The sequence below is a fragment of the Mycobacterium syngnathidarum genome, assembly GCF_001942625.1.
In the GTDB taxonomy this organism is placed as follows: Bacteria; Actinomycetota; Actinomycetes; order Mycobacteriales; family Mycobacteriaceae; genus Mycobacterium; species Mycobacterium syngnathidarum.
Genome location: NZ_MLCL01000091.1, coordinates 1 through 114,731, shown reverse-complemented (window position 1 = coordinate 114,731; position 114,731 = coordinate 1). Strand labels below are relative to the sequence as shown.

At 67.1% G+C, this 114,731-nt stretch carries 104 protein-coding genes and 1 tRNA gene; 62 read left to right on the top strand and 43 right to left on the bottom strand.

Annotated elements, in window-relative coordinates; genetic code table 11:
* The first annotated feature begins 98 nt into the window (after positions 1–98).
* From BKG60_RS29670 to BKG60_RS29640, 7 genes are all read left to right on the top strand, one after another.
* Positions 99–1,577, top strand: a complete 1,479-nt coding sequence (locus BKG60_RS29670; RefSeq protein WP_075910365.1) for an amino acid permease — start codon at positions 99–101, stop codon at positions 1,575–1,577.
* Positions 1,578–1,801: 224 nt separating this feature from the next.
* Positions 1,802–2,962: an alkane 1-monooxygenase gene (locus BKG60_RS29665; RefSeq protein ID WP_242671659.1), complete on the top strand. Its 1,161-nt coding sequence runs from the start codon at positions 1,802–1,804 to the stop codon at positions 2,960–2,962.
* Positions 2,959–3,132 (top strand): rubredoxin, encoded by a 174-nt coding sequence (locus BKG60_RS29660; RefSeq protein WP_075910363.1) that lies wholly within the window; start codon positions 2,959–2,961, stop codon positions 3,130–3,132. Before BKG60_RS29665 ends, BKG60_RS29660 begins: the two co-directional genes overlap by 4 nt.
* Entirely contained in the window at positions 3,129–3,314 is a 186-nt protein-coding gene (locus BKG60_RS29655) for a rubredoxin (RefSeq protein ID WP_070187228.1), read from the top strand. Before BKG60_RS29660 ends, BKG60_RS29655 begins: the two co-directional genes overlap by 4 nt.
* 53 nt (positions 3,315–3,367) lie before the next feature.
* Entirely contained in the window at positions 3,368–3,991 is a 624-nt protein-coding gene (gene alkX, locus BKG60_RS29650; protein WP_075910362.1) for a TetR family transcriptional regulator AlkX, read from the top strand.
* A gap of 138 nt (positions 3,992–4,129) precedes the next feature.
* Positions 4,130–5,590, top strand: a complete 1,461-nt coding sequence (ahcY, locus tag BKG60_RS29645) for an adenosylhomocysteinase (RefSeq protein WP_075910361.1) — start codon at positions 4,130–4,132, stop codon at positions 5,588–5,590.
* A gap of 298 nt (positions 5,591–5,888) precedes the next feature.
* A complete protein-coding gene (locus BKG60_RS29640) occupies positions 5,889–7,196 on the top strand; it encodes a lipase family protein (RefSeq protein WP_083650377.1) in 1,308 nt (435 codons plus the stop codon).
* Between the two features lie 64 nt (positions 7,197–7,260).
* Here the strand turns inward: BKG60_RS29640 and gjpA are convergent, their stop codons facing one another.
* Both gjpA and BKG60_RS29630 read right to left on the bottom strand, forming a co-directional pair.
* Entirely contained in the window at positions 7,261–9,015 is a 1,755-nt protein-coding gene (gene gjpA, locus BKG60_RS29635) for an outer membrane porin GjpA (RefSeq protein ID WP_131827540.1), read from the bottom strand.
* 600 nt (positions 9,016–9,615) lie between these two features.
* Positions 9,616–11,466: a fatty acyl-AMP ligase gene (locus BKG60_RS29630; RefSeq protein WP_075910359.1), complete on the bottom strand. Its 1,851-nt coding sequence runs from the start codon at positions 11,464–11,466 to the stop codon at positions 9,616–9,618.
* Between the two features lie 157 nt (positions 11,467–11,623).
* Between BKG60_RS29630 and BKG60_RS29625 the strand changes: the two genes are divergently transcribed.
* The 9 genes from BKG60_RS29625 to secA all read left to right on the top strand — a co-directional run bounded on the left by BKG60_RS29625 (position 11,624) and on the right by secA (position 23,447).
* Positions 11,624–12,844, top strand: coding sequence for an ATP-binding protein (locus tag BKG60_RS29625; protein WP_070946393.1), 1,221 nt, complete (start codon positions 11,624–11,626; stop codon positions 12,842–12,844).
* Positions 12,841–13,860 carry a tetratricopeptide repeat protein gene (locus BKG60_RS29620; protein WP_070187220.1) on the top strand — a complete coding sequence of 340 codons (1,020 nt, stop codon included), beginning with the start codon at positions 12,841–12,843 and terminating at the stop codon, positions 13,858–13,860. The genes BKG60_RS29625 and BKG60_RS29620 overlap by 4 nt, the downstream gene beginning before the upstream one ends.
* Positions 13,861–13,894: 34 nt before the next feature.
* The gene (locus BKG60_RS29615; RefSeq protein WP_070187219.1) at positions 13,895–14,527 is read left to right on the top strand and encodes a dTMP kinase; all 633 of its coding nucleotides are present in this window, start codon (positions 13,895–13,897) and stop codon (positions 14,525–14,527) included.
* 52 nt (positions 14,528–14,579) lie between these two features.
* Positions 14,580–15,266, top strand: a complete 687-nt coding sequence (gene mtrA, locus BKG60_RS29610; protein ID WP_070187218.1) for a two-component system response regulator MtrA — start codon at positions 14,580–14,582, stop codon at positions 15,264–15,266.
* Positions 15,263–16,924 (top strand): MtrAB system histidine kinase MtrB, encoded by a 1,662-nt coding sequence (gene mtrB / locus BKG60_RS29605; RefSeq protein WP_075910358.1) that lies wholly within the window; start codon positions 15,263–15,265, stop codon positions 16,922–16,924. Before mtrA ends, mtrB begins: the two co-directional genes overlap by 4 nt.
* Positions 16,921–18,681: an MtrAB system accessory lipoprotein LpqB gene (gene lpqB / locus BKG60_RS29600; protein ID WP_075910357.1), complete on the top strand. Its 1,761-nt coding sequence runs from the start codon at positions 16,921–16,923 to the stop codon at positions 18,679–18,681. The genes mtrB and lpqB overlap by 4 nt, the downstream gene beginning before the upstream one ends.
* A 131-nt stretch (positions 18,682–18,812) precedes the next feature.
* Positions 18,813–19,442, top strand: a complete 630-nt coding sequence (locus BKG60_RS29595) for a ComF family protein (RefSeq protein ID WP_075910370.1) — start codon at positions 18,813–18,815, stop codon at positions 19,440–19,442.
* 329 nt (positions 19,443–19,771) lie between these two features.
* Positions 19,772–20,422 carry a ribosome hibernation-promoting factor, HPF/YfiA family gene (hpf, locus tag BKG60_RS29590; RefSeq protein WP_165688732.1) on the top strand — a complete coding sequence of 217 codons (651 nt, stop codon included), beginning with the start codon at positions 19,772–19,774 and terminating at the stop codon, positions 20,420–20,422.
* A gap of 172 nt (positions 20,423–20,594) precedes the next feature.
* Positions 20,595–23,447, top strand: a complete 2,853-nt coding sequence (gene secA, locus BKG60_RS29585; protein WP_075910356.1) for a preprotein translocase subunit SecA — start codon at positions 20,595–20,597, stop codon at positions 23,445–23,447.
* Here secA and BKG60_RS29580 read toward each other — a convergent pair.
* Positions 23,444–23,977 (bottom strand): Rv3235 family protein, encoded by a 534-nt coding sequence (locus BKG60_RS29580; RefSeq protein ID WP_239252532.1) that lies wholly within the window; start codon positions 23,975–23,977, stop codon positions 23,444–23,446. The two genes, secA and BKG60_RS29580, sit on opposite strands and share 4 nt — an antisense overlap.
* A 257-nt stretch (positions 23,978–24,234) precedes the next feature.
* On the opposite strand from BKG60_RS29580, the gene BKG60_RS29575 reads away from it, so the two are divergent.
* Positions 24,235–25,644 carry a WS/DGAT/MGAT family O-acyltransferase gene (locus BKG60_RS29575; protein ID WP_075910354.1) on the top strand — a complete coding sequence of 470 codons (1,410 nt, stop codon included), beginning with the start codon at positions 24,235–24,237 and terminating at the stop codon, positions 25,642–25,644.
* 20 nt (positions 25,645–25,664) lie between these two features.
* Here the strand turns inward: BKG60_RS29575 and BKG60_RS29570 are convergent, their stop codons facing one another.
* Positions 25,665–27,476, bottom strand: coding sequence for a BCCT family transporter (locus BKG60_RS29570; protein ID WP_075910353.1), 1,812 nt, complete (start codon positions 27,474–27,476; stop codon positions 25,665–25,667).
* A 69-nt stretch (positions 27,477–27,545) separates the two neighbouring features.
* On the opposite strand from BKG60_RS29570, the gene BKG60_RS29565 reads away from it, so the two are divergent.
* The 4 genes from BKG60_RS29565 to BKG60_RS29550 all read left to right on the top strand — a co-directional run bounded on the left by BKG60_RS29565 (position 27,546) and on the right by BKG60_RS29550 (position 31,136).
* On the top strand, positions 27,546–28,055 hold the full coding sequence (locus BKG60_RS29565; protein ID WP_075910352.1) for a DUF6912 family protein: 510 nt from the start codon (positions 27,546–27,548) through the stop codon (positions 28,053–28,055).
* A 117-nt stretch (positions 28,056–28,172) separates the two neighbouring features.
* On the top strand, positions 28,173–29,321 hold the full coding sequence (locus BKG60_RS29560; protein WP_075910351.1) for a ferredoxin reductase: 1,149 nt from the start codon (positions 28,173–28,175) through the stop codon (positions 29,319–29,321).
* A 68-nt stretch (positions 29,322–29,389) separates the two neighbouring features.
* Positions 29,390–30,628, top strand: a complete 1,239-nt coding sequence (locus BKG60_RS29555; RefSeq protein ID WP_075910350.1) for a fatty acid desaturase family protein — start codon at positions 29,390–29,392, stop codon at positions 30,626–30,628.
* Between the two features lie 94 nt (positions 30,629–30,722).
* Positions 30,723–31,136, top strand: a complete 414-nt coding sequence (locus BKG60_RS29550) for a hypothetical protein (RefSeq protein ID WP_120765078.1) — start codon at positions 30,723–30,725, stop codon at positions 31,134–31,136.
* A gap of 2 nt (positions 31,137–31,138) precedes the next feature.
* Here BKG60_RS29550 and BKG60_RS29545 read toward each other — a convergent pair whose 3' ends face one another.
* The 3 genes from BKG60_RS29545 to aroA form a co-directional block, all read right to left on the bottom strand.
* Complete coding sequence (locus tag BKG60_RS29545) at positions 31,139–31,945, bottom strand: SDR family oxidoreductase (protein ID WP_075910348.1); 807 nt, start codon at positions 31,943–31,945, stop codon at positions 31,139–31,141.
* A 68-nt stretch (positions 31,946–32,013) separates the two neighbouring features.
* Positions 32,014–32,994 (bottom strand): ribosome small subunit-dependent GTPase A, encoded by a 981-nt coding sequence (gene rsgA, locus BKG60_RS29540; protein WP_075910347.1) that lies wholly within the window; start codon positions 32,992–32,994, stop codon positions 32,014–32,016.
* A 6-nt stretch (positions 32,995–33,000) separates the two neighbouring features.
* A complete protein-coding gene (gene aroA, locus BKG60_RS29535) occupies positions 33,001–34,302 on the bottom strand; it encodes a 3-phosphoshikimate 1-carboxyvinyltransferase (protein ID WP_075910369.1) in 1,302 nt (433 codons plus the stop codon).
* Positions 34,303–34,368: 66 nt separating this feature from the next.
* Between aroA and BKG60_RS29530 the strand changes: the two genes are divergently transcribed.
* The 4 genes from BKG60_RS29530 to BKG60_RS29515 are packed head-to-tail and all read left to right on the top strand — an operon-like array spanning position 34,369 to position 38,143.
* A complete protein-coding gene (locus BKG60_RS29530) occupies positions 34,369–35,154 on the top strand; it encodes an SOS response-associated peptidase (protein ID WP_207553908.1) in 786 nt (261 codons plus the stop codon).
* Positions 35,151–36,665, top strand: a complete 1,515-nt coding sequence (locus tag BKG60_RS29525; RefSeq protein WP_075910345.1) for a DUF7782 domain-containing protein — start codon at positions 35,151–35,153, stop codon at positions 36,663–36,665. Before BKG60_RS29530 ends, BKG60_RS29525 begins: the two co-directional genes overlap by 4 nt.
* 42 nt (positions 36,666–36,707) lie before the next feature.
* Positions 36,708–37,298 carry a TetR/AcrR family transcriptional regulator gene (locus BKG60_RS29520; RefSeq protein WP_075910344.1) on the top strand — a complete coding sequence of 197 codons (591 nt, stop codon included), beginning with the start codon at positions 36,708–36,710 and terminating at the stop codon, positions 37,296–37,298.
* Between the two features lie 23 nt (positions 37,299–37,321).
* Positions 37,322–38,143: an enoyl-CoA hydratase/isomerase family protein gene (locus BKG60_RS29515; protein ID WP_075910343.1), complete on the top strand. Its 822-nt coding sequence runs from the start codon at positions 37,322–37,324 to the stop codon at positions 38,141–38,143.
* Here the strand turns inward: BKG60_RS29515 and BKG60_RS29510 are convergent.
* Together BKG60_RS29510 and BKG60_RS29505 are read right to left on the bottom strand one after the other, a co-directional pair.
* Complete coding sequence (locus BKG60_RS29510; protein WP_075910342.1) at positions 38,140–38,934, bottom strand: class I SAM-dependent methyltransferase; 795 nt, start codon at positions 38,932–38,934, stop codon at positions 38,140–38,142. The two genes, BKG60_RS29515 and BKG60_RS29510, sit on opposite strands and share 4 nt — an antisense overlap.
* 105 nt (positions 38,935–39,039) lie before the next feature.
* On the bottom strand, positions 39,040–39,888 hold the full coding sequence (locus BKG60_RS29505; RefSeq protein WP_070187369.1) for an SDR family oxidoreductase: 849 nt from the start codon (positions 39,886–39,888) through the stop codon (positions 39,040–39,042).
* A gap of 122 nt (positions 39,889–40,010) precedes the next feature.
* Here BKG60_RS29505 and mymT point away from each other — a divergent pair, with 122 nt between their 5' ends.
* Positions 40,011–40,160: a copper-binding metallothionein MymT gene (gene mymT / locus BKG60_RS32640; protein ID WP_075910341.1), complete on the top strand. Its 150-nt coding sequence runs from the start codon at positions 40,011–40,013 to the stop codon at positions 40,158–40,160.
* 12 nt (positions 40,161–40,172) lie between these two features.
* Here the strand turns inward: mymT and BKG60_RS29495 are convergent, their stop codons facing one another.
* The 6 genes from BKG60_RS29495 to ybaK form a co-directional block, all read right to left on the bottom strand.
* Positions 40,173–40,724 carry a M15 family metallopeptidase gene (locus BKG60_RS29495; RefSeq protein ID WP_120765077.1) on the bottom strand — a complete coding sequence of 184 codons (552 nt, stop codon included), beginning with the start codon at positions 40,722–40,724 and terminating at the stop codon, positions 40,173–40,175.
* 13 nt (positions 40,725–40,737) lie between these two features.
* Entirely contained in the window at positions 40,738–41,658 is a 921-nt protein-coding gene (locus tag BKG60_RS29490) for a LysR family transcriptional regulator (RefSeq protein WP_075910340.1), read from the bottom strand.
* Positions 41,659–41,717: 59 nt separating this feature from the next.
* A complete protein-coding gene (locus BKG60_RS29485; protein WP_075910339.1) occupies positions 41,718–44,117 on the bottom strand; it encodes a CaiB/BaiF CoA-transferase family protein in 2,400 nt (799 codons plus the stop codon).
* 3 nt (positions 44,118–44,120) lie between these two features.
* On the bottom strand, positions 44,121–45,317 hold the full coding sequence (locus BKG60_RS29480) for an acyl-CoA dehydrogenase family protein (protein ID WP_070187199.1): 1,197 nt from the start codon (positions 45,315–45,317) through the stop codon (positions 44,121–44,123).
* A 2-nt stretch (positions 45,318–45,319) separates the two neighbouring features.
* Positions 45,320–46,435 (bottom strand): acyl-CoA dehydrogenase family protein, encoded by a 1,116-nt coding sequence (locus BKG60_RS29475; RefSeq protein ID WP_075910338.1) that lies wholly within the window; start codon positions 46,433–46,435, stop codon positions 45,320–45,322.
* 122 nt (positions 46,436–46,557) lie between these two features.
* The gene (ybaK, locus tag BKG60_RS29470; RefSeq protein ID WP_075910337.1) at positions 46,558–47,049 is read right to left on the bottom strand and encodes a Cys-tRNA(Pro) deacylase; all 492 of its coding nucleotides are present in this window, start codon (positions 47,047–47,049) and stop codon (positions 46,558–46,560) included.
* A gap of 229 nt (positions 47,050–47,278) precedes the next feature.
* Between ybaK and BKG60_RS29465 the strand changes: the two genes are divergently transcribed.
* Entirely contained in the window at positions 47,279–47,926 is a 648-nt protein-coding gene (locus BKG60_RS29465) for a sigma-70 family RNA polymerase sigma factor (RefSeq protein WP_070187196.1), read from the top strand.
* Positions 47,923–48,228, top strand: a complete 306-nt coding sequence (rsrA, locus tag BKG60_RS29460) for a mycothiol system anti-sigma-R factor (RefSeq protein WP_070187195.1) — start codon at positions 47,923–47,925, stop codon at positions 48,226–48,228. The genes BKG60_RS29465 and rsrA overlap by 4 nt, the downstream gene beginning before the upstream one ends.
* A 55-nt stretch (positions 48,229–48,283) precedes the next feature.
* Here rsrA and BKG60_RS32870 read toward each other — a convergent pair whose 3' ends face one another.
* Complete coding sequence (locus BKG60_RS32870) at positions 48,284–48,376, bottom strand: 50S ribosomal protein bL37 (protein ID WP_003882799.1); 93 nt, start codon at positions 48,374–48,376, stop codon at positions 48,284–48,286.
* Positions 48,377–48,511: 135 nt separating this feature from the next.
* Between BKG60_RS32870 and BKG60_RS29455 the strand changes: the two genes are divergently transcribed.
* A complete protein-coding gene (locus tag BKG60_RS29455) occupies positions 48,512–48,727 on the top strand; it encodes a biotin/lipoyl-binding carrier protein (protein ID WP_070187366.1) in 216 nt (71 codons plus the stop codon).
* 46 nt (positions 48,728–48,773) lie between these two features.
* Complete coding sequence (locus tag BKG60_RS29450; RefSeq protein WP_075910335.1) at positions 48,774–50,273, top strand: sensor histidine kinase; 1,500 nt, start codon at positions 48,774–48,776, stop codon at positions 50,271–50,273.
* Between the two features lie 187 nt (positions 50,274–50,460).
* On the opposite strand, the gene whiB1 is transcribed toward BKG60_RS29450, so the two are convergent.
* From whiB1 to BKG60_RS29435, 3 genes are all read right to left on the bottom strand, one after another.
* The gene (whiB1, locus tag BKG60_RS29445) at positions 50,461–50,715 is read right to left on the bottom strand and encodes a transcriptional regulator WhiB1 (RefSeq protein ID WP_003882795.1); all 255 of its coding nucleotides are present in this window, start codon (positions 50,713–50,715) and stop codon (positions 50,461–50,463) included.
* Positions 50,716–50,973: 258 nt separating this feature from the next.
* Positions 50,974–51,936 (bottom strand): diacylglycerol/lipid kinase family protein, encoded by a 963-nt coding sequence (locus BKG60_RS29440; protein WP_070187193.1) that lies wholly within the window; start codon positions 51,934–51,936, stop codon positions 50,974–50,976.
* 34 nt (positions 51,937–51,970) lie between these two features.
* Complete coding sequence (locus tag BKG60_RS29435; RefSeq protein WP_075910334.1) at positions 51,971–52,357, bottom strand: YchJ family protein; 387 nt, start codon at positions 52,355–52,357, stop codon at positions 51,971–51,973.
* 140 nt (positions 52,358–52,497) lie between these two features.
* On the opposite strand from BKG60_RS29435, the gene aroQ reads away from it, so the two are divergent.
* Positions 52,498–52,950 carry a type II 3-dehydroquinate dehydratase gene (aroQ, locus tag BKG60_RS29430; RefSeq protein WP_075910333.1) on the top strand — a complete coding sequence of 151 codons (453 nt, stop codon included), beginning with the start codon at positions 52,498–52,500 and terminating at the stop codon, positions 52,948–52,950.
* Entirely contained in the window at positions 52,947–53,324 is a 378-nt protein-coding gene (locus BKG60_RS29425; RefSeq protein WP_165688730.1) for a hypothetical protein, read from the top strand. The genes aroQ and BKG60_RS29425 overlap by 4 nt, the downstream gene beginning before the upstream one ends.
* Here BKG60_RS29425 and BKG60_RS29420 read toward each other — a convergent pair.
* Genes BKG60_RS29420 through BKG60_RS29410 form a run of 3 tightly spaced genes read right to left on the bottom strand, consistent with a single transcriptional unit; the run spans position 53,321 to position 55,499 of the window.
* A complete protein-coding gene (locus tag BKG60_RS29420) occupies positions 53,321–53,809 on the bottom strand; it encodes a GNAT family N-acetyltransferase (RefSeq protein ID WP_075910332.1) in 489 nt (162 codons plus the stop codon). The two genes, BKG60_RS29425 and BKG60_RS29420, sit on opposite strands and share 4 nt — an antisense overlap.
* The gene (locus BKG60_RS29415; RefSeq protein ID WP_075910331.1) at positions 53,806–54,891 is read right to left on the bottom strand and encodes an isochorismate synthase; all 1,086 of its coding nucleotides are present in this window, start codon (positions 54,889–54,891) and stop codon (positions 53,806–53,808) included. The genes BKG60_RS29420 and BKG60_RS29415 overlap by 4 nt, the downstream gene beginning before the upstream one ends.
* Positions 54,888–55,499, bottom strand: a complete 612-nt coding sequence (locus tag BKG60_RS29410; RefSeq protein ID WP_075910330.1) for an acid phosphatase — start codon at positions 55,497–55,499, stop codon at positions 54,888–54,890. Before BKG60_RS29410 ends, BKG60_RS29415 begins: the two co-directional genes overlap by 4 nt.
* A 28-nt stretch (positions 55,500–55,527) precedes the next feature.
* Here BKG60_RS29410 and BKG60_RS29405 point away from each other — a divergent pair, with 28 nt between their 5' ends.
* Positions 55,528–56,355 (top strand): ParA family protein, encoded by an 828-nt coding sequence (locus tag BKG60_RS29405; protein WP_070187187.1) that lies wholly within the window; start codon positions 55,528–55,530, stop codon positions 56,353–56,355.
* A gap of 108 nt (positions 56,356–56,463) precedes the next feature.
* The gene (locus BKG60_RS29400) at positions 56,464–57,165 is read left to right on the top strand and encodes a PP2C family protein-serine/threonine phosphatase (protein WP_075910329.1); all 702 of its coding nucleotides are present in this window, start codon (positions 56,464–56,466) and stop codon (positions 57,163–57,165) included.
* Between the two features lie 7 nt (positions 57,166–57,172).
* Here the strand turns inward: BKG60_RS29400 and BKG60_RS29395 are convergent, their stop codons facing one another.
* On the bottom strand, positions 57,173–58,411 hold the full coding sequence (locus BKG60_RS29395; RefSeq protein ID WP_075910328.1) for an Rv3212 family protein: 1,239 nt from the start codon (positions 58,409–58,411) through the stop codon (positions 57,173–57,175).
* A 34-nt stretch (positions 58,412–58,445) separates the two neighbouring features.
* Entirely contained in the window at positions 58,446–59,948 is a 1,503-nt protein-coding gene (locus BKG60_RS29390) for a DEAD/DEAH box helicase (RefSeq protein WP_075910327.1), read from the bottom strand.
* A 294-nt stretch (positions 59,949–60,242) separates the two neighbouring features.
* Between BKG60_RS29390 and BKG60_RS29385 the strand changes: the two genes are divergently transcribed.
* Positions 60,243–60,941: a ferritin-like fold-containing protein gene (locus BKG60_RS29385; protein ID WP_070187183.1), complete on the top strand. Its 699-nt coding sequence runs from the start codon at positions 60,243–60,245 to the stop codon at positions 60,939–60,941.
* A gap of 37 nt (positions 60,942–60,978) precedes the next feature.
* Here BKG60_RS29385 and BKG60_RS29380 read toward each other — a convergent pair whose 3' ends face one another.
* Positions 60,979–61,755, bottom strand: a complete 777-nt coding sequence (locus BKG60_RS29380; protein ID WP_070187182.1) for a hypothetical protein — start codon at positions 61,753–61,755, stop codon at positions 60,979–60,981.
* 231 nt (positions 61,756–61,986) lie between these two features.
* On the opposite strand from BKG60_RS29380, the gene BKG60_RS29375 reads away from it, so the two are divergent.
* A complete protein-coding gene (locus BKG60_RS29375) occupies positions 61,987–62,226 on the top strand; it encodes a DUF3107 domain-containing protein (protein ID WP_070187181.1) in 240 nt (79 codons plus the stop codon).
* Between the two features lie 4 nt (positions 62,227–62,230).
* Here the strand turns inward: BKG60_RS29375 and fasR are convergent, their stop codons facing one another.
* The gene (gene fasR, locus BKG60_RS29370) at positions 62,231–62,887 is read right to left on the bottom strand and encodes an HTH-type transcriptional activator FasR (protein WP_036440029.1); all 657 of its coding nucleotides are present in this window, start codon (positions 62,885–62,887) and stop codon (positions 62,231–62,233) included.
* A gap of 202 nt (positions 62,888–63,089) precedes the next feature.
* Between fasR and BKG60_RS29365 the strand changes: the two genes are divergently transcribed.
* The 3 genes from BKG60_RS29365 (at position 63,090) to BKG60_RS29355 (ending at position 66,374) form a co-directional block, all read left to right on the top strand.
* On the top strand, positions 63,090–64,127 hold the full coding sequence (locus BKG60_RS29365; protein WP_070187180.1) for a DUF3152 domain-containing protein: 1,038 nt from the start codon (positions 63,090–63,092) through the stop codon (positions 64,125–64,127).
* 177 nt (positions 64,128–64,304) lie between these two features.
* Positions 64,305–65,483, top strand: a complete 1,179-nt coding sequence (gene moeZ / locus BKG60_RS29360) for an adenylyltransferase/sulfurtransferase MoeZ (RefSeq protein ID WP_110765063.1) — start codon at positions 64,305–64,307, stop codon at positions 65,481–65,483.
* A gap of 36 nt (positions 65,484–65,519) precedes the next feature.
* Positions 65,520–66,374 carry a TIGR02569 family protein gene (locus BKG60_RS29355; protein ID WP_070187179.1) on the top strand — a complete coding sequence of 285 codons (855 nt, stop codon included), beginning with the start codon at positions 65,520–65,522 and terminating at the stop codon, positions 66,372–66,374.
* Positions 66,375–66,390: 16 nt separating this feature from the next.
* Here the strand turns inward: BKG60_RS29355 and BKG60_RS29350 are convergent, their stop codons facing one another.
* Positions 66,391–66,687, bottom strand: a complete 297-nt coding sequence (locus BKG60_RS29350) for an MGMT family protein (protein ID WP_075910326.1) — start codon at positions 66,685–66,687, stop codon at positions 66,391–66,393.
* A gap of 2 nt (positions 66,688–66,689) precedes the next feature.
* Positions 66,690–67,463, bottom strand: a complete 774-nt coding sequence (locus tag BKG60_RS29345) for an alpha/beta hydrolase (protein ID WP_070187363.1) — start codon at positions 67,461–67,463, stop codon at positions 66,690–66,692.
* Positions 67,464–67,554: 91 nt separating this feature from the next.
* Between BKG60_RS29345 and BKG60_RS29340 the strand changes: the two genes are divergently transcribed.
* Together BKG60_RS29340 and BKG60_RS29335 are read left to right on the top strand one after the other, a co-directional pair.
* Positions 67,555–70,701, top strand: coding sequence for an ATP-dependent helicase (locus BKG60_RS29340; RefSeq protein ID WP_075910325.1), 3,147 nt, complete (start codon positions 67,555–67,557; stop codon positions 70,699–70,701).
* Positions 70,641–73,991: an ATP-dependent helicase gene (locus BKG60_RS29335; RefSeq protein ID WP_083339227.1), complete on the top strand. Its 3,351-nt coding sequence runs from the start codon at positions 70,641–70,643 to the stop codon at positions 73,989–73,991. Before BKG60_RS29340 ends, BKG60_RS29335 begins: the two co-directional genes overlap by 61 nt.
* A 15-nt stretch (positions 73,992–74,006) precedes the next feature.
* On the opposite strand, the gene BKG60_RS29330 is transcribed toward BKG60_RS29335, so the two are convergent.
* The gene (locus BKG60_RS29330) at positions 74,007–74,720 is read right to left on the bottom strand and encodes a VIT1/CCC1 transporter family protein (protein ID WP_070184539.1); all 714 of its coding nucleotides are present in this window, start codon (positions 74,718–74,720) and stop codon (positions 74,007–74,009) included.
* A 146-nt stretch (positions 74,721–74,866) separates the two neighbouring features.
* Positions 74,867–75,256, bottom strand: a complete 390-nt coding sequence (locus tag BKG60_RS29325; protein ID WP_070944506.1) for a DoxX family protein — start codon at positions 75,254–75,256, stop codon at positions 74,867–74,869.
* 75 nt (positions 75,257–75,331) lie between these two features.
* On the opposite strand from BKG60_RS29325, the gene BKG60_RS29320 reads away from it, so the two are divergent.
* Together BKG60_RS29320 and nudC are read left to right on the top strand one after the other, a co-directional pair.
* A complete protein-coding gene (locus BKG60_RS29320; RefSeq protein WP_070184541.1) occupies positions 75,332–76,411 on the top strand; it encodes a potassium channel family protein in 1,080 nt (359 codons plus the stop codon).
* Positions 76,408–77,352 carry an NAD(+) diphosphatase gene (gene nudC / locus BKG60_RS29315; RefSeq protein ID WP_070184542.1) on the top strand — a complete coding sequence of 315 codons (945 nt, stop codon included), beginning with the start codon at positions 76,408–76,410 and terminating at the stop codon, positions 77,350–77,352. Before BKG60_RS29320 ends, nudC begins: the two co-directional genes overlap by 4 nt.
* A 16-nt stretch (positions 77,353–77,368) precedes the next feature.
* Here the strand turns inward: nudC and mrx1 are convergent, their stop codons facing one another.
* Positions 77,369–77,614 (bottom strand): mycoredoxin Mrx1, encoded by a 246-nt coding sequence (gene mrx1 / locus BKG60_RS29310; protein ID WP_070184543.1) that lies wholly within the window; start codon positions 77,612–77,614, stop codon positions 77,369–77,371.
* 100 nt (positions 77,615–77,714) lie between these two features.
* Here mrx1 and BKG60_RS29305 point away from each other — a divergent pair, with 100 nt between their 5' ends.
* From BKG60_RS29305 to BKG60_RS29285, 5 genes are all read left to right on the top strand, one after another.
* On the top strand, positions 77,715–78,851 hold the full coding sequence (locus tag BKG60_RS29305; protein ID WP_374243378.1) for an acyl-CoA dehydrogenase family protein: 1,137 nt from the start codon (positions 77,715–77,717) through the stop codon (positions 78,849–78,851).
* A gap of 29 nt (positions 78,852–78,880) precedes the next feature.
* Positions 78,881–79,867 carry an acyl-CoA dehydrogenase family protein gene (locus tag BKG60_RS29300; RefSeq protein WP_070944533.1) on the top strand — a complete coding sequence of 329 codons (987 nt, stop codon included), beginning with the start codon at positions 78,881–78,883 and terminating at the stop codon, positions 79,865–79,867.
* Positions 79,868–79,966: 99 nt separating this feature from the next.
* Positions 79,967–80,494 (top strand): helix-turn-helix domain-containing protein, encoded by a 528-nt coding sequence (locus tag BKG60_RS29295; RefSeq protein ID WP_070944504.1) that lies wholly within the window; start codon positions 79,967–79,969, stop codon positions 80,492–80,494.
* Positions 80,495–80,618: 124 nt separating this feature from the next.
* Positions 80,619–81,404 (top strand): aldolase, encoded by a 786-nt coding sequence (locus BKG60_RS29290; RefSeq protein WP_070944503.1) that lies wholly within the window; start codon positions 80,619–80,621, stop codon positions 81,402–81,404.
* A 41-nt stretch (positions 81,405–81,445) separates the two neighbouring features.
* On the top strand, positions 81,446–82,324 hold the full coding sequence (locus BKG60_RS29285) for a dihydrodipicolinate synthase family protein (protein WP_070944532.1): 879 nt from the start codon (positions 81,446–81,448) through the stop codon (positions 82,322–82,324).
* Between the two features lie 4 nt (positions 82,325–82,328).
* Here BKG60_RS29285 and BKG60_RS29280 read toward each other — a convergent pair whose 3' ends face one another.
* The gene (locus tag BKG60_RS29280) at positions 82,329–82,796 is read right to left on the bottom strand and encodes an RrF2 family transcriptional regulator (protein ID WP_070944502.1); all 468 of its coding nucleotides are present in this window, start codon (positions 82,794–82,796) and stop codon (positions 82,329–82,331) included.
* 72 nt (positions 82,797–82,868) lie between these two features.
* Here BKG60_RS29280 and BKG60_RS29275 point away from each other — a divergent pair, with 72 nt between their 5' ends.
* The 3 genes from BKG60_RS29275 (at position 82,869) to BKG60_RS29265 (ending at position 86,579) form a co-directional block, all read left to right on the top strand.
* Positions 82,869–83,624: an SDR family oxidoreductase gene (locus tag BKG60_RS29275; RefSeq protein ID WP_075910324.1), complete on the top strand. Its 756-nt coding sequence runs from the start codon at positions 82,869–82,871 to the stop codon at positions 83,622–83,624.
* A 54-nt stretch (positions 83,625–83,678) separates the two neighbouring features.
* The gene (locus tag BKG60_RS29270; RefSeq protein ID WP_165617764.1) at positions 83,679–85,793 is read left to right on the top strand and encodes an ATP-dependent DNA helicase UvrD2; all 2,115 of its coding nucleotides are present in this window, start codon (positions 83,679–83,681) and stop codon (positions 85,791–85,793) included.
* 489 nt (positions 85,794–86,282) lie between these two features.
* Positions 86,283–86,579: a WhiB family transcriptional regulator gene (locus tag BKG60_RS29265; RefSeq protein ID WP_120765071.1), complete on the top strand. Its 297-nt coding sequence runs from the start codon at positions 86,283–86,285 to the stop codon at positions 86,577–86,579.
* A 104-nt stretch (positions 86,580–86,683) separates the two neighbouring features.
* On the opposite strand, the gene BKG60_RS29260 is transcribed toward BKG60_RS29265, so the two are convergent.
* From BKG60_RS29260 to BKG60_RS29250, 3 genes are read right to left on the bottom strand one after another with little or no spacing between them, the layout of a single operon-like run.
* Positions 86,684–88,018 (bottom strand): macrolide-binding ATPase MABP-1, encoded by a 1,335-nt coding sequence (locus BKG60_RS29260; RefSeq protein ID WP_070944499.1) that lies wholly within the window; start codon positions 88,016–88,018, stop codon positions 86,684–86,686.
* A gap of 42 nt (positions 88,019–88,060) precedes the next feature.
* A complete protein-coding gene (locus BKG60_RS29255) occupies positions 88,061–88,909 on the bottom strand; it encodes a cyclodehydratase (protein ID WP_070944498.1) in 849 nt (282 codons plus the stop codon).
* Positions 88,910–88,967: 58 nt separating this feature from the next.
* The gene (locus BKG60_RS29250) at positions 88,968–90,368 is read right to left on the bottom strand and encodes a zinc-dependent metalloprotease (protein WP_070944497.1); all 1,401 of its coding nucleotides are present in this window, start codon (positions 90,366–90,368) and stop codon (positions 88,968–88,970) included.
* 91 nt (positions 90,369–90,459) lie between these two features.
* On the opposite strand from BKG60_RS29250, the gene BKG60_RS29245 reads away from it, so the two are divergent.
* The 4 genes from BKG60_RS29245 to BKG60_RS29230 all read left to right on the top strand — a co-directional run bounded on the left by BKG60_RS29245 (position 90,460) and on the right by BKG60_RS29230 (position 96,330).
* On the top strand, positions 90,460–91,497 hold the full coding sequence (locus BKG60_RS29245) for a YlbL family protein (RefSeq protein WP_070944530.1): 1,038 nt from the start codon (positions 90,460–90,462) through the stop codon (positions 91,495–91,497).
* 96 nt (positions 91,498–91,593) lie between these two features.
* On the top strand, positions 91,594–94,605 hold the full coding sequence (locus BKG60_RS29240) for a UPF0182 family protein (RefSeq protein ID WP_070944496.1): 3,012 nt from the start codon (positions 91,594–91,596) through the stop codon (positions 94,603–94,605).
* A 168-nt stretch (positions 94,606–94,773) separates the two neighbouring features.
* Positions 94,774–96,168: an FAD-binding oxidoreductase gene (locus BKG60_RS29235; protein ID WP_070944495.1), complete on the top strand. Its 1,395-nt coding sequence runs from the start codon at positions 94,774–94,776 to the stop codon at positions 96,166–96,168.
* Positions 96,169–96,253: 85 nt separating this feature from the next.
* Positions 96,254–96,330, top strand: a tRNA-Met gene (locus BKG60_RS29230).
* 40 nt (positions 96,331–96,370) lie between these two features.
* Here the strand turns inward: BKG60_RS29230 and BKG60_RS29225 are convergent.
* Positions 96,371–97,060, bottom strand: coding sequence for a methyltransferase domain-containing protein (locus BKG60_RS29225; RefSeq protein WP_070944494.1), 690 nt, complete (start codon positions 97,058–97,060; stop codon positions 96,371–96,373).
* 154 nt (positions 97,061–97,214) lie between these two features.
* On the opposite strand from BKG60_RS29225, the gene BKG60_RS29220 reads away from it, so the two are divergent.
* The gene (locus tag BKG60_RS29220; RefSeq protein ID WP_070944529.1) at positions 97,215–98,213 is read left to right on the top strand and encodes a tocopherol cyclase family protein; all 999 of its coding nucleotides are present in this window, start codon (positions 97,215–97,217) and stop codon (positions 98,211–98,213) included.
* A gap of 9 nt (positions 98,214–98,222) precedes the next feature.
* Here the strand turns inward: BKG60_RS29220 and BKG60_RS29215 are convergent, their stop codons facing one another.
* From BKG60_RS29215 to BKG60_RS29205, 3 genes are read right to left on the bottom strand one after another with little or no spacing between them, the layout of a single operon-like run.
* Positions 98,223–99,530, bottom strand: coding sequence for an NtaA/DmoA family FMN-dependent monooxygenase (locus BKG60_RS29215; RefSeq protein ID WP_239252535.1), 1,308 nt, complete (start codon positions 99,528–99,530; stop codon positions 98,223–98,225).
* A gap of 25 nt (positions 99,531–99,555) precedes the next feature.
* On the bottom strand, positions 99,556–100,167 hold the full coding sequence (locus BKG60_RS29210; protein WP_070944492.1) for a TetR/AcrR family transcriptional regulator: 612 nt from the start codon (positions 100,165–100,167) through the stop codon (positions 99,556–99,558).
* Positions 100,164–101,990: a flavin-containing monooxygenase gene (locus BKG60_RS29205; RefSeq protein ID WP_070186994.1), complete on the bottom strand. Its 1,827-nt coding sequence runs from the start codon at positions 101,988–101,990 to the stop codon at positions 100,164–100,166. Before BKG60_RS29205 ends, BKG60_RS29210 begins: the two co-directional genes overlap by 4 nt.
* Positions 101,991–102,183: 193 nt before the next feature.
* Between BKG60_RS29205 and BKG60_RS29200 the strand changes: the two genes are divergently transcribed.
* Complete coding sequence (locus tag BKG60_RS29200; RefSeq protein ID WP_070944491.1) at positions 102,184–103,629, top strand: DHA2 family efflux MFS transporter permease subunit; 1,446 nt, start codon at positions 102,184–102,186, stop codon at positions 103,627–103,629.
* A gap of 28 nt (positions 103,630–103,657) precedes the next feature.
* A complete protein-coding gene (locus BKG60_RS29195) occupies positions 103,658–104,395 on the top strand; it encodes an SDR family oxidoreductase (RefSeq protein ID WP_070944490.1) in 738 nt (245 codons plus the stop codon).
* A 58-nt stretch (positions 104,396–104,453) separates the two neighbouring features.
* Here the strand turns inward: BKG60_RS29195 and BKG60_RS29190 are convergent, their stop codons facing one another.
* Positions 104,454–105,671 carry an acyl-CoA dehydrogenase family protein gene (locus BKG60_RS29190; protein WP_070944489.1) on the bottom strand — a complete coding sequence of 406 codons (1,218 nt, stop codon included), beginning with the start codon at positions 105,669–105,671 and terminating at the stop codon, positions 104,454–104,456.
* A 206-nt stretch (positions 105,672–105,877) separates the two neighbouring features.
* Between BKG60_RS29190 and BKG60_RS29185 the strand changes: the two genes are divergently transcribed.
* Entirely contained in the window at positions 105,878–107,941 is a 2,064-nt protein-coding gene (locus tag BKG60_RS29185) for an acyltransferase family protein (protein WP_075910323.1), read from the top strand.
* A gap of 3 nt (positions 107,942–107,944) precedes the next feature.
* Here BKG60_RS29185 and BKG60_RS29180 read toward each other — a convergent pair whose 3' ends face one another.
* Together BKG60_RS29180 and BKG60_RS29175 are read right to left on the bottom strand one after the other, a co-directional pair.
* Positions 107,945–108,367 (bottom strand): nitroreductase family deazaflavin-dependent oxidoreductase, encoded by a 423-nt coding sequence (locus BKG60_RS29180; RefSeq protein ID WP_075910366.1) that lies wholly within the window; start codon positions 108,365–108,367, stop codon positions 107,945–107,947.
* A gap of 39 nt (positions 108,368–108,406) precedes the next feature.
* On the bottom strand, positions 108,407–109,381 hold the full coding sequence (locus tag BKG60_RS29175; protein WP_075910322.1) for an NADPH:quinone oxidoreductase family protein: 975 nt from the start codon (positions 109,379–109,381) through the stop codon (positions 108,407–108,409).
* A gap of 69 nt (positions 109,382–109,450) precedes the next feature.
* On the opposite strand from BKG60_RS29175, the gene BKG60_RS29170 reads away from it, so the two are divergent.
* A complete protein-coding gene (locus BKG60_RS29170; protein WP_075910321.1) occupies positions 109,451–110,548 on the top strand; it encodes an NAD(P)-dependent alcohol dehydrogenase in 1,098 nt (365 codons plus the stop codon).
* A 43-nt stretch (positions 110,549–110,591) separates the two neighbouring features.
* The gene (locus BKG60_RS29165; protein ID WP_075910320.1) at positions 110,592–111,518 is read left to right on the top strand and encodes an alpha/beta fold hydrolase; all 927 of its coding nucleotides are present in this window, start codon (positions 110,592–110,594) and stop codon (positions 111,516–111,518) included.
* On the opposite strand, the gene BKG60_RS29160 is transcribed toward BKG60_RS29165, so the two are convergent.
* A complete protein-coding gene (locus BKG60_RS29160) occupies positions 111,508–112,860 on the bottom strand; it encodes a flavin monoamine oxidase family protein (protein ID WP_070186986.1) in 1,353 nt (450 codons plus the stop codon). The two genes, BKG60_RS29165 and BKG60_RS29160, sit on opposite strands and share 11 nt — an antisense overlap.
* 147 nt (positions 112,861–113,007) lie before the next feature.
* Between BKG60_RS29160 and BKG60_RS29155 the strand changes: the two genes are divergently transcribed.
* Positions 113,008–114,495 carry a flavin-containing monooxygenase gene (locus BKG60_RS29155; protein ID WP_075910319.1) on the top strand — a complete coding sequence of 496 codons (1,488 nt, stop codon included), beginning with the start codon at positions 113,008–113,010 and terminating at the stop codon, positions 114,493–114,495.
* Positions 114,496–114,731: the final 236 nt, after the last annotated feature.

Sequence of the window (114,731 nt, the reverse complement as noted above, 5' to 3'; positions counted from 1 at the left end):
GGCACAGTTGGGCGGCAGTTTGAGAGTCCTGCCCGCCTGGCCATCGTGGTGATGGGAACATGGCGTGATCCCGGCCGCGACGAGAGGCGTCACCACCTATGTCTGCCCTTCGGCGAACGAAGTCTGTCGAACAGTCGATTGCCGACACCGATGAGCCCTCGACTCGGCTCCGCAAGAACCTCACCTGGTGGGACCTCACGGTTTTCGGGGTGTCGGTGGTGATCGGTGCCGGCATCTTCACCATCACCGCCTCCACCGCAGGCAACTTGACCGGGCCTGCGATCTCGATCGCCTTCGTCATCGCGGCGGTGGCGTGCGGTTTGGCCGCCTTGTGTTATGCGGAGTTCGCCTCGACCGTGCCCGTCGCCGGTAGCGCCTACACGTTCTCCTATGCCACGTTCGGTGAGTTCGCGGCATGGATCATCGGGTGGGATCTGATCCTGGAGTTCGCCGTCGCATCCGCGGTGGTGGCCAAGGGGTGGTCGAGTTACCTCGGAACGGTGTTCGGGTTCGGCGGCGGCATAGCCGATTTCGGAGGTCTGCAGGTCGACTGGGGTGCGCTGGTGATCATCGTGTTCGTGACGATCCTGCTGGCGATCGGCACCAAGATCTCGGCGCTGTTCAGCCTGCTGATCACGGCTGTCAAGGTCGGGGTGGTGTTGTTGGTGGTGGTCGTCGGGGCGTTCTACATCGACGTCGCCAACTACACCCCGTTCATCCCGCCCAACCAGGCCGGTGCGAGTGCGAGCGGGGCCGACCAGTCGTTGTTCTCATTGTTGACCGGGGCCGCGGGCAGCCATTATGGCTGGTACGGCGTGCTGGCCGGGGCCTCGATCGTGTTCTTCGCATTTATCGGGTTCGACGTGGTGGCCACGACGGCCGAGGAGACGCGTGATCCGCAGCGCGATGTGCCGCGCGGCATCCTGGCCTCGCTCGGCATCGTCACAGTGCTGTATGTCGCGGTGTCGGTGGTGCTCTCGGGCATGGTGTCCTACACCGTGCTGCGGGATGTGCCGGACGGCCACGCCAACCTGGCCACCGCCTTCGATGCCAACGGTGTGCACTGGGCGGCGAAGGTGATCTCGGTGGGAGCGCTGGCGGGCCTCACCACGGTGGTGATCGTGCTGATGCTCGGGCAGACCCGGGTGTTGTTCGCGATGTCGCGCGACGGGCTGCTGCCCCGCAAACTGGCTGTCACCGGCAGCCACGGGACACCGGTCCGGATCACCTTGATCGTGGGTGTGCTGGTGGCGATCGCTGCGTCGGTGTTCCCGATGGGGCGCCTGGAAGAGATGGTCAACATCGGCACGTTGTTCGCCTTCGTATTGGTCTCGGCCGGCGTGATCGTGCTCCGCCGGACCCGACCCGACCTGCGGCGTGGATTCCGCGTGCCGTGGGTGCCGCTGCTGCCGATCGCCGCGATCCTTTCCTGCCTGTGGTTGATGCTCAACCTGACCGGGTTGACGTGGATCCGATTCTTGCTCTGGATGGCGATCGGCGTGGTGGTGTATCTGGCGTATGGCCGGCGTCATTCTGTGCTCGGCAGGTCGGCGGCTGCGGCGCAACAGCTGTCCTGACGCCGGCGCGAAACAGTTTTTCACCGTCGTTGACCTCGCGCACTCCAGTTCGCTTTACAAACGATGGTCAAATGTCTAGACAGGCGACATGTATGGGCATATAGTCAAGTCATTGCAGTGATAGCACTCACAAAAGGAGGCTCATCGTGGTGGCCGAACTCTCGGACGGACCGGACGTCGCCGGCGTCGGGCAATGGCGGGACAAGAAGCGGCATCTGTGGCTCATGGGGCTGATCGCGCCGACGGCGATCTTTGTGATGCTGCCGTTGGTCTGGGCGCTCAACCAGGCCGGCTGGCACGTCGCTGCGCAGGTCCCGCTGTGGATCGGTCCGATCCTGCTGTATGTCCTGCTGCCGCTGCTGGATCTGCGGTTCGGACCCGACGGCCAGAACCCGCCCGATGAGGTGATGGAACAACTGGAGAACGACAAGTACTACCGGTACTGCACCTACGTCTACATCCCGTTCCAGTACGCGAGCGTGATCATGGGCGCCTACCTGTTCACCGCATCCGACCTCAGCTGGCTCGGATTCGACGGCGGGCTGGGCTGGCCGGCCAAGATCGGGATCGCGCTGTCGGTCGGTGTGCTCGGCGGCGTCGGCATCAACACCGCGCACGAGATGGGGCACAAGCGCGACTCGCTGGAGCGCTGGCTGTCCAAGATCACGCTGGCCCAGACCTGGTACGGCCACTTCTACATCGAGCACAATCGCGGGCACCACGTCCGGGTAGCCACGCCCGAGGATCCCGCTTCGGCCCGCTTCGGTGAGACCTTCTGGGAGTTCCTGCCGCGCAGCGTGTTCGGCAGCCTGAAGTCCTCGTGGGAACTGGAAGCCCAGCGGCTGCGCCGGCAGGACAAGTCGCCGTGGCATCCGTCCAACGATGTGCTCAACGCGTGGGCGATGTCGATCGTCTTCTGGGGCGCGCTGATCGCGATCTTCGGCGTCGGCGTGATCCCCTTCATGCTGATCCAGGCGATCTACGGCTTCAGCCTGCTGGAGTCGGTGAACTACCTGGAGCACTACGGGTTGCTGCGGCAGAAGACTTCCAGTGGTCGCTACGAGCGGTGCGCCCCCGTGCACAGCTGGAACTCCGACCACATCGTGACCAACTTGTTCCTGTATCACCTGCAGCGGCACAGCGATCACCACGCCAATCCGACACGCCGCTACCAGACGCTGCGCAGCATCGACGGCGCACCCAATCTGCCCAGCGGGTACGCGTCGCTGATCGGGCTCACCTATCTGCCGCCGTTGTGGCGCAAGGTGATGGATCACCGCGTGCTGGAGCACTACGACGGTGACGTCACCAAGGTCAACATCCAGCCGCGGTTACGCGAGAAGGTGCTCGCCCGCTACGGCGCCGGTGAAGGGGTTGAAGCATGAGCGCCTACCAGTGTCCCGGATGTGGCTACGTCTACGACGAGGCCAAAGGCGCCCCGCGCGAAGGCTTTCCGGCTGGAACTCCGTGGGACGGCGTCCCCGATGACTGGTGCTGCCCGGATTGCGCGGTGCGAGAAAAGGTTGATTTCGAACCGATGGGAGTGAAGCAATGACCGAGCCGTACAAGCTCTACGTCTGCGTTCAGTGCGGATTCGAGTACGACGAAGCCAAGGGCTGGCCCGAGGACGGCATCGCCGCGGGCACGCGCTGGGACGACATCCCCGAGGACTGGAGCTGCCCGGATTGTGGTGCCGCGAAGGCCGATTTCGACATGGTCGAGGTCGCGCGGCCTTGACGGCTTCGTGCGACGCGCTCGAAAGCGGGCCGGAAAGCGATATTGTCGCCCGTGTGAGTCGGCCGCGAGAAAAGCAGCGCATTCCGTATGCGGAAGCGTCGCGAGTACTGCTGCGGGATTCGATCCTCGACGGCATGCGCGAACTGCTGCTGACCCGCGACTGGTCGGCCATCACGCTGTCGCACGTGGCGCAGGTCGCCGGGATCAGCCGTCAGACGATCTACAACGAGTTCGGTTCGCGCCAGGGCTTGGCCGAGGGATATGCCATGCGCCTGGCGGACCGCCTCGTCGACGCGGTCGACGAGGCCATCAACAACAACGTCGGCGAGGTGCATGCGGCGTTTCTGGAGGGCTTCCGGGCGTTCTTCCTTGAGTCGGCCGCCGATCCACTGGTGATCTCGTTGCTCACCGGCGCCTCCAAGCCCGACCTGCTGCAGATCATCACCACCGGTAGCGGGCCGATCATCTCCCGCTGCTCGCAGCGGCTGACGGGAACTTTCCAGAACAGCTGGATGAAGGCCAGTGACGAGGACGCCGGGGTGCTGGCCCGCGCGATCGTGCGGCTGGCGATGAGTTACGTGTCGATGCCGCCCGAAGCCGACCACGATGTGGCCGGTGACCTGGCCCGACTGATGACGCCCTTCGCCGAGCGCTACGGTGTCATAGATACCCCGTAGCTGTCAGAGCGCCGCCGCTGTCACAAAACGCATGAGCGCCTGTCCCGCGAGCCCGCAGGCTAGAGGTATCTGCATGTGGCGTTGCCTTGTGGCGCACCCATGCGCCGGCAAGCAATCACGAATGAAAGAGGGCTCTACATGACCGAACTGAAGGCCGACAGCCGCAACGGCATCGACTTCAAGGTGGCCGACCTGTCGCTGGCCGATTTCGGCCGCAAGGAGATTCGCCTGGCCGAACACGAGATGCCAGGCTTGATGGCGTTGCGTCGTGAGTACCACGACGTGCAGCCGCTCAAGGGAGCACGCATCTCCGGCTCGCTGCACATGACCGTGCAGACCGCGGTGCTGATCGAGACGCTGGTGGCTCTCGGTGCCGAGGTCCGCTGGGCCTCCTGCAACATCTTCTCCACCCAGGATCACGCCGCTGCGGCCGTCGTCGTCGGCCCGAACGGCACCCCCGAAGAGCCCAAGGGCACCCCGGTCTTCGCCTGGAAGGGCGAGACGCTGGAGGAGTACTGGTGGGCCGCCGAGCAGATGCTCACCTGGGACGGCGAGCCCGCGAACATGATCCTCGACGACGGCGGCGACGCCACGATGATGGTGCTGCGCGGCGCGGAGTACGAGAAGGCCGGTGTCGTGCCGCCTGCCGAAGAAGACGACTCGGCTGAGTGGAAGGTCTTCCTCGGCGTGCTGCGTGCGCGTTTCGAGGCGGAGAAGGACAAGTGGACCAAGATCGCCGAGTCGGTCAAGGGCGTCACCGAGGAGACCACGACCGGCGTGCTGCGGCTGTACCAGTTCGCCGCCGCGGGTGAGCTCGCGTTCCCGGCCATCAACGTCAACGACTCGGTCACCAAGAGCAAGTTCGACAACAAGTACGGCACCCGGCACTCGCTGGTCGACGGCATCAACCGTGGCACCGACGCGCTGATCGGCGGCAAGAAGGTGCTGATCTGCGGCTACGGCGACGTGGGCAAGGGCTGTGCCGAGTCGCTGGCCGGCCAGGGCGCGCGCGTGCAGGTCACCGAGGTCGACCCGATCAACGCCCTGCAGGCGCTGATGGACGGTTACGACGTGGTGACCGTCGAAGAGGCGATCGGCAACGCCGACATCGTGGTGACCGCGACCGGCAACTTCGACATCATCCTGCTCGAGCACATGAAGGCCATGAAGGACCACGCGATCCTGGGCAACATCGGCCACTTCGACAACGAGATCGACATGGCGGCGCTGGAGAAGTCGGGCGCGGTGCGGCTGAACATCAAGCCGCAGGTCGACCAGTGGACCTTCGGGGACACCGGCAAGTCGATCATCGTGCTGAGCGAGGGCCGGCTGCTCAACCTCGGAAACGCCACGGGACACCCGTCATTCGTGATGAGCAACAGCTTCTCGAACCAGGTGATCGCCCAGATCGAGCTGTGGACCAAGAACGACGAGTACGACAACGAGGTCTACCGCCTGGCCAAGCACCTCGATGAGAAGGTGGCGCGCATCCACGTCGAGGCACTCGGCGGCACGCTGACCAAGCTCACCAAGGAGCAGGCCGAGTACATCGGCGTCGACGTCGAAGGTCCGTACAAGCCGGAGCACTACCGCTACTGAGTTCCTTTTCTGCGCGAGCGCACACGGAATCGCCCATTTCCTCACGGATTTGGGCGATTTTGTGTCTGCAGGGCAGGTGTCAGGAGACCTGGTCGGCCATGGTCCGCGCCATTTCGGAGGCCTCGACGACAACGGTGGATTTCACGATCGTCGCAGACGACCAGGCTCATCAGGGGAGCCGAACTTCGGCAGTCTCAGCTGTTGTCGACTGCAGCTCGCCAGATCCGCCGCAACGAGCGGGGACCAATCATGGCGGTATCTGACAAATGTCAGGTTCTGCCTGTTATTGTTCCGCCTCGTGGGTCGGGTCTGGGGGATTCTGTGTGTCTTGTTGCTGCTCGGATGTATCGGCATTGCGCCGGCGCGCGCCGACGATCCGACGATCGACAACCATGACCCGATCTTCAATGAGGATGAGTACCAGGCGTTCTACACGCCGCCCGACCCGTTGCCCGGCTCGCCGGGGGACCTGATCAAGTCCGAGCCGTCACGGCTCGTGCTGGAGCCGTCCGGCGAACTCGGTGCCATCGTCGCCGACGGAACGCGAATCATGTACCGCAGCACCGATGCTCGCGGCAATCCGATGGCGGTGACCGGAACCTATTTCGAGCCGCACAACAACTGGCCGGGCAAGGGCCCCCGGCCGTTGATCGTCTACGGCCCGGGCACCCAGGGGCAGGGGGACCAATGTGCACCGTCGCGGCAGTTCAATCAGGGTATCCACTGGTCGCCGTGGCTGGACGTCACGTTCAACTACGAGGCGATGTTCGTCGCGACCATGGTGGCGCGCGGGTTCGCCATCGTGATGACCGACTACCAAGGCCTCGGCACGCCCGGACTGCACACGTATGTGAACCGGGTTGCCGAGGGCAATGCCATGCTCGACGCCGGCCGGGCAGCGATGAAGCTTCCCGGCACCTCACTGGATCCCCATGGGCCGGTCGCCTTTTGGGGCTACTCGCAGGGCGGTGGCGCGGCGGCGTCGGCGGCGGAGCTGGCGTCATCGTACGCGCCGGATCTACACGTCGTGGGCACCTATGCGGGTGCCCCGCCTGCCGACCTGAAGGAGCTGTTCCCCTACGCCGACGGCAGTGCACTGGTCGGCGTGGTCGGGTATGCGCTCAACTCCGTCATCACCAGCTATCCGGAATTCGAGGATCTGATCCGCTCGAAGCTCACGCCGCGCGGGGCGGATCTGCTGCACAAGGTGCAGGATCAGTGCATCGCCGAGACGATCACGAAGTTCATGTTCCGGCACCTGCAGCCCTACTTCAACGTCGACATCTATCAAGCGGTGAACGAAGAGCCGTTCAGCACGCTGTTCGACATGCAGAAGATCGGGAAGTACAAACCGAATGCACCGGTGATGATTCTCAGCAACCGGTATGACCCGTTGGTGCCGTGGACCGCGGCCAACCAACTCGGGCGGGATTGGTGCGACAAGGGCGCCGATGTCCAGTTCTGGACGAACGAAGAGCCGCCGTTTCTGAACAAGCTGGTGATCAACCACGCGTTGCCGATGCTCGTCGACGGGGAGCGTGGCATGCAGTGGATTGCCGACCGCTTCAACGGATTACCGACCACGCCCAACTGCGGAGAGTTCTAGGACATCAGGCCGACACGCGATGAGCCCCTCCAAAGAGGGGCCCACCGTCGTGACATTGGCTCGGTCAGTCCTTGTTCTTGTGCTTGTTCTTGTTCTTGGTGGAGCTGTCCTTCGCTTTCGGCTTCGCCGTCTTGGCCTTGGCCGAGCTGCCGGAACCGCTTGTCGCGGAGCTGGACGTGCTTGAGCCCGAACTCGTTGAACTGGAAGCGGGTTGGCCCTTCGTCCGGTTGTTGGATCCACTGAGTCCGTCGCGGGCGTTCTTGACTGCGTCCCGAATGCCCTGGGCGACCTTGCGCTGGCTCTTGCCGAACGATGCGTCGGGTCGGGTGGTCGGTGCCTTCGGCAGCACGTCGAGCTTCGGCGGCGTTGTCGTACTGGCCTTTTCGGTCGCATCGACGGCCGGGGTCGTGGTGAGCTTCTCGGTCGCAGCTGCAGCTTCCGGAGCCGGGACGGCCACCGCCACCGTCTTGTTCGCGGTGGTGTGGGTCAGCTCGGTGGCCGCGGCGACCTTGTCGGCCGGCGTGGTGTCCGCGGTGGTGGCCTCAGCAGTGTCGGTGTCGGCAGCCTTGTCTGCGACAGTCTCGGTACCGGCGTCTGTGCCTTGCAGCTTCTTGAAGATGTCGTTGACGGCGGCGGCCTTGAGCGCCTCTCGAAGCTTTGTGACACCGGCGGTTTCGGCCATATCGCTGAAGACGTCGCCAGTTGTAAGCGGATGAAGTCCGAACAGCGGGGGCTTGGGGGCAGGCGCATTCCCCTTGCCGTCCCAGTCGTCCCAGCCGCTGCCGAGTAGCACGCCGACCGTCTGCGACAGGCCCTGCAGCGCGCCGATCGGACCGACCGCCTCGCCATCGAGCGAGATGCCGAGGCCGCCGAGTTCGACGTCCATGCCGATGCTGTTGAAGATCGAGCCGCCGACCGACGGGATCTCCACGACATTGCCCTCGTCATCGGTGTACTCGTACGTGCTCCGATCGGTCGAGCCTGGGGTGAGCAGACCGCCGAACGCGACGTTGAGGCCTGCGATGCTGACACTGTCCTTGATCAGGCCTGCGTCGTTGATCATCGGTGCCAATGCGTCGAGGTTGAGATTGGCTCCGTTGAGGAACGCGTCGGCCATGCCGGCCGGTACTCCCAACAGGCTGGAGAGTGCGGCCGACGAGTCGCCGGCCAGCAGGGCAGTCGAAATCGCCATGGCACTGTTGAGCAGTGCCACCGCCGGGCTGACCGCCGGACCGGCGAATCCGATCAGAACACCGCTCAGCGGTGAGGCCAGAACATCCATGACCGCCGAGAACGTTTCGGCATCGACACCTTCGGCCAGGAAACTGGGGAACATGTCGAGGCCCATGCCGTGCAAGCCGCCCAGGGTGTGCTTGAGCACCGCGTCCCTGGTGTCCTCATCCGCACCGATCAGGGTGAGACCCGTGATCACCTTCATCGCGTTCGCGGCGAACTGTTGCGATACCGCCTCGAAGGTGGACGGATCATCGAACAGCTGCTTGGCATAACCGATCTGGTTGGCAATTGCCTGCTGAAGGCCGACACCCGGGGCCAACAGGAAGTTGTCGCCGAGAACCGTGCCGTTGGCGATGGCAGTGTCGAACGCGGCCTGCACGGGAGCGAAAGGATCCCAGCCCGCCGTGAGTCGCACGGCGTCGGCGTGAACGTCGTGCTGGGCGCCGGCGGCGACCGGGGAGATTCCCGGGGCGGCGGCAATCATCCCGGCGGTGGCGACAACGACACCGGCTGCGGTGAGCCAATGACGGGTTACTACTTGCTTTGCGCCCACAGCGGTGTGGGGCTGAGCAACGAGATGCACGGCATCTCCTTTCGCGTCTGTAAATAATCGGACAGACCATAGCCCAACCAAGTAGTTGCTTGTGCAAATTCGGGGCAATCTACCTAGGGGGTATAAGGGTCGGTCTGATCGAGCAACGTGGCACTGCGGGAGAAGTCGCTGTCAGCCGGGCTCGAACCAGATTTGGGCTAATAATTAGACATTTTCTCATCTCGTGGCAGGCGCCCGCGGAGGACCGGGGCGCGCGGGGGCAAGAACCGATTCGGGGCGGCGGCGGATTCTTGCCGACGGACCACGGGTGGGCCGTCCACGAAAGCTGGTGGTGTCTGCTAAAAAGTCCTGTGAGACAACACAGCTCAATAGGGCCATGCCGGTGTAGACCCACTGTCGGCTCGTGGCGCAACCGGCTGGGACTCGGGGCTGCGAGGGTCAGTGGTAGCGAGCAGACTCAACGCCCCGCTGCTCGGCAGGTGTGGGCACACGCTCATTCATCGGGGGACGTGTGGCGCGGTGCGGCTCGCGTCACCGGCGGTGCAGGCGCATGCGGACCGGGGTGTCACACGCCTGCAGTTGCCAGCGGAGCGAACCTCGGCAGGCAAACAAATCTGATGAGATTCTGGGCTAGTTCTGGCTCGCGGCGCGCTGCTGGCGGGCTGCCTCCGCCTTGATCAGCTCGGCGATATGCGTCGCGGCCTCGAGCTCGCGGGCCTTGGCCAGGTCGTCGAGAGCCGAGGGCGCCAGCGAGTGCGCCACGGGTGTGATCTCGCCGGCGAGCAACTGTTGCCGGCACTGACTGCGCTGGATCTTGCCGCTCGACGTTGTCGGAATCGACAGATGCTGCACCAGCAGAACCGAGTTCGGCTCGACGCTGTAGCGCTCGGTCACGGCGGTGCGGATTGTCTGGGCCACCTGGGCCAGGTCGGTGAGGTCATCGCGATCGCCGGCCACCTCCTGCACCACCACCAGCTGTTCGACCGCACCAAGGCCGGGCGTGATCGCGAACACCGCGCCGCGGCCGGAAACCAGGGTCGGATGGCAGTCCTGCACCGTCCGCTCGATGTCGTTGGGGTAGTAGTTGCCGCCGCGGATGACGACGAGATCTTTGCAGCGTCCGGTGATGAACAACTCGCCCGAACGCAGGAACCCCAGATCGCCGGTGCGCAGGAACGGGCCGCCGGAGGCGTCGGGCAGAACCGCTGCGAACGTCTGCGCAGTCTCATCCGGCCGGGCCCAATAGCCCCATCCGACGCTGGGGCCGGCGATCCAGATCTCACCGACTTCGTCTGCGCCACAAGGCAGGTGGGTCAGCGGATCCACGATGACCACCTCTTGGCCGCCCCGGGGCCGACCGCACCCCACCAGTGCCACGGCAGACGGATGCCCGGGCTCGGCGTGGACGACGCGGTCCGCTTGTAGGCCGGTGCGGTCGACGTGCGCGACGACCGGCCGTGCGGCGTCCGACCCGCCGGACACCAGCAGGGTTGCCTCGGCGAGCCCGTAGACCGGACATAACGCCTCCGGACGGAACCCCGCCGGTGCGAACGCCTCGGCGAACTTCTCCAGCGTGGCGGCCTGAACCGGCTCGGCACCGTTCATCGCCATGGCCAGACTCGACAGGTCGAGCGCCGCGCGCTGTTCTGCGGTGCTCTCTTCTACACATCGGTCGTAGGCGAAGTTCGGTGCGGCAGTGAAGGTCGCGCGATGCCGGGATATCGCCTCCAGCCAGCCCATCGGGCGTTTGACGAAGGACGACGGTGACATCAGATGGGTGGTGCACCCGACGTAGAGCATCGACAGGATCCCGCCGATCAGGCCCATGTCGTGATGCGACGGCAGCCAGAACACGCTGATCGCGGTGTCGTCGCCGTGCCACACCTGGCGAACCGATTCCATGTTGTGCAGCAGGTTGCGGTGCGTCAGTGCGACGCCCTTCGGCGTCGTGGTCGAGCCAGATGTGTACTGCACCATGGCGGTTGCGTCCGGGTCGAGATCGGGTGCCACCCAGCTGTCAGCTCGCCGGGCGGCGTCCTCGTCCTCGTCGGCACGGATCCAGCACAGGTCGCGGCCCTCGGCCAGCTCGTCGATCGCGGCCTTGACTTTCGCCTGGGTCTCGGCGGTGGCCACCGCGAAGCGGGCGTGCGCGTCGGGCACCACCGCGGACAGCCGCGGCGCCAGTCGTTCGTGCACGGGTACCGCGACTGCGCCTGCGTAGATGCAGCCGAAGAAACCGGCGATGGAGTCCAGGCCGGGCCGGCACAAGACCAGGACGCGCTCACCGGCAGCGCCCGATCGTTGCAGCGTGGACGCGATTGCCCGGGCCCGGCGATCCAGTTCGCGATAGCTCAGCTGGGTGCGGTTCTCGTCGTCGCCGTGATAGGAGAAGCTGAACGCAACCTTGTCTTGATGCGTCGCGGCCCTCTGTTGCAGCAGGTCGAGCAGGGTAGCTGCGGCGAGCGTCGTGTCCTGGTACATCCGCTACCTCATCCTTCGGCGATTCCTGGGATCAGGAGACCGTACCGGACGCAAAAATAAGCATGGCTATCTTGTGGGCCCTGGGTGCCCGGATTACCCGCAGAAGGCGCCGTCAGGCTCCGGATAGGATTTCACGAACGATCAACCGGGGGTGCGAATGGCTGAGGACGCAGTCATCGAAGAGTTGGCTGCCGCTGTCGAACGCAGTCCGGAGCTGGCGGAGTTGCGGCTGCACCTGGCCACATTGCTGGTCGAACGGGGCCGCCACGCCGAGGCGCTGACACATTGCAGCGCAGTGCTGGCCCGGGACGCCGCGAACACCCGGGCCGTGGCACTACTGCAGCAGTGCAGCGCCGGACTGGCGGGCGGGGGTGCGCCCGCCGCACCCGCGGAGCCGGCCCGCGGCTTCGACTGGACGGCCGCCGAGAAGCAGGTCGCCGACATCGTCAAACCCGCCTTCGTCGAGGAACCGGGCGAGGCCGTGAATGAAAACGACTTCGACGTAGTGCAACGCACCTCGGTCCGGCTCGCCGACATCGCCGGGATGGCCGACGTCAAGAAACAACTCGAGCTCTCGCTGCTGGGTCCTATCCGCAATCCCGAGCTGATGAAGGCGTTCAAGGTATCCGCGCGTGGCGGGCTACTGCTGTACGGACCGCCGGGTTGCGGCAAGACCTACATCGCCAAGGCGGTATCGGGCGAACTCGGGGCCAACTTCTATCAGGTCGGTATCGCCGACGTGTTGTCACGCTGGCTCGGCGAGAGCGAACACAGCATCCGATCGATCTTCGACAACGCGCGTCGCAACGCACCCTGCGTGCTGTTCTTCGACGAGGTGGATGCGCTCGGTCATCGACGTTCCGCGTTGAGCGGGTCGGCCGGATTGCGGACCGTCGTGAACGCCCTTCTGGAAGAACTGGATTCGGCCACATCGGCCAACGACGGCGTCTACGTCCTGGGTGCGACCAACGCGCCATGGGACGTCGATGCGGCGCTGCGCAGGCCCGGCCGGTTCGACCGGATGATCTTCGTGTCGCTGCCCGACGCGGAAGCCCGCGCCGCCATCATGAAGTTGCACCTGCAGGACCGGCCGGTCGAGGGCATCAACCTGGCGTCGGTGGCCAAACGGACCGATGGCTTCTCGGGCGCCGACCTGGCTCACGTATGCGACACCGCAACGCAATTGGCGATGGCCGAATCGCTCCGAAGCGGACAGGTCAGGCCGGTTCAGATGTCCGACATCGAAGCAGCGCTGGGGCAGATCAGGGCCTCGGCCGGGCCCTGGTTCGAGACCGCCCGCAATGTCGTCGAGTTCGGCAACCGTGACGGCACCTACGACGACCTCGCAAAGTACCTGCGCCGGAACAAGCTTCGGTGACCTCGGCCGCGGGGCCAGGTGATGTTGCCGAGGCGTATCTGGGGACCAGGAACTACCGGCGTGCCGCCGAGGTGCTGCAGTGTGCACTGGCCGAGAATCCCGACGACGCCGGGCTCCTGGCGCAGTACGCCCGTGCATGCCTGGGGCTGAAGGACTACCGAGCCGCGGCGCAGGCCGCTCATTCGGCGTTGGCCGCCGCTCCCGGCGACGAACACGTGATGCGCGTCTACGCCCTGGCATTGAACGGGCAGGGGCGGCGGCAGGAAGCCTTGCAGATGGCGTGGAGGGCAGCCACCGAGAATCCGCACATCCATTCCGTGCACTACACCTATGCGAGCTTGCTACACGACGCCGGCCGTTCCCGCGAGGCGCTGGATGTCGTCGACGAAGCACTGCGGCTCTATCCGGAGTCGGCGGATTCCCTGGTGTTGCGTGGCGACATCCACCGGGCACTGCGCAGTTTCACCGCTGCCGAGGACAGCTATCAGGCGGCATTGCGGTTGGAGCCCGACCATGCGTCGGCCGTTCACAACCTGGCCGTCACCCGGCTCAAGTGGGGCAAGCTGACGACATCGATCAACGGGTTTCTCGGGGCCGGCCGGCTGGATCCCGGGCTGGGCGCGTTGGCCCGCCGCAACATCGGGGTGGTGCTGATCCGGGTGACGCGGCTGTCCACCGCCTGCGTCATCTTCTTGGCCATCGCGCTGATCGCCGTGATGGCCATGCACGAAGATTCCCAATCAACGGTGGTTCCAAGGATTCTCACCGCCCTGCTGACGCTCGGGCTGGTGGGGGTGATCGTCTGGCTGGTGCGCAGCGTGCCGCCTCCGACCCTGCGCGCGGTGCTACGTGAACGAACCTTCTTGATGGTGCGGCTCCTGTTCCTGGCGTTCGCGATCGTTGCCGGGGTGGTCACCGCGGTGGTGGGAGCGACTCCGCTGACCGGCGTCTTGGGTCCGTTGCTGTTGTTCGGGACCGTGTGTCTACGGGTGTACGGCTGGCTGAGCGGCGAATAGAGGATGGGCGCTACGCGCCGATTACGCTGCCACTGTGCTCATAGCGATCGAGGGTGTGGACGGCGCAGGCAAACGTACGTTGACCGATGGCCTGCGGGCGGCTTTCGAGGTCGCTCACCTGTCCGTGGGCAGCTTGGCATTCCCGCGCTATCACCGGTCGGCGCCCGCCGATCTGGCCGCCGAGGCGTTGCACGGGGCCCATGGCGACCTGGCCGACTCGGTCTATGCGATGGCCACCTTGTTCGCCTTGGACCGGGCTGGGGCCCGTGAGGAGATCGAGCATCTGCTGGCGGCCTACGACGTCGTCATCCTGGACCGCTATGTGGCTTCGAACGCCGCCTACAGCGCAGCTCGCCTACATCAGCACGCCGAGGGCGAGGTGGTCCAGTGGGTGCGTGAGCTCGAGTTCGGGCGGCTGAAAATGCCCCCGCCGGATTGGCAGGTGCTGCTGGACGTACCGACCGAGCTTGCCGCCCAGCGGGCCGAGCACCGTGCCAACACCGAAGCGGATCGGGCCAGGGACGCCTATGAGCGCGACGGCGGCCTGCAGCAGCGCACGGGCGAGGTCTACGCCGCGCTGGCATCCGCCGACTGGTGCGGTCGATGGGCCGTCGCGGGTCCGGAAGTGGACCCCGCAGCCCTGGCAAGTCGGCTAAGCAGCAGATAAAGCGGAGAAACCCGCGTGTGGTACCCGGGTTTTGTCGCGATCTGGTGACACCATGGACACCATGAGGCAAAGGATCCTTGTCGTCGATGACGACCCATCGCTGGCCGAGATGCTCACCATCGTCTTGCGTGGTGAAGGATTCGACACCGCAGTCGTCGGCGATGGCAGCCAGGCGCTCACCGCGGTACGTGAACTGCGGCCCGATCTGGTCCTGTTGGACCTGATGCTGCCCGGCATGAACGGGATCGACGTGTGCCGTGTGCTGCGTGCCGATTCCGGCGTGCCCATCGTCATGCTGACCGCCAAGACCGACACCGTCGACGTGGTGCTGGGCCTGGAATCCGGCGCCGACGACTATGTGATGAAGCCGTTCAAGCCGAAGGAGCTGGTCGCACGCGTGCGCGCGCGGCTGCGCCGCAACGAGGACGAGCCTGCCGAGCTGCTGTCGATCAACGACGTCGAGATCGACGTGCCGGCCCACAAGGTGACCCGCCAGGGTGAGCAGATTTCGCTGACGCCGCTGGAGTTCGACCTGCTCGTGGCGCTGGCACGCAAACCGCGCCAGGTGTTTACTCGTGATGTGCTGCTCGAACAGGTGTGGGGATATCGCCACCCCGCTGACACCCGTTTGGTGAACGTGCATGTCCAGCGGTTGCGGGCCAAGGTTGAGAAGGACCCGGAGAACCCGCAGGTGGTGTTGACCGTTCGAGGAGTGGGATACAAGGCCGGACCCCCGTGATCTTCAGCTCCAGGCGGCGCATCCGTGGGCGCTGGGGAGGTTCCGGCCCACTGTTGCGCGGATTGGGGACGCTCGGTAGGGCGCTGAGCTTGGTGTGGCGGCGTTCGCTGCAACTGCGGGTGGTCACTCTGACGTTGGGGCTTTCGCTCGCCGTGATCCTGGTCCTCGGTTTCGTGCTGACCAGTCAGATCACCGACCGGATCCTGGAGGTCAAGGTCAAGGCTGCCACCGAGGAGGTGGAGCGGGCCCGCGTCACGGTCGGCGGCATCGTCGGCGGTGAGGAAAGTCGCTCCCTCGACAGCAGCCTGCAACTGGCCCGCAACACGTTGATCGATCGCAAGGCCGATGCGCGCGCCGACGTGGCCGGCGCGTTCGACGCGGTCCTCATCGTCCCCGGCGACGGCCCGCGCGAAGCCGCGGCGGCCGGGCCGGTACAGCAGGTGCCGAAAGCGTTGCGCGACTTCGTCAAAGCCGGACAGGTCAGCTATCAGTACGCCACGGTGACCACCGATGCGTTTTCCGGGCCGGCGCTGATCGTCGGTAGCCCGGCGTCGTCGTCGGTGCCGAATCTTGAGCTGTACCTGATCTTTCCGCTGAACAACGAAGAGAGCACCATCTCGTTGGTTCGCGGCACCATGGCAACCGGTGGCGTCGTGCTGTTGGGCCTGCTGGCCGCGATCGCTCTCGTGGTGGCCCGCCAGATCGTGCAACCGGTGCGGTCGGCCTCGCGGATCGCCGAGCGGTTCGCCGAAGGTCACCTCACCGAGCGGATGCCGGTGCGTGGCGAGGACGACATGGCCCGGCTGGCGGTGTCGTTCAACGACATGGCCGAGAGCTTGTCGCGCCAGATCCAGCAGCTCGAAGAATTCGGTAACCTGCAGCGCCGCTTCACTTCTGACGTCAGTCACGAACTGCGCACCCCGTTGACCACGGTGCGTATGGCGGCTGACCTGATCCACGACCACAGTGAGGATCTCGACCCCGCATTGCGGCGCTCCATCGAACTGATGGTCAACGAACTGGACCGCTTCGAGACCCTGCTGGCCGACCTGCTCGAGATCTCCCGCCACGACGCCGGTGTGGCCGAGCTCTCGGTGGAGTCGGTCGACCTGCGCTCCACGGTGCAGAGCGCGCTGGACAACGTCGGGCACCTGGCTGCCGACGCCGAAGTGGAGCTCGACGTCGACATGCCCGCCGACGAGGTGATCGCCGAGGTGGATCCCCGCCGGGTGGAGCGGATCCTGCGCAACCTCATCGCCAACGCCATCGACCACGCCGAACGCAAACCCGTGCGTATCCGGATGGGCGCCGACGAGGACACCGTGGCCGTCACCGTGCGCGACTACGGCGTCGGATTGCGCCCCGGCGAGGAGAAGCTGGTGTTCAGCCGGTTCTGGCGGTCGGACCCCTCGCGGGTCCGTCGTTCCGGTGGTACCGGCCTGGGTCTGGCCATCAGCATCGAGGACGCACGCCTGCACCAGGGCCGGCTGGAGGCGTGGGGCGAACCGGGCAAGGGGGCCTGCTTCCGCCTGACACTGCCGCTGGTGCGTGGGCACAAGGTGACCACCAGCCCGTTGCCACTCAAACCTGTTGCACCGCAGCAGAAACAGCGGCAGCGTCCCAACCGAGACCGCGAGCATGCGGAGGAGAGCGTGTGAAGCGCCTGCTGACGGTGGTGATCGTCGGTCTGGTTGTGCTGGTGTCCGGCTGTGCGGGAATCCCGAATTCGTCCTCCCCGCAGGCCATCGGCACGGTCGACAAACCGGCGCCGCCGAACTTGCCCAAGCCGGCGCCCGGGATGGATCCCGATGTGCTGCTGCGCGAATTCCTCAAGGCCACTGCCGATCCCGCCAACCGGCATCTTGCGGCCCGGCAGTTCCTTACCGAGTCGGCTTCCAGTGCCTGGGACGACGCCGGTAGCGCGCTGCTGCTCGACCGCGTGGTGTTCACCGAAACCCGTACCTCGGACCGGGTTTCGGTGAACATGCAGGCCGACATCCTGGGATCGCTGTCCGACATGGGCGTGTTCGAGACGGGGGAGGGTGCGCTGCCCGATCCCGGTCCGATCGAGCTCGTCCAAACCCCTGCCGGCTGGCGTATCGACCGGCTGCCCAACGGCGTATTCCTCGACTGGCAACAGTTTCAGTCGACCTACAAGCGAAATACCCTGTATTTCGTCGACCCGACCGGAACCACGGTCGTGCCCGATCCGCGCTATGTCGCGGTCTCCGATCCTGACCAACTCGCGACCGAACTGATCTCCAAGCTCGTGTCCGGGCCGCGTCCGGAGATGGCCAGGTCTGTGCGCAACCTGCTCGACGAACCGCTGCGGATGCGTGGCCCGGTCACCCGCGCCGACGGCGGCAAGACCGGGGTGGGCCGCGGCTACGGTGGCGCCCGTATCGACCTCGACAACCTCTCGACCACCGATCCGCACAGTCGTCAACTGCTTGCCGCGCAGATCATTTGGACCCTGTCGCGGGCCGGGATCAGCGGTCCCTACGTGATCAACGCCGATGGCGCCCCACTGGACGACCGGTTTGCCGACGGCTGGGAAACCTCCGACGTCGCCGCGACCGATCCGGGGGCCGTGCCCGGTGCGGCAGCCGGTTTGCATGCGCTCGTGGGTGGCTCGTTGGTGGCCGTCGACGGACAGCACACCACCGGGGTGCCCGGAGCGTTCGGCTCGGCGCCCAACCAGATGTCGGCCTCGGTGTCGCGCAATGGCCAGGACGCGGCCTCGGTCGTGGTGTTGCCCGACGCGCCCGAAGCCACCGCCGCCTCGCTGTGGATGGGGCCGCTGGGCGGGCCCACCGCCAAGGCCATCGAGGGTCGTACCTTGACCCGGCCCAGTTGGTCGCTCGACGACGCCGTGTGGGTGGTGGTCGACAACGCCAACGTGGTGCGGGCCATCCGCGACGCGTCGGGCGTGCCAGCGCGTATTCCGGTTGACGTCGCCGCGGTGGCGAGCCGTTACCCGGGGCCGATCACCGAGTTGCAACTCTCGCGTGACGGCACCCGTGCGGCCATGGTGATCGGCGGTCAGGTGATCCTGGCGGGGATCGAGCGCACTCCCGAAGGCCAATTCCTGCTCACCTATCCGCGGCGTCTCGGCTTCGGTCTGGGCAACAGCGTGGTGTCGCTGTCCTGGCGGACCGGAGACGACATCGTGGTCAGCCGGACCGATCCGGCCCACCCCGTCTCGTATGTGAATCTCGACGGAGTGAATTCGGATGGGCCGAGCCGCAATCTGGTGGTCCCGGTGGGCACCGTGGCAGCCAATCCGTCGACGGTCTATGTGGCCGACCAACGCGGTGTGATGCAGTTGTCGGCGTCGGCGAGCCAGGACAACCCCGGCTGGGTCGACGTGCGCCCGCTGATGGTCCCCGGCTCGTTGCCGGTGCTGCCCGGCTGAGCCGGATCCGTCCCGCGCCCGAAGCGGCGTTTTTCACCGCATGGCCGTGCCACCCGTGGATCCGCGACCCGCAGGTGGAAAGCGGCGAAGCTGCACCTGAATTTGTCACCGACCGGGCGCAGACTGCCGGCATGCTCGATCTCATCCTGCCGCTGGAATGTGGTGGCTGCGGCGCGCCGTCCACCCGGTTGTGTGCGTCGTGCGCCGCACAACTCGGGGTGAATGACGACGAGCCGCACCTGCTCACCCCGCGCACCGACCCCGAAGTCCCGGTGTTTGCGCTCGGACGCCACGCCGGTATCCGCAGGCGCGCGATCGTCGCGGTCAAAGAAAAGGGGCGTACGGACCTCGTGGCGCCGTTGGCGGCCGCGCTCAACGAAGGTCTGCAACACCTGCTGACCTGGGGCATCGTCGGCACGCCGGTGACTGTCGTGCCGGCGCCGACACGGCGGGCCGCAGCTCGTCGCCGCGGCGGCGACCCGGTCAGCAGGATTGCGACGGCGGCGGTCTCCGGTCTGCCCGGTGTGCATGTGGTGCCGGCGCTGCGCCTGCGCCCGTGGGTGCGTGATTCGGTGGGCCTGTCGGGCGCCGCACGTCAGCGCAACATCGCCGGCCGGGTGCGTCTGATCACGCCGGTCGGCGGTGAGGTGCTACTGGTCGACGACATCGTCACCACCGGGGCGACGGCGGCCGAATCAGTGCGGATGCTCACCCGAGCCGGCGCGCGGGTGTCCGCTGTACTGGCGATTTCGCACGCCTGACGTAGGGATCGTTTCGCTGTGATCAAACCCGCGTGAAGAACTGAGAACGCGTATTTGAAATTGGTGGCACGAGTGGGTGAACACGGACTACCGTCGGCAGCAACGACCCGTGAACCACTCACGGCGGCGCTCGAAGACACGCAGCGCCACTTCACTGCCAAACGGTAGGAGGTGAGTACCCGACACCTTGCGCCGTTGGGTGGAGCAAACTTTCCGGCCCATCGGCACATTCCGATTCGTTGATAAGCAGGGCACGCGTGATGCGTGTGACAACTGAGAGAAACGAGTTGCCGAGTATGTCAACCCATTCCCCGGACACAAGTGCCACCATGGTGGTCGACCCCGACGAGAAGGTCGGCGACACCACCCCGGAGCCGAACGCAGAGGTTGTGGTCAAGGGTCGAAACGTCGAAGTTCCAGACCATTTCCGTATCTACGTCTCGGAGAAGTTGTCGCGCCTGGAGCGGTTCGACCGCACCATCTACTTGTTCGATGTCGAACTCGACCACGAACGCAACCGTCGTCAGCGCAAAAACTGCCAGCACGTCGAGATCACGGCCCGGGGCCGTGGCCCGGTGGTCCGTGGTGAGGCGTGCGCGGACAGTTTCTACGCTGCCCTGGAGTCGGCGGCGGGCAAACTCGAGAGCAGATTGCGCAAGGGCAAGGACCGCCGCAAGATCCACTACGGCGACAAGACCCCGGTTTCGCTGGCCGAAGCGACCGCGCACGAGACGCTGTTCGAGCAGCAGCCGATGGCGACGGCCGATGCCGGATTGGCAGATGGTCTCGAGGACCACGAGCCGGGCCGGATCGTGCGGACCAAGGAACATCCGGCGAAACCGATGACCGTTGACGACGCCCTCTACGAGATGGAGCTGGTGGGGCACGATTTCTTCCTGTTCCACGACAAGGAGAGTGACCGGCCGTCGGTGGTCTACCGCCGTCACGCCTACGACTACGGGCTGATCCGCCTGGCGTGACGCTTCCCGGCCAGGGCCGGACAATCAAAACCGCACCTCGGAGCTTTCCGGGGTGCGTTTTTGTTTCTTCGCGCCGGCAGAACCAGCGACTTCTACCGGTCACCTACGATGGAGGCCAACAAGCCCGACCGATCCCGACCATGGGATCCATCGAACCCACAGGGGAAATAGCGTGCTGTCGAAGTTGCTCCGTCTCGGTGAAGGCCGCATGGTCAAGCGCCTCAAGAAGGTGGCCGACTATGTCGACACCTTGGCCTCCGACATGGAGAAGCTCACCGACGCCGAGCTGCGAGCCAAAACCGACGAGTTCAAGAAGCGGCTCGCGGACGGAGAGGACCTCGACGACCTGCTGCCCGAGGCGTTCGCCGTCGCCCGTGAAGCCGCCTGGCGGGTGCTGTCCCAAAAGCATTTCGAGGTCCAGATCATGGGCGGCGCGGCCCTGCACTTCGGCAACGTCGCCGAGATGAAGACCGGTGAGGGCAAGACCCTGACCGCGGTGCTGCCCGCCTACCTCAACGCGCTCGGCGGCGAGGGTGTGCACGTCGTCACGGTCAACGACTACCTGGCCAAACGTGACAGCGAGTGGATGGGCCGCGTCCACCGGTTCCTCGGCCTGGAGGTGGGCGTGATCCTGTCCGGGCTCACCCCCGAGGAACGCCGTGCCGCTTACGCCGCCGACATCACCTATGGCACCAACAACGAGTTCGGTTTCGACTACCTGCGCGACAACATGGCGCATTCGGTCGACGACATGGTCCAGCGGGGCCACAACTTCGCCATCGTGGACGAGGTCGATTCGATCCTGATCGACGAGGCCCGCACCCCGCTGATCATCTCGGGCCCGGCCGACGGTGCTTCCAACTGGTACAGCGAGTTCGCCCGGCTCGCTCCGCTGATGGAGAAGGATGTCCACTACGAGGTCGACATCCGCAAGCGCACCATCGGTGTGCACGAGCTGGGTGTGGAGTTCGTCGAGGACCAGCTGGGCATCGAGAACCTCTACGAAGCCGCCAACTCGCCGCTGGTCAGTTACCTCAACAACGCCATCAAGGCCAAGGAGTTGTTCCAGCGCGACAAGGACTACATCGTCCGTGACGGTGAGGTGCTCATCGTCGACGAGTTCACCGGCCGTGTGCTGCTGGGCCGGCGCTACAACGAGGGCATGCACCAGGCGATCGAGGCCAAGGAACACGTCGAGATCAAGGCCGAGAACCAGACGCTGGCCACCATCACGCTGCAGAACTACTTCCGCCTCTACAACAAGCTGTCCGGCATGACCGGTACGGCCGAGACCGAGGCTGCCGAGCTGCACGAGATCTACAAGCTGGGCGTGGTGACGATCCCGACCAACAAGCCGATGGTCCGCGCCGATCAGTCCGACCTGATCTACAAGACCGAGGAAGCCAAGTACATCGCGGTCGTCGACGATGTGTCCGAGCGGTATGAGAAGGGCCAGCCGGTCCTGATCGGTACCACCAGCGTCGAGCGCTCCGAGTACCTGTCCCGGCAGTTCACCAAGCGCAAGATCCCGCACAACGTGCTCAACGCGAAGTACCACGAGCAGGAGGCGAACATCATCGCCGAGGCCGGCCGGCTCGGCGCCATCACCGTCGCCACCAACATGGCCGGCCGCGGTACCGACATCGTGCTCGGCGGCAACGCCGACTTCCTGGCCGACAAGCGGCTGCGGGAAAAGGGCTTGGACCCGGTGGAGACGCCCGAGGAGTACGAGGCCGCCTGGGACGAGACCCTCACGACCATCAAGGAAGAGGCCGGCAAGGAGGCCGAGAAAGTCGTCGAGGCGGGCGGGCTGTACGTGCTGGGCACCGAACGCCACGAGTCGCGTCGTATCGACAACCAGCTGCGCGGCCGCTCGGGTCGCCAGGGCGACCCCGGTGAGTCCCGGTTCTACCTCTCGCTGGGCGACGAGCTGATGCGACGTTTCAACGGCGCCACCCTCGAATCGCTGCTCACCCGGCTCAACCTGCCCGACGACGTGCCGATCGAGGCCAAGATGGTGACTCGCGCCATCAAGAGCGCCCAGACTCAGGTCGAGCAGCAGAACTTCGAGGTCCGCAAGAACGTCCTCAAGTACGACGAGGTGATGAACCAGCAGCGCAAGGTCATCTACAAGGAACGGCGGATGCTCCTGGAGGGTGAGAACCTCCAGGAACAGGCCCACGACATGCTCGTCGACGTCATCACCGCATACGTCGACGGCGCGACGGCCGAGGGCTACGCCGAGGACTGGGATCTGGCCAAACTGTGGGAGGCACTCAAGACGCTGTACCCGGTTGGCATCGACCACCATGACCTGATCGACTCCAACGCGGTCGGTGAGCCCGGTGAGCTGACCCGCGACGAGCTGCTCGACGCGTTGATCAAAGATGCCGACCGCGCCTACGCCGAGCGTGAGAAGCAGCTCGAGGAGCTGGCCGGCGATGGCGCGATGCGGCAGCTGGAGCGGAACGTGCTGCTCAACGTGATCGACCGTAAGTGGCGCGAACACCTCTACGAGATGGACTACCTCAAGGAGGGCATCGGCCTGCGTGCGATGGCCCAGCGCGACCCACTGGTGGAGTACCAGCGCGAGGGCTACGACATGTTCGTCGCCATGCTCGACGGCTTGAAAGAGGAGTCGGTCGGCTTCCTGTTCAACGTCCAGGTCGAGGCCGCGCCGGCTGCCCCAAGCGCCAAAGTCGCGCCGGTGGCCGCACCCAGCGGGCTGGCCGAGTTCGCGGCGGCTGCCGCGGCAAAGGCCGGCGAAACCACAGCGGCTGACTCGGAGTCGGGTGCGGTGGCCACCAAGGAGCGTCCCGCGCCGGCGTTGCGCGCGAAGGGGATCGACAACGAGGCTCCTCCGCTGACCTACACGGGTCCGGCGGAGGACGGTACGGCGGAGGTGCAGCGCTCCGGCGGGGGGCGGCACTCCGCACCGTCGGGCGGCACCCGGCGTGAGCGCCGCGAAGCTGCCCGCAAGCAGGCCAAGACCGGCCGGCCGTCCAAGTCGCACCGCAAGGGTTAGCCCAACTGCAGCGCAGTGAGTTGCCAACGGCCACTGCGTAATTCGATCCGCCCGGCGATGGCGCGCACCCGTGCGCCACGCGTGTAGGTGGCGAACAGCTCGGCGGCCTCGGATGAGGCTGCCGGACGCAGCCCCACCCGGCGCAGACTCGCCGCCGTGGGGTGGCGCGGTTTGGCGGCCGCAATGACCGCGTCGAGCAGCAGTTGGCTCATGAACGACCTCAACTGGGCCGGAGGCCTGCGCCGGTCGACGACCTCAAGGACTCGACGCAGTGCCATGTCGGCGAATTGCGCCGCGCCGGGCGGCAATTGCCGATCCGGCTCAGGGGAGACCAGCCGCAACCGGCGCGCGGTGTGCCCGCGCAGCACGGTGGGAGCCGGGCACGTCGGACCCGGTGGTGCCGGCACGGACATCGGTCCCGACGCCACCAGCGGCAGCGCGGGCGGCTCGAAGTCGATGACCGGAGCGATCATCGGCGGGCGGACAGAACGTGTACGGGCGGATTGTTCGGCGAGTTTCGGGATGGGCACGGGCAGCCTCCAGCGGTCGGTATGACGGACGACATCTGCTGGAGAGGTGCAGACCTACCCATGATCGCACGTGTTCGCCGCGCCGGACGCACGGATAATCCGGTGCCTGCCATGCATGGGTTGGCGCGGGAACGGTTACCCGATTGCGTGGCGGCGTGGGTGAAATTGACGCATGGCGGTACCCGTGATGCGCGGTGGCCGAATCGCCAGTTACCGTGACGGGGTTCAAGGGGAGCAGAAGGGGAGGTTGGCGCCGAATGGTGAGCAGGCTGTCGGCGTCCGACGCAGCGTTTTACCACCTGGAGAACACCGCTACGCCCATGTACGTCGGATCCTTGTCGATCCTGCGCAAGCCGCGGGCCGGCTTGAGTTATGAATCCCTGCTCGAGACCGTCGAGCGCCGTTTGCCGCAGATTCCGCGTTACCGGCAGAAGGTACGCGAGGTGACGTTGGGCCTGGCCCGGCCGGTGTGGGTGGACGACCGGGATTTCGACATCACCTACCACATCCGGCGCTCCGCGCTGCCGTCGCCGGGCAGCGATGCGCAGCTGCATGATCTGATCGCCCGGTTGGGGTCGAGGCCGTTGGACCGAACGCGGCCGTTGTGGGAGATGTATCTGGTCGAAGGGCTGGCCAAGAACCGCATCGCGATCTACACGAAGACGCACCAGGCGCTGGTGAACGGGATGACCGCGCTGGAGATCGGCCACGTCATCGCCGACCGCACCCAGAAGCCACCGGAGTTCGGCGAGGACATCTGGATTCCGGCCCGCGAACCCAGCGACCGGCAATTGGTGCTCGGTGCGATCGGTGAGTGGATCGCGCGGCCGACCAGCCAGCTGGCCGCCCTGCGGGACACCGTGACCGAGGTGGCCACGAATGCCAGCGAACTGGCCGCGGTGGGCCGGCGGGTGGCCGACGTGGCCCGCACGGTCGCGCGCGGCACCGCGCCCAGCAGCCCGCTCAACACACGGGTTTCGCGCAACCGCCGGTTCTCGGTGGACCAGCACCGGTTGGAGGACTACCGGCTGGTGCGCGCCCGCTACAACTGCGACATCAACGACGTCGTGCTGGCGGTCGTCGCCGGCGCGCTGCGCAACTGGCTGCTGTCCCGCGGGGAGCCGGTGACCCCGACCACCACCGTCCGGGCCATGGCACCGATGTCGGTATATCCCGACGCCGAACTGGATTCCTCGGGACCAGGGCAGGCGATCAGCGAGGTCTCGCCGTTCCTGGTCGATCTCCCGGTCGGTGAGGGCAACCCCGTGGTGCGGCTGTCGCAGATCGCCCATGCCACCGAATCGCATTCCGCCGCCACCAGCCTGGTCGACGCGCGCACGATCGTCACGCTGTCCGGATTCGCGCCGCCGACCTTGCATGCCATGGGTATTCGCGTGGCGACAGGGTTTTCGGCGCGGTTGTTCAACCTGCTGATCACCAACGTGCCCGGGGCGCAGAAACAGATGTACATCGCGGGCACGAAGCTGTTGGAGACCTATGCGGTGCCGCCGTTGCTGCAGAATCAAGTGCTGGCGATCGGGGTCACTTCATACGACGGCCAGTTGTACTTCGGGATCAACGCCGATCGGGACGCGATGAGCGACGTCGACGTCCTGCCCAGCCTTCTGCGGGAATCTCTCGAAGAGTTGTTGGAGGCGGCCAAGTAGCGATGGTCGCCAGCTCGTTGCTACGACGTGTTGGCGTCATTCCCCGACGGCTGCTCGCCGTTGGTGCGCTGCGCCTCGGCCGACAGCCTGAACTCCTCGGTGTCGAAAACCTCGCCTCCCAACGGGTCTTCGGGGTCGGCGATCACGATGGCGCCCGTCTCCGGATGGACTTCGTACGTATCGGCATCCACGCTGCGCACCGCGAACAGGCCGGCCAACGTGGCCGAAACGTCGTGACGTGGGTGGCGTTGGGAGGTGGCCACGTGGTCGGGTTGGGAGATCTGCAGCAGTTGCGGTGTGGTGGCCACGTCGTAATGGAACGCGCGCAGCATCGCCCAGCACGCGATGACCATCACGATCGAGAAGGGCAGCGCAGTCGCGATCGAGGCTGTCTGTAGTGCGGTCAGAGAACCTGCACCACCGACGATGAGCAGAACTCCGGCTGCCACCCCTTCCAGCACTGCCCAGTAGACCCGCGTGGCCTTGGGCGGGTCCAATTCGCCGCCGGAGGACAGGATGTCGATCACCAGCGAGCCGGAGTCCGACGACGTCACGAAGAAGAACACGATGACGAGCACTGCGATCACGCTCGTTGCGACGGCCAGTGGCAGGCCATCGAGCAAGCGGAACAATGCGGTGTTGGTGTCTACCTTGCCGTCCACGAGCATGTCACCCTCGTCGCGCTGACGGAGGATCGCCGAGTCGCCGAAGATGGTGAACCACAACGACCCGATCACGGTGGGAATCAACAACACGCCCGCAACGAACTCTCGGATGGTGCGGCCGCGAGAAATCCTGGCAATGAACATTCCGACGAAGGGCGCCCAGCTGATCCACCAACCCCAGTAGAAGATGGTCCACTGGCCGAGCCATGCGCCATCGGAGAACGGAGCGGTCCGCAGCATGAGCTCGGGCAGTGACTGGATGTAGATCCCCAGGTTCTGGATCCACGCCTGCAGCAGGAACAGCGTGGGGCCGAGCAGCAACACGAAGACGGCGAGGGCGGTCGCCAGCGTCATGTTGATGTTGGACAGCCACTTCAGTCCCTTGTTGACGCCGGTAACCACCGAGAATGTCGCGATTCCGGTGATGACGGTGATCATGCCGACGATCCACCAGTTGTTCAGCTCGATCCAGCCCAGGTACTGCAGGCCGGCACCAATCTGGGTGATGCCGAAGCCGAGCGAAGTCGCGACTCCGAACAGCGTGCCCACGATTGCGATGACATCGACAGCGTGGCCGATCGGTCCTTCGACCCGTTGCCGGCCCAGCAGCGGCTCGAGCAGCCATCGAACGGTCAAGGGCCGACCCCGTCGGTACGTCATGTAGGCCATGCCGAGGCCCACCACGACGTAGATGCCCCACGCGTGCAGCCCCCAGTGGAACAACGTCAGGGCCATGGCCTGGTTGGCGGCCTGATCGGTGAGTCCCGGAATTCCCCGCGAGGCGGGCGGGTTGGCGTAGTGCGTCAGCGGCTCGGCGGCGCCGTAGAAGACCAAACCGATCCCCATCCCCGCGCTGAACAGCATCGCCAGCCACGAGAAGAACCCGAATTCCGGCTTCTCGTTGTCGCGGCCGAGCCGGATGTGGCCGATGCGCGACAACCCGCAGTACGCGGCGAACAGGATGAAGCCGGTGGTGATGAGGATGTACCACCAGCCGACGGTGTCCGTGATCGCAGCGTTGAGCTGGGTAAACGCTTCTTCTGCAACGCCGGCGTAGGCCGCCGAAAACACGATCAGCCCGATGATGATGATCGAGGCAGGTACGAAGACGGGGGTCTTCAGGCTCCGGAATGCTCCCCTGATGCCACTCACTTCGACGTCCGACATATCGATCGACCATAGTCCAAGGCATTCAGGTTGGCGGCCGGCCTCTGAATACGTCTAGCCTCGTTCACCATGCGCGTGTATGTCCCGGGCACTCTCGCGATGCTGCAGCAGCTCGTTGCCGACCGGTCGCTGTTCGCGGTGAACGGGACGGCTTTCGCTGTCACCCCCACCTTGCGTGAGGGCTACGCCGAGGGCGACGACGACGAACTCGCCGAGGTGGCGTTGCGTGAGGCCGCGCTGGCTTCGCTGCGGTTGCTCGCGGCGCTGGATTCGGATGCGGATCTGCCGCCGCGCCGCGCGGTGGTGGTGGCCGACACGAGTACGGATGTCGAGGCGACCATCCGTCCCGACCTCGACGACGCCGTCGTTCGGCTGTCCGGGCCGCTGCCGATCGATGCCGTCGTCGCGGTGTACGTCGACAACGCCGACGCAGAGCCGGCGGTGCTGGCCGCCGTCGACGTCATCGACGATGCGGATCTGGGCGACGAGGATGCCGAACTCACGGTGGGTGACGCCCAGGATCACGACCTCGCGTGGTACGCCCCTCAGGAATTGCCGTTCCTGCTCGAACTGCTCTGACCCGACAAATCTGCATGGTTGCCGAGGGGCAAACGTAGGAACACATCTTGGCGTCCCGACCTGCGAAGGCGGACGTACGACTGGCTACGGACGGGTAACCTACGGTACCGTAGGTTCATGGCCAAGAACTCGATCAAGGTCTCGGCCAGTGTGGCCGACACCGTCAGGCCGACCATCGCCGGCGCCGAGCGCCGCCCCGCATGGAACATCGTGCGCCGGATCGTCGGTCAGGTGACAACTCCGCTGCTGCCCGACGACTACCTCAAGCTGGCCAACCCGTTGTGGTCGGCGCGTGAGTTGCGCGGCCGGGTGGTCGAGGTTCGGCGGGAAACCTCCGACTCGGCGACATTGGTGATCAAACCGGGCTGGGGATTCTCCTTCGACTATGAGCCCGGCCAGTACGTCGGTATCGGTGTGCTGATCGACGGGCGCTGGCGCTGGCGGTCGTATTCGCTCACCTCGACACCGGAGAAGGCCTCCGAGGCGGGTGCGCGCACCATTGCGATCACCGTCAAGGCGATGCCCGAGGGGTTCCTGTCGACCCACCTGGTGGACGGCCTGCGTCCGGGAACCGTGGTGCGGTTGGCCGCGCCACAGGGCAACTTCGTCATGCCCGATCCGGCGCCGGCATCGGTGTTGTTCGTGACGGCGGGCTCGGGCATCACCCCGGTGATGTCGATGTTGCGCACCCTGGTGCGGCGCGACCAGGTCACCGACATCGTGCATGTGCACAGTGCGCCAACGGAATCCGATGTGATGTTCGGCGCTGAGCTCGCGGCGTTGCACGATGCGCATCCCGGTTACCGGCTGCGGTTGCGCAGCACCCGGACCGAAGGCAGGCTTGACCTGGAGCGGCTCGGCGAGGTGGTTCCCGATTGGCGTGAGCGCCAGGCGTGGGCGTGTGGGCCCGAAGGCATGCTCAACGACGCCGAACAGGTGTGGGAGGCCGCCGGTATCGCCGAGCGCCTGCACCTGGAACGGTTCGCGGTGTCGCGGGCCGCTCCGCACGGCGCCGGGGGCACCGTGACGTTCGAACGCAGTGGCAAGGAGGTGACCGTCGACGGCGCGACGCCGTTGATGGACGCGGGGGAGCAGGTCGGGATCCAGATGCCGTTCGGCTGCCGGATGGGGATCTGCCAGTCGTGTGTGGTGGGCCTGGTCGAGGGGCATGTGCGTGATCTGCGCACCGGCGTCGAGCATGATCCCGGCACCCGGATCCAGACGTGTGTTTCCGCCGCATCCGGTAACTGTGTGCTGGACGTCTGAGGTTTACTGGCTAGTAACCTACGGAATCGTAGGTTACGCTACCGTAGGTAATTGAGAGGAGGCTGACGATGGCAATTACCGACGTTCCCGCATTCGCGCATCTCACCGATGCCGATGTGGAGAACCTGGGCATCGAACTCGACGCGATCCGGCAAGACATCGAAGACTCCCGCGGCGAGCGCGATGCGCGCTACATCCGCCGCACCATCGCGGCGCAACGCGCCCTCGACGTCGCCGGCCGCGTCATGCTCGCGGCAAGCTCGAAGCGTTCCGCCTGGTGGGCAGGCACCATCACCCTGGGCGTGGCCAAGATCATCGAGAACATGGAGATCGGCCACAACGTCATGCACGGCCAGTGGGACTGGATGAACGATCCCGAGATTCACTCCTCGTCGTGGGAGTGGGACATGAGCGGGGCGTCCAAGCACTGGCGGTTCACCCACAACTTCATGCATCACAAGTACACGAACATCCTGGGCATGGACGACGACGTGGGCTACGGCGTCATCCGCGTCACCCGGGACGCCAAGTGGAAGCCGTTCAACCTCTACGGCAACCTGCTTTTCAACACCCTTCTCGCGATCGGCTTCGAGTGGGGCGTGGGGCTGCAGCACCTGGAGCTCGGCAAGATCTTCAAGGGTCGCGACAACCGCAACGCGACGCTGGTCCGGGTCCGTGAGTTCAGCGTCAAGGCCGGCCATCAGCTGGCCAAGGACTACGTGGTGTGGCCGGCGCTCACGTCGCTGTCGCCCGGCGCCACCTTCAAGTCCACCCTGAAGGCCAATGCGGTGGCCAACGTCATCCGCAACGTCTGGGCCAACGCGGTGATCTTCTGCGGCCATTTCCCCGATGGCGCAGAGAAATTCACCAAGACCGACATGGTCGGCGAGAGCCGTGGCCAGTGGTACCTGCGTCAGATGCTCGGCAGCGCCAACTTCAACTCGGGTCCGGCGCTGGCCTTCATGAGCGGCAACCTGAGCTACCAGATCGAGCACCACCTGTTCCCGGATCTGCCGAGCAATCGGTACGCCGAGATCGGGGTGCGGGTGCGAGCACTGTGCGACAAGTACGACCTGCCCTACACCACGGGTCCCTTCCTGGTGCAGTACGGCAAGACCTGGCGCACCATCGCCAAGCTGTCGCTGCCGGACCGGTTCCTGAAGGACACGGCCGACAATGCGCCCGAAACCCGCAGCGAGCGGATGTTCACCGAGCTCGAGGGCTACGGCGTCACCGATCCCAACACCGGACGGCGTCGTGGCCTGAAGACCGCGATCGAGACCGTGCGGGGCTGGCGGCGCCGCTGAGCACGTCGGTCAGATGCCTGGATTCCAAGCATTTGCCCGACGTACTTCCAGGCTCCTGGCAGTCGCTGCCCATAACCTCGTGCCCGTGAAGAAGATGCTGGTGGCCGCCGTGGTGCTCGGGGCCTCGTCGGTGCCCTTGGGCGGGTTGGCCACCGGCGTCGCCGCGGCCGACGACTATGCGGGCCAGAAGTACTCCGATGTGCAATCGTCGCTGGCCGACGCCGGGATGAAGGGCGTCGTGGCCACCCGCGACGGCGATACGGTGTCCGACGACGACTGCGTGGTGACGCACTCGGAGAATGCGCACTGGCACAAGGGTGACGATTTCGCCCCGGTCACCGACACCGTGCTGCTGAACCTGAGCTGCAACGCCGGCGTGGCCACGGCCAAGGCGCCGGGCAATTCGGCCGCCAGCCCCGAGGGGCGCGCCGCGATCGCCGCGGCCAAGCAGCAGGCCGAACAGGAGCAGCAGCAGGCGGAGGCCGATCACGCCAAGGCCGAGCACTGACCTCACATGTCGAGTTCCCACACCTTCGGCCAGTCCTTGCCGCGGACCGCGGCGTCGATGCCGCCGTCGACGAAGACCACCGAACCGACGAAGTAACCCGCCTCGGGTCCGAGGAGGAACGCGACCAGTGCGGCCACCTCCTCAGGGCGCCCGCCGCGCCCGGCCGGGATCGTCTTGAGGAACTGCTCCATTCCCGCACCGGTCAGCGGGTCCTTGCGGCCTTCTTGCGTCATCGGAGTGTCGATGAGCCCCGGTGCGATCGCGTTGAGCCGGATGCCCTCGGCGATGTACTCCGCAGATTTGGTGCGGGCGTAGTACGCCAGCGCGGCCTTGGTGGCCGGGTACGCCTGCAGCGCCGCGAAATCGCCATAGGTGGAGGAAACGGTGTTGGCGCCCACCTCGTCGCCGGCCAAGCAGGCTTCGGCCAGCTCGACCGGCCAATTAGGCTGAGTGGTGGTCGAATTCGAGCTGATCAGCACCACCGATGCGGTGTCGCGGCTGGCCAGCAGCGGCCGCAGGCCTTCCAAGAGCTCGATCGCGCCGAAGTAGTTGACCGCGATGAGCAGGTGTGCCGGACGGCCCGTCGCGGCAGCCAGCCCGGCGAACGGGACGAATCCGTCGATGCCGCCGTCGGCCAGCTCGGTAACCTTTGCGATCGCCTCCGCTCGCCCGTCCGGGGTGCTCAGGTCCACGTTCACGTCCGCGTCGCGCAGGTCGACGCCGATCACCCGATGCCCGTCGGATTCCAGCCGTTTCTTGGTCGCAGCGCCGAGTCCGGAGGCGCTGCCGGTCAGAACATGAGTAGCCACAGCAGCGACCCTAGTGCGGCGCGGGCGCCGATCGAGGCGATGTGCCGACCAGCGGTACGCGAATGCGGTCAGCTCTCCTTCAATACCGCCAACAGGTGGCGAGCCGCCGCCACGCGGGCAGCCGCCGGGCCGGTGAGCGCATCCAGCGCGCACTCGGGGTCCGCGGGCGGGCCCATGTGCCCGCACCCGCGCGGGCACTCGTCGATGCTCTCCGCCAGATCCGAGAACGCCAGGATCACGTCGTCGGGCTGGATGTGGGCCAGGCCGAACGAGCGGATGCCAGGGGTGTCGATCACCCAGCCGGTGCCGTCGAGCGGCAGTGCCACCGACTGGGTGGAGGTGTGCTTGCCCTTCCCTACACCGGACACTTCGCCTGTCGCTCGATCTGCCTCTGGCACAAGACGATTCACCAGGGTGGACTTCCCGACCCCGGAATGTCCGAGGAACACCGTGACCTGATCGGCCAGCAGCGGCGCGACAACGTCGAGCGGGTCCTCGCGGCCCGCGGTGACGATCATCAGATCCAGATCCGCGAACTGTGCGGCGAATGGTTCGGGGGCGGCCAGATCGGACTTCGTCAGGCACAGAACTGGTTTGAGCCCGCCGGCATAGGCCGCGATCAAGGCACGCTCGACGAAACCGGTGCGCGGCGGCGGATCGGCCAGCGCCACCACGATCAGCAGCTGATCGGCGTTGGCGACCACCACGCGTTCAGTTGGGTCGGTGTCATCGGCTGTGCGGCGCAACACAGTTCGGCGTTCGCCACGGCGCACGATGCGAGCCAGGGTGTCCGGCCGGCCGGACAGGTCGCCGACGATGTCGACGTCGTCACCGACCACGATGGGGGTGCGGCCCAGCTCACGCGCCCGCATGGCGACCACCCTGTGATGCGGGTCGCGGTCCAGCGCACAGCCCCAGCGGCCGCGGTCTACGGTCACCACCATCGCCGACTGGGCGTCGGCGTGGTCGGGGCGGAGCTTGGTGCGCGGACGGGTGCCTTTACCCGGTCTGATCCGGACGTCGGACTCGTCGTACTCCCGCGCTCCCAAGGTGGTTTACTTCCCTCTCGCAGGGGGTTCGCCCGCCAGCATCTGCACCCACATCAACGGGAAATCGGGCAAGGTTTTGGCCGTGGTCGCGATGTTCTCCACCGCGACACCGGGCACCCGCAGACCGATGATCGCGCCGGCGGTGGCCATCCGATGGTCGGCATACGAGCGCCAGGTTCCGCCGTGCAGCGGCCGTGCGGTGATCAACAGGCCGTCCTCGGTCTCGCGGCAGTCACCGCCGAGGCCGTTGATCTCGGCGGTCAGTGCTGTCAGCCGGTCGGTCTCGTGGCCCCGCAGATGTGCGATGCCCCGCAACCGCGAGGTCGCGCCGTCGCGGGCCAGCACGGCCAGCGCAGCGACGGTGGGGGCCAGTTCGCCGACGTCGTGCAGGTCGGCGTCAAACCCGTCGTAGCCTTCGGGGCCACTGAGTTCCAGGTATGAATCACGCTGGTGGACCGTCGCATCCACCTTGGCGAGCAGGTCCAGGATCGTGTCGGCGGGCTGGATGCTTGTCGACGGCCAGCCGGCGATCCGCACCGTTCCGCCGGTGACGATCGCGGCGGCCAAAAACGGCGTGGAGTTGGACAGATCCGGTTCGATGTTCCAGTCCCGGGCGGCAACCGGTCCGGGGGAGACCCGCCAGCGATTGGGCACCGAGTCGTCGACGTGCACACCGGCGTCGCGCAGCATCGCCACCGTCATCGCCACGTGGGGGGCGGAGGGCACCGAGGTCCCGGTGTGCACGATGGTCAGCCCGTCGGTGAACGTCGCACCGGACAGCAACAATCCGGAGACGAACTGTGAGGAGCCCGACGCGTCGATCTCGACGGTGCCGCCGGCTATGGCGCCGCGGCCGCGCACCGCGAACGGCAGCGCGTCGCCGTCGACGTCCACGCCGAGGCCACGCAGCGCGTCGAGCAATGGGGCGATGGGCCGGGCCCGGGCTTGCTCATCCCCGTCGAACATCACCGAGGTGGCGCTCAGCGCGGCGACGGGCGGCAGAAATCGCAACACCGTTCCGGCCAGGCCGCAGTCGATCCGGGCATCGTCGGCTGGTGCGATACCGCCACTGACGGACAGCTCGGTGTCGCCGGTTTCGGCGGGCTCCACGGTGACGCCCAGGGTGCGGATGGCGTCGATCATCAGATCGGTGTCGCGGCTACGCAACGCGCCATGGACCTTCGAGGGGCCCTGCGCAGTGGCCAGCGCCGCCAAGACGAGCGCACGGTTGGTCAGAGACTTCGAACCGGGCACCGTCACCGTGGCGTCGACCGGGGCCGTCGTCGACGGAGCCGGCCAGTGTTCCAATTGCTCCTGACGTCCGCTCACGCTCTATATCCTGCCTTGTCCGCAGACTCTGCAACCATGGGCACTATGTGTGGACGTTTCGCGGTGACCACGGACCCGGCGCTGCTGGCGCAGAAGATCCAGGCCATCGATGAAAGCACGGCAAGCACGGCGAGCTCAGGGGACAAGGACGTCGCGGGGGCGAACTACAACGTGGCCCCCACCACGACCATCAGCAGCGTGGTCAAGCGGCACACCGAGCCCGAGGACGAGTCGACGCGCCGGGTCCGCTCGATGCGCTGGGGCCTGATCCCGCCGTGGGTGAAGACCGCCGAAGGCGGAGGGCCGGACACCAAAGGTCCGCTGCTGATCAACGCGCGCGCCGACAAGGTGACCAGCTCACCGGCATTCCGTAACTCCGCCAAGAACAAGCGCTGCCTGATCCCGATGGACGGCTGGTACGAGTGGAAGCCGAACCCCGAAGCGAGCACGGCCGGGAAGAAGACCGCCAAGACGCCTTACTACATGTACGCCGACGACGGCGAGCTGCTGTTCATGGCGGGGCTGTGGACCACCTGGCGCCCGCAGGGCGCACCGAAAGACGCGCCGCCGCTGCTCAGTTGCACGATCATCACCACCGATGCGGCGGGCCCGCTGGCCGAGATCCACGATCGGATGCCGCTGACCATCAGCGCGCCGGACTGGGATCGGTGGATGGATCCCGACGCCCCCATCGACGAGGGGCTGCTGCGCGGTCACGGTGACCTGGACCGGATCGCCGTCCGCGAGGTGTCCCGGTTGGTCAACAGTGTCCGCAACAACGGCCCGGAGCTGATCGAGCCTGCCGAACCCGAAGAGATGGGGCTGTTTTGAGCGACGTTGGGGGTGCCGTCGCATCAGGCGTTGTCGACGCGATCGGTGCCGACCTGCGATCGGCCGGGTTCACCACGGACGGGGTGGCCGAGCTACTGGGTGCCGAGGCCAACGCCGCGCTCGGCCGTGGTGTGTGGTGGCCGGTCCTGCGGGTCACCCATGCCGCCCCGGCGGACCGGCAGCGGTTGGCCGTCTTGGTGCGCCTGCTGCTGCTCGGGACCGAGGAGGCACCCGATCTGGTGGAGGCGGCATTCCCGTCGGTGAGTCTGCAGACGTTGGCCGCCACTGGTGTCCTCGAGTTCCGCGGTGAGATGGTGCGGGCCGTCCTGGACATCCGGCCGCACAGCGACGGGGAGCGGGATTTCTACGTGGTGTCCGATCAGGATGCCGCGGTGCGCCGCGGGCCGCTGCGGCACGATCACGTGCTCGGGATCGGCGGGGCCTCGGTGTCACTGGCGCGGGCGGTCACCCGTAACCGCGTCGGGCGTGCGCTGGACCTCGGTACCGGATGCGGTATCCAGGCGCTGCACCTGAACGCGCACTGCGACGAGATCGTCGCGACCGACACCAACGAGCGGGCACTGGCACTGGCGGCGATGACCGCGCGGTTGGGCGGCATGTCGTGGGATCTGCGGCACGGCAGCCTTTTCGAACCGGTGGCCGGCGAGCGTTTCGATCTGATCGTGTCGAATCCGCCGTTCGTGGTGGGCTCGGGCGCCCGCGATTACATCTACCGCGATTCGGGTGTGGCCGGAGATGCCTTGTGCCAGAGCCTGGTCAAGCAGATCGGTGATCATCTTTCCCCGGGTGGCACCGCCCACATCATGGCGAACTGGATTGTGCGCGACGGTCCAGAAGGCACAGACTGGCGCGACCGGGTCTCCGGCTGGCTGGCCGGCACCGGCCTGCATGCCTGGGTGGTGCAGCGCGAACTGGCCGATCCGGTCAGCTACGTGTCGCTGTGGCTGGCCGACGCCGGGGAGGACCTCGAGCGGCAGGCGCAGCGCGGCGGGCAATGGCTCAACTGGTTCGCCGAGCAGGGCATCGCCGGCGTCGGTATGGGCATGATTTCGCTGCGGGTTCCGCGCGACGGGGAACTGCCCGAGCAGATCCTCGAGGAGATCACCGGCGCCGACGAGGCGGTCACCGGAGCCGAGGTGGACGCGTTCTTCGCGCGGCGGGCCTACCTTCGCGACACCTCCGACGAGGCGCTGCTGGCGGCCCGGCTCTCGACCGCACCGGTCTTCCTCGAAGAGCAGTCCCTGCCCGGACCCGACGGCTGGCAGCAGGTCGGCGCTGCGGTGCGCCGCCCGGGTGGTCCGGGCGCGGTGATCGGAGTCGACGAGGTACTGCGCGCGCTGCTGGCCGGTTGCCGAGGGGAGGTGCCGCTGGGCAGCCTCATCCAGCTGCTCGCCGCCCACCACGGGGTGGACTCGGATGCGCTGGCGCAGGCCGCACTGCCGGAGGTACGGGAGGCGATCGGTCGCGGCATCCTCTACCAGGCCGAATGACGACCCTCTAGAGGAATCCTCGGTTCTGTTAGAGTATTTCTCGTGCCAGCTTCCAGGGCCAAGGGTGCGCGAGACCGGCTGATCTCGGTTGCGCGTCGGCGTTTCGCGGCGGAAGGCGCGATCGCCCCGACCCTCGATGAGATGCGGCGCGAGGCCGAGGTGAGCGTCGGATCGCTCTACCATCACTTTCCCGACAAGCCCGCCCTGGCAGCCGCGGTCTACGCGCAGGTCATGGCCGAATACCAGGACGGCTTCCTGGCGATGCTGCGCGAGCAGGCCACCGCCGAGGACGGGATTCGGGGTGGGGTCCGCAACCATCTGGACTGGGTGGCGGCGCATCGCGGTGAGGCCGTGCTGTTGTTCGGCGACCGGTTGGACAGCGCCGCGCTGCGCGAGGCCAACGGGAACTTCTTCGCGGCCGTCCGGGACTGGTGGCGACCGCATCACACCTATGGCGCACTGGTAGCCATGCGACCGGGGATCACGGCCGCATTGTGGCTCGGCCCCGCACAGGAGTACGCCCGCTACTGGATAACCGGCGAGATCCCCGACATGGACAGCGAGGCCATCGAGATGTTCGCCGATGCGGCATGGAAAGCATTGCAGGCCAGACCAATTGAGGAGGACTCGTGACGGGCAAGCCTTTGTATCGCAGCATGGTGGCAGACGGGGACGCCCCCGACGCGCCGCAACGCATTCGCGTCGACCGCAGCGGTGATCGTGCGGTGGTGACTCTTGACGAGCCCGACCGCCTGAACGTCCTGTCCGCACCGCTGGTCCGGCAGCTGCGCCACGCCCTGGAAGATCTCGCCGCCGACAACGACATTCGTGCCGTGGTGTTGACGGGCGCCGATCCGGGCTTCAGCGCGGGTGGCGACCTGCGCATGATGCGAGCGGCCGTCGAAAGCCGCTACCAGGCAGAGGGAACCGCGGACGTGTGGCGCTGGATACGCCGCGAATTCGGTGGTATCGCCCGACTCATCGCCGGTGCCGACACCATCTTCGTGGCTGCGCTCAACGGGCCCGCGGCCGGCGTCGGACTCGCCTGGGCGCTCACCTGCGATCTGACCATCGCCAGTGAGAAGGCGATCATCGTGCCCGCCTTCGCCCGCCTCGGCTTGATCCCGGAGGTCGGCACGAGCTGGGCGTTGACTCGCCGACTCGGCTATCAGGGCGCGCTCGCCTACTACCTGAAAGGTGAGCACATCGACGCCGAAACCGCGCAGCGGCTCGGATTGGTGCAGGAGGTCGTCGCCCACGAGCAATTGCTCGATACCGCAGACGCGTGGTGCTCGCGCGTCGCTGCGCTGCCGCCGCACGCGGTCTCGATGGCCAAACCTCTGTTGCGCGCCGCGGCAGACGCCAACTGGAACGATGCGCTGACTCTCGAAGAGTTCGCCGAACCGACCTGTTTCACCACCGCGGCCTTCGCCGACAGCGTCGAGACCATGCTGTCCGGTGGGACCCGTCCGCGTTAGACGGTCCCGGTCTTACGGGCGGTCACCACCGCGTAGGGCGCGGCGAAGGAGACCCGGCCCGTGTCGTCGGTCTGTGCACTCAGCGCGGTGGTTAACGCGTCGAGCAGACGCTCGCGGGTCGTCGCGTCCAGTCGGCCGAGCAGGTCGACGTGCATCGGTGATTCGTCGGCGATGAAGCGGACCGCGGACTCGACGGAGTCGAATTGCCAGGTATGTGAACCGGTTTCGAACCATACGTCGTCGAACCCGGCGGCCAGCCGGGACCGCACGATCTCGAGGTCGCCCCACTGATCCGGCGAATACACCGAGGCCGGCGGTTGGCCGAGGGTTTCGACGATCGGGGTGAAGAACGGGTTGCCCGCCTCATCGCGGACCCAGGTGGAGAAGGCGAACACCCCGCCCGGGGCGAGCAGCCGGGTGACCTCGGCGACCAGGCTGGTGGGTTCGACGAAGATGATCCCCATGTTCGACACCACGGTGCTGAATCCGCCGTCGGGCAGGCCGGTATGGGCGGCGTCGGCGACCACCCACTGCACTGCGTCCGCGCCGGGTCGCTCGGCGGCGATGGCGACCAGCGCGGGGGTGAGGTCCACCCCGGTGACGTGGGCACCGGCCCCGGCGGCGGCCAGTGCGGCGCTGCCGGTGCCGCAGGCCAGGTCGACCACCGCGGAGTCGCGCACCGGCCGCAACCGGTCGGCTGCGGTGACGACCTCACCGGCGATGACGGCAATGCGTTCGGCGACGGCCTGGTAACGGCCGGCCGCCCAGTTCGTGGGCTGGGGATCGGGCATGCAGGCCAGCCTAGATGGGGTACGCCGAGCGTCGAGTGGCCAGTTGTTGCACGGCGCGCGCGTATCGGTGTGCCACAACTGGCCACTCGGCGACAACGGCGGGCATCAGGGCTGGACGTATCCCGGCGGGTTGGGGGTATCCACCCACAGGTCCACGCCGAGATCCGAACCCGGCACACAGTCGTACACCGACAGGTCGCTGACGCCGTTCGCCAGTAGCACGTCCTCGCACAACAGGCTCTGACCGGTGAACTCCCGAGCGGGCTTGTTGAAGATCGTGTAGGCCGCGTCGGCATACACGTCGGGCTTGCGCGCGCGTCCCATCGCCTCGTCCCCGCCGAGCAGGTTCTGCACCGCGGCGGTGGCCACGAGAGTGCGCGGCCACAGCGTGTTCGACGCGATGCCGGCCTCCCGCATCTCTTCGGCAATGCCCAAGGCGCACAGCGTCATTCCATACTTGGCCATCATGTACGCGGTGGGCTTGAGCCACTCGGACTCCAGCCGGATCGGCGGGGACAGCGTCAGGATGTGCGGGTTGTCCCGGCCCTTCATATGCGGGATGCAGGCCTGTGACACCGCGTAGGTGCCGCGGATCTGAATGCCGTTCATCAGGTCGAAACGCTTGAGCGGCACTTCCTCGATCGAACCGAGGTTGATCGCCGAGGCGTTGTTGACGCACAGATCGATACCGCCGAACTGCTCGACGGCCTTGGCTACCGCGGAGGCCACCGAGTCGCCGTCACGCACGTCGCCGACGATCGGCAGGGCCTGCCCGCCGGCCTCCTCGATCTCCTTGGCCGCGGTGTAGACGGTGCCCTCCAGCTTGGGATGCGGCTCGGCGGTCTTGGCGACCAGTGCGATGTTGGCGCCGTCAGCTGCGGCCTTCTTGGCGATCGCCAGGCCGATACCGCGGCTGGCGCCGGAGATGAACATGGTCTTCCCGGACAAAGTCATGAACACACGATAGGCCGATCAAGTTGTATTGATACCGCTGGTTCGGGGGAATGACTAGGGAGACGATGGGAACAGCGGCCGGCCCGCAAGAAGACGGCGGCCGCCGACACAGTGGAGGAGACATGAGTGTTGTTCCGGCAGGAACCGTCCTGACCTGCGCGCACGAGGGCTGTGGGTGCCGGGTCCGGGTCGAGTCCGAATGCCATTGCAAAGGCCCCGAAACCAACTACAAGTGCACGTGCGGCGCCGATCTGGTGCCCGTCACCGAATAGGCACCGGTCAGCTCAGCCTGCGGCGTCGGGTTGCAGCGGGGGACAGTTGCCGGCCGCGTCGGCGACGAGTTCGAAATGCCACAACTCGTTGGCGTAGATCTGACACAGCCCGAAGCGCCCGCCGTTGGCAATCAGCCACTGATCGGCCTGCGGACCGCCGACGTCGACCGCCTCGCCGGTCACGTGCCGGGATGCGCTCGGCGTCTGCACATACCGGCGGGCGGCGGCGAAGCTGCCGTATGTCTGCACCGCCTGATCGAGCAGTGACTGCTGGAATTCGGCCGACCGCCAGCCCGAGTTGATCGTCATGGTCACGCCTTCGGCCGCGGCGGCATCGGCGGCGTTCTGAATGGCGGCCAGCAGGCGCGGGTCCAACCGCCCGATGGCCGGATTCTGCACGTCGTACGGGGTCAGTACCTGCCCGTCGGCCAGCGAGCCGTCGCCCTGGGTCATCGGGACGGTGTCGTCGACCAGACGGACCTGCGGAGCGGGCGCGGACGTGCCGACCAAGGCCGCCACCGCGGCGACACTCGAGGCAACTCTTGCGCCCACCATCATCGGCATCACCGTGCCCACACTACTGCGCCCGCCCGCGGGCCAGGGCCTGCGCCAACTCGGCCACCAGTGCCTCGATCTCCGCCGGGTTCTTCAGCCGATCGGGTACCCAGGCCAGCGCGATCCGCGCCGGTGCCCAGGTGCTCTCGTCGATGGGTACCAACGTGAACTCCGGTGGCGAAAAGATCTTGCCGATCAGTGATTCGGGCGCGTAGGGGACCACCGCGACGAGGTGGCGGTTGAACACCTGGGCGGCCATCTCCAGCTCGCCGCCGAACTGGTTGGTGGTGCGCACGATGCGAGTCACCCCGCGCGCGTTGAGCGCACGGGTGAGGCCGGCCAGCATGACGGGGTTGGGGCGAGCGAAGTCGATGACCACGTCGCGATCGCGCAGCTCCTCGATCGACACGAGTTCCCGAGCGGCCAGCGGATCGTCGAACCGCACGGCCACCGCGCCCTGAAACGTGGCCACCACCCGGTACTGCAGCCGTTTGTCGGAGGTCGGCAGATGAATCAGCCCGAGGTCGAGGTGACCGGACACCAGTTTGGCCGTCACCTCCGCGGCCGACCCGGGCACGCTGAACTCGGTCGGAACTGTCAGGTCGGCCACGGAGCCTTGGACCTGCGCCACGAAATCCGATGGCGCATAAGCGGTTGCGCCGACCCGGATCGTCGCGACTCCTTCGGTGAGCCGGACCGCGGTCGCCTTCAACTCGTCGACCTGGCGCAGGATCTCGCGGGCCGGACCGAGCAGCTTCGCACCCAACGGCGTCAGGCGGACCTCGTGATAGTTGCGCTCGAACAGCTGCCCGCCGAGCTCTTTCTCCAACAGCTTGATCTGCTTGCTCAACGGTGGCGGCGTGATCATCAACCGGTCGGCGGCCCGTTTGAAGTGCAGTTCCTCGGCGACCGCGACAAAGTACCGGAGTCTGGTGAAGTCCATGCGGTCGTTTCCAGGCCATTCGACGGTGAGGTGACCCACGAATGGTACGAGACGGGCGTTCAGCGTCCCGCAAGTTGTGTGCGCTGCGGAACCTCGAGTACCGCCATGGTGATCAGCTCATCGATCTCGGGGTCGTCCAGACCGAGCAGTTCGGCGGCGATCTCGCGGGTCTGCTCGCCGAGCAACGGCGCCTGCAGCAACGGGGGATCCGCGATGCGCTCCGAGTGGATCTGCACGTTCTCCATCGTGAACGGCTCGGTGGCGTGCGGGTGCAGTTCCTCGCGGAAGGCGCGGCGCTGTACGTAGTAGTCCCAGTCGGCGACCTCGGCGGCGCGCAGCACGGCGCCGGCCGGAACACCCGCGGCCTGCAGCAGATCCATCGCCTCGGTTGCCGGGCGTTGTGACGTCCAGGCTCGCATGGCCTCGCCGACGCGGTCGCGGTGCGCGTCGCGTCCGGCGCGGGTCGCCAGTCGCGGGTCATCGCCCAGATCCGGGCGGTTGATCGCCTGACACAGTGCGCGCCAATCCGCGTCGTCGCGCACGGTCACCGCCAGCCAGCGGTCCTGGCCGGCGGCGGGGAACAGTCCCCAGGGAGCATCGTGGACCGGTTCAGCCGAAGGGTCATGCCCGCGACGTACCAGCGCGTCGGCGGCGATCTCGCCGGCCAGATGGCTCAGCATCACCTCCGATTGCGCGACACTGACCGACCCGCCGGTGCCTGTGCGTTCGCGGCGCAGCAGCACGCTCAGCGCACCGAGCGCACCGATCCGGGCCGCTACATGGTCGGGGTAGACAGTGACGGTGTCGCAGAACGACTCCGGTTCGTCGGGGTACACCCACAGGTCGGTGAACCCCGCGGCCGCACGTACCAGCGGGCCGTAGCCCATCCGCTTGGCCCAGGGCCCGGTAGGTCCGAACGCCGAACTGTCCACCACCACGATCTGCGGGTTCAGTTCCCGCAGACTCCGGTAGTCCATTCCCAGGGTCTCGGCCACGCCCGGTTTGAAGTTCGTCAGCACCACGTCGGACTGCTTCACCAGCTGGTGCGCCAACTCCCGGCCTCGGGGCGTCCGCAGATCGATGCCGATCGAGCGCTTGTTGCGGTGGCCGGCGCCGTAGGTCTGGGACATGGCGGTGAGGTTGCCGCGCAAACCATCCGGGAACGCCGAGTTCTCGATCTTGATGACGTCGGCGCCGAGGTCCCCGAAGAGGCGTCCGGTGTCGGACCCGACGACGATCACGCCGAGGTCCAGCACACGCACACCTTCCAGCGGCAGGCCCTCGTTGCGGCGCTGGCGACCGGCGAGCAGCGGGGCGACACCCATGCGGCGCGGCATGGGGTCGGCCGGAGGTCTGGCATGTGCCCGGTGCCCGTCGATCTCGACGACTCCTGCGGGCACCGGTGCCGATATTCCCGGGGCCAGGTCGATTTCGCGAAAGCAGCCGCGACTGTCGACCTGCTCGGTGCCGAGGGTCTCGGCCAAGGACAACACCGCCGCCGTCGGGACGCCGTGCCGCTGGCCGGCCACCTCAAGTTCGGCCCGGGTCTGCCCGGCGCAGAACCGGCCGATCGCGGTCATCAACTCCGGTGAGCTGAGCCGCACCCGCAGCCGATCGAACGACGGATCGGCGAACTGTTCGGGGCGGCCCATCCACTCGAACATGCCGTGCCACTGGCGTTTTGCCAGCAGGCAGATCCGCACATGTCCGTCCTTGCAGGCGATGATCGGGTAGCGCAGCCGTTCGGCATTCCAATCGCGTTGCTGGGCGCTCAAGGCCACGCCGGCCGAGGCGGTACCCGCTGTCCCGTACGGCGGATCGAGTGTCTGCATGGCACCGTCGAGAATCGAGAAATCGATGAGATCGCCTTCGCCGGTGCGCAATCGGTCCAGGTACACGCTGATGGTCATCACCGCCGCCTGTGCTGCGGCCACGTGATAGGGCAGTTGGGCTGACGGTGGCACCGCGGGCTCGCGCCCCGGGATGCCCGAGCGGGACAGCTCGCTGGTCAGTGCGTGCAGCACCGGGGTACTGGCCTGCCAGCCGCGGTAGCTGGTGTCGCGGCCGAAATCGCTGATGGACAGGATCACCAGGCCGGGGTGTTCGATGTGAATGTTGCGCACCGACAAAGCTTTTTCGGCTGCCGATCCGGGCCGGGTGCCCTCGATCAGGATGTCGGCTCCGGCCAGCAGCTGCACCCAGCGACGGCGGTCCTCGGGGACTGCGGGATCGATGATCACGGTGCCCAGGCCGTGGCGGTTGATCGCGAATCCCACCGAGTCAGGATCGATTCCGGCGACGGGGGCCGGGGGTCCCTCGGTGACACCGGGCAGGTGCATCTGGGTCACCGTGGCACCGAGGTCGGCCAGCAGGCGGCCGACCGCCGTCATCGGGCCACGGGTCAGGTCGAGGACGCGAATGCCGGTCAGCGGCGGATCGTAGTCGTTCGGGTTGGCCATCTTTCAGCTCCGGCGGGCCTGCCGGAACGGGATGTCGCGATCGACCTCGGGTTCCTTGGCCAGCCCCAGGACCCGTTCGCCGATGATGTTGCGCTGGATCTGGTCGGTGCCACCGCCGATCGAGGTGAAGAACGCATTGAGGGTCAGGAAGTTGATGTCGTCGGACTCGGGATTGTCGGGGCCGGCAAGAAGCGCTTCAGCGCCGATGATCTCGGTCTTCAGGCGGGCCTCGGCGTGCAGGATGCTCGACATCGCGAGTTTGCCCAGGGACATGACAGAGCTGGATGTGCCCTGCGCCGCAGCAGCTTTGGCCCTGGCGTTGTTCAGGGAGTTGAGTTCGCGCAATGCCAGCACATCGGCCAGTTCCTTGCGTACCGCCGGATCTTCCAGGCGGCCGTGCTCTCGTGCCAGTCCGATGAGATCGTCGGCCCGGGTCCGGTTGCGTGAGCCGCGCCCGGCGTCGCCCATGATCGAGCGCTCGTAGGCCAGTGCGGTCTGCAGTACGCGCCAGCCGTTGCCTTCGCCGCCCAGGAGGTAGGCGTCGGACACCCTCGCGTCGGTGATGAAGACCTCGTTGAAGTGCGATTCGCCGGTGATCTGAACCAGTGGGCGGACCTCGATGCCGGGCTGACGCATCGGAATCATGAAGAAACTCAAGCCTTTGTGCTTGGGCACGTCCCAGTCGGTGCGGGCGATCAGCAGCGCGTACTCGGCGGTGGTGGCGCCCGATGTCCACACCTTCTGGCCATTGACCACCCACTCGTCGCCGTCGCGGACCGCGGTGGTGCGCACCGCGGCCAGATCGGATCCGGCTCCGGGTTCGCTGTAGAGCAGGCAGGTGCGGATGCGTTCGGTGAGGAAGTCGCGCACCAGGTCGTTCTTGAGTTGCTCGGTGCCGAACTTGAGGGCGGTGTTGGCCGGGATGCTGTATTTGTCCTGCCGCGCACCCGGGGCCTTTACTGCACGGAACTCCTGTTCGATCACCGCGGCCAGCGGGTTCGGGTAGGCACGCCCGAACCATTCGCCGGGGAATGTCGGTACCGCGTAGCCGGCGTCGAGCACCTTCTCCAACCAGGCCACCCGCTCGGGCGAGCTGACCCACGGATTGGTGGATTTCGGTAGCCCGGACCAGTTCTGGGCCAACCAGTCGCGCACCTCGGTGCGTAGCTGGTCGACGCTGGGCAGCTCATTGGCCGTCATCTTCAGGCGCCTTTCGAGGTGAGGTAGCGCTCGCGGTGCAGTGCCGAGCCACCGAGCAGTTGCAGTCCGGTGCGGGCCCGGCGCAGGAACAGGTGTGCCGGGTGCTCCCAGGTGAAGGCGATACCGCCGTGCATCTGGATCGCCGACATCGCGGTCGTGTGATAGGCCTCCGGGCACGCGAAACCGGCCAGAGCGATTGCACCGTCGGCCTTTTCGCTGTCGGACGCCAGCTCGGCCGCGGCGTGCTGGGCAGCTGAGGTGGCCGACTCCACCTGCAGCAGCAGATCGGCAGCCATGTGCTTGAGGGCCTGGAAGCTGCCGATCGGGCGGCCGAACTGGATCCGGGTCTTGAGGTAGTCCACGGTGATGTCGAAGATCCGCCGTGCCCCGCCGACCTGTTCGCCGGCCAGTGCGATCACGGCGAGGTCGAGTGTCTGCTGCACCGCGTCCCACCCGGCGGTGCCGATCCGGCGCGCCGGTGTGGCATCGAACGTGTAGGTGGACAGCGGGACGGTCGGATCGAAAACCGTTGCGGCCGTGCGTTCGAAACCGTCGGCGCCGGGTTCGATCTGGAACACCCCGAAGTCTCCGTTCATGCGGGCCACGACCAGGACCACGTCGGCCACCTGACCGTGGAGGACGTAGTGGGCGTTGCCGGTGAGCACGTAGTCGGCCTCGCCCGTGGCGTTGGCTGCCGTGGCGCGCACCGCGACGCCCTCCCGCGCCCAGGTGCCGCGGGCCCCGGTCACCGCAACGGTTCCGATAGACGTCCCGTCGACCAGGCCGGGCAGTAGCCGATGCTTGTCGTCGTCGGTGCCCGCGGACTCGATCAGTGCCGATGCCAGCACGGCGCTGGCCAGGAACGGCGCGGGCAGCAGCGCGGCGCCGGTCGCTTCGGCGACGGCCTCGAGCTCAAGGGCACCGAGACCGACACCGCCGTACTCGCTGCCGACCAGCAACCCGGTCACGCCCTGGGCGGCGAGCTTGCACCACAACCCGCGATCGAATCCGTCCTCGGTGCCCATCACCCGGCGCACGTCCTGCTCGGTGCATTCGTCGTGCAACAAATCCGAGACTGCGGCGGCAAGTTCCGCTCGCTCGGCCACGCTGATCGCCATGTGCCCCGCCTTCCTCGTCGGGTCCATGCAATCCGGTCCGGGCCGTGGTGTAAATCACGTGTTCGCACACCGCTACGTTTCCGATTGCGACATGCCGGTGGTGGATGTTCTCGCGGAACCAGTCAGCCCGTCACAGCGATGTCGGCCGTCACCGCCGAGGTCGCGCGAATCAGGTCCTCGGGCGAGAGGGCGACGTCCAGCCCGCCTTTTCCGGCGCTGCACAGCACGGTGTCGAACGCCAGCGCCGAGGTGTCGACGACGGTGGGCAGGCGCTTGCGCTGGCCCAGCGGGGAGATTCCGCCCACGACGTACCCGGTGGACCGCTGAGCGGCCGCCGGGTCCGCCATTTCGGCTTTGGGAACGCCCAACGCGGCCGCAGCGGCCTTGAGCGACAGTTTCCGCGGTACGGGTATGACGGCCACCGCCAATCCCTTGGGCAGTGCGATCACCAGCGTCTTGAACACCTGCTCGGCCACGATGCCGCCGGCCGCGAGTTGGGCCACGGCCTCGTCGCCGAACGAGTCGTTGCGCGGGTCATGCTGGTAGGCCACGATTTCGTGGTCGATGCCTGCGGCGACCAGAGCCGCGATCGCGGGTGTTGCTGCACGAGCCACGGCGCTCAAGGGTAGCCGGGCACGCCGGGAACACACACGCCGGGAACACAGCGGCCACCACATGCTGTTGATGCTGTCGACACCTGCACAGCGCTACTTGTCGGTAGCACGCTCTAGGATCTGAAGGAGGATTCTGGTGCCAACCGTATGCCTGGAACGGCCGACGAATACCCAGTGGTATTCCGGAGCTCTTGGTGGCGCCGTGACAGAAGGGAAGGTGTTTCCCACGATGACTGACGTCGAGCAGGCCGAGCCTGACACGCCGCAGCCGACGCCCGAAACAGATGCCGAGCTCACCGCCCGGTTCGAACGCGATGCCATCCCGCTGCTGGACCAGCTCTACGGCGGCGCCCTGCGGATGACCCGCAACCCCGCCGATGCCGAGGACCTGCTGCAGGAAACCATGGTCAAGGCCTACGCCGGTTTCCGGTCATTCCGCGAGGGCACCAACCTCAAGGCGTGGCTCTACCGCATCCTGACCAACACGTACATCAACAGCTATCGCAAGAAGCAGCGCCAGCCCGCCGAATATCCGACGGACGAGATCACCGATTGGCAGCTGGCGGCGAATGCCGAGCATTCGTCGACCGGGCTGCGGTCGGCCGAGGTCGAGGCCCTGGAGGCGCTGCCCGACACCGAGATCAAGGCAGCGCTGCAGGCATTGCCCGAGGAGTTCCGGATGGCGGTGTACTACGCCGACGTCGAGGGCTTCCCCTACAAGGAGATCGCCGAGATCATGGATACTCCCATCGGGACGGTGATGTCTCGACTGCACCGCGGGCGCAAGCAGCTGCGTGACCTGCTGTCGGACGTGGCCAGGGATCGTGGCTTCATCCGAGGTCAACAGCTTGGTGAGCCGGAGGAGGTCTCGTCATGAGTGACAAGCACGATGAGGACGAGCGCTGGACCCCGCCCATCGGGCCCATTGATCCCGAGCATCCTGACTGCGCCGCGGTGATCGCCGAGGTGTGGACACTGCTCGATGGGGAGTGCACGCCGGAAAGCCGCGACAAGCTCAGGCACCACCTCGAAGAGTGCCCGGCCTGCCTGCGTCACTACGGGGTCGAGGAGCGGGTCAAGCGGCTCATCGCGGCCAAATGCAGCGGTGAGAAGGCGCCCGAAGGCCTGCGGGAGCGGCTGCGCATCCAGATCAGCCAGACGACGATCATCAGGGGCTGACGACAAACCGCCCGATCTCCGTGGGGAGTCGGGCGGTCACAGTCAGCCGAAACGGCTAGCGCACTGACTTCGAACCGGCGTTGGGGCGCTTGCCGTGGTTCGCCTTCGAGTGCTTGCGGTCCCGCTTCTTGCGGCCACGCTTCGCCATGATGATCCTCCAGATGGTGTAAGAACTTGCTCCCTAGTGTCTCATGACCCGGGGGCGGCGCTGACCACCCGGTGTTGTGGTTCGATATAGGCCGCAGATGTAGTCGGGTAGCAGCCGGAGTGAAGTGGGGTGAAGATGGCCGAGGACGTTCGCGCCGAAATCGTGGCCAGTGTGCTCGAGGTCGTGGTTCACGAGGGCGATCAGATCGGTGTGGGAGACACCCTGGTGCTGCTGGAGTCGATGAAGATGGAGATCCCGGTGCTCGCCGAGGTCGCGGGCACTGTGACCAAGGTCAGCGTCGCCGAGGGTGACGTGATCCAGGCCGGCGATCTCATCGCGGTGATCGACTGACCCCGGAGCGTTCTCGCCCCTCGCGTGCGCGGAAAGAGGCTGGCTGATGTCCACCCTCGGTGACCTGCTCGCCGAGCACACCGTGCTGCCCGGCAGCGCGGTGGATCACCTGCATGCGGTGGTCGGGGAGTGGCAGCTGTTGGCCGACCTGTCGTTCGCCGACTACTTGATGTGGGTGCGTCGCGACGACGGTGTCCTGGTGTGCGTCGCGCAGGTGCGTCCCAACACCGCCCCGACGGTATTACTGGCCGACTCGGTCGGAACACTGGCGGCAGCCGCGGACCAGCACGTCATCACCACGGCCTTCGAATCGGGTGTGATCGGGCGGGGAAGCGGTGGTACGCAACGACATTCGCCGGACCTGCCCGGCCTGAACGTGGAAGCGGTGCCGGTGCGGCACCGCGATCAGGTGGTCGCGGTGCTCACGCACCAGACCGCTCTGGCGGCTCGCCGGATGGCCAGTCCGCTCGAGGGCGCCTACCTGGACTGCGCGAGCGACCTGCTGCACATGCTGTCCGAGGGCACCTTCCCGAATGTCGGTGATCTGGCCATGTCGCGTTCCAGCCCGCGGGTGGGTGACGGGTTCATCCGCCTCGACGAGGTCGGCGACGTGGTGTTCGCCAGCCCCAACGCCATCTCGGCTTACCACCGCATGGGCCTGGCCTCCGAACTCGACGGGCACAACCTGGTTGCCATCACCCGGCCGTTGATCTCCGACCCGTTCGAGGCCCAGGAACTGGCCAACCACGTGCGTGACTCGCTGGCCGGCGGCTCCAGCATGCGGATGGAGGTCGACGCCGGCGGTGCGGCGGTGCTGTTGCGGACCCTGCCACTGGTCGTGCACGGCGCCGCGGTCGGCGCGGCGGTGCTGATCCGTGACGTCACCGAGGTCAAGCGACGGGACCGGGCGCTGCTGAGCAAGGACGCCACCATCCGCGAGATCCACCACCGGGTGAAGAACAACCTGCAGACCGTGGCGGCCCTGTTGCGGCTACAGGCGCGCCGGACCAACAACCTGGAGGCCCGGGAGGCACTGATCGAATCGGTGCGACGGGTGTCCTCGATCGCGCTGGTGCACGACGCGTTGTCCATGTCGGTCGACGAAGAGGTCAACCTCGACGAGGTGATCGACCGGATCCTGCCGATCATGAACGACGTCGCCTCGGTGGACACCCCGATTCGGATCAACCGCGACGGCGCGCTCGGCGTGCTGGATGCCGATCGGGCCACGGCGTTGATCATGGTGATCACCGAATTGGTACAGAACGCGATCGAGCACGCATTCGACGCGAATACGCCCCAGGGGTGCGTCACGATCAAGGCAGAGCGGTCGGCCCGCTGGCTCGACGTCGTGGTGCATGACGACGGCCGCGGAGTGCCCGACGGGTTCAGCCTGGAAAAGTCCGACCGATTGGGTCTTCAGATCGTCCGAACGCTGGTAACCGCGGAATTGGACGGGTCGCTGGGCATGCACGACGGCGCCTCGGGGGGAACCGATGTGGTGCTGCGGGTGCCGATCGGCCGCCGCAGCCGTGGCATTCAGTAGGCCCGCACAGGCGGGTTCACAGGCCCCGCACAGTGGCACCCCAGTATCGACGAAGTAATTGCTCAGGCCCGTCAATACGAAATGTGATGACAATTACGCAATTTGCTGCGGAAATTGTCGGCAAAATAAGCTACGGCCCCGACATTCGTCGGGGCCGTAGCTTGCGTCGGGGGTCTGGACTGAAGTGTCAGACTCCGGTGCGAGCCTTGGTGCGGGCGTTGCGACGCTTGAGCGCGCGACGCTCGTCCTCGCTCATGCCGCCCCACACGCCGGCGTCCTGGCCGGAGTCCAAGGCCCAGGTGAGGCACTCAGTGGTGACGGGGCAACGGTTGCAGACCAGCTTCGCGTCGGCGATCTGGGCAAGCGCCGGGCCGCTGTTTCCCACGGGGAAGAACAGCTCCGGATCTTCGTCGCGACAGACGGCCTTGTGGCGCCAATCCATAAGATCAAACTCCTCGTTAGACATGTCATGCGTGCGCGGCGAAGCGCACTAGATTTTCTTCGGCTGTTAACGCGTGCACACGAATGTTTCTGCACTGTTGCATTGATGCTTTCACAGGCTGAACAGATGTCAATAGCATTGAGTTAACACGTGGGCAATGTCACTGGGTGGGGCGGTGAGCGGACCGCTGGCTCCGGTGTACTACACTCAAAAACCAGCTGCGCCCTAATTCCACTCTAAACGGTGTGTTTGCGCAGGTCAATCACTTTTCTGCGGCGGTGCGACGACGCTCAGTGCCTGGGGAACCGACGAGAACGTCATGGTTTCGCGCTCACCGATGTAATCTCCGTCAATCTGGCAGGCGACCGGCGTGGTGCTCGTCACGGTCACCGATGACACGTTGTCGTCACGGATCAGATGCTTGGCGGCAAGGCGCGGTTTGCGGGCCACCATCTGACGGACCAGTCGCAGATTCGCCCAGATGTTCATGCTCGTGGTGGCGAAAACGCCCAAACCGGTGTCGAACGTGGTCTCGGGGTTGGTCCACACCGGCCGGCTGTTGGCGTAAGTCCACGGACTGGAGTTCGACACGAACGCGAAGTGCACGCCACCGACCGGGTCGGTGTCCGGCAGGTGCAGCGTCAGCGTCGGTTCCTTGCGGGCGCTGGCCAGCACCTCGCGCACCGCCACCCGGATGTAGCGCGATGCGGTGACCTTGCGGCCCTTGGCGCGCTGGGCCTCCACGGCCGCCACCACGTCCCCGTCCACACCCATGCCCGCGGTGAACACTCCCCAGCGCTCGCCGCAGTCCATCAGGCCGATGCGCCGCCACGGCCGTCCCAGCCGGTACCCGCCCAGCAGGTCGACGAGTTGGTTGGTGGCCTCGATGGGGTCGGGGCTGATGCCAAGTGCCCGGGCGAAGACGTTGGCCGATCCGCCAGGAACGACGGCCACCGCCGGCGCCTGGCCGGCATCCGGACGTGTCCCGCAGTCACCCAGGACGCCGTTGACGACCTCGTTGACCGTGCCGTCGCCGCCGTGCACGATCAGCACGTCCACGCCGTCACGGGCGGCGTCGCGGGCGATCTCGATGGCGTGACCACGGTGGTTGGTGTGTTCGACGGTCAGCGTCACCCGGCTTTCCAGCGCATGGGCGAGCAGGTCACGCCCGGCAGGGGTGGTCGAGGTGGCGTTCGGGTTGACGATCAGCACGGCACGCACGGGGCATCAGCCTAACCGGCAACGTGTACGGCCGTTATTCGTAGAGTTTCCCGTCGAGGTAAAGCCATCGGCCATTCACCCGCTCGAAACGACTGCGTTCATGAAGGATGTGCCGGCTCCCGTGGTGGACGTATTGGGCGCGGAACTCGACCACACCTTCGGCGTCCTCCTCGCCGCCGGACTCGGTGTCGACGATCTGCAGCCGCCGCCAGGCGATGGTCTCGTCGAGGGTCAGCTCGGCGGGGCGGGTGTCGGGATGCCATGAGGTCAGCAGGTAGCCGGGGTCTCCCACGGCGAAGGCGCTGAACCGCGAGCGCATCAGCGCGACGGCCGTCGGCGCACGCCGAGCGCCGCTGTGCAGCGGACCGCAGCACTGGCCGTAGGCGCGGCCGGTACCGCAAGGGCAGTCGCGGTCGGTCATGCGGTCAAGTATCTCCGCCGCGTCCCTCCGGCCCGCTGTTGCGCCGAAATCGACGTCGGGGTTGTGCGTTCTGGCCCCATCACGACCCTCGCGTCCATATCGACGTCGGTCATCCGGCGGGCGCCGGTACCGTACAGGACGTGACCGCACGCCCGGGCAAGCCCTGTTTACTGCTCGTCAACGGACCCAATCTCAACCTGCTCGGCACCCGCCAGCCCGAGATCTACGGGTCCACCACGTTGGCGCAGATCGAGCAGCGGGTGGTGGAGGTGGCCGCCGGGTTCGGCTTCGAAGTGCGCGCCGTGCAGAGCAATCACGAGGGCGTGCTGGTCGATGCCATCCAGGCCGCGCGGGCCGACTGCACGGGCATCATCATCAATCCCGCGGCCTACAGCCACACCTCGGTGGCGATCCGCGACGCGCTCAGTGCTGCCGACCTGCCGGTGGTGGAGGTGCACCTGAGCAACATCCACACCCGCGAGTCCTTCCGGCACCACTCGTATGTGTCGGCCATCGCGCAGGTGGTGATCGCCGGCGCGGGACCGGCCGGATACGAGTACGCGGTGCGGTACTTCGCGGAGCGGCAGTCGTGATCCAGCCGCCCTCGATTCGGTACGCAGGTTTCATCACCGCCGCCGAAGGGATCGCCGCGCTGGTCATGGCGGTCGTGCTCCTGGTGCGGGCGATCGCCGGAGCCGATCAGCACATTGTCAGCGGATACGGCACCGCGATCTGGTTCGTGCTGATCGGTGGCGGGGTGCTCGCCGGCGGTTGGGCGCTGATCACTGCCCGGCGCTGGGGCCGGGGGATCGCGGTACTGACCAACCTGCTGCTCCTGCCCGTGGCCTGGTACGTGATCACCTCGCACCATGTCGGGTACGGCGTATTGGTCGGACTGCTCGCGCTGGTGACCCTGGGTCTGCTGTTCAGCCCGTCCTCGGTGGACTGGATCACCCGGCGCGACTAGCCGCGGCTCTCGGCGGCCAGCGCCGAAAGCTCGGGCCCCGAAACCCGGTAGGTGGTCCACTCGGTCTGGGGCTCGCCGCCGACGGCGTCGTACAGCGCGATGGCGTTGACGTTCCAGTTCAGCACTGCCCATGTCATCCGGGTGTATCCGTGTTCGACGCATTCACCGGCCAAGGTGGACAACAGCTTCCGTGCCAGGCCGCGGCGCCGGAACGCCGGCCGTACATAGAGGTCTTCCAGGTAGAGCCCGGCGACGCCGTCCCAGGTGGAGAAGTTCAGGAACCACACCGCGGTCGCGGCAACCTGGCCGTCAACCTCCACCAGGTGCGCGTATGCCACCGGCCGGTCGCCGAAAAGTGCTGTGTGCATCTGCTTTTCGGTCACGGTGCACTCATCGATGGCTCGTTCGAACTCGGCCAGCTCGCGGATCATCGCGGTGATCTCGACCTCGTCGCCGGGCCGTGCCCGGCGGATCAGCTCGCTCATGTCGCCCCTAGTCCTGTCAGGATGGTCCTGAACTTGGTGGTGGTCTCGTCGACTTCGTCATCTGGATCGGATTCGGCGACGATACCGCCGCCGGCACTGGCCAGCGCCGTATATCGATCCGCGGACAACACCGCGCACCGGATCGAGACCACCCAGCGCCCGTCGCCGCGGTTGTCGCACCAGCCGACGGCACCCGCGTAAAACCCACGATCGCCTTCCAGCTCGGAGATCAGTGCGGCGGCACGGTCCGTCGGGACGCCGCCGACCGCCGGGGTCGGATGCAGTGCGAGTGCCAGATCAATTGCTGTGGTGTGCGTTTCGCGCAACTGACCGATGACAGGGGTGCTCAGGTGCCATAGCGCGTCGGTGCCGTGCAGCTGCGGCTCGTCGGCGATCTGCAGCTCCACACACAGCGGATCCAGGGCCTGGCGCATCATGTCCACCACCAGTTGATGTTCGTGGCGGTTCTTCGCCGATGCGGCCAGTGCGGCCGCGTTGGCCGCATCGGTCTGCGGGTCTGCCGATCGAGGTGCGGAACCGGCGAACGGCTGACAGATCACCTTCTGACCCTTGCGTGCCACCAACAATTCGGGGCTCGCGCCCACCAGGGCGGTGCCGGTGTGGGTTCCTCCTGCCGCGGTCAGGTCCGCCAGGTAGACCGTGGCCGCGGGGTCGGCCCCGGCCAGGCGGCGCAGCACGCTGCGCACGTCCCACGGCGAATCTGCGGTCAGCCGCAGCGCTCGGGCCAGGACCACCTTGTCGATCGGGTCGTGCGGGTCGCGCAGCCGCCGGATCGCCTCGGCGACCCGGGTGCGGTGCACCGGACCCGGCGGCAGGGTCTCGCGGCCCACCACCGCCGGGGGCGGGCTGGTGGGCCAGGCCGGCAGTGCATCGGCGAACTGAACCGCCTCGGGCTCGTAGAGGGCGGCCGGAGCCTTCAGGTCGAAGGGCAAGGCGCCCAGCACGATTGGCGTGCCGGACTGCAGCGCCGCCTGGGCATCGGTGATGTCGGCGAACCCGGCGCGCCTGCCCTCGGCCAGCACGGCGCCGGCCGGGCCGGCCAGCACGAACGACGGGTTCACAGCGACAGGCAGGGGTTGGGGTGACCGGTCAGACCGAGCGCGGTGATCTGGCGTATGCCGTGCTCGAAACCGCACACCGCCAGCGACGCGGGCACCATCGACACCCGGATCCCTTCGGCCACAGGTAGTTCCGCCCAGCGCGTCAACACCGCGCGGGAGAAATGACCGTGCCCGACGAACACCACATCCCGGGCGGGCACGTGTTCCAGAGCCAGTGCGACGGCCCGGTCGGCCCGGGCACTGACCTGCGCCACCGACTCTCCGCCGGGCGCGCCATGCGTCCACACCAACCAGTCCGGGACCGTCTGCCGGATCTGCGGAGTGGTCAGCCCCTCGTAATCGCCGTAATCCCACTCGGACAGCACGGGGTCGACCTCGTCGACGTGCAGGCCGGCCAGCTCGGCGGTATCCAGCGCGCGGCGCCGGGGGCTGCTGATCACCAGCGGATCGCTCAGCTGCAGTTCGGCAAGTGCCGGGCGGGCCAGCACGGCCTGCTCGCGCCCGGCCCCGGTGAGTTCGAGCTCGGTGCGGCCGGTGTGCCTGCCGCTGGCCGACCACTCGGTCTCGCCGTGGCGGAGCAGGATCAGGCGGTGCAGGCGGTCGCTCACACCGGCGATTCTGCCGCACGTTCCGGCAATGCCGCCGAGAGCGTGCTTGGATGAAGGTGTGACGCGAGTATTAGCGGTCGCCAATCAAAAGGGTGGGGTAGCCAAGACGACGACGGTGGCGTCGCTGGGAGCGGCGATGTCCGAGCAGGGACGACGGGTCCTGCTGGTCGACCTGGATCCGCAAGGCTGTCTGACGTTTTCATTGGGACATGACCCGGACAAGTTGCCGGTGTCCGTGCACGAGGTGTTGCTCGGCGATGTCGAGCCGGGGGCGGCCCTGGTCGAGACGGCCGAGGGGATGTCGCTGCTGCCGGCCAACATCGACCTGGCGGGCTCCGAGGCCATGCTGTTGATGCGGGCGGGGCGCGAGTACGCGCTCAAGCGGGCCCTGGCCAAGGTTTCCGACGACTTCGACGTGGTGATCATCGACTGTCCGCCGTCGTTGGGCGTGTTGACGCTCAACGGTCTGACCGCCGCGAACGAAGTGATCGTGCCGTTGCAGTGCGAAACCCTGGCGCACCGCGGCGTGGGCCAGTTCCTGCGCACGATCGCCGATGTTCAGCAGATCACCAATCCCGAGCTGGCGCTGCTGGGCGCGCTGCCCACGCTCTACGATTCGCGCACCACCCACAGTCGCGACGTGCTGCTGGATGTCGCCGACCGGTACGAGCTGCCCGTGTTGGCCCCGCCGATCCCGCGCACAGTCCGCTTCGCCGAGGCCAGTGCCTCGGGATCGTCGGTGTTGGCCGGCCGTAAGAGCAAAGGGGGCCTGGCCTACCGTGAGTTGGCCCAGGCGTTGCTCAAACATTGGAAGTCGGGCAAGAAGCTTCCGACGTTCACGCCAGAGGTGGTCTAGACGCCACTCGACCTGGCCGAGGCGTGAGGCCCTCGTTGATGGCCCGCGGCGCTCGCTCAATCTTCTCCGGTGGCAGGGGGTCGCCGGGGCGACGAGAGGACGATCTGGATGGCTTCGGTGTTACGGTCCGCGACGGCCACCGATCAGGGGCCGGTGCGGCAGACCAACCAGGATTCGTACCTCGCCGACGGCATCCTGTATGCGATTGCCGACGGTTTCGGGCCCGGCGGTGAACACGCCAGCCGGATCGCGGTGGAGGTGCTGGCCGCGGGATTCGCCGCGGAGCCTGACCGCGACGGGCTTGTCGGTGCGGTACAGCGAGCCAACGAGCAGGTCTTCGCACACGTCAGCGCTTCGGGGACGAGTTCGGGCGCCACGCTGACGGTGGTCGCGATGTTCGGCGACGAGCAGGGTGGCCCCATGGCCATCAACATCGGGGATTCGCCGCTGAACCGGATCCGCGACGGTGTCATGTGTCAGCTCACCGATGATCACAGCGTCTCCGGGGAACTGGTGCGTGTCGGTGAGATCACCCGGGAGGAAGCCCGTTTCCACCCGCACCGCCACCTGCTTACGAGGGCGTTGGGTATCGGCCCGGTCATCCGGCCGGATTTGTTCGATCTGGATTGCCGTCCCGGCGACCGCTTGTTGATCAGCAGTGACGGCTTGTTCGCCGGCGCCGAGGATGCGGACATCGCCGTCGCGGCCGCCGATGCTGAGCCCGAGGTCGCGGCGCAGCGGCTGGTTCAGGTGGCCAATGATGCCGGCGGTAGCGACAACACCACCGTGATCGTGATCGACATCGGCTGAGTCGGCGTCACGCCGCACCGAGGGCCACCAATTCGGTGCCGCGCTGCTCTAGCAGGGTGTCTCCGGCGGCCGCCGGGACCACCGGCGACACGCTGGGTGTGCGGGGCAGCGCGATGTGGCGCTGTCCGGTACCGGTCTGCTGATCGAAGACGTCGTAACCGTCGTTGACCGGAACCAGGAGCTGTCCGGCCATCACCGTGGCGGGCCCGACGGGCAGATGAGGTCCGGACTCGTCCACTGTGGGCGTCACGGTGAACTTGTACTGGAGGCCGGCGGTCCCGGTGGTGCTGAAGACCAGAACCGAGTCCCCGGTCCACCAGCTGATCACGTCCCCGGTGCGGGTGGTGGTCGACTGCGGTGCGGCCGGTTCGGCCAGCGGCAGGCTGGCCAGGGTCTTGCCCGTCTCGTCGATGACGTTCACCATCGGCCGCGGGGTGGGCAGGTACACCGCGGTCGTGGTGCCTGACACCGCGATCACCTTGGCGCCGGCCTCGTCGGTGATGTCCTGCAGCTCGACGTAGCGCACGTCGGGGGTGTCTTCTTCGTCGGCCGGGCGAAGCAGCGTGAGCCGGATGAACTTGCTCTTCGGACACGATTCCAGCACCGACACGGCCGAGGAACTCGCCGCCGCCGACAGTTGGCGGCACACCGGTGAGGCCGGTACATCGGGCTTGATCCGGGCATCCAGGGCGCCGTAGGACAGCATCCGCACCATGTCCGAGCGCCACAGCTCCAGGCGGCTGTCCCCGGCCGAGAGCACCGTCGAGCCGTCGGTCGACAGCCGGACCTCGGGGTCGGCGTACGCGGTGCGGGCCGGTCCGCGGCGGCCGGTCTTGCCGTCGACGGTGCTGACCTGTCCGCAGCCGCGAACATCCGGATACACCGCGACGGCGTGCTGGTACACCGAAGTCACGCCGCACAGTTCGAGGTCGCGCGCGTAGCTCCACAGCACTGCCCCGGTGACCGGATCTCGGCCCTCGATGGTGGATCCGTGGCCCGTCACCACCGACCCGCCCGCGAGCACGGGTTCGGTGGTCTTCGGGCTTTCGGTGGTCCACAGCTGCTGTAGACCGGCCGGCACCTCACTGGCCGGGGTGAGGTACGGAACCGGTGCGGCGGCGGGCCTGCTGATGGTGGCCCGGGCATCACTGGTCCACCAGATCAGGCCGGCTGCCAGTGCGACGATGGCGACGATTGCCGCGGCGGCCGCCATGTCGCCGCGGGTGCGGCGTTCGGGTTTGACCATGGACTGGTGCCGTCAGGTCTTCGGCGTTCGCCGGTCAGCCGGCAGTAGCGGTCTCGGTCTTACGCGGACGGCGCCGGCGGCGGCGACGGCCGGAGCTCGACGCGTCGCCCGCGGTGGCCTCGGACTCGGCCGCCGGTGCGGCCTCGGCGCTGTCTTGCGCCGGAGCCGCGGTGCCCCCGGGATGCCCGGTGGCCGACTGGCCACCGCGGGTCCGCCGACGGGTGCGGGTCTTGGCCCTGGCGGGCCGATCCGCGGAGTCTGTCGAGGAGATGCGCTTCTCGTCGGGGCTGCGCTTGGCGGTGGCCTTGCGCGGTTCGCCGATGCGCCCGGTGGCGTCGCTCGGGATCCCCAGCTCCTCGTAGACGTGCGGGGAGCTGGAATAGGTCTCGGCGGGCTCGGGGTAGCCCAGGTTCAGCGCCTTGTCGATCGTCTCCCAGCGGGCCAGTTCGTCCCAGTCGACCAGGGTGATCGCGACACCGGTCTTGCCGGCGCGCCCGGTGCGGCCGATGCGGTGCACGTAGGCCTGCTCGTCTTCGGGGCACTGGTAATTGATGACGTGAGTGACGTCGTCGATGTCGATACCGCGTGCGGCCACATCCGTGGCCACGAGCACGTCCACGGCACCGGTGCGGAACGACTTGAGCGCTTTCTCCCGGGCGCCCTGGCCCAGGTCACCGTGCACGGCGTCGACTTTGAACCCGCGTTCGGCGAGTTCGTCGGACACCTTCTGCGCGGTGCGCTTGGTGCGGGTGAAGATCATCGTGGCGCCGCGGCCGTCGGCCTGCAGGATCCGGCTCACCAGCTCCGACTTGTCCAGGGCGTGGGCCCGGTAGGCGAACTGCTCGGTGGTGTCGTGAGTGGCAGCCGAATGCGGGGCCTCGGCCCGGATGTGGGTCGGCTGGTTCATGAACGTGCGGGCCAGCGTGATGATCGGGTCCGGCATGGTGGCCGAGAACAGCATCGACTGACGGTCGTCGGGGGTGAGCCGGAGGATCCGCTCGATGTCGGGCAGGAAGCCCAAGTCGAGCATCTCGTCGGCTTCGTCGAGCACCAGCACGGACAGTCCGCCCAGCTGCAGGTGCCCTTGCTGGGCCAGGTCGAGCAGCCGGCCCGGGGTGCCGACGACGACGTCGACGCCCTTGCGCAGCGCTTCGATCTGGGGTTCATAGGGACGGCCGCCGTAGATCGAGGTCACGGCGAATTTGCGATCGCCGGTGGTCAGATGCTTGGCGGCGCCGGCGAGGTCGTCGTAAACCTGCAGGCACAGCTCGCGGGTGGGCACCACGATCAGGGCCCGGGGGGTGCCGTTGAGCGGGCGGGTCTCGTCCGAGGAGATCCGGTGCAGCAGCGGGATACCGAACGCGTAGGTCTTGCCCATCCCGGTACGGGCCTGGCCGATCAGGTCGTCGCCGGCCAGCGCCAGCGGCAGGGTCAGTTCTTGGATGGCAAAGGGGTGCTGGATGCCGTTCTCGCTGAGTGCGCGGACAATTTCGTCGCGGACGCCGAGCTCGGCAAATGTTTTGTTTACATGCGTCATGGTTGGTAGAGGTGGCCTTTCACTGTCAAACCTCATGGGCATCCAGCGCACACGGAGTCTGACGGTGAAACGGTCGGGTTCGCCCGGACAAGGTTCGTATCCTCGGCGCTGCCGATCCGTTGGGCCCAGCTCCACAGGGCGGGCCAACTGCGTGCACGCACATTTCCTGGTAGCGGTTCGGGTGCTCAAAATGTCGGCTCGAAGCCGTTACCACATGCCATTGTAGCTGGTCGCGCTATCTGGGCCGATTTGCCAGCCCATCAGGGTTGCCTGGCGGCGTCTAGAGTTGGCGTCATGAATTCGCCTCAGCCTGCCGCGGAACAGATCGCCAAACCGGTCGATTCGGGCGTGCCGGCGGATCATCCCGGGGTCAACGAGTTGTTCGCGGTGCTGGCCTACGGCGAGGTCGCGGCGTTCTACCGGCTCACCGAGGAAGCGCGCATGGCGCCGAACCTGCGTGGCCGGATCAACATGGCGAGCATGGCCGCTGCTGAGATGGGCCATTACGAGCTGCTGCGAGATGCCTTGGAGCGCAGGGGAGTTGACGTTGTCTCGGCGATGACGAAGTATGCGTCCGCCTTGGAGAACTACCACCGGATGACCACTCCGAGCACGTGGCTGGAGGCGTTGGTCAAGACCTATATCGGCGATGCGCTCGCCGCGGACTTCTACCTCGAGATCGCCGACGCCTTGCCGGAGTCGGTGGCGACGGTGGTGCGCGCGGTGCTGGCCGAGACGGGGCATTCGCAGTTCGTCGTCGCCGAGGTTCGGGCCGCGGTGACAGCCAGCGATCGTCAGCGTCATCGGCTGGCGCTGTGGGCGCGTCGACTGCTCGGAGAGGCCGTCACCCAAGCCCAGTTCGTGCTGGCCGATCACGACGAGCTCGTCGATCTCGTGATGTCCAGCGGCGAGGGGCTGACGCAGTTGGCCGAGTTCTTCGGCCGGCTGCAGAACACCCACCAGTCCCGGATGCAGGAACTGGGCCTGGCGTAAGGCCGCCAGACCCAGTCCGCGCTTGTTGATTCGGTCGCTACTGCGTGCAGGTGGTGATCATGGTGTTGTTGGCCTGTGCGACGAGGACGTTGCCCGACGCGTCGGTGATGGAGCAGTTGAGCTGACCGGCGACACTGGTCGCGGTCACGGATTTGAGTGTCACGCCGGGGTTGAGCACCACGGTCTTGGCCCACGGCAGCGCGACGTTGATGTCGGTCTGCAGCGCGCCCTGCGCGTCGGTGTAGACGATCGTCACCAGGTCGATGAGCTGCCGGTTGCCGGTCACCCGGTAGGTGATGGCGTTCGGGGTGGCCACCGCTGCCGGCGGTGCGGCCGCAGGCGGCGGTACGGGCGCGGGTGTCGCGGTGGCGCTGGGTGTCGGCGTCACCGTGGTGACGGTCTCGGGTGACAACGGGGCGGTCGGCGCGGCGCGCGGCGGAACCGGCTTCGACGTGGCGTCCTGGGTCGGCGCGGCGGTCTGGGTCGGTTGCGCCGAGGTCACGGTGGCCGACACGGAGCCGCTGTCTCCGCCGCCGAGGATCACCACGGTGCAGATGACCGCGATCAGCAGGATCGCGCCGGCCACGGCGGCCACCCAGATCCAGCGCCGGTCGATGGGCTCTTCGTAGAAGGTGACCTCGTCGTCGTAGTCGGCGTCGTAGCCGTAGTCCGCCTCGGCGTCGGCGCCGTAGCGGCCCGTCGAGTAGTCGGTCTGGTAGTCGGGGGTGTGGCCGGAGTACCCGCTCGGCTCATACGAGTGGTCCCCGAAGCGCTCGGTCGCGGCGGTGTCGTACGGCGAATAGTGCCTGGTCATGCGGCTGCCCCAGTCGTCTCGTCCAATATCGGCCCTGATGCTATCGAGGCAGAAGTGACAGATGAGGTCGAGCTTCAGGCGTGTCGGTCACGGTCCGGACTCGGTTCGGTATCTGCGTTTCGCGCACGGCGTAGCTCGGCGAGCACCCGCTGGCGGCGGCGGGCTCCGGCCGTCCATTAGCCTGCTCAGGGAAGTCGACACACGACGCGAGAAAAGAAAGAAGGGTCCAGCGTGGAGGTCAAAATCGGTGTCACGGACAGCCCGCGCGAGCTGACCTTCAACAGCGCGCAGACACCCACCGAGGTGGAGCAGCAGGTCACCGACGCGCTCGGTACGGATTCGGGTGTGCTGGCGCTGACTGACGAGAAGGGGCGGCGTTTCCTGGTGCAGACCAGCCGGATCGCCTATGTGGAGATCGGCGCCGCCGATGTGCGCCGGGTCGGCTTCGGCGTGGGAGCCGAAACCGCCTGAAGATCTACGACCGCGTGAGTGGCACGTGTGACAGTCCGCCCCAGGCGAACTGCACCGTGCCGTCCACGGCGGTATTCCGGTCGATCGGCCGGTCGTTGGTCAGCCAGTAACGCGCCGAGTCGACGCTGATCGCCACCAATCCGACCGCGATCATCCTGGCTCGGTGGGCCTCGAGTCCCGAATCGCGGCTGATCAGATCGAACACCGCATCGGTACAGGCCTCGGTGGCCACCTTCACCTGCGCCGCCACCTGCGGTTCGCTGACATAGTCATTCTCGAAGATCAGCCGGTAGCCCTGGCTGTCGTGCTCGATGAAGTCGAAGAACGCCTCGACGGCCGCACGCAACCGCTGCCGGTTGTCGGTCGTGGTGCGCAGGGCCTGGCGCACCCCGGACACCAGATTGTCGACATGGCGTTGCAGCACCGCCAGGTAGAGCTCGAGCTTCGACGAAAAGTGTTGATACAGAACGGGCTTGCTGACACCTGCGCGTTCGGCGATCTCGTCCATGCCCGCCGCGTGGTAGCCGCGTTCGACGAATACCTCGCTGGCGGCCGCCAACAGCTGTCCGCGCCGCTCGTCACGAGGCAGGCGGTTGCCGCGTCGACCAGCGGTCGCGGGCTTGTCACCTCTCCTCTCGGCGGTGTTGGCGAGATCGCTCATCAGGTCCTCAATCTGTATTGCTCTGGCGCACTTGGACATGATCATCCGAGCCGCTGATCGCACCGACACTACTACCGTGGCGCTCCAGTTTCGTCGCGCGGTCACCGCAGAAACGGGCGTGGGTTTCGAAATGACACCAGCGCGGTCACGGCATAGCTGCGCTGAGAACCGATACACAGGAGTCTGTGCCATTCTGGTTCCCGTGACCTACGACCCGGGACGTCGCGGGGGTGGCCGTGTCCCGGCGCTGCGCAACGAGTGGCGGGAGCCGCTACGCGCTCAGCGTGATCCGATTGCCGCGGACTCAGGACGAGCGCGATCGAATCGGGACGACCATCAGCAGTGGCGTAAGCAGACGTGGATCGGCCGCTTCGTGTCCACCTACGGGTGGCGCGCGTATGCGCTGCCGGTGTTGATCGTGTTGACCGTGGTGGTGATCTACCAGACCATCACCGGCACCAGCGCGCCGCATTCCGCCGAGGAGGACGACGGCCCGGTGCAGGGCCCGCCCACCATCGACGTGGCCAGTACGTCGATCATCGGCGCGCCGCCCAAAGGGCTGACCCAGTTCGACGCGAACCTGCCGACCGGGATCCTGCCCGCCGGCGGCCAGTTCACCCAGGCCGGGGCGCGGACCTGGCGGATCGTGCCGGGCACCACCCCCAAGATCGGTGAAGGCACCACGAAGTCCTTCACCTACACCGTCGAGGTGGAGGACGGTGTGGACACCACTGCCTTCGGCGGCGACGAAGGTTTCGCCCAGATGGTCAGCTCGACCCTGGCCAATCCGAAGAGCTGGACCCACAACGGGCTGTTCGCGTTCACCCGGGTGGACGCGAACAGCGGCGTCGACCCCGACTTCCGGGTGTCGCTGACCTCACCCATGACGGTGCGAGAGGGCTGCGGGTACGACATCGAGCTGGAGTCGTCGTGCTACAACCCGTCGTACGGCGGGAGTCAAGCCAGAGTCTTCGTCAACGAGGCCCGCTGGGTCCGGGGCGCGGTGCCGTTCCAGGGCGACATCGGCTCGTACCGGCAGTACCTCATCAACCATGAGGTTGGTCACGCCATCGGCTATCAGCGGCACGAGGCCTGTGAGGCCAACGGCAAGCTGGCGCCGATCATGATGCAGCAGACGTTCTCCACCTCGAACGACGACGCCGCCAAGTTCGACCCCGGCACCGTCAAGGCCGACGGCCTGACCTGCCGGTTCAATCCCTGGCCGTATCCGATCGCTTGACAGGTCCGGCCGCGGCCGGATGCCGCCGCGGTGCCGGCGGGGCCCTGACGCGCCGCCGTGGCCGGTCTCGGTGGCCCGGCGGCGGGAAGTATCGGGACCGGATTACCGTTGTGGGTACGAGCAGCTGGGACGCTGAACTGACCACAAAATCTGAGGAGACATACGGTGTCCGCGAATTTGGACGTGTCGTTACCGCCGTTGGTTGAGCCGGCCGCCGAGCTGACCCGCGAAGAGGTGACGCGCTACAGCCGGCACCTGATCATTCCGGACGTCGGCGTGATCGGGCAGAAGCGGCTGAAGAATGCCAAGGTCCTGGTGATCGGGGCCGGCGGGCTGGGTTCGCCGACGCTGCTGTACCTGGCCGCGGCGGGGGTGGGCACCATCGGCATCGTCGAGTTCGACGTGGTCGACGAGTCCAACCTGCAGCGCCAGATCATCCATGGACAGTCCGACATCGGGAAGTCCAAGGCGCAGAGCGCCAAGGAGTCGGTGCTGGAGATCAACCCGCTGGTGACGGTGAACCTGCATGAGTTCCGGTTGGAGCCCGACAATGCGGTGGAGCTGTTCAGCCAGTACGACCTGATCCTGGACGGTACCGACAACTTCGCCACGCGCTACCTGGTCAACGACGCCGCGGTGTTGGCAGGCAAGCCCTACGTGTGGGGCTCGATCTACCGGTTCGAGGGCCAAGTGTCGGTGTTCTGGGAGGACGCGCCCGACGGTCTCGGTCTCAACTACCGCGACCTGTATCCCGAGCCGCCGCCACCGGGCATGGTGCCCTCCTGCGCCGAAGGCGGGGTGCTGGGCATCCTGTGCGCCTCGATCGCGTCGGTGATGGGCACCGAGGCCATCAAGCTCATCACCGGCATCGGTGAACCGTTGCTGGGTCGGCTCATGGTGTACGACGCGCTGGAGATGTCGTACCGGACCATCCGGATCCGCAAGGATCCGGCCACTCCGAAGATCACCGAGCTGATCGACTACGAGGCGTTCTGCGGTGTGGTTTCCGACGAAGCTGCGGCCGCCGCTGCCGACTCCACGATCACCCCGGGCGAGCTCAAGGAACTCATCGACTCCGGGAAACCGTTGGCGCTGATCGATGTCCGCGAACCCGTCGAGTGGGACATCAATCACATCGAGGGCGCCGAACTCATCCCCAAGCCATCTTTCGAGTCGGGTGACGCGTTGGCCAAGCTCGCGGTGGACCGGACACCGGTGCTGTACTGCAAGACCGGGATCCGTTCGGCCGAGGTGCTCGCCATCGTGAAGAAGGCCGGTTTTTCCGATGCGATGCATCTGCAGGGTGGAATTGTGGCTTGGGCCAAGCAACTCGAGCCCGACATGGTGATGTACTGACGGCTGGTTTGCCGGTCTACAGCTTAGGCTGAGGCTGTGAGTGTGGAACGGCCGCCGGAACATGTGCTGGCGGCGTTCGGCCTGTCCGGGGTGCGCCCGGTACCGCTCGGCTCAAGCTGGGAGGGTGGCTGGCGCTGCGGCGAAGTCGTGATGTCGATGGTGCCCGAGCACGCCCGTGCGGCGTGGTCGGCCAAGGTGCGCGAGTCACTGTTCATCGACGGGGTGCGGCTGGCCCGCCCGGTCCGTTCGACGGATGGTCGATACGTGGTCGCCGGGTGGCGGGCCGATACTTTCGTCGCAGGCACGCCCGAACCCCGTCACGACGAGGTGGTGTCGGCGGCAGTGCGATTGCACGAGGCCACGGCGAAGCTGGATCGGCCCCGCTTCCTCACCCAGCCTCCGGTCGCACCATGGGCCGACGTCGACGTGTTCATCGCCGCCGACCGGGCCGCCTGGGAGGACCGGCCGCTGCATTCGTTGCCGCCCGGCGCCCGGGTATCGCCCGGCTCATCGGACGGTCAACGTTCGGTGGAGCTGATCAATCAGTTGGCCGGTCTGCGCAGACCGACCAGGAGCGCCAGTCAACTGGTACATGGCGATCTCTACGGCACAGTGCTTTTCGCCGGGACTGCGGCGCCGGGCATCACCGACATCACCCCGTATTGGCGCCCGGCGCCGTGGGCGGCGGGCGTGGTGGTGGTCGACGCGTTGTCCTGGGGTGACGCCGACGACGGCTTGATCGAGCGGTGGCAGTCGCTTCCGGAGTGGCCGCAGATGTTGTTGCGGGCGTTGATGTTCCGACTGGCCGTGCATGCTCTGCATCCGCGGTCCACCGCGGCGGCCTTCCCGGGCCTGGCGCGCACCGCTTCGCTGGTCCGCCTGATCCTGTAGTTCACGTTTCCCGCGGTCAGATCTGGTGCCGGTACTCGCCGAGGCGCACGCGCCCGTCGGCGGCCAGCACACCCTCGGCGCGCAGTCGTTCCAACTGCCGGGTGGCCAGGTGCGGGGCCGGCCGCCCCGACGCTGGGATCACCCGGTGCCAGGGCAGGTCCGAAGAATCGGTCCGCATGATCCAACCGACGATCCGCGGGCTGGAAAGCCCTGCGGCATCAGCAATGTCACCGTAGGTGCTGACCCGGCCCGACGGAATCGCGGCGACCAGCGCTCGCACGGTCTCCACCTGTTCCTCGGTGACGGCAGGCATGCTTACCCCAACTGCTCGAGGATCAACTTGGCTGTCTCGACGGGTTTGGCCTGGCCCACCATATGGTCGCAATCCCAATCCAGCAGCGTGAAATCCGCACCGAGGTGCGCGCCCAGCGCACTGATGAGACCGTCACGCGCATACGGCGGGCTGGTGCGGGTGGCGCGAACCAGAACCGTGGGAGTGCCCTTGCGCGGCAGGGCAACCGGGCGGGCCAGCTCGCTCCAATACGACAACATGGCCGGAATGCTGATCCGCCACGCGTAGCGACCGCCGGGCAGCTCGACCAGGTGCTCGTCGAGGTCCCGGTCCAACTCAGCCGGATCCACCTCGCCCCACGAACCATCGGCCTTCTCGGCGCGGGCCTCGGCACGGTCGGGATAGTCGGGTGAGGCCAACATGGCATCGGCGATCTCACGCATCCATTCGCCGTCGAGCTCCACCGCGGGATCCAGCAACACCAGTCCGCTGACCAGATCCGGATGTGCGGCAGCGAGATTGAGCGCCACCGCACCGCCGAACGAATGCCCGACCACCAGCGTCGGGCCGTCCAACAGCGACGCCAGCGCCTCGACGTTCGCGTCGAGCGTCCACGGGGCGGCCCACGACGAACGGCCGTGCCCGAGCAGATCAGGGGCGAGCACACTCACCCCCGGAAGGTGCTGTTCGGCCAGCGTCTTCCACCGCCGGCCGTGCCCGGTCAACCCATGGACGAGCAGCAGTTGGGGCGCCCGATCGGGGCCGTACCGGTGAACGTGCAACTTCTCGGCGGACATCTGATGCATGCTGCCAGACTCCGCTACTTGTCGGGTCATTCGCTCCAATCCGCTCCGCTACTTGTCGGTCCCTTCTGGTGTCATGCATTCCATGACCGCACAACACCTCCAGCCCACCCTGGCGGGCACTGAGCTGCTGGCACCCGGCCGCGACGGGATGGTGCGGGTGCTGGGCGGTCCGGGCACCGGAAAGAGCTCGCTGTTGGTCAACACCGCGGTCGAGCACATCGCGGCCGGCACCGATCCCGAGTCGGTGTTGTTGTTGACCGGGTCGGCCCGATTGGGCTCGCAGGCCAGGGCCGCCATCACCGCGCGACTGCTCGGGGCAGGAACGCACGGCGTGGTGCGGGAACCGCTGGTGCGCACCGTGCACTCTTATGCCTTTGCGGTATTGCGGCTGGCAGCCCAGCGCAACGGTGATCCGCCGCCCCGGCTGATCACCACTGCCGAGCAGGACGGCATCATCCGTGAGCTGCTGGCCGGCGATCTGGAGGACGGTGCCAACTCACCCGTGGGTTGGCCCGAGCAGTTGTGGCCGGCGCTGAGCACCGCGGGTTTCGCCACCGAACTGCGTGATCTGCTGGCCCGCTGCACCGAGCGTGGGGTGGATCCGCGTGCCCTGCAACGGCTGGGCCGCTCGGCCGGGCGGGCGGAATGGTTGGCGGCCGGCCGGTTTGCGCAGGCCTACGAGCAGATCATGCTGTTGCGGTCGGCAGTCGGCATGGCCGCACCGCAGGCCACCGTGCCGGCATTGGGGGCAGCCGAGCTCGTCGGTGCGGCGTTGGATGCACTGGGTACCGATGCCGATCTGCTGGCGGGCGAGCGTGCGCGGATCAGCCTGCTGTTGGTCGATGATGCGCAGCATCTCGATCCGCAGGCCGCCCTGCTGGTTCGGGTGTTGGGCGCCCGCGCGGGTCTGACGGTCATCGCGGGCGATCCGGACCAGTCGGTGTTCGGTTACCGGGGCGCCGATCCGGCGTTGTTGCGCGACGACAACGGGGATGCTGTTCCGGCCATCACCCTGAACCGGTCGCACCGCTGTGCCCCTGCGGTGGCAGCGGCGATCTCGGGTGTCGCCCGCCGCCTGCCCGGTGTCGGTCCGGCGCGAGCCTTGGCGGGCAATCCCGAGCGCGGTCAGGGTGAAGTGACCCTGCGGATGGCCGCCACGCCGCACGCCGAGAACGCATTCATCGCCGACGCCCTGCGGCGCGCCCACCTGATGGATGGGGTGCCGTGGTCGCAGATGGCGGTCGTCGTGCGCTCGATCCCCCGGGTGGGCGCCGCACTGGCGCGGGCGCTGAGCGGGGCCGGCGTGCCCGTGCAGTCCGCGGGCCCCGATCTGGGGCTCGCGCAGCAGCCGGCGGTGGCGGCCCTACTTACCGTGTTGGAGGCGACGGCGTCCGGTCGGCTGGACGGCGACGGTGCGGTCAGCCTGCTCACCGGTCCGATCGGCCGCGTCGACCCGGTGACTCTGCGGCAGTTGCGCCGGGCCTTGCGGCGCGTCGACGGCTCCACGCCGCCAAGGGATTTCACCGACCTGCTGATCGCTGCGATCGATACTGAGCCGGCTGGTTTGTCGGCTGAGCATGCCAAGCCGCTGCGCAGGCTGCGGTCGGTGTTGTCAGCTGCCCGCCGCAGCCAGCGTGAGGGCGCCGATCCGCGCTACATCCTGTGGCAGGCCTGGAATGCCTGCCGCTTGCAGCCGCGCTGGCTGGCCGCCAGCGAGCGGGGCGGCACCATCGGAGCACAGGCCGACCGTGATCTGGACGCGGTGACGGCATTGTTCGATGTGGCCGACCAGTATGTGAGCCGAACGGCGGGAGCGACGCTGCGCGGGCTGGTGGACCACGTCGCGAACTTGGGACCGTCGATGTCGGCTTCGGAAGCCGACCCGCAGACCGACGCGGTGGCGGTGCTCAGCGCGCACGCCGCACTCGGCCGGGAATGGGACTTCGTGGTGATCGCCGGCGTGCAGGAAGGTTTGTGGCCCAACACCGTTCCACGGGGTGGCATCCTGGGCACGCAACACCTCGTCGATGTGCTCGACGGGGTGGCCGCGCCGGATGATCGTGCGGTGTCGACGCGCGCGCCGCTGCTCGCCGAGGAACGGCGGCTGATGATGGCTGCCATGGGCCGGGCCCGCACCCGGCTGCTGGTGACCGCGGTCGACAGCGACGGTGGCGACGAATCGCTGCTGCCTTCGCCGTTCTGTGCCGAACTGGCCGAGGTGGCAACCGAATACGTGCCGCTGCCGCCGTTGGCCGCCCCGCGGGTACTGCTGTCCTCGGCTGTGGTGGGCCGGCTGCGGGCCGTGGTGTGTGCGCACGAAGGCGCGGTCGACGACGACTCGCGGTCGTGCGCGGCAACGCAATTGGCCCGGCTGGCCGCAGCCGGAGTGCCCGGGGCCGACCCCTCGCAATGGCACACCATGACCGCGCTGTCCACCGAGGAGCCGCTGTGGTCGGACCCCGAACATGTGGTCACGCTGTCGCCGTCGACACTGCAGATGCTCACCGACTGCCCGCTGCGTTGGCTGCTGGAGCGGCACGGCGGCAGCGACGGGCGTGATGTGCGCTCCACCGTCGGCTCGTTGTTGCACGCGTTGGTCTCCGATTCCGGTAAGACCGAGAGCCAGCTGATCAACGACCTCGAAACGGTCTGGGAGGGCCTGCCTTTCGAGGCGAAGTGGTATTCGGACAATGAGTTGTCGCGGCACCGGGCGATGCTCGAGACCTTCACCCGGTGGCGCGAGGACTCCCGGGGGCAGTTGACCGAGGTCGCCACGGAGATCGATGTCGACGGCGTGATCGTCGAACCGGGGCCCGACGGCCCTGGCGTGCAGGTGCGGGGCCGGCTGGACCGACTCGAGCGTGACCAGGCGGGCCGGCTCGTCGTGGTCGATCTCAAGACCGGCAAGAGCCCGGTCACCAAGGACGACGCACAAAAGCACGCCCAGTTGGCCACCTATCAACTTGCGGTCGCCGCGGGGCTGTTGCCGCACGGCGAGGAGCCGGGTGGGGGCCGGTTGGTATACCTGGGCAAGGCGGGGGCGGCCGGCGCCACCGAACGTGAACAGGATCCGATGACACCCGACACCCGGACAGACTGGTTGGGCACCGTCGCCACCGCGGCCGCCGCCACGGCCGGGCCGCGGTTCGCAGCCCGGATCAACGACGGCTGCGCGAACTGCCCGGTGCGGTCATCGTGCCCGGCCCAGGCTGTGGGGGAGCGACCGTGACGTCCACTGCTGCGGCCGGCGTGCGGTACAGCCCGGCCGAGCTGTCCACTGCGCTCGGTCTGTTCCCGCCGACCGAAGAACAGGCCGCGGTGATCGCCGCACCGCCGGGGCCCGTTGTGGTGATTGCCGGCGCCGGCGCCGGGAAGACCGAGACGATGGCTGCGCGGGTGGTCTGGTTGGTCGCCAACGGCTATGCCACTCCCTCACAGGTTCTGGGGCTGACCTTCACCCGCAAGGCCGCCGGTCAGTTGTTGCGGCGCGTGCGGACCCGGCTGGCCCGGCTGGCCGGGGCCGGGCTCGCACCACCGACCGGGGGCGCTGACGAGACCGCGACGGTGAGCACCTATCACGCGTTCGCCGGCACGCTGCTGCGCGAGCACGGGTTGCTGCTGCCCGTCGAACCGGACACCCGGCTGCTCAGCGAGACGGAGTTGTGGCAGCTGGCTTTCGAGGTGGTGTGTGCGCACCCGGGGGAGCTGGCCATCGAGAAGACACCGGCCGCCGTCACCGACATGGTGCTGCGGCTGGCCGGTGCGCTCGCCGAGCATCTGGTCGATACCGACCAGCTGCGCGACACCCATGTGGAGCTCGAACGGCTGGTCCACACTCTGCCGGCCGGGCCCTATCAGCGGGATCGCGGACCCAGCCAGTGGCTGCTGAAAATGCTGGCCACCCAGACCGAACGCACCGAGCTGGTGCCGTTGATCGATGCACTGCACCAGCGGATGCGTGCCGACAAGGTGATGGATTTCGGGATGCAGATGTCGGCTGCCGCGCGGCTCGCCTCGAGGTTCCCCCAGGTCGGCGAGCAACTGCGGCAACGCTTCCGGGTTGTGCTGCTCGATGAATACCAGGACACCGGGCATGCCCAACGGGTGGCGCTGTCCGCGTTGTTCGGCGGCGGGGTCGATGACGGCCTTGCGCTGACCGCGGTGGGGGATCCGATCCAGTCCATCTACGGCTGGCGGGGTGCGTCCGCGACGAACCTGCCGAGGTTCACCACGGACTTCCCGCTCGCCGACGGCACTCCTGCCCCCACGCTGGAATTGCGGACCAGCTGGCGCAATCCGCCGAGCGCCCTGCATCTGGCCAATGCGGTGTCCGCCGAGGCGCGCCGCCGCTCGGTGACGGTGCACGAATTGCGGCCGCGGCCCGACGCAGCGCCCGGAACGATTCGGTGCGCACTGCTGTCGGATGTCGAGACCGAACGTGACTGGGTGGCAGACCATCTGGCCCAGATCTATCACGGCGCGGTGGCCCAGGGCGCGGCCACACCCACCGCCGCGGTGCTGGTGCGGCGCAACGCCGACGCCGCGCCGATGGCCGAGGCGCTCGGTGCCCGCGGGGTGCCGGTCGAGGTGGTCGGGGTGGCCGGGTTGTTGGCGGTGCCCGAGGTGGCCGATCTGGTCGCGATGCTGCGGTTGGTCGCCGACCCAGCAGCGGGTTCGGCCGTGATGCGGGTCTTGACCGGACCGCGCTGGCGGTTCGGCGCCCGGGACATCGCCGCATTGTGGCGGCGCGCCAGGGAGCTGGATGACCGGACGGTGGGGGAGCCCAGCCCTGCCGAGATCGTGGCACAGGCCGCGCCGGATGCCGATTCGGCCTGTCTGGCCGACGCGATCTGCGATCCCGGTGCCGCCGAGCACTATTCACCGGCCGGCCGTCAGCGGATCGAGGCCCTCGGCCGTGAGCTCACCATGCTGCGTGCGCATTTGAGCCACCCGCTGCCCGAGCTGGTGGCCGAGGTGCGGCGGGTTACTGGGCTGGACGCCGAGGCACGTGCGGCGCGTCCCGTGACCGCGGGCTGGACGGGGACCGAGAACCTCGACACCTTCTGTGATCTCGTGGCCGATTTCGCCGGTCGGCCCGGCGGGTCGGTGCTCGCACTACTGGCGTATCTGGATGTGGCGTCCGAGGTGGAAAACGGCTTGGCCCCTGCCGAACTGACGGTGTCGCAGGACCGGGTGCAGATCCTCACCGTGCACGCCGCCAAGGGGCTGGAGTGGCAGGTGGTGGCGGTGCCACATCTGAGTGGCCGGGTGTTTCCGTCGACGGCATCGGCCCGGACGTGGCTGACGGACCCGTCGGACCTGCCCCCGCTGCTGCGCGGTGACCGCGCCACCGAATCAGAGCTCGGTGTGCCGGTGCTCGACACGTCGGACGTCAACGACCGGAAGATCTTGTCGGACAAGATATCCGATCACAAAAGAAGCCTCGAACAGCGGCGCGTCGACGAGGAACGCCGGCTGCTCTACGTCGCGATCACCCGCTCCGAGGACACCTTGCTGATCTCCGGACACCATTGGGGTGCGACGGAGAGCAAGCCGCGTGGTCCATCGGAGTTCCTGTGTGAGATCAAAGCCATCATGGAGGACGCAGCTGCGCAGGGCCATCCATGCGGGGAGGTCGAGCAGTGGGCGCCGGATCCGCCGGGCGGTGAGGTCAACCCGTTGCGGGACAAGACGGTCGAAGCCAGCTGGCCCGCTCCTGCGGCGCGGGCTTCTGATGTCGACCGGGGCGCACAGCTGGTGACGCAGGTACTGACCGCCGGGGAACAGCACGAGAGCAGCGCCGATCAGGAAGGCTGGGCCGCCGACGTCGATGCCTTGCTGGCCGAACGAGATCGGCCACCGCAGGCCGCTCCGGTGGAGCTCCCCGGTCAGCTGTCGGTCAGCACACTGGTCGAGCTCAGCCGCGATCGTCAGGGTGCGTTGCAGCGTCTGCGCCGCAGGTTGCCGCAGCGTCCTGATCCGCATGCCCTGTTGGGAACCGCTTTTCACGAGTGGGTGCAACGTTTCTTCCACTCTGAGCGGTTGTTCGACCTCGATGATCTGCCCGGTGCGGTAGACAGCGACAGTGGGCGGGCCAACGCAGCCGAGTTGTCCGAGTTGCAGGACGCGTTCGTCATGTCGCCGTGGGCAGCACGCACTCCGATCGAGGTGGAGGTGCCGTTCGACATGGCGATCGGGCAGGGCCGCACCATCGTGGTGCGTGGTCGCATCGACGCGGTGTTCGCGCAGGAGGACGGCACCACCACCGTGGTGGACTGGAAGACCGGTGAACCCCCGGCCACACCGGAAGCCATGGCGCAGGCGGCGGTTCAGCTCGCGGTGTACCGCCTGGCCTGGTCGGCACTGCAGGGCTGCCCGCCGGAATCGGTGCGGGCCGCGTTCCATTATGTGCGCTCGGGGCAGACGGTCAGCCCCGCGTCGCTTCCCGACGAGGACGAACTCGTCGCACTGCTGACCGACCAGAGGACCTCCGCGACAGAACCCGCACAGGAGTCCTGACGCCGCCGGCGAACCTCAGGTGATGGCGGTACCCACCAACAGGCCGATCAGATACGTGATGACGAGGGCCAAACCGCCGCCGATCACATTGCGTAGCACTGCCCGTCCCTTCGGCGCTCCGCCCAGCCCCGCCGACACCGCCCCCGTGGCCATCAGTGCCAGCAGCACGGCCACCACGGTGACCGGGACCCGCCACGTGGTGGGCGGCACCAGGATCGCGATGAGCGGCAACAGCGCACCGATGGTGAAAGCCAGGGCCGAGGACGCGGCAGCCTGCCACGGATTCGTCAGATCCTTGGGGTCGATGCCCAGTTCCACCTCCGCGTGCGCGGCAAACGCATCGTGGTCGGTAAGCTCCTCGGCCACCGTGCGCGCGGTTGCGCTCGACAACCCCTTCGCCTCGTATAGCGCAGCCAGCTCGTCGAGTTCGGCGGCCGGATCGTCGCGCAACTCGCGGCGTTCCTTGCGCAGCAAGGCGCGTTCGGTGTCCCGTTGGGTGCTCACCGAGACGTACTCACCCAACGCCATCGACACCGCGCCTGCGGCCAGGCCGGCGACTCCGGCAGTGAAAATCGGCGCCTTCTGCACCGTGGCGGCCGCCACGCCCACGACGATGCCGGCCGTGGAGACGATGCCGTCGTTGGCGCCCAACACCCCGGCGCGAAGCCAATTCAGCTTCGACGACAGGGAACCCACGTGCGGTTCGGACGGGTGGCCGGTGTTCGTCACGCTCCGACGATATCGGCGAGGACCGGGCGCCACCAGCAACGATAGCCTTGCCAAACTTGGCGCTTGCGGGCCTTCGAGGCTGTGAGGGCAACGAATCAGGCTGTTGCTCAGCGGTTCTGCCCTCCGGCGACGGTCCGGGCCGGAAGCTACGAGTTGCGGTACACCCGTAGCGCCGAGGTGATCATCGGGATCTGCAGGGGTAGCCGCGCGATGGCCACGATCCGCATGGGCCACGGCTTGTCCCACCACAGCCGAACCATGTTCAGGTTGCCCGGGAACACCGCGAGGAACAGCGCGACGGCAGCCAATGCGCCGAGCCGGCGGGTGCGGGGCACTGCCAGCAAGGCTCCGGTCGCCAGCTCGCCCACCCCGGAGGCGTAGGTGTAGAAGCGGGCGCTGCCGGGCAGCTCGGTCGGGATGATCGTGTCGAACGGTTTGGGCGCGACGAAGTGCAGTGCGCCCATACCCAGGAGCAGGGCGGCCATGCGTTGGGCGGCGGGTGCGGCGGAGATCCGCTGAGCCTTGGGTGCGGTCATGGTTACATTGTTGCGTGCGTCTGATCGGATTGATCCCGGCGCGTCCCGGGGCGCCTTGCTCGGTGATGGGGTCGCGTGGTTAAAGGCAGGCTGCGGCGCCGCCTCGCCGCGATCGACTCGAACGTGACTTCGCGCCCGGACGCCGCGCTCGTCGACGTGTTACGTATCCCCGAGCCGTTCATCAGCCCGGGGCAGCGCATCTTCCGGCGGGTCATCTACGCATTGCTGGCGCTGTTCGCGGCGGTGTTCATCGTCTATTTCGACCGGGACGGCTACAAGGACGCCCAGGGCAACGGGTTGTCTTTCCTCGACTGCCTCTATTACGCGACCGTGTCCCTGTCGACGACCGGCTATGGCGACATCACACCGTTCACGCCGGGTGCACGTCTGGTCAACGTCCTGGTGATCACGCCGTTGCGGGTGGCGTTCCTGATCGTCCTCATCGGTACCACCGTGGAAACCCTGACCACCCAATCCCGGCAGGCGCTGAAGATTCAGCGATGGAGGAACAAAGTGCGTAACCACACTGTCGTCGTCGGATACGGCACCAAGGGCCGGACGGCGGTCGCCGCGATGGTCGGTGATGAGGTTTCCCCGGCCGACATTGTCGTCGTCGACGAGAACGCGGCCGCGCTGGAACGGGCCAAGGGCGCTGGGCTGGTGACCGTGCACGGCGATGCCACCAATTCCGGTGTGCTGCGGCTGGCCGGTGCGCAACATGCCAAGTCGATCATCGTTGCCGCCGACGATGACGCCAGCGCGGTGCTGGTCACGCTGACGGCCCGGGAACTGGCGCCCAAGGCCAAGATCATCGCCGCGGTGCGGGAGTCGGACAACCTGCATCTGCTCAAGCAGTCCGGCGCGGATTCCACGGTGGTCTCGTCGGAGACCGCGGGCCGGCTGCTCGGTATCGCGACGCAGACCCCCAGCGTGGTGGAGATGATGGAGGATCTGTTGACCCCCGATGCCGGTTTCGCCATCGCCGAACGCGAGGTGACTCCCAAGGAGGAGGGCGGCTCGCCCCGCCATCTGCACGACATCGTTCTGGGCGTGGTGCGTGCGGGCCGGCTGGTGCGGGTCGATGCGCCGGAGGTGGATGCACTGGAGTTCGGAGACCGGCTGCTGTACATCCGCAGCGCGGACGCTGAGCGATGACCGAACGCCTTACCTTCGGACTGCGCAACGTCCCGCTGCTCTCGCGGGTCGGGGCCGATCGGGCCGATGCCCTGCGTACCGACATCGATGCCGCGACCGAGGGCTGGCCGGACGCGCTGCTGCTGCGCGTCGACCGACGTAACCAGGTACTGATCTCGGGCGGCCAGGTGGTGCTCGGCAAAGCCTCCAGTCTGGGGACCGACAAACCGCCCGAGCACGCGGTGTTCCTGGGGCGGTTGGTCGATGGCCGGCATGTCTGGGGCATTCGCAGCGCGTTGGAGGGGCCCGACGATCCCGACGCACCGGCCGAGGTGCTCGATCTACGTCGGGCCGGCGAGGTGTTCGACGACGTCAGTGCGCAGCTGGTGGCTACCGCGACGGCGCTGCTGAACTGGCATGACCGGGCGCGGTTCAGCGCGGTCGACGGTGCGGTGACGCGGTCGGCGAAAGGCGGCTGGTCGCGGGTCGATCCGGTCAGCGGTCACGAGGAGTTCCCGCGGATCGATCCGGCGGTGATCTGTCTGGTCCATGACGGCCACGACCGTGCGGTGCTGGCCCGGCAGACGGCGTGGCCCGAGCGGTTGTTCTCGATCCTGGCCGGATTCGTCGAGGCGGGTGAGTCGTTCGAGACCTGTGTGGTGCGAGAGATCGCCGAGGAGGTCGGCCTCACGGTCACCGATGTGCAGTATCTGGGCAGCCAGCCGTGGCCGTTTCCCCGGTCGCTGATGGTGGGCTTCCACGCCATCGGCGACCCACAGCAGCCGTTCTCGTTCAACGATGGCGAGATCGCCGAGGCCGACTGGTTCACCCGGGCCGAGATCCGTGAGGCCCTGGATCAGGGTGACTGGGGTGCGGCCGACAGTTCCGGATCGCGGCTGTTGCTTCCCGGATCGATCTCGATTGCCCGCGAGATCATCGAATCCTGGGCCGCGCTGGACTGAGGTCGCCGGTAGCGCCTCAGCCCAGCTTGGCCTTGACCTGCTTGATGGTGGGGTTGGTCAGTGTCGACCCGTCGGCGAACTTCACGGTCGGCACGACGTGGTTGCCGCCGTTGACCGAGCCGACGAACTCGGCGGCGGCCGGATCCTGCTCGATGTCGACCTCGGTCCACGCGATGCCCTCTGACTTGAGCGCGGTCTTGAGTCGCGAACAGTAGCCGCACCAGGTCGTGGTGTACATGGTCAAAGCCGGAGTAGCAGTCATAGTGCACATAACGTAGCTGAACCGCCGTCTCATGCCCGCGGTGACGCAGGTCTCGGGCGTGCGGCGGTAAGTTGCTAATCCGCAGTGGACGGAGCTGAACATGACCAGGATGGTGCCGCCGGTAACCGGCAACCCGCATGCGCTCGACGAGTTGCGGCTGCAAGTGCGGCAGTTCGTCGCCGAACAGCAGCGGGCCGGAACGATCGGCCGGTATGCCGACAGCTGGCTGACGGGTTGGGACGAGGACTTCAGCCGGGCGCTGTCCGCCCGGGGGTGGCTGGGCATGACGGTGCCGGTCGAATACGGCGGGCAGGGGCGCAGTCATCAGGAGCGATTCGTGGTCACCGAGGAACTCCTGGCGGCCGGGGCGCCAGTGGGGGCGCATTGGATCGCCGACCGCCAGATCGTTCCGTCGTTGCTCAAGTACGGGACCGAGGAGCAGCGGCGAAAGTTCTTGCCCGCCATAGCCAAAGGCGAGTGCTACTTCGGTATCGGGATGAGTGAGCCGGACTCCGGGTCGGATCTGGCCAGCGTGCGCACCAAGGCCGTGCAGGTGGACGGTGGCTGGGCGATCACCGGGGCCAAGGTATGGACCTCAGGGGCGCATCTGGCCCACGCGTTCATCTGCCTGGCCCGCAGTGCGCCGGTGGATCCGGCCCACCGCCACGACGGGCTGAGTCAGTTCATCGTGGACCTGCGCGCACCGGGCGTCGAAATCCGGCCCATCATCTCGATGAACGGCAAGCACCATTTCAACGAGGTGATCCTCGATGAGGTGTTCGTGCCCGACGCCATGGTGTTCGGCACCATCGGCAACGGCTGGCAGCAGGTCACCTCTGAGCTGAGCTTCGAACGCAGCGGGCCCGAACGTTTCCTGTCGACGTTCCCGTTGCTGGCCGACATGGCCACGCACATGCGCGACGGATCGCTGCCGCACCATACCGACCTGGGGCGGTACCTGGCCCGTATCACCGGCCTGCACCAGATGTCGATGGCGGTGGCTGGTGCGCTGGAGCGCCACGAACCGGCCGACACCGCTGCGGCCGTGGTCAAGGTGCTGGGAACCGCCACCGAGGGTGACATCGCTGATTTCGCCGATGTTCTCGGTGAGACCGGCGACGAAGGGTATGACGCGATGCTGGCCGATGCGGTGGTGCAGCGCCCGGGGTTCACCCTCCGCGGCGGTACCAACGAGGTGTTGCGCGGGGTTGTCGCCCGCGGATTGGGGATGCGCTAGTGGACGTCGCGGACGCCGAACTGGTCGAGATGATGTCGGCGGTTTTCGCCGCGCATCGCGAGCAACACGCACCCGATGAGGCCATCGCCGAATTGTGGGGCCGGCTGGGCGAACTCGGCCTGGTCCGGTTGACCGGGTCCGAGGAATCCGGCGGTAGCGGCGCCGGCTGGCCCGAGGCGGTCGAGCTGTTGCGCGCTGCCGCCTGGCACGGGGTGAAAATCCCGCTGGCCGAACATGATCTGCTGGCCTGCTGGTTGTTGGAGACGGCAGGGCTGGAGATCGACGACGCCCGACGTACCGCGGCTGTGCTCGACGCCGACGGTGTCGCCCGAGGTGTGCCATGGGCGGCTGACTCGGAACGGGTGGTGCTGCTCTGGCGCGACGGCTCCGGTGGCCGGGTGGCCGATGTGGACACCACGTCGCTGGCGGTCACCGCCGGACACAACAACGCGGGGGAGCCGCGCGACGACATCCGGGCCAGCCTTGCGGCCCTGTCCGGAAACCCGGTGCCTGCCACCGTAGTCGAACAGTTCATGCAACGCGCTGCGATGGTACGCGCCGTTCAGGTCTGCGCGGCGCTGGACCGGATCTTGGAGCTGTCGGTGGCGCACGCCCGGGAACGCATCCAGTTCGGCCGGCCGCTGGCCAAGTTTCAGGCGGTGCAGAATCTGGTGGCAGACATCGCTGCCGAATCGGCGCTGGCCCGAGCGGCCACCGACGGTGCCCTGGCTGAGGCGCTGCGATCGGGATGGTCGTCGTCGCACCTGTATTTCCTTGTCGCCGTGGCACGTTCGTGTGCCGGGCATGCCGCTTCGGTGGTGGTGCGCAACGCGCACCAGGTACACGGCGCGATCGGCACCACGCTCGAGCATCGGTTGCACGAGTTCACCATGCCCGCGTTGTCGTGGCGTTCGGAGTACGGCTCGGTTGCGCACTGGGACCAGATGCTGACCGAGTACGCCACCGCCGCCGGGACGGAAGGCTTGTGGGCGTTGGCCACTGCCACCGACAACTGACCGGCTCTCGATCGGCGATTCGGAATGTCGACGATATGACACCCGCTGTCCTATGGGACCATATGTTGAGCGGACGTTGCCGAACGAGCGGGAGGTGTGATGAGCGCCCTGTTGCGTGCCGTGCGTCAACAGCGCGGCATGACTCTTGAGGAGCTCGCCGAGGCCACCGGACTGACCAAGAGTTACCTGTCCAAGGTCGAACGGCAGCGCTCCACTCCGTCGATCGCGGTCGCGATGAAGGTGGCCCGGGCGCTCGAGGTCGATGTCGCACAATTGTTTTCCGAGGATCCGTCGGTCACCACGCTGTCTGTCGACCGAGCCGGTGAGCGGGGTGCAAACAGGTATCAGGCCGTGGCCGCTGGAATGCTGGGAAAGTCGATGTCGCCGTTCATCGTGCGACCAACGTCCAAGTTCGCCGAGCATCCGCATCCAGAACACGCCGGGCAGGAGTTGGTCTTTGTCCACGCGGGTGTCGTCGAACTGCGTTATCAGGACGAGTTGGTGACCCTGGAAGCCGGCGATTGCGCGTACTTCGACGCCTCCCTGCCGCACCAGCTCCGGCAGCGGGGAGCCACGCCCAGTGAGGTCCTGGTGATCACCCACACCGAGTACGGCCGCAGCCGCTGACGGCTGTCGTTTCACCCTTTTCCGGCCCACCCCCGAACGCTGCGGCTGATTGACGATAGGACACAAAGTGTCCTATCGTTTGTGGTGTGTCTCCTACGGGTTCCGAACGGGAAGGTGGGCTGGGATGACGACGACTCTTGGTGATTCGAAACAGGTTCTGATGCAGCGTGCACTCGACGCGCTGTCGACCCATATCGAGGAGTCCACGCTGACCCCGCGGCAGAAGCTGGCCCTCACGTGCCGCGCGCTGTTCGACGCGGGCCACGATTCGGGGCTGGCCGGTCAGATCACTGCGCGGGCCGAGAGGCCGGGCACCTACTACACCCAGCGGCTCGGTCTGGGCTTCGACGAGATCACCGATGGGAACCTGCTGCTCGTCGACGAGGACCTCCATGTTCTCGAAGGTGAGGGAATGGCAAACCCCGCCAACCGCTTCCATTCGTGGATCTACCGGGCGCGGCCCGATGTGCAGTGCATCGTGCACACCCACCCGTTCCACGTCGCCGCGCTCTCGATGCTGGAAGTTCCGTTGCAGGTGTCCCAGATGGATATCGCGCCGCTCTATGACGACTGTGCGTTCCTGGCCGACTGGCCCGGCGTCCCGGTCGGCAATGAAGAGGGCGAGATCATCAGCGCCGCACTGGGGGACAAGAAGGCGATCCTGTTGGCTCACCACGGTCACGTGATCGCCGGAGCCAGCATCGAGGAGTCGTGCTCGCTGGCGATGCTGATCGAGCGGGGCGCCAAACTGCAATTGGCCGCCATGGCAGCGGGAACGATCGCCGACCTGCCTCCGAGGCTGGCGCGGGAGGCCCACGACTGGACGTTGCGGCCCAAGCGCAGCCAGGCCAACTTCGCCTACTACGCCCGCCGCGCGCTCCGCAACCATCCCGACGCGTTGACCAGTTGACCCCTCATACCTGCCCCAACTACATGGAAAAGGATACGAACATGCCGTCCAGTACCGAGATCCACGGAATTCTGGCCTACCCCGTGACCCCCTTTGCCGACGACCAGAGGATCGAGACGGACAAGCTCGCCGCCCTCGTCGACCGGTTGGTGACCGACCGAGCCCACGGGATCGTCCCGCTCGGCAGCACCGGTGAGTCGGCCTATCTCGCCGAGGCCGAGTTCGACGCCGTCGTCGACACCACGATCGGCGTGGTCGACGGTCGGGTTCCCGTCGTCATCGGCGCGTCAGATCTCACCACTGCCAACACCATTCGCCGCGCGCGATACGCCCAGCGGGCCGGTGCGGATGCGGTGATGGTGCTGCCCATTTCGTACTGGAAACTGTCAGAACGAGAGATCGCCCAGCATTACGCAGCGATCGGCGCCGCGATCGACATTCCGATCATGGTGTACAACAACCCGGCCACCAGTGGCATCGACATGCGGCCGGAACTGCTGGTCCAGATGTTCACCGACATCGACAACGTCACCATGGTCAAGGAATCCACCGGGGACATCGCCCGCATGGAGCGCCTGTCCGAGCTCACCGACGGCGTACTGCCGTTCTACAACGGCAGTAATCCGATGATTCTCAAAGCCTTCAAGGCGGGGGCCAGGGGCTGGTGCACGGCGGCGCCGAACCTGCTTCCGCAGCCGTGCCTGGATCTCTACGCCGCGGCACAGGGCGGAGACTGGGCCAAGGCCGAGACCATCTACACCGAACTCAAGCCGTTCCTGGAGTTCATCGTGGCCGGCGGTCTGCCCACCACGATCAAGGGTGGTCTCGAGCTGCTCGGCCGAGGTGTCGGAGACCCGCGTCCGCCGCTGCTGCCTCTCGACGCGGGCGGACGCGAGGAATTGCGCCGGCTCCTGCTGTGAGCCCCTACCTACCCAACAACTTTCGCGTACGAGCCGGCGCCGCAGCCGGGATGTCGGCGAGGATGTCGGCAAGTGTGACGCCGTCGAGGCTGGCCCGCCAGGCCTGGTGGGCGTCGGCCATCTTCACCGCCAGGATGCACTCGTGGCGGCACCAACTCGCAGGAAGCGCACCGCGGCCCTGCCGCCGAATCTCGCGGCATTCGTAGGGCGGCGACGCGCCGTCGACGGCCTCGACGATCTGCAGCAGGGTGGTGTCGGCGGGTGCCCGCCCGAGCCGGAATCCGCCGCGCGGCCCGGTCGTCGCGGCCAGCACACCCGCCCGCGTCAAGGCCTGCAGTTGCTTGGCGAGGTAGGCGGCGGGCAGGCCGAAATGCTCCGCGAGATCGGCGGCCGACGCGGTGGTCCCGGGCTCGAGCTGCGCCAGCGACGTCGCGCAGTGCAGGGCCCACTCGGTGGCCACGGGAAGTTTCACGACTCCTACCTTATTACAGATATTGCGGACCTATATAGTCCGAGATATCCATCGTCGAGGACGGGAGACATCATGCGAATCGCAGTCGCCGGGGCTACGGGAAACGTCGGGGCACGCGTGGTCGCGGCCCTGCGGGGCGCGGGACACGAGGTGGTGGCGATCAGCCGCTCGTCCGGGGTGGACTTGTCCACTGGGGACGGCCTCGACGCCGCGCTGGAAGGGGTGCAGGCCGTGGTCGACGCGATCAGTGCCCCGCCCGCCGATCGTGAGCGCACGGTGGACTACCTGGGTACCGCCACCCGCAATCTGTTGGCCGCCGAGCACCGCGCCAACGTTTCGCATCACGTGTTGCTGTCCATCGTGGGGATACACGGCATCGACGGCAATCCGCACTACGCCGGAAAATGCGAGCAGGAGAAGCAGATCGGGGCCGGGCCGGTGCCGTGGACGATCGTGCCGGCCACCCAGTTCCACGACTTCGCCGAGATGGTGGTGGGCTGGACCGAGCAGTCCGGTCCCGACGGTGCCAGTGCCGAGATCGCGCCCCTGCTGGTCCAGCCCATCGACCCCGACGACATCGCCGCCGTGCTCGCCGAGGTCGTGACGGGCGACCCGCGGGGCCGCTACGCCGATGTGGCCGGCCCCCAGACCCAGGACCTGGTGGACATGGCCCGGCGAACCCTGGCAGCTCGCGGGCGGGAGGTGACCTTGGTGCCGACGTGGTCGTCGATCTTCGGTGTCGAGATGGCGGGCAATGCGCTACTGCCCGGTGACGACGCGCGCATCGCTCCCACCACCTTCGACCAGTGGCTGAGCCGACAGCGGTAGTTGCCGGGCACGCCGGGACCGGGATTGTCAGCGGTCTCTGACACCATGGACTGCATGCCGTTGGAGGCTCCCTCGTCCGCACTGGGCGATCTGGACGATGAGCAGCGGGAGGCAGTGCTGGCCGCCCGCGGCCCGGTGTGCGTGCTGGCCGGCGCGGGCACCGGCAAGACCCGCACCATCACCCGTCGCATCGCGCACCTGGTGGCCGCCGGTCATGTCGCACCCAGCCAGGTGCTCGCGGTGACGTTCACCGCGCGGGCCGCGGGGGAGATGCGCGGCCGGTTGCGGGCACTGGGCCAAGAGTCGGGCGTGAACACCTCGGCGGTGCAGGCGGTGACATTCCATGCTGCGGCACGTCGGCAGTTGCAGTACTTCTGGCCTCGGCTGGTCGGTGACACCGGTTGGGAGCTGCTGGACAGCAAGTTCGCCGTGGTGGCGCAGGCCGCGAACCGGGCCGGTATGCAGACCAGCACTGACGACGTCCGTGACCTGGCCGGCGAAATCGAGTGGGCCAAGGCATCTTTGATCACCCCGGAGAGCTACGGCACAGCGGTGGCCAAGGTCGGCCGCGACATCCCGTTCGATGCCGCCAAGGTCGCCGCGGTCTATTCGAACTACGAGAAGCTCAAGGCCCGCCGGGACGGCTCGGCCCTGTTGGACTTCGACGATCTGCTGCTGCACACCGCCGCGGCAATCGAGAACGATGCCGCTGTCGCGCAGGAATTCCGCGACCGCTACCGCTGTTTCGTCGTCGACGAGTACCAGGACGTCACGCCCCTGCAGCAGCGCGTACTCGACGCCTGGTTGGGGGAGCGCGACGACCTCACCGTGGTCGGTGACGCCAACCAGACCATCTATTCGTTCACCGGGGCCACCCCGCGCTTCCTGCTGGACTTCTCGCGGCGCTTCCCCGACGCCGCGGTGGTGCGCCTGGAGCGTGACTACCGGTCGACGCCGCAGGTGGTGTCGTTGGCCAACCGGGTGATCGCCGCCGCCCGCGGTCGGATGGCGGGCAGCAAGCTGCATCTGGTGGGGCAGCGGGATCCGGGCCCTGAGCCGACGTTCTCCGAGTATCCCGACGAGGTGGCCGAGGCCAATGCCGTGGCCCGGTCCATCAAGAAGCTGATCGAAAACGGAACGGAGCCGGCCGAAATCGCGGTGCTCTACCGGATCAACGCCCAGTCCGAGGTGTATGAGGAGGCGCTCACCGAGGCCGGCGTGGCGTTCCAGGTTCGCGGCGGTGAGGGCTTCTTCAGCCGCCAGGAGATCCGCCAGGCGCTGGTGGCCATGCAGCGCTTCGCCGAACGTGACATCCCCGAGGACGACCTGTCCGCGCTGGTGCGCGAACTGCTCGAGCCGCTCGGCCTGACCGCCGAACCGCCGGCCGGCACGAAAGCCCGCGAGCGCTGGGAGGCGTTGGCGGCGTTGGCCGAATTGGTCGACGAGGAGGTGGCGCTGCGCCCCGGTCTGGATCTGCGCGCACTGGTCGCCGAGCTGCGTCAGCGGGCCGACGCGCGGCACCCACCGGTGGTGCAGGGCGTCACGTTGGCCTCGTTGCATGCGGCCAAGGGCCTGGAGTGGGATGCGGTGTTCCTCGTCGGCCTGGCCGACAACACGCTGCCCATCTCGCATGCACTCGCACACGGGCCCGACAGCGAGCCCGTGGAAGAGGAGCGGCGCCTCCTCTATGTCGGGGTGACCCGCGCCCGGGTTCATCTCGGGCTGAGCTGGGCGCTGGCCCGCACACCCGGCGGGCGCCAGGGCCGTCGGCCGTCGCGATTCCTCAACGGCATCGCACCGCAGCTGCAGAATTCGGTGGGCACCGGGCCGGACCGCACGCGCCGTCAACGCGGTCCGGCTCCGCGCTGCCGGGTGTGCAACGCCGCGTTGACGACACCGCCGGCGATCATGTTGCGCCGCTGCGAAACCTGTCCGTCGGATCTGGATGAAGAGCTGCTTTCCGAGCTCAAGGAGTGGCGGCTGCGCGTCTCCAAAGAGATGAAGGTGCCGGCATATGTGGTGTTCACCGACAACACCCTGATCGCCATCGCCGAGTCGCTGCCGTCCGACGAGGCCGCGCTGGTGGCCCTGCCCGGAATCGGTGCGCGCAAGCTCGAGCAGTACGGCCCGGACGTGCTCGAGTTGGTCAAAGGCCGCCAAAATTCGTAAAGATCACGCCAAAACCGCAGGTAGAAAATATGTTGTGCGATTTGGCTGCTAGGCTTTAGCCTCGTAACACAGCTCTGGTGACGAGACGGAAGGAGGGTGCCCGCAATGGATAACAACATCGAATTCAGCGGTGTAGCGGTTGCTGGCATGCCGTTGTCCGTACTCGCCGTCGGCGTTTCCCCGGTTGCCCCGGAGGGCCGCCGGCATGCCGCATCCGCTGCCCCCGCCGCCGCTGGATGGCCCGTCGCTGCCGCCGCCGCTATTGCGCCGCAGCACAAGCGCCGCCCCGCCGCCACGACAGGCGCGTCCGTGGATCGGAGATTCTTCTAGGAAGAGCTCCCATCACCCGCCAAATGGCCACGGACCCGCAGTCAACCGGATCCGTGGCCAAATTTTTTGGGAGTTGTTCCACCCCGAGAAACCTGGTCGCAGATCCCTCGAAAAGACAGATCGCCGACAACTACGACCAGGAAGCAGGGGGACATACACATGTCCATTGCGATGACCGCTCCGCAGATGAGCGTCGCGCCGGTGACATGCGAACAGCGGCTACCGGCGGTGCCGTGCCACATCGGGAATCCCGATCTGTGGTTCGCCGAGAGCCCAGTCGATCTGGAGCAGGCCAAGGCCCTGTGTGCGGATTGCCCGATCCGCAACGAGTGCCTGGCCGCTGCGCTGGAACGGCAAGAGCCATGGGGCGTTTGGGGCGGTGAGATCCTCGACCGCGGAACCATCGTGGCCCGCAAGCGGCCGCGGGGACGCCCGCGGAAGAACGCCGCGGCCTGACACACCCGCGCACCCGCGCACCCGCGCACCCGCCATTGTCACGCTGGAGTGACGCCCGAAGCCGGGCGTCACTCCAGCGTGACATTCGAGAGACAACTGCGGTACTAGGCGGCTTCCTCGGTGAAGCCCGGAACGAATTGCGTGGCAATGGCTTTCACTGGCACGTGGGCGTCGAGCTGGCAGCAGATTGCCGTTATCGAGGCGATGACCCGCGCCGGGATCGCCAGATTCGCCGGCAGATCGAGCTGCCGGGCCATCTTGATCTGTGCGACCGAATTGTCCATCTGCCCGGCAGCCATCTTCTGCAGCCACCGGCGGTTGTAGTGGAAGACGTCGACCTCGATGGGTTCGACATACTGTCGCAGCATGTCGTTGACCTCTTCGATGGAGACCTGCTCGCCCTTCTGGATGAACCCCGCTGTTTCCATCACCGGAAGTAGCTCGTCATAGTTCTTGTCGCGGGCCAGCCGGATCATCTCGCCGAGCGCGTAGGGCAGCCCGCCGGGCAGCGGTGCCACCGCTCCGAAGTCGATGACACCCATCCGGCCGTCGGGCAGCAGCATGAAGTTCCCCGGATGCGCGTCGCCGTGCATCATCTCCAGCCGATCGGGCGAGCCGAAGGTCAGCTCGGTCAGCCGGGTGCCCATCAGGTCGCGTTGCTCGGCCGTTCCGTCGCGGATGATCTCCGACATCGGGATGCCCTCCATCCATTCGGCGATCACCACCTTGGGGGCGCTGGCCACGATGTGGGGGATCGCGAAATGGGGATCGTCGGCGTAGGCCTTGGCGAAGGCCCGCTGATTGTCTGCCTCCAGCCGGTAGTCGAGCTCCATCTCGGTGCGTTCGATCAGCTCGTCGACCACGCCCTGGATGTCCGCGCCCGGGGCCAGTTGCTTGAACACTCCGACCAGTCGCTGGATGGACTTGAGGTCGGCGCGTAGCGCCTCGTCGGCCCCCGGGTACTGAATCTTGACGGCCACCTCGCGGCCGTCCGACCACACCGCCTTGTGCACCTGGCCGATGCTGGCCGAGGCCACCGGGGTGTCATCGAAGGAGGTGAACCGCTCCCGCCACTTGGTGCCCAGCTGGGTGTCGAGCATCCGGTGCACCTTGGCAGCGGGCAGAGGCGGGGCCTCGCGCTGCAATTTGGTCAGGGCCTCGCGGTACGGCTTGCCGTACTGCTCGGGGATGGCTGCTTCCATCACCGACAGGGCTTGGCCCACCTTCATTGCGCCGCCCTTGAGCTCACCCAATACGGTGAACAGCTGCTGTGCGGCTTTGTCCATCAACTCGGCAGTGACTTCGTCCTTGGACTTGCCGGTCAGACGCTTGCCGAAGCCTAGTGCGGCCCGACCCGCCATGCCGCCGGCCAAGCCGGCGAGCTTCGCATTCCGTGCCACGCTTCCACGTTTGATGTCAGACACCAGACCATCATCCATGACTCGCCTGAATGGCCCACAACCAACTGGCAACAAACGTTTTCAACACGGACAGTCGGGGTGTCGGGACCAGTGCCTCGCGATGATCGTGTATCCGTCGGCGCCGAGTTCCAGCGTGGTGTTCAGGGTGGGCGGTACATCGGGTGCAGGCTGGTCTTCGCCGGGGCGCCCGACTGCCCGGATCACCAGGTCCACCTGGTGCAACGCCAAGGCGGCGGTGGCCAGGACGGTCGCCCGGCCGGCGCTGCCCACGGCGCCCCGCAGCTGGGTGGCCAGGACCGGCCAGGCCGCGTCGCGATCGGTGCGGTGCAGATCGGTGCAGTGCAGGCAGCACGTCAGCCCCGGAATCACCAGCGGACCTACCAGCCCGGCTCCGTCGCGGACGCACACCGACAAATGGGCGATGCCGTCGCGATGCAGGTCCTGCAGGAGCCGCGGGTCGTTGACCTGATCGTCGGCCAGCACCACCAGGTCGGTGGCGGCCGCCACCGTGGTGGTGTGCGGATTCGTGCTACGCCTGACCTTCGCGCCCGAGCAGCGCAGGCCATTGGCCAGCAGCTCTGACAGGGGGCCGCGGCCGTGGATACGGATGGACGCCGAGCGGGACGGTCGGGCTCGCCGCGTGCGCAGCGCTGTGAGCATGCCGGCCGCGGTGAGCGCGTCGATCAACTCGTCGATCGCCTCGGTGTCATCGAATGGGTCTGCGGCCGTGACCAATTCGTCGCGGGTGGCGCCGGTCTGCAGGCAGCGCAGCAGGTCGGCCAGTTGGTTCTGGGTCATCCCACCAGGAGGCCGGACCAGCACCGCGCGCCGCGGATCCCAGCCGAGCTGGACCGCCTCGTCCGGACGCAGCAGGATCTGTCGGCCTGCGGCGAGAACATAGCGCGTCATGCAATGACTCTGCCATGGCGGCGGCGATCGCCGTTTCAGTTATCCACAGGCCTTGGGGTTAGTCGTCACCTTCGTTGTCGCGGCGCTCGTCCTGTTCTTTCTCCAGGTCGGCGATCGCCTGCTCGAAGGCACTGTCGATGCCGGTGGTGTCGCCGCCGATCATCCGGTCGATGAAGCCGGCCGGCTCGTCGAGATCGGACGCGCTCGGCAGCAGGTCGGGGTGCTGCCACACGCCGTCGCGGGCGTCGGTGCCGACGGCCTCGGTCAGCCGTTCCCACAGCACCGCGGCCTCGCGCATCTTGCGGGGGCGCAATTCGAGGCCCACCAGCGTGGCGAAGGTCTGCTCGGCCGGCCCGCCGGTGGCACGACGCCGCCGCAACGTCTCGGCCAGTGCCGAGGTGCCGGGGATCCGGTCACCCAGGGCAGCGGTGACGACGGTCTGTACCCAGCCCTCGATCAGCGCGAGCAGGGTTTCCAGCCGCTCCAGGGCGGCTTCCTGCTCGGGGGTCGCTTTCGGTTCGAAGATGCCTTGGTTGAGCAGCTGCTCCATCTCCGACGGGTCGCCGAGGGAGGCCGGGTTGAACCCTCGGGCGAAATCCTCGATGCCCGACATGTCGACCTTCATGCCCTTGGCGAAGGCCTCGACGGCGCCGAGCAGCTGGCTCGGCAGCCACGGCACGTGGCTGAACAGCCGGTGATGGGCGGCCTCGCGGGCGGCCAGGAAGGTCAAGATCTCGCTGCGGGGCCGTTCGAGCCCCTCGGCGAGGGTTTCGACGGCCTCAGGCATGAGTGCGGCGACGCCTTTGGGCCCCAGCGGCAGGCCGACATCGGTAGAGGTCAGCACCTCGCGGGACAGCTTGCCCAGCGCTTGGCCCAGCTGTGAGCCGAACGCCATGCCGCCCATCTGCGACATCATCGCCAGCAGCGGGCCGGCCATGCTCTTGGCCTCTTCGGGCAACGCCGAGGCCCACACCGACGAGATCTGTTCTGCCACCGGGTCGCACAGCCGCTTCCAGGTGTCGAGGGTGTTGTCCAGCCAGTCGCTGGGCGTCCAGGCCACCGTCCGGGTGGTGCCGGCAGGCAGCGGGGTGACCCCGTCGAGCCACGTCTCGGCCAACCGAACCGCGTCGGCGACGGCACCGGTGGTCTTCTCCGGTACCGGCGCGACGAACCCGATCGAGTTGGATGCCAACTGTCGGGCCAGGTCGTAGTTCACGGGGCCCGATTGTTTGCCACCGGCCATCGCGCTGCCGGCGCCACTGAACATCTCGCCGAGTTTGGTGAAGATCTGCCCCAGGTCGCCCATGTCGAAGTTGGCTCCGCCCATGCCGAGACCGAACGGATCCGATCCCGGACCTGGTCCGGAGTTGCCGGAACCGGACCCCGAATCGGGGTCCTTCTTGTCTTTGTCTCGGTCGGGGTCGTTCCCGGCGGAGAAGCCGAAAGGCAGGTCAGCCATACCCACAACGGTACTCATGACGGGGTGCTCGGGTGCGGCTGCGGGTCACGCTGTGGGTGAACACGGAGGTGCAGGCTTTACTGTGGGCGGCGTGAACAGGCGGATTTTGACACTGCTGGTTGCGCTGGTGCCGATCGTGGCGTTCGGTGTGCTGCTGTCGGTGGTGACGGTGCCCTTCGTCTCGTTGGGGCCCGGTCCGACCTTCAACACGCTCGGCGAGGTCGAAGGCAAGCAGGTCGTCGACATCAAAGGCACCGCAGGGTCCGGCGATTTGGTCCACCCCACCTCGGGGCACCTGAACATGACCACGGTGTCCCAGCGTGACGGCCTGACCCTCGGCCAGGCGATGGCGCTGTGGATGTCGGGTCGTGAGCAGCTGGTGCCGCGCGACCTGGTGTACCCGCCGGACAAGTCCAAGAGCGAGATCGACGAGGCCAACAACTCCGACTTCAAGAAGTCCGAGGACAGCGCCGAGTACGCGGCCCTGGCGTTCTTGAAGTACCCGGTGGCGGTCACCGTGCAGAGCGTCACCGACCCCGGCCCGTCGGCGGGCAAGCTGCGCGACGGTGACGCGATCGACGGCGTGAACGGCACACCGGTGGCCAACCTCGACGAGTTCCAGGCCCTCTTGAAGAAGACCAAGCCGGGCGATCAATTGGTGATCGACTTCCGGCGCAAGAACGCTCCGCCCGGAGTCACCACCATCACGCTCGGCGACAACCCGGACCGGGATTACGGGTTCCTCGGCGTCGGCGTGCTCGACGCCCCGTGGGCGCCGTTCAGCATCGACTTCCACCTGGCCAACATCGGCGGCCCGTCGGCGGGCCTGATGTTCAGCCTGGCCGTCGTCGACAAGCTGACCACCGGCGACCTCAACGACGGCAAGTTCGTCGCCGGCACCGGAACCATCACCGGCGAGGGAAAGGTGGGGTCGATCGGCGGCATCACCCACAAGATGCTGGCCGCCAAGGAAGCCGGCGCATCGGTGTTCCTGGTGCCCGCCGACAACTGCACCGAGGCGCGGTCGGCACCCCAGGACGGCATGGATTTGGTCAAGGTCGAGACGCTGACCCAGGCGGTCGACGCGCTGCACACGATTTCTGCCGGTGGCGAACCGCCTCGCTGCTAGCCCGCACCCGGCCGGTGGATGACTAGAGTTGTAGAAAATCGGGCGGCCCCGTCGGGCATGTCACGAGTCCACCGAGGCTGAAACGGGAGTTCGCGAGTGGGGATGCGGCCGACGGCGAGGATGCCGAAGCTGACACGACGTAGCCGGGTACTGATCGGGCTGGCACTGGTGGTGGTGCTGGCGTTGTTGATCGGACCCCGCGTGGTCGACGGTTACGTCGACTGGCTGTGGTTCGGTGAGTTGGGGTACCGCTCGGTGTTCACCACCGTGCTGGTGACCCGGCTCATCGTGTTCCTCGTGGTGGGGCTGTTCATCGGGGCCGTGGTGTTCGCGGGGCTGGCGTTGGCCTACCGCAGCCGTCCGGTGTTCGTCCCGGCCGCCGGCCCGAACGATCCGGTGGCGCGGTACCGCACCACCGTGCTGGCCCGGTTGCGGCTGTTCGGGATCGGGGTGCCGGTCTTCATCGGCCTGCTGGCCGGTGTGATCGCGCAGAGCTACTGGGTGCGCGTGCAGTTGTTCCTGCACGGCAGCGATTTCGGGATCACCGATCCGCAGTTCGGCCGGGATCTGGGTTTCTACGCCTTCGATCTGCCGTTCTACCGGCTGGTGCTGACGTACCTGTTCGTCGCGACGTTCCTGGCTTTCGTCGCGAATCTGCTGGGCCATTACGTGTTCGGCGGGATCCGGCTGACGGGGCGCAGTGGAGCGCTGAGCCGTGCCGCACGTATCCAGCTGATCAGCCTGATCGGCTTCCTGATCCTGCTGAAGGCGTTCGCGTATTGGCTGGACCGCTACGAGCTGCTGAGCAATACCCGCGCCGGCAAGCCGTTCACCGGTGCCGGTTACACCGACATCAACGCCGTGCTGCCGGCCAAGCTGATCCTGCTGGCCATCGCCGTGATCTGTGCGGTGGCGGTGTTCTCGGCGATCGTACTGCGCGACTTGCGGATCCCGGCCATCGGTGTGGTGCTGTTGCTGCTGAGCTCGCTGGTGGTCGGCGCGGGATGGCCGCTGGTCGTCGAGCAGTTCAGCGTCAAGCCCAACGCGGCGCAGAAGGAAAGCGAGTACATCAGCCGCAGTATCGCCGCGACCCGGCAGGCCTATGGGCTCACCAGTGACACGGTGACTTATCGCAGCTACGAGAGCAGCGGACAGACGACGGCCCAGCAGGTCGCCGCGGACCGCGCGACGACATCGAACATCCGGCTGCTCGATCCGACGATCGTCAGCCCTGCCTTCACCCAGTTCCAGCAGGGCAAGAACTTCTACTTCTTCCCGGATCAGCTGGCCATCGACCGCTACGCCGGCCCCGATGGCAATCTGCGCGACTTCGTGGTCGCCGCACGCGAACTGAACCCGGACCGGTTGATCGAGAACCAGCGCGACTGGATCAACCGGCACACCGTCTACACGCACGGCAACGGCTTCATTGCCTCACCGGCCAACACCGTGCGCGGAATTGCCAACGACCCCAACCAGAACGGCGGTTACCCCGAGTTCCTCGCCAGCGTGGTCGGCGCCAACGGCAACGTGGTCTCACCCGGACCGGCGCCGCTGGACCAGCCCCGGGTCTACTACGGGCCGGTGATCGCCGACACCGCGGCCGACTATGCGATCGTCGGCAAGAACGGCGATGTCGACCGCGAGTACGACTACGAGACCAACACCGAGACGAAGAACTACACGTACTCGGGCAGCGGCGGTGTGCGGATCGGCAACTGGCTGGCCCGCACGGTGTTCGCCGCGAAGTTCGCCGAGCGCAACTTCCTGCTGTCCAACGTGATCGGTGAGAACAGCAAGATCCTGTTCAACCGGGATCCGGCGGAACGCGTCGAGGCGGTGGCGCCGTGGCTGACCACCGACACCAGCGTGTACCCGGCGATCGTCAACAAGCGCATGGTCTGGATCGTCGACGGATACACGACGCTGGACAACTACCCGTATTCGGAGTTGACCACACTGTCCAGTGCGACAGCCGATTCCAACGAAGTGGCGGTCAACCGGCTGGCCCCGGACAAGCAGGTGTCCTACATTCGCAACTCGGTCAAGGCCACCGTCGACGCGTACGACGGGACGGTCACGCTGTATGCCCAGGATGAACAGGATCCGGTGCTCAAGGCCTGGATGAGCGTGTTCCCGGGCACCGTCAAACCCAAGTCGGACATCTCCCCGGAGCTGCAGGAGCACCTGCGTTATCCCGAGGATCTGTTCAAGGTGCAGCGTTCATTGCTGGCCAAGTACCACGTCGACGATCCGGTGAAGTTCTTCACCAACGCCGACTTCTGGGATGTTCCACTGGATCCCAACCCGACGGCCAGCAGTTTCCAACCGCCGTACTACATCGTGGCGCGGGATCTCGCCAACAACGACAGCTCGTCGTCGTTCCAGTTGACCAGTGCGATGAACTGGATTCGCCGTGACTTCCTGGCCGCCTATGTCAGCGCCAGCTCCGATCCGTCGAATTACGGCAAGATCACCGTGTTGACGATTCCGGGTCAGGTCAACGGACCCAAGCTGGCCTTCAACGCGATCAGTACCGATACCGCGGTCAGCCAGGATCTCGGTGTGATCGGCCGGGACAACACGAACCGGATCCGATGGGGCAATCTGCTTACCCTGCCGGTGGCCGACGGCGGATTGTTGTACGTCGCACCCGTTTACGCCTCGCCAGGCAGCAGCGACGCGGCGTCGTCGTATCCGCGCCTGATCCGGGTGGCCATGATGTACAACGACAAGGTCGGCTACGGCCCCACGGTCAGCGACGCACTGACCGAACTGTTCGGCCCGGGTGCGGGCGACACCGCCACCAATGTGGCTCCTACGGACGGCAAGCCGCAGGCGGCCGCAGGCACCCCGGAAGAGCCACCGGCCGCCCAGCCGCCGGCCAATGCGGACGGTCAAGCGCCTCGGGCAGCTACGCCGCCGCCCGCGGCGGTCCCGCCGGGCGAGCCGGTGCAGCTGTCCCCGGCGAAGTCGGCTGCGCTCAAGGAGGTCGAGTCGGCCCTGTCGGCGGCCCAGGATGCGCAGCGCAGCGGTGACTTCGGCAAGTACGGGCAGGCGTTGCAGCGGTTGAACGATGCGATGAACAAGTTCAATTCGTCCAAGTAGCGTCCCAGCACGACTGCCAAGAGTGCCCACTTTCCCTGGAAGGTGGGCACTTTTGGTCTGCCCAGTCCTGCTGAGCTGGCCGCCAAGTGGATACCAAGTGGCCTCCGCGATGCTGGGCGCTGAGAAATTCGCACCGGCTGCCTGAGCAGCATTCCTGGGAGGACACCGATGACCCTGACCGACCTTGCGCACGACGGCCTGGACGACGCGCTGGAGGGGCTACGTGCCCACGTCGCGGCCCCGGTCGCGCTGCCGGGCGAGGCCGGCTACGAGCGGGCCACCCCGTGGAATCTGGCGGCCACCGTGCGGCCCGCCGCGGTGGTGTTGGCGGCCACCGCCTATGACATCGCCAACACGGTCGGATACGCGGCCGTCCGGGGATATCGGGTGGGTGTCCAGGCCACCGGCCATGGTGCCCTGTCGGTCGAGTCCGACACCATCCTGGTGGTGACGTCCGGCATGACCGAGGTCACCGTGGATCCGGTGGCCCGCACCGCACGGGTGGCGGCCGGGGCGACGTGGCAGCACGTGCTCGACGCGGCCGCTGGCCACGGCCTGGCCGGACTGGGTGGCTCCGCAACGCATGTCGGTGTGGTGGGGTTCCTGACCGGCGGAGGGATCGGGCCGCTGGTCCGCAGCGTCGGGCTGTCGTCGGACTATGTGCGATCCTTCGAGTTGGTCACCGGCGCAGGAGAGTTGCTGCGCGCCACACCCGAGGAGAACGCGGAGCTGTTCTGGGGACTGCGCGGCGGAAAGTCGACCCTGGGTATCGTCACCGCCGTCGAGATCGAACTCCTCCCGATTCGGGAGTTCTACGGCGGCGCGGTGTATTTCGATGGTGCGGACGCCGCGGTGGTGTTGCACGAATGGAACCGCTGGTGTGCCGACCTGCCCGAGTCCGTCTCGACTTCGATCACGCTGCAACGGCTTCCGCAGCTGCCCGGGATTCCTGAGCCATTGGCCGGGAAGTTCACCGTTGCGGTGCGCTACGCGGCCCTCGGTGACTTCGCCGAGGCGCAACGTCTCCTGGCGCCGATGCGCGCGGTAGCTACCCCGGTGCTCGACACCGTCGGGGTTATGCCGTACGCCGCGATCGGTGCGGTACATGCCGATCCGGTCGATCCGATGCCGATCTACGAACACCACACGCTGCTGCGGGAATTGACTGCGGAGACGGTCGAGGTGCTGCTGGCCGCGGCCGGTCCGGATTCGGGCTCGGTGCAGACGATCGTCGAAGTCCGGATGCTCGGCGGGGCACTGGCACGCGAGGCACGACACCGCAGTGCGTTCTGCCACCGCGACGCCGCGTTTGCGGTAGCCGTCATCGGGGTCCTGGCACCGCCGGCCGCCGAGTTGGTGGTGCCGCAGGCCGGCGCGCTCATCGTGGCCCTGTCACAGTGGTCCAGCGGCGGCCAGATCGCCAATTTCGCACCCTCGGAGGACGCCGGGAGGGCCGTACGGGTCTACGACGAACAGACCCGGCACTGGCTGGCCGCACTGGGTGATCGGCACGACCCGGCAGGGGTGTTCCGGTGCGGCCAGGTGGTGCGTTCCGCGGGCTGATTCTGCGGTCGTTTTCGGGTCAGAAACCCCTCTGAGCACCCGATTTGGAGCTCTACGTAAGACCCCGGTAACCTTGTATTCGCAACGCGGGGTGGAGCAGCTCGGTAGCTCGCTGGGCTCATAACCCAGAGGTCGCAGGTTCGAATCCTGTCCCCGCTACCAAGAGGAAGTGGCCCTCGGAGATTATCTCCGGGGGCCGTTTTCATTGGGCGTACCCCACCCAGCCGCGAAAAGTGAACGCCGAGAAGAACTGCGTGACATCGGTGAAACCGGCCTCCTCGAGGAGTGCGTGGTCCTGTTCGGGGCTCAGTGTGGGCATGTGTTCTCGAATCATCTCGCCGGCCTTGTCGACATGGGCGGGGTCGTTTCCGTTGGCCAGCAGGTAGGCGAGGTGGCGATCGATCATGCGTTGCCGCTCAGCCGGGTCGTCCTGGTCGAAGCTGACGTGCATGACCACCAGCGGGGCGCCGGGTCGCAGCCGGCGGTGAACTTCGGTCAGGGTCCGCAGTCGCTCGTCGCGTTCGGCCAGGTGCAGCAACAGCAGGGCCGTGGCCGCGTCGAACGGACCTTCGGGGGCGTCGTCGACGTACCCGATGTAGGTGTCCATGCGCTCGGTCAACGGGCCGAGCGTGGCGGTGGCGAGTTCCATCATGGCCTCGGACGGGTCCACGGCTTGAAATCGCCAGTGCGGGTGCGCAGTAGCCAGCGCCTTGACCTCCAGTCCGCCACCGGCGCCCAAGACCAGGACGTGACCGTCGGCCGGGGTGCGTTCGGCCAGCAGCACCGACGCCATGGTGTGGAGGTCGTGGTAGCCCGGCACGCTCTTGGGTGCCAAGTCGGCATAGCTGGCCACCATCTCTGCGTTGGCGAAGGCTCGATGTTTTCCGCGCATACCCCGAAGCATCGTGGCCTGAAGTCGTGACTGGCAACTCATATTGCCGGATAGGCAAGGCTGCGTGAGGGAAGGCGTGAACACGGCGCGCGGCTGCTCGAACAACACGATCGGCAGTGCATTGCAGGCCCCGAATATGGGTATCAGGGGCTGCATGACCGCAGTCGATGCCGTGACTTGGCCGCACCGCGAACTGGTAGCCCTGTACCGCCGGACCGGCGCCGACGTGCCCTACGGTGATCCACTGCCGTCGCACGGCACTGAGATGGAGGGCTGGTTCTGGCGGTTGACCGACCCGGTGTCCGGGCGGGTGGTGGTGGCACTGTGCAGCTGCAATCAGCATCCCGACGGGGACTGGTCGACGGCGGCCATCGCGTTGGAACCCGGCGCAGCAGTGCGGTCGGCGGCGATCAGCGGTGCGGTGGCCGACCGGCGCGAGTTCGCGGTACGCGCCGACCATGACACGGGAGTGCTCGACGCCGACCGCACCGGCCTGCGGCTGACCATCGACGATTGCGCCGTCGACCTACGCGTCGACAACACCGAGCCATGGCCGAAGGTGTTCGGCGGTGGCGGCGTGTTCTCCTCGGTGCCGTTCCTCAACCAGTACTGGCATCCGTATTGCCTGGGCGGCCGGGCATCCGGCACGGTGCGCGGCGCAGGGGTCGACTGGCAGTTCGACGACGCCCGGCTGTATTGCGAACGTAATTGGGGCGCCGGCTTTCCGCAGCGGTGGTGGTGGGGCGAGGCCCACGACTTCGGCGACGACGACGATGTGTGCGTGGCGTTCTCCGGTGGCTTGCTGGAACTCGGGCCGCTGAGCCGGGAGGTCACGGCGGTCGTGGTCCGGTTGGGTTCGCGGGTGTTGCGTATCACTCCGCCGGCCCTGGTCACCCACAGCTTCGACCGGGATAGCTGGCATTGGCAGATCACAGCTCGCACACTGCAATTCGTAGTCGAATTGGACGGGCGCGGGATCAGCGGTCCACCGCATGTGCTGCCGGTGCCGATCCCGTCCGAACGACGCAACGTCGACACGGATTACGAGTACCTGGCCGGCACGCTGCATTGCAGGGTGCGGGAATGGGGGCGGGTGATCTTCGAGGGCACCTCGGAGTTGGCCGGGCTGGAGGTCGGTAGCCGGCCGGCGTGAGCCGGCGGGTCAGAACCTTTCGCGCAGCGGGCGATCGGCTGGCGTGCTGCGGTAGATGCCGCGATCGATCATCCGGGGAACCACGTGGTCGATGAACTCCCGGATGGATTGTGCGCCCGCGGAGAACATCAGATTGAATCCGCCGACGTTGCCGTCGGCGTGCCAGGCCGCGAAATCGTCGACGATGTCGTCATAGGAGCCGACGAACTTGCGGTGAGTGGCGCCGCCGCGGCCGACCGCTTGGGCGACCACGTCGCGCACGGTCACGCCCGGGCACTCCTGAATCCAGTTGTACAGCCCCACATAGTTGCCGAAGGTGCTCTTGACGGTTTTCTCGACGTCCTCCGGACGGGGAAGGAGATCGACGGGGAACGGCGCTTCGATGTCCTCGAGTGGAATGTCGATACCGAACTGGCCCAATGCGAATGGCGCGATGGGTGCCCAGTCGACATGGCTGTCCAATTCGGCCAGTTTCTCCTCGGCTTCGCTCCTGGTCCGGCCGAGATACGGGATGAGGCCGGGTATGGCCGGGACCGAGCCCGGGGCGCGGCCCTGTTCGACGAGGGCCTTGTCCAGCGTTCCCCGGTAGATCGCGGCGCTCTCGCGGGTGGACGAGTTGGTGAACACCATTTCGGCGTGTTTGGCGGCGACCTTGATGCCGGCACCCGACCCGCCGGCCTGCGCGATCAGTGGCCGTCCCTGCCGGCTCGGGGCGATGTTCAGCGGGCCGGAAACCTGAAAGCGCTTGCCCCGGTGGTTGGTCGGCTCGGCGTAGAACCGTGTACGGCCGTCCGGACCGCGCCGTAGTTCCCGGTTGTCCCACAGCCCGCGCAGCACATCGAGGAACTCGTGGGCGCGCTGATAGCGCGCCTCGCGGTCCAGATGGTGTTCCAGACTGTAGTTCAGCGCGAACTCGTCGATCACCGAGGTGACGGCGTTGTACCCGGCGCGACCATCGGAGGCCTGATCGAGTGAGGCCAGCAATCGGGCCAGGTTGTACGGGTCGTAGAACGTTGTCGACGCCGTCGCGATCAAGCCGACGTGCTTGGTGTGCTGTGAGATCGCGGTCAGTGCGGTGATCGGTTCGGCCGGACCCCCGTCGAACGCCGGCGAGCCCTGCATACCGGGAATATCGCCGACGAACAACGCGGTGAACAAGCCTTCGTCGCCAAACCTGCCGTACTCGAGCAGCCGCTCGAACGTGCTGCGTTCGGCCACGCCGTGGGCCTGCTCGTGGCCATAGGCGCCTTGGTGCAGGTTGATGTCGTTGGCCACCAGGTTCAGATGCAGATAACGTCGGCCTGACGTCGAAGTCATGGGTTTTCCTGTTCTGGTGAGGGATTCAGCGCATGGTGGCGTGCAGGGCGTCGGTCATCGCCTCGATGGCGGCCTCGCGGTCCAATGGCCAGCCGTCGACCAGCCACAGGTGCATGAAGGAATCGACCATCGTGTACATCATCGCGATGGCCAGGCGGAGCTGAGCCTCCGTCGCCCCGGGCATGGCGTCGTGGCGGATCCAGTCGTCGACATTGGCTTCCATCGTGGCGCGGTGGGCTGCGGCGAATTCCGGATCGGCGGCCCGCGCCTGGTGCAGTGCCATGTAGAGCTCCGGCGCGGAAGTGTAGAAGTCGACCACCTTCTCGAAAAAGGCCCGGATGGAGGGCCGGCCTGACTTGCCGCCTCGCGGAGCATCCTGCTGAGACCACACCGTCATGCGGGTGTTGCGCAGCTCCCGGAGAACAGCGGCCTTGCTGTCGAAATGGAGGTAGAACGTCGCCCGGCCGATGCCGGCTCGGCGCACGATGTCGTCGATGGTCACCGCGACATACCCACGTTCGGCGAACGCTTCCAGGGCGGCGGCCATGATGTGCTCGCGGGTCATTATCCGGTGCCGGTCACGCATCGTGAGCTTCGGTGCGGCGCTGGTGGTTTCGACGTCGGTGGTTTCGGTCATGTCAGCGTCACCCCCTCCAACTGCCCGGTGGATCGCCACTTGCTCAGCATGTCGAAGAAGTCGACCGGCTTGCCGCCGAAGTTGTTCGACAACATGCTGTGCGGGTTGTCCTTGTCGCCTTCGGAACTCAGATAGCTCGGCGTGCAATCGGCATAGAAAGCCTTCGGTTGCACCGTCGATTCATTCATCTGCGACAGCCACTCGTCTTCGGCTTCCTGGGTGGCCTCGATGGTCGTCGCGCCGCGCTGTACCCAACTGCTGACCAGGTAGGCGAAGTGGCGGGCGCGTTCCTCGGCGGTATGGGTGTAGTTGGGCGAGACCCCGGATTGGGTGTAGCCGAGGAAGAAACAGTTGGGAAACCCGTGGCTCTGCAGTCCGTGCAGCGTCCGCATGCCCTTGGACCACTTGTCGCTCAGGCGGATGTCGTCGCGGCCGGTGATCTCGAATCCGAGGCGCCGGGTGAACTCGGTGCCCACCTCGAAGCCGGTCGCGAAGATCAGGGCGTCGAGCTCGTAGTGCATTCCGTCCACCACGGCAGCGGTGGCGGTGAACCGCTCGACCCCGCGACCGTCGGTGTCGACCAGTTCGACGTTGTCGCGGTTGAACGTCGGCAGATACTCGTCGTGGTAGCCGGCACGTTTGCAGTTCAGCTTGAACCAGGGTTTCAGGGCTTCGGCGGTCTTCGGGTCGTGCACGGTCTGGCTGATACGGGCCCGCAGGCGTTCCATCGCCTCGAAGTCGGCCCGGTACAGGAAATCGCTGATCTCCTCCGGCGTCATCTCCCTACCGAGGCGAGCTGTCTCCCGGATGACCGCGGGATCGGTGAGCTCGAGGGCGTTGCGGGTCCACCCGTCGTCGGTGAGATCGAGGTCCATCTCGACACCGCAGGTCACCCTGGTGAAGTTCTCCATGCGTTCGCGCTGCCAGCCCGGCTGCAGACCGGCGGCCCAGTCACGATCGGTCGGTCTGTTGCCCCGTTCGGCGACCGTGCTCGGAGTCCGTTGGAACACATAGAGTTTCTGCGCCCACCGGCCGAGGTGCGGTATGCACTGCAGGCCCGTCGCGCCGGTGCCGATGATGCCGACGCGCTTGTCGGCCAGCTTGGCCAGGCCTCCGGATTCGTCACCGCCGGTGTAGCCGTAGTCCCAGCGGCTGGTGTGGAAGGTGTGCCGCGAGAACTCGTTGATGCCCGGGATCCCCGGCAGCTTCGGCCGGGTGAGGGATCCAGGTGAGACGGCAACCAGCGACGCGGTGAGCGCATCGCCCCGATTGGTCGACACCGCCCAGTGTTTGGCCTTGTCGTTCCATCGCATGTCGGTGACGGTGGTTTGCAGCAAGGCATTTCGGTACAGGCCGTAGTGGCGCGCGATGGCTTGCAGGTGTTCGCGAATCTCCGGCCCGTGAGCGTAGCGCTCGGTGGGGACGTAGTTCAGCTCTTCGAGAAGTGGCAGGTAGATGTAGGACTCGATATCGCACTGGGCGCCGGGGTAGCGGTTCCAGTACCAGGTACCGCCGAAGTCGCCCGCCGTGTCGACGATCCTGATGTCCTCGACGCCGGCTTCCTGCAGCCGTGCCGCCGCGATCAGGCTGCCGAGCCCACCGCCGATGATCAGCACCGTGACGTGATCGTGCACCGCGGCACGCTCGAGTGGCTCACACCAGGGGTCGTCGGCGTAATGCGAGAAGTCGGCGGTGACCTCGACGAACTGGTCGACGGCATCGGTGCGGAGGCGCTTGTCGCGTTCCAGGTTGTACTTCGCGCGTACCCAGTCGGCGTCATACTCCGCCGGCTGAGGTCCCGGGGAAGTTGTCGCCTGTGGCATTCCCAGCGCTCCTCGCTCAAATTCGGTAGACGTTGCGTCTACTCAACAGACAATGAGGCATCTTGCCAGACATTGCGTATTTTGTAACGGTCCCGGTGCCCCGTCGCGGCAAAACCGGTTTCCTTCACGTCGGGTGTCCCACTTACCCTGGGTGGCTGCGCAGACGAGTCTCGGGGGAGACAGGGGAGTGGTAATGACATCGGGCCCGAGCACCAGGGAGGTCGCGGCGCAACCGCGTGCCCAGGCGAGCGCCAACGTCATCATCGCGCTGCTGGTGGGCTCGGCATTCGTGATGATCCTCAACGAGACGATCATGAGCGTGGCGCTGCCGGCGCTGATCGTGGACCTGGACATCTCGGCGAGCACGGCGCAGTGGCTGACCAGTGGTTTCCTGCTGACGATGGCGGTGGTCATCCCGATGTCGGGTTCGCTGCTGCAGCGCTACCCGGTGCGCAGCATCTACCTGGCGTCGATGACGTTGTTCTGCACCGGCACCCTGGTGGCCGCGCTGGCGCCGGGGTTCGCGGTGCTGTTGGTGGGGCGGATCGTGCAGGCGTGCGGGACGGCCGTGATGATGCCGCTGTTGATGACGACGGTCATGACGTTGATCCCGGCCGACCGGCGCGGCCAGATGATGGGCACCATTTCGATCGTCATCGCCGTCGCACCGGCGATCGGTCCCACGCTGTCGGGGTTCATCTTGGGCTCGCTCGACTGGCGGTGGATGTTCTGGATCGTGCTGCCCATCGCGATGGTCGCGCTCGGCGCCGGTCTGGCCTGGCTGCGGGTTGCCGATGAGCGTGAGGAGCCGACCCCGATCGACCCTGTCTCGGTACCCCTGTCGGCGATTGCGTTCGCGGGCTTGGTGTTCGGGTTGTCGCTGATGGGCGAATCGGCCCACGGCCGGCAGTCGCTACCTGCCTGGGTGCCGATGTCGATCGGTGCGGTGGCGATGGTGCTGTTCGGCGCGCGGCAGATACAACTGCAGCGACGCGACCGCGCGTTCCTCGATCTGCGCCCGTTCACCTATCGCCGGTTCTCCGTGTCGCTCGGCCTGGTCGTCCTCGGGTTCATGGGGCTGTTCGGCGCCATCATCATGGTGCCGCTGTACGTCCAGGACGTGTTGAAGCAGAGCGCGCTGGTCGCCGGTTTGGCGACGCTGCCGGGTGGGCTGCTGATGGGAATGGCGGGCCCGCTGGTGGGGCGAGCCTACGACCGCCACGGTGCCCGGGTGCTCGCGCTGCCCGGGTCGGTGCTGCTGTGCGCGTCGCTGTGGGGATTCACGCTGTTGTCGGCGACTTCTCCGGTGTGGGAACTGGTTGTGCTGCAGACGATCATGATGGTGGGCTTGTCGATGATGTTCACCCCGTTGATGACTGATGCGCTGGGTGTTCTGCCCGACCGGTTCTATTCACACGGCAGTGCCATCTTGACGACGCTTCAGCAGGTTGCGGGCGCGGCGGGGACGGCGTTGTTCGTCACCGTCATGACAAAGGCCTCCCGATCGGGCGGCGCCCCGGACCTGCCCGGAGTGCACGCGGCGTTCACGGTCGCCGCGTTGATCAGCGTGATCGGCGTGATAACCGCGCTCTTCACCGCACAGCGCCCGAGCCCGGCCGGCGGTACGCCGACGCATTGAGTGCCGGCGGTCGGGCACAATCGGGCGCATGGACAAAGTCGTGGTCATCACCGGCGCCGGCAGTGGCATCGGCCGCGCGGCGGCCCGGGTCCTGTTGGATGCCGGCCATCGCGTGGTGCTGGCAGGCCGCCGCGCCGAACCGCTGGCCGAGGTGGGTGGCGGGAACCCGAATGCCCGCGTGGTCCCCACTGACGTCACGGATTCGGCTTCGGTGCAGGCGCTGTTCGCCGGGACGGTGTCGGCATTCGGACGTGTCGACGTATTGTTCAACAACGCAGGCGTTTTCGGTCCGTCGGCATCGATCGCCGACATCGACGACCAGCGGTGGCACTCCACGTGGCGCACCAACGTCGACGGTGCGGTGTTCTGCGCCAGGGAAGCCGCGCGGGTCATGGCCGGCCAGTTGCCCAGGGGTGGGCGAATCATCAACAACGGATCGATCTCTGCGCACCGGCCCCGGCCGAACAGCCTCGCCTACACCGTCACCAAGCATGCGATGAGTGGCTTGACGGCGTCAATGTTGTTGGATCTGCGCGATATCGACATCTGCGTCACCCAGATCGACATCGGCAATGCCGCCACCGACATGACCGCCGGCTTCAGTCACCAGACTCTGCAGGCCGATGGAAGTCTGGCGGCTGAGCCGACGTTCGACGTCGAGCATGTGGCGCGCGCCGTCGCGCATCTGGTCGATCTGCCACTGGAGGTGTCGGTTCCGTCGCTGACCGTGATGGCGCGGGCCATGCCGTACTTCGGCCGAGGCTGACGCCGGACCCGGCCAGGACCCGCTGAATCCACGACGGCGATTCCGTCGTGGGCGGTCGTCAGCGGAAGGCCGCCTGCCCGGTCAGTGCCTTGCCGATGGACAGCAGATGCATCTCGGAGGTGCCCTCATAGGTGAGGACCGATTCGAGGTTGTTGGCGTGCCGCAGGGGTGAGTATTCGAGGGTGATTCCGCTGCCGCCCAACAGGGTTCGGCATTCCCGTGCGATGGCCAGCGCTTCGCGGACGTTGTTCAGCTTGCCCAGGCTGATCTGCTCGGGCCGGACACCCTCGCCGTCCTTGATGCGGCCGAGGTGGATCGCCAGCAGCATCCCCTTACCGAGTTCGACGGTCATGTTGGCCAGCTTTTCCTGGGTGAGCTGGTAGCTGGTGAGCGGCTGGTCGAAGACCTCGCGTGAGCCGGCGTAGTCGATCGCGGTCTCCAGGCTGTCGCGGGCCGCGCCGAGCGAGCCGAACACGATGCCGAACCGGGCTTCGTTGAGGCACGACAGCGGGGCCGACAGCCCTTCGGCCAGGGGCAGCCGCGCCGAGGCGGGCAGCCGGACATTGTCGAGCACGAGCTCGGAGGTCACCGAGGCGCGCAGGGACAGCTTGCGGTGAATCTCGTTGGCGGTGAAGCCCGGGGTGTCAGTGGGGACCAGGAAGCCGCTGATATCCCCGTCGCCGTTCCCAGTTCTAGCCCACACCGTGGCCACATCGGCGAGGTTGCCGTTGGTGATCCACATCTTGGTGCCGTCGAGTACCCAGTCTGCATTCTCTCCGGCGCCCGAGCGTCGAGCCCGGGTGCGCATACCCGCGGGGTTGGAGCCGAAGTCCGGCTCGGTCAGGCCGAAGCAACCGATCGCGTCACCGGCAGCGAGCCGGGGCAGCCATTCGTTCTTCTGTTCTTCGGATCCGTAGCGGTAGATCGAGAACATCGACAGCGAGCCCTGTACGGACACGAAACTGCGGAACCCGCTGTCGCCGGCTTCCAGCTCCATGCATGCCAGGCCATAGCTGACGGCGTTGGTTCCGGCGCAGCCGTATCCCTGCAGATGCATGCCGAGCACGCCGAGCTTGCCGAACTCCTTGGCCAGTTCCTTGGGCAGCGTGGCCGATTCGAACCACTGCCCGACGTTGGGCTTGAGCCGGCTGTCGACAAACTTGCGAACGGTGGCGGCGATCTCGCGCTCGTCGTGGTCGAGCAGCCGGTCGGTGTCGAACAGCTCCAGCGGCCGGTAGGTGGACTTCTTGGCAGCCGGTGCGGTGGTGGCGGTCATGGGTCAAGGCTAGATTTTCCGGGCCGATGCGCCTATGGCCGGTTGTAAAACGAGGGGACGGGACCTTGTCCCGTCGGGGCGCCGGGATGCGTCTCGCCGCCGGAAGCGGCCCGGTTGCGGTGGCCTATGCTCTGTGCGGCGAACGGAGTGGCCCCAGGTGTTCTCGTCGTCATCGACCGGCGAAGGCGGGCCAGGGAAAGTTGACTGTGCAGGCGATTGTTGACGATCCGGTTCGCGTTCCCGGGGTGCACCGGCGGATTCGTGACGACCTGATCGGCCTGAGTGGTGTGGCCGTGGTCATGGTGGTCGTCTGTCATCTCTGGTTCGGCCGCGCTGCCGGTGGTCTGGACGTTCTGCTGGTCTTGTCCGGCTTCTTCACCGGCGGCCGGGTGCTTCGGGTGATCGGCACGGCGAGTGCGAGGACGCTGGCCGCCGAAGCCGGACGGGTGGTGCACCGGCTGGTACCGCCGCTGGTTCTGGTGGTGGCCGTGAGTGCGGGGCTCACGGTCCTGGTTCAGCCGCAGACCCGGTGGGAGGCGTTCGCCGATCAGACGCTGGCCGGCCTGGGCTTCTTTCAGAACTGGCAATTGCTCGGCTCGGCGGACGACTATGTGCAGGCCGGTGAGGCGGTGACCCCGCTGCATCACCTGTGGGCCGTCTCGGTGGTGGGTCAGTTCGCACTCGCGTTGTTCCTGCTCGCCGGCGCCGTCATCGCGCTGACGGCGGTCCGGGGCCGTGGCGCACGGCGTGCCAGCCTGGTTGTCGCGTCCGGTATCGCGGCGGCAGCGTCGCTGTACTACGCGCTCACCACGCAGTCGGCCAATCCGATGCTCGCCTACTACAGCACCGCCGCCCGCGCCTGGGAGCTGTTGGTGGGAGTGCTGGCCGCGGCACTCGTGGCCGGCCCGACAGGGCGGACTCGGTGGCCCGGCTGGGTGCGAGGAGGTGCGGCTGCCGTCGGTGTCGCGGCGAACCTGGTGTGCGGTGCGCTCACCGACCGGGCCGTGCAGTCCCCGGGCATGTGGACGTTGATTCCCGTGACGGCGACGGTACTGGTGATCGTGAGCGCTGCCGGGGGCACACCACCGAGGACGAGTGAATACTTGCGCAGCGCCCCGCTGGTCGCCGTCGGGGCCGCGGCCTATCCGCTGTATCTGTGGCATTGGCCGTTGTTGATCTTCTGGCTGGCCACCGTCAACGACGATGCCGTGGGCCTGACTGACGGCATTGTGATCCTGGGGGTCGCGGTGGTGCTGGCGCTGCTCACCGTGCGACGGGCCCAGCCGCCCTGGCGTCGGTGGCCGGGCATGTGGATGGTGTCGGGTGCGGTCGTCGCGTTGGTGGCGGGGGTGCTCGTGGCGACTTCGCTGATGTGGCAGGGGCATGTCGCGCACGCTCGAGCCAGCGGTGCCGAACTCGGCATGCTCTCGATCCGCGACTATCCGGGCGCGCAGGCGCTCATCGAGAATCGACCGGTCGCCAAGCTGCCGATGCGCCCGAGTGCGCTGGAGGCCGACAACGACCTTCCTCCGTCGTCGATCGACCACTGCGTGACCGGGTTCACCGGTGCTGAGGTCGGCACCTGTGTTTACGGAGATCCGAAGGGCGCCCGCACGATTGCGCTGGCCGGCGGGTCGCATTCGGAGCATTGGCTGACCGCGCTGCATGAGATCGGGCGGCAACACGGTTTCAAGGTGATCACCTACCTGAAGGCCGGCTGCCCGCTGACCACCAAGCGGCTGCCGATCATCGCTGGATCCTTCGAGGCGTACCCGTCCTGCCGGGCATGGTCGGACAACGCGCTCGCCCAGATCATCGCCGACCGGCCGGATTACGTGTTCTTCACCTCGACGCGCCCGATCCTCAACGGCCCGGGCGACTATGTACCCGACTACTACCTCGGGATCTGGGATGAGTTGTCCGCCAATGGAATTCCGATGCTCGGCATACGGGATACGCCGTGGATGATCCGCGACGGCTGGTTCTTCTCACCGGTCGACTGTCTGTCCAACGGTGGCGACGCCGACACTTGTGGATTGCCTCGGGACGAGGCCCTGGCCCAGCGCAATCCCACCCTGGACCATCTGGCCGCCTATCCGCTGATGAAGGCACTCGACCTCACCGATGCGGTGTGCCGGCCGACCATCTGCCGTGCCGTGGAGGGCAACGTGCTGGTGTACCACGATGCCCACCACCTGTCGGCGGCCTACGTTCGCACGCTCACCACCGAGTTGACGCGGCAGATGTCAGCCGCCCTCGGTTGGTGGTAGCCGTCATTCGACGATGAAGACCGGAATCTGTCGAGTGGTCTTGATCTGGTATTCGGCGTACGGCGGGTAGGCCTCGACGGCCAGCTTCCACCAGTGTTCGCGCTCGTCACCGGAAAGCTCGCGGGCGGTCAGCGACGCGGTCTTGTCGCCGTCTTGGACCGTCACGGCCGGGTTGGCCTTGACGTTGAAGTACCACGACGGGTGCGCCGGGTCACCGCCCTTGGAAGCCACCATCGCGTAGCGGCCGTTCTCCTCGACACGCATCAGCGGCACGTACCGCTTCTTGCCTGATTTGGCACCGGTGGTCGTGAACAGCACGATGGGGCGGTCCAGTACCTCGACGCCGTCGGTGGTGCCTTGTTCCAGAATGCGTTCGGTCTGTGCGCGTACCCAGTCGGTCGGGCTCAATTCGGCATGTTCAGTCACGCGGTGCACAACGCCGGCCGCTGCGCCGCTATTCCGCGATCACCGCAGCGTCAGCACCACTTTGCCCTTGGCGCTGCGGTTCTCCAGGGATGCGATGGCCTGGGCGGCCTGCTCCAGTGGATAGACCTCGGGCCGGGGTGCGGGCAGCGCGCCGGAAGCCAGCAGCGGCTGCAGTTCGGCCCACTGTTCCTGCAGGTAGCCCGGGTGAGAGAAGGTCCAGGCGCCCCAACCCGCACCGATCACGTCGACGTTGTTGAGCAGCAGGCGATTGACCTTGACGGTGGGAATCTCACCGCCGGTGAAGCCGACGACCAGCAACCGCCCACCCACAGCCAGCGACCGCAACGAATCCGTGAAGCGATCGCCGCCCACCGGGTCGAGCACGAGGTCCACGCCCCGGCCGCCGGTGAGTTCCTTGACCGCGTCACGGAACCCGTCGGCCAGCACCACATCCGAGGCGCCTGCGGCCCGGGCGGTCTCGGCCTTCTCCTCGGTGGACACCACCGCGATGGTGCGCGCGGCGCCCAGCGCCGGTGCCAGACGCAGCGCCGAGGTGCCGATACCGCCTGCCGCGCCGTGCACCAGCACGGTCTCGCCCTGGGCCAGCCGGCCGCGGGTGCGCAACGCGAACTGAACGGTCAGGTCGTTGAACAGGATGCCGGCTCCGGCCTCGAACGACACCGAGTCCGGCAGGGGGAACACCCGCTCGGCGGGCAGCGCCACGACTTCGGCCATGCCGCCGGACAGCATGGTCAGGCCCAGTACGCGGTCACCGGCGCCGACATGTGCACCGGCCGGCGCGCTGCGCACCACACCGGCGATCTCGGCGCCCGGGCTGAACGGCAGCTCGGGCTTGTACTGGTAGAGACCGCGGGTCAGCAGGGCGTCGGGGAACGCCACGCCGGCCGCGTGGACGTCGATCACCACGTCACCGGAGTCCGCGTTCGGTTCCTCGACCTCGGCCACCCGCACCGCGTCGGGACCGTCGAGGGTGGTGATCTGGGCTGCACGCATCGGTGTCTCCTTCTGCTGGGGTCGCCAGCCAATTGTGACAGGTGTCAAGTCGGTGGTTAGCATCACCGGATGCTCAACGCCCGCGCCGCGGTGGTGCTCGAGGCTGGTGCCGATCCGCAGCTCACCGACGTCCAGATTCGTGAACCGATCGGGGACGAGGTGCTGGTCCGTATCGAGGCCGTAGGCATCTGCCACACCGATGTGAGTGTGGCAGCACGGTTTCGCAAGTTGCCGATGGTGTTCGGTCACGAAGGTGTGGGCACGGTGGTCCAGGCGGGGCTTGAGGCCACCCCCATCCCCGGCGACCAGGTGGTCCTCACCTTCGCCAGTTGCGGCACCTGCCCCAACTGCCGGGCGGACATGCCGGCCTACTGCGAGCGCTCCACCGACCTCAACATGCGTGGAGGCCGCCGCGATGAATCCAGTGCGCTGTACCTCGACGGCGTTCCCGTTGGTGGCGGCTTCTTCGGCCAGTCCAGCTTCTGCACCTACGCGCTTGCCGGCAGTCGCAATGCGGTGGTGCTGCCCGAACCGATCGACGCCGCACTGGCCGCACCGCTGGGCTGCAGCGTGCAGACCGGTGTGGGCGCCGTGCTCAACGTGCTCGCTGTGCAACCTGCCGATGCGATCGTGGTGTTCGGGGCCGGCGCCGTCGGGCTCTCGGCGGTGATGGGTGCCCGCATCGCGGGCTGCCGCACCATCGTCGCCGTCGACCCGATCGCGCAGCGGCGCACGCTGGCAACCGAACTGGGTGCTACCGCGACCCTCGACCCGACCGCTTCCGATGTCGCCGCCGCGGTGCTCGAGCTCACCGGGGGAGCGGCCTGCGCCGTCGACACCACCGCCCGGCCCGATGCTCTGGCCGCCGCGGTCGCAGTGCTGCGGGAGCGCGGCACCCTGGCGCTGTTGGGCCTCGGCGCGTTGACGGCAGAACTGCCCGTCGCGGCGATCATGGGCAAGGGCCTGACCCTGCGCGGTGTGGTGGAAGGCGACAGCGATCCGCAGACCTTCATCCCGCGCCTGGTCGATCTGCACCGCCGTGGCGAACTTCCGCTCGACAGAATCGTGAGCCGCTACCCGTTCGACGACTTCGACCGGGCCTGGGCCGCCGCCAAGGCCGCTGACGTCGTCAAACCGGTGTTGGTCACCGGCGAGGTAGGCTCGTAAACCCTCGGATTCACCCGGCAACGACGCCAATGATCGGAGCATCATGACCCTTCCTCAGCTACCGCCGGGACGCGCTGTCGAGGTGCGCGCCGTCGATGGTGTCCGGTTGCATGCCGAGGTGTTCGGCCCGGAGGACGGCTACCCGATCGTGCTGGCCCACGGCATCACCTGCGCCATCGGGGTCTGGGCTCACCAGATCGCCGACCTGGCCACCGACTACCGCGTCATCGCCTATGACCACCGCGGGCACGGGCGCAGCGAGACCCCGCGCGGGCGGAACCGCTACAGCCTCAACCACCTCGCAGCCGACCTTGACGCGGTACTCGACGCCACGCTGAATCCCGGCGAACGGGCCGTCGTCGCCGGACATTCGATGGGCGGCATCGCGATCACGTCGTGGTCGCAGCGCTACCCGGCCCGGGTGGCCGCCCGAGCCGACGCTGTCGCACTGATCAACACCACTACCGGTGACCTGGTGCGCGACGTGAATCTGCTCAGGGTTCCGGCGCCGTTGGCGGCCACCCGGGTTCGGGCCGCCGGTACCGCGATCAGGGCCATGGGTGGGGCATGGATGCCCCGGATCACCGAGCGCCCCAACAAGCGTTTCGTCGCACACCTGGCGGTCGGCCATGATGCCGAGCCGTGGGTCGCCGAGTTCGTCTACCAGCTGTTCGCCCAGACCCCGGCCGCCGGTCGCGGCGGGTGGGCTCGCACGCTGGTCAACGGTCTGGGGTCCCAACACATCTCGGTGCGCAACCTGACGGTGCCGACGCTGGTGATCGGCAGCGTCAAAGACCGGCTGCTGCCCATCAACGCCTCACGCCGGATCGCGGCCGATGTCCCGAACCTCAGCGCCTTCGTCGAGATGCCCGGTGGGCACTGCGCCATTCTGGAGTGCCCGTCACAGGTGAACGCCCAGCTGCGCGCACTGGCCGAGTCGGTGGCCTTGCCCCCGGCGGTCAGCCAGTAAGCCGGCCCGCCACTTCGGCTGCTGCGCGCTGACCGGACCGGACCGCCCCGTCGAGAAATCCGGTCCACTCGTCGGCGGTTTCGGTGCCGGCCCAATGAATGGAGTCCACTGGTTCGCGCAGCCACTGGCCGTACTGTGTCCACGATCCGGGCGGCACCGCCGCGGTCGGTCCACCGGGCGCGAATTGTTCTGTGCCCCAACAGTGGTCGATGTAGTCGATCGGCTTCAGCGCCGCGTCGCCGAACAGGGTGGCGAATCCGTTCAGGGCCTGCTCGCGCCGTTGATCGGCGGACAGCCGGTCGAACGTGCGGGCGTCGGTGAACCCCAACAGGATTCCGGGCCCCCCGTCGTCGGGGCTGACATCGAACGTGATGAACACCGGACCCTCGTCGGACACGGCCTCGCCCGAACAACCGTTGGCGCGCCAGAACGGTCGTTCGTAGGCGGCGTAGGCCTTGCTGAGGTTGCCCTGCGGCCAGTTCTCCGCCAGCTCGGTGTACGGCTTGGGTAGCGGCGGGTTGAACTCGATACCGGCACGGTGCTGAGGCGCTATCGCCACGACCACCGCACGCGCAAGTATCTCTCCGGCCGGGCAGTTCACCGCCACGGTGCCGTCGGGGCGGCGCTCGATGCTGGCGACGGGGGCGCTGAGCACCACCCGATCTCCGAGTTCGTCGGCCATCTTCGACGCGATCTGCTGGGTGCCGCCGGGAAACCGGTCCTGTTGGGCACCGTCGCGCACGTCGAGCATGCGGTCCAGCCCACCGGCGGCCTTGACGTAGCGGGCCGCGTGCAACATCGAAACCTCGTCGGGCTCGGCGCCCCACGTGACCCGGGACATGATCGCCATCAGGTTGCGGGTCGAGGCGCTCGCGCCGGCCGAGCGCAACCAGCTTTCCAGGGTGAGCTCATCGAGTTTCTCGGCGTTCGCACTCTTCCACGGCTCACTGACCCGGATGCCTCGGGAGAGCCGTTCGAAGCGCCACTGGATCCGGGAGACGTCGAACAGTTCCATCATCGACAGGCGCGGGATGGTGCTCCGATATGAGCGCACCCGCCCGTGCCACTGGATCAGGTTCTTGCCGCGGTCGTAGGTGGACACCGTGGGGCACCCGAGCTCGTCGGCCAGCGCCAGCACCGCGTCCTGAGTGGGGCCGACGAACGTCCCGCCCAGGTCGACCGGCACATCGGCGATCGTCGCGGTCGACGAGCGGCCACCGACGCGGTCCCGCCCCTCCAACACCACCACCTGGTGTCCGAGTCGGACCAGGGCGCGGGCGGCGGACAGACCGGCGAAGCCGGCGCCGACCACGACGACGTCGGTGCTCGTTGGGATGCTCACCTGTCCAGGCTCTCACGCATGACGGTCATGCCAGCGTTGTTCGGTGCCGCGGGACGCGGTAGATCGGGCTGCGGCCGGATCGTTGACGCGCTGCGCGACCGAGCACCTAGGCTGGGTGGTACTCGTCGGGACCAGAGGAGGTTCGCCATGGGTGCTGTGGATCCGGAGTACACCGATGTACTCATCGTCGGGGCCGGGATCTCAGGGCTGGGTGCGGCCTACCGGGTGCACGAGAAGAGCCCTGGTCTGACGTACACCGTGCTGGAACGCCGGGAGCGGATCGGCGGCACCTGGGACCTGTTCCGCTATCCGGGCATCCGCTCGGACAGCGACATCTTCACGCTGAGCTATCCGTATCAGCCCTGGACCAAGCCGGAGAACGTGGCTGACGGCGGCGACATCCGCGACTATCTCACCGAGACGGCGCGCGAACACGGCATCGACCGTCATATCCGGTTCAACACCCACGTGTTGTCGGCGGATTGGGATTCGGGTACCGACACCTGGACCGTGCGGACCGAGCAGAACGGACAAACCGGCACCTACCGGTGCCGGTACCTGTTCTGCGGCACCGGCTACTACAACTACGACGAGCCCTACACCCCAGATTTTCCCGGTATCGACAGCTTCGCCGGCGACGTGGTGCACCCGCAGTTCTGGCCCGAGTCCCTGGATTACTCCGGCAAGCGCGTGGTGGTGATCGGCAGCGGCGCCACGGCGATCAGCCTGGTGCCTGCACTCGCGCAGCAGGCGTCGCACGTGACGATGCTGCAGCGCTCGCCGACGTACATGATGTCGATGGCGCGTATCGACCCGGTGGTGCAGGCCATCCGGAAGGCGTTGCCGCGCAGGCTGTCTCATCAGGTGGTGCGGTTCCGCAACGCGGCGTTCCACGTGCTGACGTACTTCTTTTTCCGCAAAGCGCCCAAGGCCGGGCGCCGGCTGATCCGCAATCGCACGATTGCCGCGCTGCCCGAGGGCTATCCCGTCGACGTGCATTTCAAGCCCCGCTACAACCCCTGGGACCAGCGCATGTGCCTGGTGCTCGACGGCGACCTCTACGAGCACATCAGCGACGGCCGGGTGGACATCGTCACCGATCACATCGACCACATCGATGCCGCGGGCATCGTGCTGAAATCCGGTGCACGGGTGGACGCGGACGTGATCGTCACCGCGACCGGCCTGCAGCTGCAGGCCCTCGGCGGGATCAGGTTGGCGGTGGACGGTCATGAGGTCAAGCCGACCGAGCGGTTCGTCTACAAGGAGTTTCTGCTGGAGGACGTCCCGAACCTGGCCTGGTGCATCGGTTACACCAACGCGTCGTGGACACTGCGGGCCGACATGACCGCTCGGGCATTCGCAAACCTGTTGGCTTACATGGGTGCTCACGGCTACACCCACGCCTATCCGCACAGGGGCGCGGTACCGATGCCCGAGAAACGGACGTGGGACCTGGAGGCCGGTTACATCCAGCGTTCTGAGCACGCGTTGCCGCGTTCGGGCACCAAGCGGCCGTGGCACGTCCGGCACAATTATGTGCTGGACGCCATCGACCACCGGCTCGACCGCATCGAGGAGTCGATGGTCTTCGGCCGTGCGCCCGCCACGCCGGAGGCTGCAGCCGCCTCCTGATTCCGCTGTCCTGTTTGTCACGCCAGCCGGGTTGTCCGGGTTCCCTGGGCGCCTTGCAGGCGTGAAAATGGGTGTGGGTTGCCTGTCGACGTCGTTGCCACTTTGGGATGTGTTGAGCTTGTACGCCAGCCTGACGCCGGGGCCCGGACCTGGAAGGGTCATGCATTGTTGCTGTGAGCACGCCGGTCAGAATTTCGGTTTTCCCTTGACCGAGGCCCCCAGGTGACCCGCCCACC

Bases quoted from the DNA above. Each gene is read 5' to 3' on its own strand.
- BKG60_RS29670 (WP_075910365.1), top strand. From the start codon at position 99: ATGTCTGCCCTTCGGCGAACGAAGTCTGTCGAACAGTCGATTGCCGAC.
- BKG60_RS29665 (WP_242671659.1), top strand. From the start codon at position 1,802: ATGGGGCTGATCGCGCCGACGGCGATCTTTGTGATGCTGCCGTTGGTC.
- BKG60_RS29660 (WP_075910363.1), top strand. From the start codon at position 2,959: ATGAGCGCCTACCAGTGTCCCGGATGTGGCTACGTCTACGACGAGGCC.
- BKG60_RS29655 (WP_070187228.1), top strand. From the start codon at position 3,129: ATGACCGAGCCGTACAAGCTCTACGTCTGCGTTCAGTGCGGATTCGAG.
- ahcY (WP_075910361.1), top strand. From the start codon at position 4,130: ATGACCGAACTGAAGGCCGACAGCCGCAACGGCATCGACTTCAAGGTG.
- BKG60_RS29630 (WP_075910359.1), bottom strand. From the start codon at position 11,466: ATGTACCAGGACACGACGCTCGCCGCAGCTACCCTGCTCGACCTGCTG.
- BKG60_RS29625 (WP_070946393.1), top strand. From the start codon at position 11,624: ATGGCTGAGGACGCAGTCATCGAAGAGTTGGCTGCCGCTGTCGAACGC.
- mtrA (WP_070187218.1), top strand. From the start codon at position 14,580: ATGGACACCATGAGGCAAAGGATCCTTGTCGTCGATGACGACCCATCG.
- BKG60_RS29595 (WP_075910370.1), top strand. From the start codon at position 18,813: ATGCTCGATCTCATCCTGCCGCTGGAATGTGGTGGCTGCGGCGCGCCG.
- hpf (WP_165688732.1), top strand. From the start codon at position 19,772: ATGGTGGTCGACCCCGACGAGAAGGTCGGCGACACCACCCCGGAGCCG.
- BKG60_RS29575 (WP_075910354.1), top strand. From the start codon at position 24,235: ATGGTGAGCAGGCTGTCGGCGTCCGACGCAGCGTTTTACCACCTGGAG.
- BKG60_RS29570 (WP_075910353.1), bottom strand. From the start codon at position 27,476: ATGTCGGACGTCGAAGTGAGTGGCATCAGGGGAGCATTCCGGAGCCTG.
- BKG60_RS29565 (WP_075910352.1), top strand. From the start codon at position 27,546: ATGCGCGTGTATGTCCCGGGCACTCTCGCGATGCTGCAGCAGCTCGTT.
- BKG60_RS29560 (WP_075910351.1), top strand. From the start codon at position 28,173: ATGGCCAAGAACTCGATCAAGGTCTCGGCCAGTGTGGCCGACACCGTC.
- BKG60_RS29555 (WP_075910350.1), top strand. From the start codon at position 29,390: ATGGCAATTACCGACGTTCCCGCATTCGCGCATCTCACCGATGCCGAT.
- BKG60_RS29550 (WP_120765078.1), top strand. From the start codon at position 30,723: ATGCTGGTGGCCGCCGTGGTGCTCGGGGCCTCGTCGGTGCCCTTGGGC.
- BKG60_RS29530 (WP_207553908.1), top strand. From the start codon at position 34,369: ATGTGTGGACGTTTCGCGGTGACCACGGACCCGGCGCTGCTGGCGCAG.
- BKG60_RS29515 (WP_075910343.1), top strand. From the start codon at position 37,322: ATGGTGGCAGACGGGGACGCCCCCGACGCGCCGCAACGCATTCGCGTC.
- BKG60_RS29510 (WP_075910342.1), bottom strand. From the start codon at position 38,934: ATGCCCGATCCCCAGCCCACGAACTGGGCGGCCGGCCGTTACCAGGCC.
- BKG60_RS29505 (WP_070187369.1), bottom strand. From the start codon at position 39,888: ATGACTTTGTCCGGGAAGACCATGTTCATCTCCGGCGCCAGCCGCGGT.
- mymT (WP_075910341.1), top strand. From the start codon at position 40,011: ATGAGTGTTGTTCCGGCAGGAACCGTCCTGACCTGCGCGCACGAGGGC.
- BKG60_RS29495 (WP_120765077.1), bottom strand. From the start codon at position 40,724: ATGCCGATGATGGTGGGCGCAAGAGTTGCCTCGAGTGTCGCCGCGGTG.
- BKG60_RS29490 (WP_075910340.1), bottom strand. From the start codon at position 41,658: ATGGACTTCACCAGACTCCGGTACTTTGTCGCGGTCGCCGAGGAACTG.
- BKG60_RS29485 (WP_075910339.1), bottom strand. From the start codon at position 44,117: ATGGCCAACCCGAACGACTACGATCCGCCGCTGACCGGCATTCGCGTC.
- BKG60_RS29480 (WP_070187199.1), bottom strand. From the start codon at position 45,317: ATGACGGCCAATGAGCTGCCCAGCGTCGACCAGCTACGCACCGAGGTG.
- BKG60_RS29475 (WP_075910338.1), bottom strand. From the start codon at position 46,435: ATGGCGATCAGCGTGGCCGAGCGAGCGGAACTTGCCGCCGCAGTCTCG.
- BKG60_RS29465 (WP_070187196.1), top strand. From the start codon at position 47,279: ATGACTGACGTCGAGCAGGCCGAGCCTGACACGCCGCAGCCGACGCCC.
- rsrA (WP_070187195.1), top strand. From the start codon at position 47,923: ATGAGTGACAAGCACGATGAGGACGAGCGCTGGACCCCGCCCATCGGG.
- BKG60_RS32870 (WP_003882799.1), bottom strand. From the start codon at position 48,376: ATGGCGAAGCGTGGCCGCAAGAAGCGGGACCGCAAGCACTCGAAGGCG.
- BKG60_RS29455 (WP_070187366.1), top strand. From the start codon at position 48,512: ATGGCCGAGGACGTTCGCGCCGAAATCGTGGCCAGTGTGCTCGAGGTC.
- BKG60_RS29450 (WP_075910335.1), top strand. From the start codon at position 48,774: ATGTCCACCCTCGGTGACCTGCTCGCCGAGCACACCGTGCTGCCCGGC.
- whiB1 (WP_003882795.1), bottom strand. From the start codon at position 50,715: ATGGATTGGCGCCACAAGGCCGTCTGTCGCGACGAAGATCCGGAGCTG.
- BKG60_RS29435 (WP_075910334.1), bottom strand. From the start codon at position 52,357: ATGACCGACCGCGACTGCCCTTGCGGTACCGGCCGCGCCTACGGCCAG.
- BKG60_RS29420 (WP_075910332.1), bottom strand. From the start codon at position 53,809: ATGAGCGAGCTGATCCGCCGGGCACGGCCCGGCGACGAGGTCGAGATC.
- BKG60_RS29405 (WP_070187187.1), top strand. From the start codon at position 55,528: ATGCCGCCGAGAGCGTGCTTGGATGAAGGTGTGACGCGAGTATTAGCG.
- BKG60_RS29400 (WP_075910329.1), top strand. From the start codon at position 56,464: ATGGCTTCGGTGTTACGGTCCGCGACGGCCACCGATCAGGGGCCGGTG.
- BKG60_RS29395 (WP_075910328.1), bottom strand. From the start codon at position 58,411: ATGGTCAAACCCGAACGCCGCACCCGCGGCGACATGGCGGCCGCCGCG.
- BKG60_RS29390 (WP_075910327.1), bottom strand. From the start codon at position 59,948: ATGACGCATGTAAACAAAACATTTGCCGAGCTCGGCGTCCGCGACGAA.
- BKG60_RS29385 (WP_070187183.1), top strand. From the start codon at position 60,243: ATGAATTCGCCTCAGCCTGCCGCGGAACAGATCGCCAAACCGGTCGAT.
- BKG60_RS29380 (WP_070187182.1), bottom strand. From the start codon at position 61,755: ATGACCAGGCACTATTCGCCGTACGACACCGCCGCGACCGAGCGCTTC.
- fasR (WP_036440029.1), bottom strand. From the start codon at position 62,887: ATGAGCGATCTCGCCAACACCGCCGAGAGGAGAGGTGACAAGCCCGCG.
- BKG60_RS29350 (WP_075910326.1), bottom strand. From the start codon at position 66,687: ATGCCTGCCGTCACCGAGGAACAGGTGGAGACCGTGCGAGCGCTGGTC.
- BKG60_RS29345 (WP_070187363.1), bottom strand. From the start codon at position 67,463: ATGTCCGCCGAGAAGTTGCACGTTCACCGGTACGGCCCCGATCGGGCG.
- BKG60_RS29340 (WP_075910325.1), top strand. From the start codon at position 67,555: ATGACCGCACAACACCTCCAGCCCACCCTGGCGGGCACTGAGCTGCTG.
- BKG60_RS29325 (WP_070944506.1), bottom strand. From the start codon at position 75,256: ATGACCGCACCCAAGGCTCAGCGGATCTCCGCCGCACCCGCCGCCCAA.
- nudC (WP_070184542.1), top strand. From the start codon at position 76,408: ATGACCGAACGCCTTACCTTCGGACTGCGCAACGTCCCGCTGCTCTCG.
- mrx1 (WP_070184543.1), bottom strand. From the start codon at position 77,614: ATGACTGCTACTCCGGCTTTGACCATGTACACCACGACCTGGTGCGGC.
- BKG60_RS29305 (WP_374243378.1), top strand. From the start codon at position 77,715: ATGACCAGGATGGTGCCGCCGGTAACCGGCAACCCGCATGCGCTCGAC.
- BKG60_RS29300 (WP_070944533.1), top strand. From the start codon at position 78,881: ATGATGTCGGCGGTTTTCGCCGCGCATCGCGAGCAACACGCACCCGAT.
- BKG60_RS29295 (WP_070944504.1), top strand. From the start codon at position 79,967: ATGAGCGCCCTGTTGCGTGCCGTGCGTCAACAGCGCGGCATGACTCTT.
- BKG60_RS29290 (WP_070944503.1), top strand. From the start codon at position 80,619: ATGACGACGACTCTTGGTGATTCGAAACAGGTTCTGATGCAGCGTGCA.
- BKG60_RS29285 (WP_070944532.1), top strand. From the start codon at position 81,446: ATGCCGTCCAGTACCGAGATCCACGGAATTCTGGCCTACCCCGTGACC.
- BKG60_RS29275 (WP_075910324.1), top strand. From the start codon at position 82,869: ATGCGAATCGCAGTCGCCGGGGCTACGGGAAACGTCGGGGCACGCGTG.
- BKG60_RS29270 (WP_165617764.1), top strand. From the start codon at position 83,679: ATGCCGTTGGAGGCTCCCTCGTCCGCACTGGGCGATCTGGACGATGAG.
- BKG60_RS29265 (WP_120765071.1), top strand. From the start codon at position 86,283: ATGTCCATTGCGATGACCGCTCCGCAGATGAGCGTCGCGCCGGTGACA.
- BKG60_RS29260 (WP_070944499.1), bottom strand. From the start codon at position 88,018: ATGGATGATGGTCTGGTGTCTGACATCAAACGTGGAAGCGTGGCACGG.
- BKG60_RS29255 (WP_070944498.1), bottom strand. From the start codon at position 88,909: ATGACGCGCTATGTTCTCGCCGCAGGCCGACAGATCCTGCTGCGTCCG.
- BKG60_RS29250 (WP_070944497.1), bottom strand. From the start codon at position 90,368: ATGGCTGACCTGCCTTTCGGCTTCTCCGCCGGGAACGACCCCGACCGA.
- BKG60_RS29235 (WP_070944495.1), top strand. From the start codon at position 94,774: ATGACCCTGACCGACCTTGCGCACGACGGCCTGGACGACGCGCTGGAG.
- BKG60_RS29225 (WP_070944494.1), bottom strand. From the start codon at position 97,060: ATGCGCGGAAAACATCGAGCCTTCGCCAACGCAGAGATGGTGGCCAGC.
- BKG60_RS29220 (WP_070944529.1), top strand. From the start codon at position 97,215: ATGACCGCAGTCGATGCCGTGACTTGGCCGCACCGCGAACTGGTAGCC.
- BKG60_RS29215 (WP_239252535.1), bottom strand. From the start codon at position 99,530: ATGACTTCGACGTCAGGCCGACGTTATCTGCATCTGAACCTGGTGGCC.
- BKG60_RS29210 (WP_070944492.1), bottom strand. From the start codon at position 100,167: ATGACCGAAACCACCGACGTCGAAACCACCAGCGCCGCACCGAAGCTC.
- BKG60_RS29205 (WP_070186994.1), bottom strand. From the start codon at position 101,990: ATGCCACAGGCGACAACTTCCCCGGGACCTCAGCCGGCGGAGTATGAC.
- BKG60_RS29200 (WP_070944491.1), top strand. From the start codon at position 102,184: ATGACATCGGGCCCGAGCACCAGGGAGGTCGCGGCGCAACCGCGTGCC.
- BKG60_RS29195 (WP_070944490.1), top strand. From the start codon at position 103,658: ATGGACAAAGTCGTGGTCATCACCGGCGCCGGCAGTGGCATCGGCCGC.
- BKG60_RS29190 (WP_070944489.1), bottom strand. From the start codon at position 105,671: ATGACCGCCACCACCGCACCGGCTGCCAAGAAGTCCACCTACCGGCCG.
- BKG60_RS29175 (WP_075910322.1), bottom strand. From the start codon at position 109,381: ATGCGTGCAGCCCAGATCACCACCCTCGACGGTCCCGACGCGGTGCGG.
- BKG60_RS29170 (WP_075910321.1), top strand. From the start codon at position 109,451: ATGCTCAACGCCCGCGCCGCGGTGGTGCTCGAGGCTGGTGCCGATCCG.
- BKG60_RS29165 (WP_075910320.1), top strand. From the start codon at position 110,592: ATGACCCTTCCTCAGCTACCGCCGGGACGCGCTGTCGAGGTGCGCGCC.
- BKG60_RS29155 (WP_075910319.1), top strand. From the start codon at position 113,008: ATGGGTGCTGTGGATCCGGAGTACACCGATGTACTCATCGTCGGGGCC.